Below are 114,173 nucleotides of genomic sequence, written 5' to 3'. Positions count from 1 at the left end.
GACGAACACCGAGTCCGGGCAGTCGTCGGCCGGATCCACCTCGATCGTCTCCCAGCCGTGTGCGCGCAGGGCCTCGGCGTACGCCTCCCACTGCTCGACCGCGAGGTCGACGTCGACCTTCTCGCGCTCGATGTGCGTCACCAGGCCTTCGGCGAGGCGCGGGCTGGGGCGGCGGATGAGGGCCTTCTTGCTGGGCACGAGGAACTCCGTAACGGCGGCAGGTGGCGGCGCCCCGAAAAAAGCGGCGCCGGTCCGCCATCATGCAGGGCGGGCCCGCGAACCCAAAACCCCCGTTGCCAGGCTGTGGCCCTCCTGAGATACGCGGCAGTAACCGCGGCGCCGGCGACCTCCACCTCCGTGGGGCCGCCGGCGCCGTCTCGCCTAGGCGGGCTCCGTGACGGCCTCCGCCGTGGTCTCCCGGAGTTCGCCGTCGAGCATCAGCCACCGGGTGATGCCGATCGACTCCAGGAACGGCAGGTCGTGACTGGCCACGATCAGCGCTCCCTCGTACGACTCCAGCGCGGACGTCAGCTGCCGCACGCTCGCCATGTCGAGGTTGTTCGTCGGCTCGTCCAGCATCAGCAGCTGCGGGGCCGGCTCGGCCAGCATCAGCGCCGCCAGCGCCGCCCGGAAGCGCTCGCCGCCGGACAGGGTCGCCGCCTGCTGGTCGGCGCGGGGGCCCCGGAACAGGAAGCGGGCCAGCCGTGCCCGGACCCGGTTGTTGGTGGCGGCCGGCGCGAACCGGGCCACGTTCTCGGCGACCGACAGCTCGTCGTCGAGGACGTCGAGCCGCTGGGGCAGGAACCGCAGCGGCACATGCGCGTGCGCCTCGCCCGACACCGGCGCCAGCTCTCCGGCGATCGTCCGCAGCAGCGTCGTCTTGCCCGCGCCGTTGCGGCCGACCAACGCCACCCGCTCGGGACCGCGCAGGTCGAAACCGCCCTTCACGCGCGCGCCGTAGGCCAGTTCCAGATCCATGAGGGTCAGCACGTCACGGCCCGGCGGCACGGCCGTGTACGGCAGGTCGACACGGATCACGTCGTCGTCCCGTACGGCCTCCACCGCCTCGTCGAGCCGCTCCTTGGCCTCGGCGAGCTTCCCCTCGTGCATGATGCGGTGCTTGCCCGCGGAGACCTGCGCCGAGCGCTTCCTCAGCTTCATCACCGCCCTGGGCTCGCGCTTGTTCTCGTACATCTTGTTGGCGTACCGCGTGCGCTGCGCCAACTTGGTGTGGGCCTCGACGAGTTCACGCTTCTGCCGTTTCAGATCGGCCTCCGCGACCCGCACCATCCGCTCCGCCGCCTCCTGTTCGGTGGCGAGGGACTCCTCGTAGGCGGAGAAGTTGCCGCCGTACCAGGTGACCTCGCCGGCGCGCAGATCGGCGATCTGGTCGACGAGCTCGAGCAGTTCACGGTCGTGGCTGACGATGACCATGACCCCGGACCAGGACGCGACGGCCGCGTACAGGCGCCTGCGGGCGTACAGGTCGAGGTTGTTGGTCGGTTCGTCCAGGAGCAGCACCTCGGGGCGGCGCAGCAGCAGTGCGGCCAGCCGCAGCAGCACCGACTCGCCGCCGGACACCTCGCCGACCGTGCGGTCCAAGCCGATGTGGCCGAGGCCGAGTTCGCCGAGGGTGGCCAGGGCGCGCTCCTCCGCGTCCCAGTCGTCGCCGACGGTCTCGAAGTGCTCCTCGGACACGTCGCCCGCCTCGATGGCGTGCAGCGCGGCCCGCCGGTCGGCGATGCCGAGCACCTCGTCGACCCGCAGGGCGGTGTCGAGGGTGACGTTCTGCGGCAGATGGCCGACCTCGCCGGCGACCCGCACGGTGCCGTCGACCGGGGTGAGTTCACCGGCGATCAGTTTCAACAGGGTGGATTTGCCGGACCCGTTGACACCGACGAGGCCGGTGCGGCCGGGGCCGAAGGCGATGTCGAGGTCCTCGAAGACGGGGGTGCCGTCGGGCCAGGAGAAGGCAAGGGAGGTACAGGTGAGGGATGCGGACATACAGGCCTCGCGGTTGCTCGGTGCGGTCGGGGGCAAACGCGTATCGAGAACACCTGCGACCACAGGGAGGCTCCGCGGGCAGAAGAGGGGCGTGAGAAAAGCCCTGCACCGGAGGACGGCTCGAACGCCGAGGTCGCACGCGGCGCACACACCTCAGGTGTGTGACGCGGTGTCTCATGACCTCAGAGGAGCAACGTCCTTCTCCGATCGACGGCAGCAGAAGCGTTGTCCACGGTAGGCAGAGGCGTCGAGACCGTCAATCGAATTAATGTGAAGCCCGATCTGGAGGAGGCCCCGTGCCCGACGGCTCGCTGTCCCTGCCCGCCCGGCTCTACCTGCTGGCCTGGGACACCACGCGCAACCAACTCACCGACACCGTCCACGTCGATCACCTGGTGCGGGCCGGCGCCCTCACCGAACTGGCCCGGCGCGGGCTCCTCCTCGACGACGACGGCATCGCCACCCCGGCCGACCTGGACTCCGACACCGGGGACGCCGTCCTCGACGGGCTCCTGGAACTCGTACGGGAGTCCCGGCCGCACCACTGGCACAGCTGGGTGCCGTTGCACGCGCGCGTGACGCTCGACGCGGTACGGGAGCAGCTGGCCGCCGAGGGCTTCCTCCGCGCGGAGAAGCGGCGGGCCCTCGGGGTGTTCCCGACCGTCGAGTACGTTCTGGAGCGCGTCGCCGTCGTGGACGCGCTGCGCGCGGAGGCCCGGCGCATCCTCGAAGGGCCGGTGCCGACCGCGGAGGTCTCCGACCGGGACGCGGCCGTCGTCACCCTGGCGGCCGCGGCCGAACTGCGCACCCTGGTGAGCCGGGACGAGCACGGTCGGTACAAGGAGCGGCTGGCGGAGCTGGCCGAAAAAAGCGGGCCGGGGACGCGGAAGGTGGAGGAGGAGCTGAGGGCGGCGCTGACGAGCGCGGCGGCGCCGGCGGGAGCCTGAGGGCAAGAAGGCCGTTCCCGTCACGTTCACCGCCCGTGCGGCCGCGCCCGCGGGAGCCTGAGAGGTGAGGCCGGCACCCGTCACGTTGATGTCGATTTCCTGCCAGCCCCCGCCCGCCCGCGCTGCTTGAGTGAACGCATGACGAAGCAGACCTCCCTCCGCGACCGCGCCCTCGCCTTCCACGCCCTGCACGTCCCCGGCCGCCCGCTGGTCCTGCCGAACGCCTGGGACACCGCGAGCGCCCGGATCGTCGCGCATGCCGGTGCCGCGGCCGTCGCGACCACGAGCGCCGGGCTCGCCTGGGGCCTCGGCGCGGCGGACGGCGACCAAGTGGACCGGGACCGGGCCCTGGGGGTCGTCACGGACATCGCCGCCGCCGTGGACGTCCCCGTCAGCGCGGACGTCGAGAGCGGCTACGCCGAGGACCCGGAAGGAGTCGCCGACACGATCCGCGCGGTCCTCGCGGCGGGGGCGGTCGGCGTGAACATCGAGGACGCGTTGTACGGGGAGGGCGCGGGACCGCTGCGGGACATCGCCGAGCAGGCCGAGCGGATCGCCGCCGCCCGCGCCGCTGCCGACGCGGCGGACGTGCCGCTGTTCGTCAACGCCCGGATCGACACGTTCCTGCGCGACGCCGGGGGAGTAGACCTCACCCTGGAGCGGGCCGCCGCCTTCCGGGCAGCGGGCGCCGACGGGATCTTCGTCCCCGGGGCCGTCGAACCGGGGATCGTGAAGGAGCTCGTCGACGGCGTCGACGGCCCCGTGAACATCATGGTCGGCCCCGGCGCCCCACCGGTCGCGGACCTGGCGGCGCTCGGCGTCGCGCGCGTGAGCGCGGGCGCGGGCATCCCCATGGCCGTGCACGCCCTGGTGCACCGCGCCGCGCGGGAGCTGCTGGACGCGGGCACGTACGACGAGCTGGCCGGCGGATTCGACTACGGCGAGCTCAACTCGCTGCTGGGCGGGGGCCGTCAGCGGTAGGTCAGCAGGCGTCCCGCATCAGCTCGGCCAGCTGCTGGTCCAGGTCGAGCTGGAGATGCTCCAGACCGACGGGCACCAGCTCGGCCGTCGCCTCCAGGAAACGTCGCAGCTCGCCCGAGCGGACATGCACGACGGCGGTGCCCTCGGGGGCGTGGAACTCCAGCACGGTGCGGTCGTACCCGTACGGCCGCACGCGTACGTCGCCATGGCCCTCGGGGGCCGTCATGCCCGCGGCGAGGAGTTCGCGGGAGAACGTCCAGCAGACGTCCACGCCCTCCAGGGTGGCCGGGGCCGGGAAGGTCATCCGGACGGCGAACGGATCGCGCCGGTCGTAGTGGAGTGTGGCGGGAATGCTCGGCATCCGCGGCGCGGCGGCGACGAGGCGGGCCTCTACGGGCTGCTCGATGACGGTGGACAACGCCTTGCTCCCTTGTGACGACTGAACGGACGGCTGGACGGACGGCTGGACGGACGGCTCCGACGGCTGGACCGACCTCCGGGCGGATGGGACCGGACACTGGAAGAGACGTCGGAACGGGCCCATCCGTGCACACCGGAATCGAGTGACCTCGGTCACCGCCTTTCATGCACGGGAGTGACGCAGCCGACTTGCCGTGCCGCGAAGGGCACTTGTGACGCCCAGGACCCCATCTGGACGCCCACGCGCCCGTGGGCTAGCTTCGCCCGCCATGAGGCGCTTGGGGAACATGCGAGGAACGCGACGGACGAGACCTACGACACGCACGATGCGAGCCGGCACCCGGGTGGCCGCGGGGGTGGCGTGCGCGGCGGCGCTGGCCGCGCTGACGGCCGTACCCGCGCAGGCGCACGGACCGGAGCAGCGGGCGCCGCACTGGGAGCTCAAGGACAGCGGCACCCCCGACGTACGGTTCCGGGGCCTGTCCGCCGTCAGCCGGACGACCGCGTGGGTGTCCGGCACCCAGGGGACCGTCCTGCGCACCACGGACGGCGGCGCCAGCTGGCGAAACGTCTCCCCGCCGGGCGCGTCCGACCTCCAGTTCCGGGACATCGAGGCGTTCGACGCGCGGCGGGCCGTCGTCCTGGCGATCGGTGAGGGCGAGGCGTCCCGGGTGTACCGCACCGAGGACGGCGGGGCCACCTGGACCGAGTCCTTCCGCAACACCGACGCCCGCGCCTTCTACGACTGCCTCACCTTCCTCGACCGCAGGCACGGCCTGGCGATGAGCGACCCGGTGGACGGGAAGTTCCGCATCCTGTCGACGAACGACGGCGGCCGCTCCTGGAAGGTCCTCCCGAACGACGGGATGCCGGCCGCGCTGGAGGGCGAGGCCGGGTTCGCCGCGAGCGGCCAGTGCCTGGTCTCCTCCGGCCCGAAGGACGTCTGGCTGGCCACCGGCGGCGCCGCCCATGCGCGCGTGCTCCACTCCTCCGATCGCGGCCTGACGTGGACGGCCACGGACACCCCGATCCCCGCGGGCGACCCCGCCAAGGGCGTCTTCGCCCTCGCCTTCCGCGACCGCACGCACGGTCTCGCGGTCGGCGGCGACTACCGCGCGGACCAGGCCTCCCCGCAGGCGGGCGCGGTGACAGGCGACGGCGGCCGCAGCTGGCAGCCCGCCGCCACACCGCCGCCCGCCTACCGCTCCGGCGTCGCCTGGCTCCCGCACAGCCGCACCGCGGCCCTCGCCGTCGGCCCCACCGGCACCGACCTCACGACCGACGGCGGCCGCACCTGGCGCACGGTCGACACGGGCTCGTACGACACCGTGGACTGCACCCCCGACCTGGGCTGCTGGGCGGCCGGCGAGAAGGGACGGGTGGCCCGGCTGGAGAGCTGAGCGCGGATGGGGGTACCCGGTCGCCGAGTGCGAAAGGAGTTGAGCCCCCATGCCAAGCGGTTCGAGCCCGAAGAGGGAACGCCAGTACGAGCACATCAAGAAGAGCGCTCAGGACCGGGGCGAGAGCACCGGGCGGGCGAAGGAGATCGCCGCGCGCACCGTCAACAAGGAACGCGCCCGCTCCGGCGAGTCCAAGTCCGCGAGCCGCACCTCCACGCAGGACATGTCGTCCGGCAAGCGGGGCGGCCAGCGGTCCGGCAAGGGCTCCCAGGGCCCGACCTACGACCAGCTCTACGAGGAGGCCAAGCGGCGCAACATCAGCGGCCGTTCGGACATGAACAAGAGCCAGCTGAAGCAGGCGCTCGGCGGAAAGGGCTGACCGGACCCCGTACGGGAGTGCGTACGCTCGTCGGCATCATGACGACCGTACGCATTCCCGCGGGCTGGCCCGCGACCGAGGACGAAGCCCGCGCCGTGCAGGACGAGTTGCGGACGAAGGTGGTGCTCGACGAACCGGGCCCACCGCCCGGAACCGGCCGGGTGACCGGCGTAGACGTGGCCTACGACGACGAGCGGGACGTCGTCGCGGCCGCGGCGGTCGTCCTGGACGCGGCGACCCTGGAGGTCGTCGCGGAGGCCACGGCGGTCGGCCGCGTCTCCTTCCCTTACGTCCCGGGCCTGCTCGCCTTCCGTGAGATCCCCACGGTCCTGGCCGCCCTGTCGTCGCTGCCCTGCCCGCCCGGCCTGATCGTCTGCGACGGCTACGGCCTCGCGCACCCCCGCCGCTTCGGCCTCGCCAGCCACCTGGGCGTCCTCACGGACCTCCCCACGATCGGCGTCGCGAAGAACCCCTTCACCTTCACGTACGACGACCCGGCCACCCCGCGCGGCAGCACCAGCCCGCTCCTCGCGCACACCGAGGAGGTCGGCCGAGCCGTCCGCACCCGCGCCTCCGTCAAGCCGGTCTTCGTCTCCGTAGGCCACCGCGTCACCCTCCCCAACGCCTGCGCCCACACCCTGGCCCTGACCCCCGACTACCGCCTCCCGGAGACCACCCGCCGCGCGGACGCCCTGTGCCGGAGGGCGCTGAAGGAGGCGACGCGGGTCGCGAACCCGCAGGCCGAACGGGCGGCAGCCGACCCCGAGAGGAGTTGGGGCCGCACCGTGTACGAGCGCCAGGCCGACCCGGTGACCTGGGCGGGTCGCGTGCTGGAAGCGGTGGCACCAGGACCGGCCCGGACGCCCGAGATCCAGGCGGCCCTGACGCTGGCGGCCGACCGCGAGCAATGGCACCGAGGCCGAGAGGTGTTCGAGCTGATCCGGTCCGGCACTCCGCTCGACGGGCTCACGACAGAGCGGGCGTCGCTGTTCCGCCTCGCCGAACTCGTCGCCAAGGTCGCCCACAACGCGGCCGGTCCGCCGCCGTACTTCGACCATCACGCGGGATGGGGGATCGCTCCCCTCGCCCGGCAGCTCGCCGTCGGCGATCCCGAGACGCACGCGCGCGTGGAGGCCGTACTCGGTTCCTGAGTACGTGAACTGAGTATCTGTACGGATGTGGCGCGGCGTCATGATCGACAGGCTGGGCCGCATGACGACGCACCGTATGCCCCGTACGCGCTCCCCGAAGCCCCTCGCCGACCCCAACCGGCCCGTCGAGCGGGCGGTGATGGCCGCGCTCATCCTGGCCGTGCTCGCGGGGCTCGCCTGGATCTGCGGGATGATCTACACCGTTGCCACCTGGCCGCTGTAGGGCGCGCCCGGCAATTCGGTTGTGGGGCGCTTCGGCGGCGCACTAGCTTGCCGAGGGTGGATCTCTTCTCGCAGACGTGGGCGGCGTTGCGCAAGGCCGTCGCGGAACTGCCGGACAAGGACTTCGAGAAGCCGTCCGGCTGTGCCGGGTGGCTGGTGCGGGACCTGGTGTGCCATCTGGTCATCGACGCCCAGGACGTCCTGATCACCCTCGTCACCCCGGCCGACACCGAGCCCACCGCCGACGCCGTCACCTACTGGCACGTCGCCGACGAGGCGCCCACCGGGGACGACCCGCTCGACGCGCTGATCGTCCGGCTCGCCGCCGCCTACGAGGAGCCGCACCTGCTCAGGTTCCACCTGGACGACGTCGGTTCCGCCGCCGGGCGTGCCGCCGAACTCGCCGACCCCGCCGCCCGGGTGAGCACCCAGGACATGGTCCTGACCGTCGGCGACTACCTCGGCGCCTACGTCCTGGAATGGACGCTGCACCACCTCGACCTGATCGCCCACCTCCCGGACGCGCCGGCACCGCCGAGCGCCGGGCCGGCACGATCCCGCGCGCTGCTGGAGCAGATCGCCGGTGCCGCGTTCCCCGCCTCGTTCACCGACACCGACGCCCTGCTCGTCGGCACCGGGCGCCGCCCACCGACGGACGCGGAGCGGGCCGAGCTGGGCGAGCTGGACAAGAAGCTGCCGCTGATTCTCGGCTGAGCCGCCGCTACCGGCTCTGCGCCACCCGGAACACGATCCCCGCCGCCCGCAGCCGCTCGATCAGCGCGTCACCCATCGCGACGGCCGTCGTGACCTGCCCGGACGTCGCCGGCAGCTCGTCGAGGGCGAGGCAGAGCGCCGCCTCGGCGAACATCTTCGCCGTCTCGTCGTACCCCGGGTCGCCGCCGGAGACCTCCGTGAACACCTGACGGCCGCCGCCCTCGCCCACGAAACGCACCGAGAACCAGCTCTTCGCCCGCTTCTCCGCGCTCGGCCCCTCCCCGGGCCTGACCCGGCCCGACAACCAGCGCCGCGCGGGCGGCAGTTGAGCCGCCGCGAACAGCGCCCCGACCGCGGCGACCCCGCCCACCGCGATCGGCAGCCGCCGTACGGCCGCGTAGTGGCGGTAACGGAAGTCGGGACCGTAACGCTCCAGCGCCCTCGCCGACCGGCCCACGATCTGCGCGTCGATCGTCGGCAACGGCAGCGCCCAGGCGCCGACCTCCCCGGCGAACCGCGGCGCGCCGCTCGGCGTCGTGGCCCGGCGCCCCACCAGGCGCGGCTCGTGGCGTCCCCGGTCCCGCGCGGCGGCCAGCATCTGCCGACCGCGCGCGAACTGGTTCAGCGCCGAGGCGAACGTGCCGCCCGAGAACATCGCGTCGGCCCGCACGAACCCGTCCACCCGCAGCGGCACCCCCTCCGGCAGCTGCCGCACCGTGAAGTACGCGCCGAGGTCGTGCGGTACCGAGTCGAAACCGCACGCGTGCACCAGCCGCGCCCCGGTCTCCCGCGCGCGTGCGTCATGGCGGACGTACATCAGGTCCACGAACTCCGGCTCACCGGTGAGGTCGAGATAGTCCGCCCCCGTCTCCGCGCAGGCGGCGACCAGTTCCTCGCCGTACGTCACATAGGGGCCCACCGTCGTGGCCACCACGCGCGCGTGCTCGGCGAGCGCCCGCAGCGAGGCCGGATCGGCCACGTCCGCCCGCAGCACCCCGATCTCCTCACCGCCCGGCAGCCGCTCCCGCAGCGCCCGGAGCTTCTCCTCGCTGCGGCCGGCGATCGCCCAGCGCAGCCCCTCCGGCGCGTGTGCGGCGAGGTACTCCGCGGTGAGCGTCCCCACGAAACCGGTCGCTCCGAAGAGCACGATGTCGTACGGACGGTCCGTCCTGTTCAGCCTGCTCATGACACCTCTCGTCCGCCGGCACGCCGTTGTCGGTGGCCGAGGCTAGCGTGACAGCAGAAGAGCACGGACGGTGACCCATCGGTAAATTGGCTAAGCGCTTGCTCGTTCGGGTCTTGTGTCCTGCGGAGCGGCTTCTTAGCATCACTGGTGTTACATCAGTTGTGTCACGCCCAGGAGGGCTGGACGGCATGGGGGCTGGATGACCACGGCAACGACGCCAGGGCAGGGCCCGCTGACCGGCGTGCGCGTACTCGAGCTCGCCGGCATCGGTCCGGGCCCGTTCGCCGCCATGCTCCTCGCCGACCTGGGCGCCGACGTGGTGCGCGTCGACCGGCCCGGCGGACCCGGCCTCGCGATCAACCCGGCGTACGACGTCACCAACCGCAACAAGCGCTCGGTGATCATCAACCTCAAGGCCCCGGACGGCGCCGCCCGCGTCCTCGACCTCGCGGCGCACGCCGACATCCTCGTCGAGGGCTACCGCCCCGGCGTCGCCGAGCGACTCGGCGTCGGCCCGGAGGCCTGCCACGCCCGCAACCCCAAGCTCGTCTACGGCCGCATGACCGGCTGGGGCCAGGACGGCCCCCTCGCCGAGCGCGCCGGGCACGACATCGCGTACATCGCCCTCACCGGCACCCTCGGCATGATCGGCACCCCCGGCGAACCCCCGGCCGTCCCCGCCAACCTCCTCGGCGACTACGCGGGCGGCTCCCTCTACCTCGTCGTCGGCGTCCTCGCCGCGCTCCATCACGCGCGCGTGACCGGCGTCGGCCAGGTCGTGGACGCCGCCATCGTGGACGGCACCTCCCACCTCGCCGCGATGATCCACGGCATGGTCGCCGCCGGCGGCTGGCAGGACCGGCGCGGCGCCAACCTCCTCGACGGCGGCTGCCCGTACTACGGCACCTACGAGACCGCCGACGGCCGGTACATGGCCGTCGGCGCCCTGGAACCGCAGTTCTACGACGAGTTCGTCCGCGTCCTCGGCATCCCCGAGCACGCCGACGCACGCAAGGACTGGACCCGCTGGGGCGAGCTCCGCGAGGCCGTCGCCGCCCGCTTCAAGTCCCGCACCCGGGACGAGTGGACGGCCGCCTTCGACGGCACCGACGCCTGTGTGGCGCCCGTCCTGACGCTGACCGAGGCCCCCCACCACCCGCACCTCGCCGCCCGCGGCACCTTCACCGACCACGGCGGCATCACCCAGCCTGCCCCCGCACCCCGCTTCTCCGCGACCCCGACAGCCGTCCGTACCGGCCCGGCCCAGCCCGGCGCCGACACCGAGGACGTGGCCCGCGACTGGGACGTGCCGGAACTTTCGAAAGACGTGAACCGATGACGGGCCGGCATCCGATGAAGGGGCAGAAGCCCACGAACCGTAAGAAACCCACGAACCGTAAGAAAGTCACGAACGGCCGGAAATCCACGAAAGGCCTCGACACAGCATGAAGCGGCAGATCTTCGCCCCCGAGCACGACGCGTTCCGCGACACCGTGCGCGCCTTCCTCGACCGCGAGGTGCTGCCGCACTACGCGCAGTGGGAGAAGGACGGCATCGTCTCCCGCGAGGCCTGGCGCGCGGCCGGCAAGCAGGGCCTGCTCGGACTGGCCGTGCCCGAGGAGTACGGCGGTGGCGGCACGCCCGACTTCCGCTACGCCGCCGTGCTCGCCGAGGAGTTCACGCGCGCGGGCGCCCCCGGACTCGCCCTGGGCCTGCACAACGACATCATCGGCCCGTACCTGACCGGCCTGGCCACCTCCGAACAGCGCCGCCGCTGGCTGCCCGGCTTCTGCGACGGCTCGCTGATCACCGCCATCGCCATGACCGAACCCGGCGCGGGCTCCGACCTCCAGGGCATCCGCACACACGCGGAGGACCGCGGCGACCACTGGGTGCTCAACGGCTCCAAGACCTTCATCTCCAACGGCATCCTCGCCGACCTGGTGATCGTCGTCGCGAGGACCACCCCGGAGGGCGGCGCCCACGGTCTGTCGCTGCTGGTCGTCGAGCGCGGCACGGACGGCTTCGAGCGCGGCCGCAACCTCGACAAGATCGGCCAGAAGGCGCAGGACACGGCCGAGTTGTTCTTCCACGACGTGCGCGTGCCCAAGGAGAACCTCCTCGGCGAGCTCAACGGCGCGTTCCTCCACCTGATGACCAACCTCGCCCAGGAGCGCCTGAGCATCGCCGTCTCCGCGATCGCCGCCGCCGAACACCTCCTGGAGATCACCACGGAGTACGTCAAGGAACGCGAGGCCTTCGGCCGGCCGCTCGCCACCAAGCAGCACATCCGGTTCGAGATAGCCGAGATGGCCACTGAGTGCGCCGTCACCCGCACGTTCCTCGACCGCTGCATCGAGGATCACTCGAACGGGGAGCTCGACGCGGTCCACGCCTCCATGGCCAAGTGGTGGGCGACCGAACTGCAGAAGCGGGTCGCCGACCGCTGTCTGCAACTGCACGGCGGCTACGGCTACATGAGCGAATATCCGGTCGCCCGGGCCTTCACCGACGGCCGCATCCAGACCATCTACGGCGGCACGACCGAGATCATGAAGGAGATCATCGGACGTTCCCTGCTGGGCTGACCCTCACCCTCGACCCACCCTCGAAAGGCCTCCCTGTGAGCACCGAAGCGTACGTGTACGACGCGATCCGCACCCCGCGCGGACGCGGCAAGGCGAACGGCGCCCTGCACGGCACCAAGCCCATCGACCTGGTCGTCGGACTCATCCACGAGATCCGCGCCCGCTTCCCCGGCCTCGACCCGGCCGCGATCGACGACATCGTCCTCGGCGTGGTCGGCCCGGTCGGCGACCAGGGCTCCGACATCGCCCGCATCGCCGCCATCGCGGCTGGACTGCCGGACACGGTCGCGGGCGTACAGGAGAACCGCTTCTGTGCCTCGGGCCTGGAGGCCGTCAACCTGGCGGCGATGAAGGTGCGTTCCGGCTGGGAGGACCTCGTCCTCGCGGGCGGCGTCGAGTCGATGTCCCGGGTGCCGATGGCCTCCGACGGCGGCGCCTGGTTCAACGACCCGATGACCAACCTCGCCGTGAACTTCGTGCCGCAGGGCATCGGCGCCGACCTCATCGCCACCATCGAGGGCTTCTCGCGCCGGGACGTCGACGAGTACGCGGCGCTGTCGCAGGAGCGTGCGGCCACGGCCTGGAAAGAGGGCCGCTTCGAGCGGTCCGTCGTCCCGGTCAAGGACCGCGCAGGGCTGACCGTCCTCGACCACGACGAGCACATGCGGCCCGGCACCACCGCCGACTCCCTCGCCAAGCTCAAGCCGTCCTTCGCGGACATCGGTGAGCTGGGCGGCTTCGACGCGGTGGCCCTGCAGAAGTACCACTGGGTCGAGAAGATCGACCACGTCCACCACGCGGGCAACTCCTCCGGCATCGTCGACGGCGCCTCCCTGGTCGCCATCGGCTCCAAGGAGGTCGGCGAGCGTCACGGCCTCACCCCGCGCGCGCGGATCGTGGCCGCGGCGGTCTCCGGCTCCGAGCCGACCATCATGCTCACCGGCCCCGCCCCGGCGACCCGCAAGGCCCTCGCCAAGGCCGGACTGACCATCGACGACATCGACCTCGTCGAGATCAACGAGGCCTTCGCGGCCGTCGTCCTGCGCTTCGTGAAGGACATGGGCCTGTCCCTGGACAAGGTCAACGTCAACGGCGGTGCCATCGCACTCGGCCACCCCCTCGGCGCGACCGGCGCCATGATCCTCGGCTCGCTCATCGACGAACTGGAGCGCCAGGACAAGCGGTACGGCCTCGCCACCCTGTGCGTGGGCGGCGGCATGGGCATCGCCACCATCGTCGAGCGCATCTGACCCCCCTCCCGACGGACACGACGGATCACACGGAGCACCTCCACATGAGCACTCAGTCCACGACCATCCGCTGGGAGCAGGACCGCGACGGCGTCGTCACGCTCGTCCTCGACGACCCCGACCAGTCCGCGAACACCATGAACCAGGCGTTCCGCGACTCCCTCGCGCACGTCACCGAACGCCTGGAGGCCGAGAAGGACTCCATCCGCGGCATCATCTTCACCTCCGCCAAGAAGACCTTCTTCGCGGGCGGCGACCTGCGCGACCTCATCCGGGTCACCCCGGAGACCGCGCAGGAGCTCTTCGACGGCGGCCTCGCCATCAAGCGCAACCTGCGCCGCATCGAGACCCTCGGCAAGCCGGTCGTCGCGGCGATGAACGGCGCGGCTCTCGGCGGCGGTTTCGAGATCGCCCTCGCCTGCCACCACCGCGTCGCCCTCGACGCACCAGGCTCCAAGATCGGCTGCCCCGAGGTCACCCTGGGCCTCCTCCCGGGCGGCGGCGGTGTGGCCCGCACGGTCCGCCTCCTGGGCATCACCGACGCCCTGCTGAAGGTGCTGCTCCAGGGCACCCAGTACAGCCCGCAGCGCGCCCTGCAGAACGGCCTGGTCCACGAAGTGGCCGCCACCCAGGAGGAGATGCTCGCCAAGGCGCGCGCCTTCATCGAGGCCAACCCCGAGTCGCAGCAGCCCTGGGACAAGCCGGGCTACCGCATCCCCGGCGGCACCCCCGCCAACCCCAAGTTCGCGGCCAACCTGCCCGCCTTCCCGGCCAACCTGCGCAAGCAGACAGGCGGCGCGCCCTATCCGGCGCCGCGCAACATCCTCGCCGCGGCGGTGGAGGGTGCCCAGGTCGACTTCGAGACCGCGCAGGTCATCGAGGCCCGCTACTTCGTCGAACTGGCCGCCGGGCAGACCTCGAAGAACATGATCCAGGCGTTCTTCTTCGACCTCCAGGCCGTCAACTCCGGCGCCAACCGCCCCAAGGGCATCGAGCCGCGCCAGGTCCGCAAGGTCGCCGTTCTCGGCGCCGGGATGATGGGCGCGGGCATCGCGTACTCGTGCGCCCGCGCGGGCATCGACGTCGTCCTGAAGGACGTGTCGGCGGAGGCGGCCGCCAAGGGCAAGGCCTACTCCGAGAAGCTGTGCGCGAAGGCGGTGAGCAGGGGCCGTACGACCCAGGAGAAGGCCGACGCGCTGCTGGCCCGCATCACGCCCACGGCCGACCCGCAGGACGTCGCCGGCTGCGACGCGGTCATCGAGGCAGTCTTCGAGAACCCCGAGCTCAAGCACAAGGTCTTCCAGGAGATCCAGGGGATCGTCGAGCCGGACGCCCTGCTGTGCTCCAACACCTCCACCCTCCCGATCACGGCCCTGGCCGAGGGCGTCGAGCGCCAGGCCGACTTCATCGGGCTGCACTTCTTCTCGCCCGTCGACAAGATGCCGCTCGTCGAGATCATCAAGGGCGAGCGGACGGGGGAGGAGGCGCTGGCCCGCGCCTTCGACCTGGTCCGGCAGATCAAGAAGACGCCGATCGTCGTCAACGACTCGCGCGGCTTCTTCACCTCGCGCGTGATCGGCCACTTCATCAACGAAGGCGTCGCGATGGTCGGCGAGGGCATCGAACCCGCGTCGGTCGAACAGGCCGCGGCACAGGCGGGCTACCCCGCCAAGGTGCTCTCCCTGATGGACGAGCTGACGCTCACACTCCCGCGCAAGATCCGCAACGAGTCCAAGCGGGCCGTCGAGGAAGCGGGCGGCACCTGGCCGACGCACCCCGCGGAGGCCGTCATCGACCGCATGGTCGACGAGTTCGGCCGCCCGGGACGCAGCGGCGGCGCGGGCTTCTACGACTACGACGACAGCGGCAAGCGCGCCGGACTGTGGCCGGGCCTGCGCGAGCACTTCACCCGCGAGGGCGCCGAGATCCCCTTCCGGGACATGCAGGAGCGCATGCTCTTCTCGGAGGCCCTCGACACCGTGAAGCTCCTGGAGGAGGGCGTCCTGACGTCGGTCGCCGACGCCAACATCGGCTCGATCTTCGGCATCGGCTTCCCGGGCTGGACCGGCGGTGTCCTCCAGTACATCAACGGCTACGACGGCGGCGCCGGGGCAGGTGTCGGCCTCCCCGGCTTCGTGGCCCGCGCGCGCGAGCTGGCCGAGCGGTACGGCGAGCGGTTCACGCCGCCGGCGCTGCTGGTGGAGAAGGCGGAGAAGGGGGAGACGTTCACCGACGCCCGGTGACGTACCGCTGAGCGACACGACCCTCTTGCCCCTCGGGGGACGGTGCCCGACGCTGACCTGCGACCCGGTCCCCGTCCCCACCGAGGAGCCCCCATGGCAGCCCGCCCCGCCCTCGCCTTCCTGGACATCCTCCGTGGCGAGGGCGTGGACCGGGTCTTCGGCAACCCCGGCACCACCGAACTCCCTTTCCTGGCCGCCCTGTCGGAGGCCGAGGACGCCCCCGAGTACGTCCTCGGGGTGCACGAGGGCGCCGTCGTCGCCATGGCCGACGGATACGCCCGCGCCACCGGCAGGCCCGCCTTCGTCAGCCTGCACGTCGCCGCGGGCCTCGCCAACGGCCTCATCGGCCTGCTCAACGCCCGCCGCTCCCGCACCCCGCTCGTCGTCATCGCGGGCCAGCAGGACCGCCGCCACCTCCAGCAGGACCCGATGCTCTCCGGCGACCTCGTCGCCCTCGCGGCCCCGGCGGTGAAGGCGGCCCACGACGTCCAGCACGCCCACGACCTCCCGCTGGCGCTCCGCCGCGCCTTCGCCCTCTCCGTACGCCCGCCCGCGGGGCCGGTGTTCCTGTCCGTCCCCATGGACGTGTTCGCGGAGGACACGGAGGTCGAGGTCCCCGCCCGCACCCCGACCCCGCCGCTCGGCCCGGCCCCCGGCATCGAACGCGCCGCCGTGCTGCTCGGCGGCGGTGCCCGCCCCGCGATCGTCGCCGGGGACGGCGTCGGCCGGGAGGACGCCGTCGGGGCGCTGGTCCGGGCGGCGGAGGCGTGCGGGGCGACCGTGCACCACCAGCCCATGGCCGACGCCCTGAACTTCCCGACCACGCACCCCTTGTACGCGGGGATGCTGCCACCGCGCCACGACGCCATCCGCGCCGCGCTCGCACCGTACGACGTGGTGCTGATCGCCGGGGCCCACGCCTTCACCCCCCACCACTACACCCCCGGCCCCGCGCTGCCGTCCGGCCTCACCGTCGTCCAACTCGACTCCGACCCGGACGAGATAGGCCGCAACTTCGCCGCCGACGCCGGACTTGTCGGCTCCCTCGGCCCGTCCCTGCACCGCCTCGCCGACCTGCTGCGCGAACGCGTCCCGGACCAGACCGCCAAGGCCCGTGTCCTGCGCGCCGGCGAGCAGCACGCCGCCGACCGCGACCGTGCCGACTCCGCGGCCCGCGCCGCCTACTCACCGGCCCCCCTCGCCCCTTGGGCCGCCGCGCACGCCGTCGCCCGCGGTCTGCCGCCCGGCACCGCGGTCGTCGAAGAGGCCATCACCGTAGGGCTGTTGTTACGGCGTCTCGTACGACTCGACCGCCCCGGCAGTTACACCCACACCGTCGGCGGCGGGCTCGGCTGGGGCATCGGCGCCGCTGTCGGCCGCGCGCTGGCCGAGCCCGGGCGGCCGGTGGTGGCCGTACTCGGCGACGGCAGCACCCTGTTCGGGCTCCAGGGACTGTGGAGCGCCGCGCGTCAGCAGGTCCCCGTCCTGTTCGTGGTGATGAGCAACGGCGTCTACCGCACCCTCCAGGACACCTACGAGGCGATGGGCGGCAAGGGCGTCTGCCCCGGGACGGAGTTGGGCCCCCTCGACTTCACCCGGGCGGCGGCCTTCTTCGGGGTGGACGCGGTCCGCGCCGAGAGCGCCGAGCACCTGCGGGAACTGGTCGCGGGGGCGGGGAGGTTGAGCGGCCCGCTCCTGGTCGACGTGCCCCTGCGTGACCGACCCGGGCGCGCCTGACCGGACGAACCACGTACCCCTGCGCGAACGATCCGCCACTCACCGCCACCCACACCTTGTCACCCGCCCACGCCGGGCACCACCATCGGTCCATGACGGACGGCCCACTGCCCAAGTCGGTGCTCGCGCGGGGCGTGCTGCTGCTGCGTGCCTGCGGAGACTCCGGGACCGCGCTCACCCTCGCCGAACTGGCCCTGCGCACCGGGCTGCCCAAACCGACCGCCCACCGGCTGATCGGCGAACTCGTGCGGCTGGGCCTGGTGGAACGCACCCTCGACGGCAGCTACCGCATCGACCTCGGGCTCTTCGTGCTCGGCCAATCAGCCCCGTCCGTACGCGAGTTGCGCGACGCCGCCCTGCCCTACCTCGGTGACCTCCACGAGGCGACCCACGAGAACGTGCACCTCGCCGTCCCCGATGGCACCGACACCCTCTTCCTGGAGAAGGTCACCGGCCGCCGCGCCACCCCGATCGTCTCCCGCACCGGCGGCCGGCTGCCCGCCCACTGCACCGCCACCGGCAAGGTGTTCCTCGCCCAGGACCCCCGCCCACCGCACCGCACCCTGCTCCGCCTGACGCCCCGCACCCTGGTCCTGCCCGGACAGCTCGCCCGCGACCTCGCCCTGACCCGGGCCCGCGGCTTCGGCGTCAACCTGGAGGAGGCCGAGATAGGCGTCTCGGCGGTCGCCGCCCCGATCTACGCCCAGGGCCGGGGATCGCGTCCGATCGCCGCGATCTCGGTGACCGGCTGGACGAGACGGCTGGACGTGGACCGGGTGGGGGCGAGAGTCTGCGCGGCGGCAAGTGCCCTGACGCGCACACTCTCGGCCTGACGGCCGACACCTCACCCCGCCGCCGAAGCCCCCTGCTGCATGGCCACCGCCAACGCATGCTCCGTCAACCGCGCCCCGTGCACCTCCTCGGTGATCCGCCCCCGCACGAACACCAGCACCCGGTCGCACACCTCCGTCAGCTCCGCCAGGTCCGTCGACGCGATCAGCACCGCCGCACCCCCAGCCGCCAACTCGCCCACGATCCGGTGCATTTCGGCCCGTACGCCGACGTCGACACCCCGCGTCGGATCGTCGAGCACCACGATCTTCGGCTCGGTGGCCAGCCACTTGGCGAAGACGACCTTCTGCTGGTTGCCGCCGGACAGCCGCGCCACCACGTCGTGCGGCCCGCCGCGCAGCCGCAGCCGCTCCGTCAACTCGGCCGTCCGCCGCACGAGTTCGGTCCGTGAGGGCGCGATGCCACCCCGGTCGAGCCCCAGCCAGCTCACCGACGTCGTGTTCTCCCACACCTCCCGGTCCACCATCAGCCCGTACCGCTTCCGGTCGCTCGGCACGAACGCCACGCCCGCCCGCACCGCGTCCCGCAGCGAGTGCGGCAGACCGCGCCCGCCGATGTCACCCCGCCCCGACGACACCGCCGTACGCCCGCACACCACCTCCAACGCCGTGAGATGCCCGGCCCCTTGAAGTCCCGCGACCCCGACCACCTCACCCGCCCGCACGGTGAACGTCACGTCCGCCAGGCGCCCCGGCACGCTCACCCCGGACAGCACCACGGGCGGCGGCAGGTCGACCACGGTCCGCGCCCGGCGTACCGGCTGCTCGGGCCGGCCGCCCAGCATCGCCGAGACCAGCTCCGGCACGTCGACGTCCTCGCGGTGCGCCCCGGCCAGCGCGACCCGCCCGTCCCGCAGGACCGTCACGCGCTGCGCCAGACGCATGACCTCCTCCAGGAAGTGGGTGACGTACAGGACGGCGATGCCCCGCCCGGTCAGCGTGCACAGCACCCCTTCGAGCCGGTCGACGGCGGCCGCGGGCAGCGCCGAGGTCGGCTCGTCGAGGATCAGCAACCGGGGGTGGCGCAGCAGGGCCCGGGCGATCTCCGTCAACTGCTGGTCGGCCAGCGGAAGTTCGCCGACCTCCGTGCCGAGGTCGACATCCAGGCCGAGTTCGGCGAGGACCGGCCGGGCCGCGCGGTCCATGGCGCCCCGGTCCAGCAGGCCGAAGCGGCGCGGCGGGCGGTAGGGGAAGAGGTTCTCGCGGACGGTGAGGTCGGGGAAGAGGCTCAACTCCTGGGAGACGGTGGCGATCCGGGTGTCCTTCGCCAGCCGGGCCGCCCCTTCGTCCGCGGCGAGCGTGCCCGAAAGGATGCGCACCAGCGTGGACTTGCCCGCACCGTTCTCCCCGACCAGCGCGTGCACCTCGCCGCCCCGGAGACGCATGCCCACCCCGTCCAGGGCGCGGACCCCGCCGTAGGACTTGAACAGGCCCTGGGCCACGAGGATGTCGCCGTACGACGTCATCTCAGCGCGCGTCTTTCAGGGGATGCATCTGGGCGTCCTGGTCGCCGAGCAGCTTGTCGATCGTCGGCTTGTACCAGTCGTACGCCGCCTCCGGGGACTTCTGCCGGGCGATGATCTCGTCGATGTCGGCGGAGTCGACGACGCCGCCGGGGGAGAGGAACCAACCGTCGGGCAGCTTCCCGTCGTTGTCGCGCACCGACCGGATCAGGATCGCGGTGGAGAGGTAGCCCTTGAGGAAGTGCTGCGGGTCGATGGCGACGAAGTTCGAACCGTCCTTGACCGCCTCCAGGGTCTTGGGGTCGACGTCGAATCCGGCCGTCAGCCACTTGCCGTTCTTCTGCTTCTTGATCTTGGCGAGGTTGTAGCTGTCGGCGTCGCCGACCCCGAGGAACGCCAGCGCGTTCGGGTGGGCGTTGACCTGCGCGGACCAGGAGCTGTAGTTCTGCCCCGGATCGCTGTACGTCTGGAAGGGGCCGACGATCCTGACGTTCGGCGCCTCCTTGTTGAACGTGTCCTTGATGCCCTTGGCTCGGCTGTCCAGCACCGGCGTCCCCGGATTGGGCACGCCGATCGCGACCTCGCCCTTCGGGTCGTCACCGAGCCGCTTCAGCGCCTCCTTCGCCATCAACTCGCCCAGCGCGTAATTGTCGTTGCCGACGTAGAACCCCACCTTGCTGCCGTCGGTGGGGGAGGTGTCCAGGGCGACGATCGGGATGCCCTTGTCGACGGCCTGCGCGGCGGGGCGGGTGAAGATCGGCGGGTCGAGGTTCTCCAGGACGATGCCGTCCTTGGCGGTGGCGGTCAGGTTCTGGAAGAGCTGCACCTCGGCGGGCCCGTCGGTGTTGGGCGGGCCGACCGCCTTGAAGTCGACGTCCTTCGCGTGGTCGGCGGCGCTCTCCGCGCCCAGCACCATCTCGTGGGCGAAATTGAGCGAGATGTTGGCCACCGCGATGCCCATGTCCAGCTTGCCGCCGCTGCCAGTGTCACCGTCGCCGCACCCGGCGGAGGCGCCGAGCAGGATGAGGGCACCGAACGCGGCGGCTACCGTGCGGAATTGACGTTGCATCAGACCCTCCCAGGCCACACGGCTCGTCCAAGGCGATACGGCTCGTCGGCCGCGACACCGCTCATCGGCGGCGGCGCCCGGTCCGGCGCAGCGCGCTGTCCGCCGCGACCGCGACGAGGATCACCCCGCCGGTCGCGAACGACGTCCAGTTGATCGGTACTTCGAAGAACACGAGCCCCGCGGCGACGACGGAGAGGATCATCGCGCCCGCCACCGCGCCGATCACCGAGCCGCGCCCGCCGGCCAGCGGGGTGCCGCCGATGATGCACGCGGCGATGGCCTGCAACTCGTAGCCCTGGCCGAGCGTCGGGTCCCCGGCCCCGTAGAAGGCGAGGGCGAGCGCGGCGGCGCACGCCGTGGTGAGCCCGGACAGGGCCAGCGCCTGGACGCGGGTACGGACGACCGGGATGCCGCTGAACGCGGCGGCGTCGGGGTTGGACCCGATCGCCCGCACCCGCGCCCCGAAACGGGTACGGGCGAGCACCACGGCCAGCACGACGACCACCGCGAGCAGCACCCACAGCGCGAACGGCACCCCGCCCGGATCACCGCCCGCGAAGGTGAAGTACGAGTCGTTCAGGGGCAGATCGGTGATCTGCTTGCCGTCGGCCAGCGCGAGTCCGACCCCGCGGAACAGCATCAGCGTGCCCAGCGTCACGATGAACGAGGGCAGCGCCAGCAGCGTCGTCACCGCCGCATTGAACACCCCGCACGCGACGCCGGTGAGCAGCATGACCGGCACCGCCGACCAGGGCGCCCACCCGTCCCGCACGAGCAGCGCACCGACGACCAGGACCATCGCGTACGTGCCGCCCACCGACAGGTCCACCTCGCGCATGGCGAGCGCGAACACCATCCCGCACGCCATCAGCGAGATGTAGACGGAGTTGTGCGCGGTGGACAGCAGGTTGTCGGTGTCGAGGAAGTCCGGGTAGGGGATGCCGATCCCGGCCACCAGCAGCCCCAGCACGATCAGCACACCCAGCTCGTCCCGCACCAGCCGGCGGGGCAGGGACGTCAACGGCCGCGGCAGACGCGGCTGTCGAGGATCGCGGGCGCGCTCGGCGTCGTCCACGGCACGCTCGGTCTCGGTCATCGGGCACCGCTCCCGGTCCTTCCGGCGCTGGGGTCGCCCGCAGCGTCGACCCAACCGGCACGAGCGGCAACGCGGGCGTTCCAGCGAGTGGAATGCGCCCTTGCCCATGGCCTGAGGGGTCCCCACACTCGCCCCATGGAGACGCGTACCGCCCTTGTGACCGGCGCGGCACAGGGCCTCGGGCAGGAGTTCGCGATGGCGCTCGCCGGGCGCGGCTACCGGGTCGCCGGACTCGATCTCGTGCCGCAGCCGCAGACCGCGGGCAAGGTCCTCGACTACCTGGAACTGGTCGGCGACGTCACCGACGAGGAGGTGGTCGAGGACCGACTGGAGCGCGTCGTCGAGCAGTTCGGCACCCTGCACGTCGTCGTCAACAACGCGGGGGTGTATCCGTCCAAGCCCTTCGAGGAGACGACCCCTGACGACTGGCGCCGGGTCATGCGCGTCAACCTGGAGGCCCCGTATCTCGTGACCCGCGCGGCACTGCCGTACCTGAAGGCGGCCGGCTGGGGCCGCGTCGTCAACATCGCCTCCGCGGCGGTCTTCACGGCACCGCCCACGATGGTCCCGTACGTCGCCTCGAAGATGGGCCTGATCGGCTTCACCCGCGCCCTCGCCGCCGCGCTCGCCCCGTACGAGATCACCGTCAACGCCATCGCGCCCACCATGGTCCGCACCGCCACCGCGGAGCGGACCGTCGGCGCGGACGGCGGCTTCGAGGCCGTCCGCGGCGGGCAGGCCGTCCACCGCACCCAGGAGCCGTCCGACCTGGTGTCGACGCTGCTGTACGTCGTCGACGAGGGCAGCGCCTTCCTGACCGGGCAGACCCTCAACGTGTCAGGAGGGTCCGCCTACCTGTGACGTGGTGCCCCACCCGCTCAGCTCCTCCTTGAGGGACCGCTGGAACGTCGTCAGCAGCGCCTGCACCACGATCGGGTGCATATGGGCCGACAGCGACCGCACGTCCTCCGTGCCCCGCTCCGACACCTCGCCGCGGAACAGCTCCGCCAGTTCGTGCGCCGCCACGCGCGCGTGCTCCACGAGCACGTTCCGCGCGGCGAGGATCGACTCCTGGGACAGCGGTACGTCGAGCAGCCGCACACCGAGCCGCAGCAGCCCCGCGTCGAAGCGGTAGCCGTCACCGTCGGGGTCTACGACACCCATCGCCGCGAGCCGCTCGATGTCCTCCTCCGTCAGCCGCCGGCCCGACCGCTCCTCCAGCTCCCGCCGGTCGGCCGTCTCCACGGTGTCCGGCGCCCAGGAGGCGACGACCGCGCGGTGCATCGCGAGGTCGTGCGGGCTCAGGTCGGGCGGCAGCTGCCGCAGATACCGCTCGATCGCGGCCAGCGTCATCCCCTGGTGCTGGAGCTCCTCGATGAGCTCCAGCCGGGCCAGGTGCTCCCTGCCGTAGTGCCCCACACGGCGCGGGCCGATCACCGGCGGCGGCAGCAGCCCCCTGGTGCTGTAGAAGCGCACGGTGCGGACCGTGACGCCCGCACGCGCCGCCAGCTCATCGACGGTGAGGGTCGGCTTCCCGGTGTCGGTCGTCATGTGCAGCAGTATCGCTGTCTCACCAGTGCTGTGAAACCTCCCGAGCACCCTCCCCGATCATGTGACATGTCCCGCTGTGTGAGGTCCGCCACCGCGTGACCTGCGTGGTTCGGGGGAAGGTGGCCCCTTGGTCCGTGCCTCCACCCGAGCGCACGGGCCATACGTACGTCAGGACACCCGAGCGCGACCCGCTCGGGCGCCCCCGCACCAGAGAGTGGTACCACCTGTGAGCAAGGACGCTGTGGACACGGCAACAGCCACCGAGGTGGCCCGGACGCCCGCGGACGCGGGTGACGCCGGCTACAGCAAGGACCTCAAGGCGCGCCACGTCAACATGATCGCCATCGGCGGCGCGATCGGCACCGGCCTCTTCCTCGGCGCCGGAGGACGTCTCCACAACGCCGGCCCGGCGCTCGCGATCGCCTACCTGGTCTGCGGGATCTTCGCCTTCTTCGTGGTCCGCGCCCTCGGCGAACTCGTCCTCTACCGCCCCTCCTCCGGCTCCTTCGTGTCGTACGCGCGCGAGTTCCTCGGTGAGAAGGGCGCGTACGTCGCCGGCTGGATGTACTTCCTGAACTGGTCGACGACCGGCATCGCCGACATCACCGCGATCGCGCTCTACACGCACTACTGGAGCCTGTTCACCGACATCCCGCAGTGGACGCTGGCCCTGATCGCCCTCGCGGTCGTCCTCGCCGTGAACCTGATCTCGGTGAAGATCTTCGGCGAGATGGAGTTCTGGTTCGCGATCATCAAGGTCGCCACCCTGGTCGGCTTCATGCTCGTCGGCATCTTCCTGCTGGCCACGCAGCACCAGGTGGGCGGTACGACCCCCGGCGTGAGCGTGATCACCGACAACGGCGGCGTCTTCCCGCACGGCCTGATGCCGGTCGTCCTCGTCATGCAGGGCGTGATCTTCGCGTACGCCGCCCTGGAGCTGGTCGGCGTCGCCGCGGGCGAGACCGCCGAGCCGGAGAAGGTCGTCCCGCGCGCGGTGAACTCGATCATGTGGCGCGTGGGCCTGTTCTACGTCGGCTCGGTCGTCCTCCTCGCCCTCCTGCTCCCCGGCTCGGTCTACTCGGCCGACGAGAGCCCCTTCGTCACGGTCCTGTCGAAGATCGGCGTCGAGGGCGCGGGCGACGTGATGAACCTGGTCGTCCTGACCGCGGCGATGTCGTCCCTCAACTCCGGCCTCTACTCCACGGGCCGCATCCTGCGCTCCATGGCGATGGCGGGCTCGGCCCCGAAGTTCACCGCCCGCATGAACCGCAGCCAGGTCCCCTACGGCGGCATCCTGCTCACCTGCGCGGTCTGCGTGCTCGGCGTCGGCCTCAACTACCTCATGCCGAGCCAGGCCTTCGAGATCGTGCTGAACGTCGCCTCCCTCGGCATCATCAGCACCTGGGTGATCATCATGGTCTGCCATCTGGTCTTCGTCCGCCGCGCGCGGGCCGGCCTGGTCACCCGCCCCTCCTTCCGGCTGCCGTTCAGCCCGGTCACGGAGATCGCCACGATCGCCTTCCTGCTGGCCTGCCTCGGCATGATGGCGAACGACCCCGAGGTCGGCCGCAAGACCCTGCTGCTGATCCCGGTGATCGCGGCGATGCTCGTCGCCGGCTGGTACGCGGTCCGGCGCCGGGTGGAGCGGACGACGGACCGGGAGCTGACCGAGCTCACGAAGTAATCCAGGGGCCGTTGTCAGTGGCGGCCTCTACGGTGGCGTCATGTCGGAGATCACTTACGTCCGGGGTGACGCCACCGTTCCGTCGGTGAAGGGCGTCAAGGTGATCGCCCATGTCTGCAACGACATCGGGGGATGGGGAAAAGGCTTCGTGCTCGCGCTGTCGCGCCGCTGGCCCGAGCCGGAGGCGGCGTACCGCGCCTGGCACCGCGGCCGGTCCGCCAACGACTTCGGGCTGGGCGCGGCCCAGTTCATCCAGGTCGAGCCCTACGTCTGGGTGGCCAACCTGGTCGGGCAGCGCGGCATCCGTACGGGCAGCAAGGGCGTCCCCGTCCGGTACGAGGCGATCGACGCGGCGCTGGAGAGGCTGGCCGACAAGGCCGTGGAGCTCGGGGCCTCGGTCCACATGCCCCGGATAGGGTGCGGGTTGGCCGGGGGCAAGTGGTCCCGCGTCGAACCGCTGATCGCCGAGCGGCTCGTACGACGGGGGATCGCCGTCACGGTCTACGACCACGGCGACTGACGGCACGGCAGGAGGCGGTATGGACCTCATTCCGGTGGAGATCGGCCCGCTGAACCCCCAGGTCCAGGATCTGGCGGTCGGGGTGGTGCTGTTCGGCGTCTGCTTCCTCTGTCTGGTCCCGTTGCTGCGCCGGATGAACCGGGTCCTGGAGGCGCGCGAGCAGGCCACGGACGGGGTCACCGCGCAGGCCGAGCAGCTCCGCGCGCTGGCCGAGGAGAAGCGCGCCGAGGCCGAGGCCGAACTCGCCGACGCCCGCCATGACGCGGCCCGCACCCGTCAGCGGGCCGAGGCGGAGGGCGCCGCGCTCATCGCCGAGGCCCGCGCGGAGGGCATACGCGAACGCGACGAACTCCTCGCCCGGGCCGCCACCCGCATCGACGCCGACCTGACGGCCGCCCGAGCCGAACTCCAGGACTACCTCCCCGAGTTGGCGGCGGAGTTGGCGAGCCGGGTGCTGGGGGAGCCGGTGGGCCCGGAGGCCCCGACGCGCGCGGCGGACGCCGTGTGACCGGGTCAGCCCTGGGCGGCGAAGCCGCGTAGCAGGCACTCGGTCAGCCGTGCCGTGATGCTGCCGTCCGGATCGAGGCGTGGGTTGAAGATCGTGACGTCGAGGCCGACCGCGCCGGTGCCGGACAGGGCCGTACGCAGGACGGTCTCCAGCTCGTCCCAGCTCAGCCCGCCGTCCAGCCGATAGTCCACGGCGGGCATGACCGCGTCGTCCAGCACATCGACGTCGAGATGCACCCAGTACCCGGCGTCGCCGCGCTCACCGGTCAACACCTCCACCGCGTGCCGCGCCGCCTCACCCGCCCCCAGCTCCCGCACCCGGTCGAGATCCAGCGCGTGCAGTTCCTCCGGCAGCGGCTGCACCCCGAACACCGCCACCTCCGCCTGGTCCCGGAAGCCCAGCGCGACGACGTCCCCGTCCCGCACCAGCGGCCCCAGCCCCTCCAGATCGGCGAGGACCGCGGGCCCGCGCCCGGTGGCCAGGGCCAGCTCCATCGAGGCGACCTCGCCGACCGGCTCCGCCTCCGGCTGGTAGAAGTCGGTGTGGCCGTCGAGGAACAGCAGGCCGTGCCGCCCCCGGCGACGCAGGGCGAGCAGATTGCCGAGGAGGATGCTGCAGTCGCCGCCCAGCACCACCGGGAACCGCCCGTCGTCCAGCACCCCGCCCACCGCGTCCGCCAGCCGTACGGCGTGCTCGGCGATCCCGGCCGGATTGAGCACCCCGCTCTCCGGGTCCCGCTCCGGGTCGTACGGGCCGGGGTCCACCCTGCCCGCCGACGCCGTGCCGAGGCCGTCGGCGAGACCCGCGTCGAGCAGTGCCCGGGGCAGCTCCTCGACGCCGGTCGGCCGCAGCCCCAGCACGGACGGTGCCTCGATGATCGCGACGTCCCGCACTCCGACTCCCTCGTCAGGCGGCGCCGGTCGGCCCACGCGTCCGGCGACGTGGGCCCACCGTAGACCGCGGGAGGGCGCGGAGCGCGGCAGCGCCAACGCCCGGCGAGGCGCCCCACACCACCTGCCGAGTACCCCTTCTCAACGGGCCGCAGCGCCCTGAAGGGGCGCGGGGCGTGCCGATCTGCGGCTCCGCCGCGTGGGCGCGACCGGCCACAACGGCGCCGCAGACGCTCGACGACCCATCACCGCACAGCCCGCGGAGCGCTCAGTGCGCGTGTACGTCGTTCGTCGCCGCGATCTTCTTCCACGACTTCGGCTGCTCCGGAGCGGCCGACGCCCCCGCGATCGACGCGGCCCGCGCCGCCGGTGCGGCCGGCTTCGTCGGCTGGAACAGCCAGGTGTCGAACAGCGCCGACAGCGACTGCCCGGACACCTCCTCCGCGTACGTCCGGAAGTCGGCGACGGACGCGTTGCCGTACGCGTACTTCTGTGGCCAGCCCTTCAGGACCGTGAAGAACGCGTCGTCGCCGATCTCGTTCCGCAGTGCCTGGAGCGCCAGCGCGCCCCGGTCGTAGACCGCGATGTCGAACTGGTTCTCCGGCCCCGGGTCACCGGGCTTCACCGTCCAGAACGGGTCGTCGGCAGGGTGCGAGTCGTACACGTAGTCCGCGAGCTCCTGCGCGGTGCCCTCGTCCTCGTGCTCGGACCACAGCCACTGCGCGTACCGCGCGAAGCCCTCGTTGATCCAGATGTCCTTCCAGCCGGACACGGACACCAGGTCGCCGTACCACTGGTGGGCCAGCTCGTGCACGACCACCGACACGTTGGACCCGTTCGCGAACTGCCGCGGGCTGTAGAACGGCCGGGTCTGCGTCTCCAACGCGTACCCGGTGGTGGTGTTCGGCACGTACCCGCCGAGCGCGTTGTAGGGGTACGGCCCGAAGTACTCGCTCAGCCAGTCGGCGACCTCCCCGGTCCGCTCGATGCTGGCCCGGGCGGCACCGTCGTTGGCGCCGAGATCCTTGCTGTACGCGTTGATGACCGGAATACCGCTCTCGGTCTTCCCGGTCGTGATGTCGAACCTGCCGACGGCCAGCGTCGCGAGATAGGTGGCCTGCGGCTTGTCGGAGCGCCAGTTCCAGCGGGTCCAGCCGAGGCGTGAACTCGTCGACTGGAGCGTGCCGTTGGAGATAGCCTGGCTGCCGTCCGGCACCAGGACCGAGACGTCGTAGGTGGCCTTGTCGAGCGGGTGGTCGTTGCTCGGGAACCACCACCAGGCCGACTCGGGCTCATTGGCGCCGACGCCACCGTCCGGAGTGCGGTGCCAGCTGGTGAAGCCGTACGCCTGCTTCGACGACGGCACCCCGCTGTACCGCACCACGACCGTCACCGAAGTCCCCTTCGGCAACGGCGACTTCGGCGTGATCTCCAGCTCGTGCTCGCCGGACGCGGCGAACGACGCCTTCGCGCCGTTGACCCGCACCTCGGAGACATTCAGCAGGAAGTCCAGGTTGAAGCGGGACAAGTCCTGCGTGGTGCGGGCGAGAAGGGTCGCCGTGCCCTCCAACTCGTCCGTCGCGGGCTGGTACTTCAGCCGCAGGTCGTAGTGGGAGACGTCGTATCCGCCGTTGCCGTAGGTCGGGTAGTAGGGGTCGCCGATGCCCGGGGCGCCAGGGGAGTAGCTCGCGGCCGATGCCGGGATCGCCAGCAGGACGGACGCGGCAGCGAGTGCGCCCGGCGCGATGATTCTGCGGTGCACGAAAGCTCCAAGTCGTAGGGGCACGAAGTCTGTTCGAAGCCTATTCATCACCTGTGGGCCCAACCGTGTCCACGCCCACCCCTGTCACACGATCGCCATTCGGCCGTCATGAGCGGACCCACGCCACTCCACGCGTCGAACGGCCCTCTTTTGCGCAGGAGTTGACCGATGTACCGTCCGCGCCATGCCGATACGCACGCGCTTCACGATCTGGAGACCGCTCGCGACCGCGGCCACCGCCGCCCTGCTGGCCACGTTCCTCACCCCCGCCGCCGCACAGGCAGCGCCCCGGGAGAGCCGACCCGTCTACTCCTACGAGAACGCCGTACGCGAGGCGGTCTGGGTGGACACCGGCCTCGACGGGGACGGCGACGGCAAGAAGGACCGCGTGGCCGTCGACATCGTCCGCCCCCGCGAACCCGCCCAACAGGGCCGCAAGGTTCCGGTCATCATGGACGCCAGCCCGTACTACTCCTGCTGCGGGCGCGGCAACGAGAGCCAGAAGAAGACGTACGACGCCAATGGCAACGTCGTCCAGATGCCGCTCTTCTACGACAACTACTTCGTGCCGCGCGGCTACGCCTTCGTCGGCGTCGACCTCGCCGGCACCAACCGCTCCGACGGCTGCGTGGACGTCGGCGGCCGCTCGGACATCTGGTCGGCGAAAGCAGTGGTCGACTGGCTGAATGGCCGAGCCACCGCCTACACGACCCGGACCGGCACCGCCCGCGCGGCCAAGCCCTCCTGGACCAACGGCAGAACCGGCATGATCGGCAAGAGCTGGGACGGCACCATAGCCAACGGCGTCGCCGCGACCGGCGTCAAGGGCCTGAAGACCATCGTCCCGATCAGCGCCATCTCCTCCTGGTACGACTACTACTTCCAGCAGGGCGCCCCGCTCTACGACTCCGGCCCCGACTGGCTCTCCGACTACGTCGACAGCCCCGACGCCCGCGCCAAGTGCGCCGCCGTCCAGCAGAAGATCGTCGACGGCGCCCCGCGCACCGGCGACTGGACGGGCTTCTGGACCGAGCGCGACTACGTCAAGGACGCCGCCAAGGTGAAGGCCAGCGTCTTCGCCATCCACGGCCAGCAGGACCTCAACGTCCGCATGAAGCACCTCGGCCAGTGGTGGGACGCCCTCGCGAAGAACGGCGTCGAGCGCAAGATCTGGCTCTCCCAGACCGGCCACGTCGACCCCTTCGACTTCCGCCGCGCGGAATGGGTCGACACCCTGCACCGCTGGTTCGACCACGAACTCCTCGGCTACGACAACGGCATCGACCGCGAGCCGATGGCCGACATCGAACGCCATCCCGACCAGTGGGTGACGTCGAAGCTCTGGCCTCCGCGCGGCACCAGCACCGCCACCCTGCGCCCCGACCGGGGCACCCAGCCCGGCGTCGGCACCCTCGGCCTTACCAAGGGCACCGGCACCGAGACCTTCACCGACAACCCGGCGCTGAGCGAGACGGACTGGGCCGCCCGGATCGACAGCTCCACCCCCGACAAGGCGGGCTTCACCACCGGCGCGCTCACCAAGGACGTCCGCATCTCCGGCTCCTCCAAGGTCACCGTCACCGCCACGCCCACCACCTCGACGGCCCACCTCTCCGCCGTCCTCGTGGACCTCGGCCCGAACACCATCCGGGACTACGCGGCGAGCGGCGAGGGCATCACCACGCTCACCGACCGCACCTGCTGGGGCGTCAGCACCGCCGGTGACAGCGCCTGCTTCAAGGTCACCCAGGCCAAGACCGCCGACGTCGACTACGAGGTCGTCAGCCGCGGCTGGGCCGACCTCGGCACGTACGCGAACCCCGGCAAGGGCGTCCCGCTCACGCCGGGCAAGGCGTACACGATCACCCTCGACCTGGCGGCCACCGACCATGTCGTCCCGGCCGGCCACCGGCTCGCCCTGATCGTCGCGGGCACGGACAAGGACCTGATCGACCCGCCGTCCACCACGCCCACCCTCACGCTGGACCTGTCCCGCACGAAGGCGAGCGTCCCGCTGGTCGGCGGCGCCCCGGCCTTCGCCCACGCCACCGACGGCGCCGCCACCGTCGTACCGGAGTCCACGCGGCTCGACGGCGTCCAGGCGCCGCGATCCGTCCAGCGCGTCCCGTAGAAATCCAGGAATTCGACATCGACTGTTGAAAACCGAGTCATGTGCGGTACCTGTGGTAGGCCGTATCCATGGGTTTCGGGAGAAGGTGCCGCAAATGACGGAAGACATGAAGAAAAGGGGTGGCGGGGAAGGTGCGGCGGACCTTCCCCGCGACCACACCACCGACCGCGTGGTGTTCGGGGTCACCGCCGTCATCACCGTGGCGTTCGTGATCTGGGGCTCCACGGCGACGGACTCGCTGGAGAGCGCCTCCACGAAGATGCTCAACGGCCTGATCAAGAACGGCGGTTGGGCCTTCATGCTGGCCGCCTCCTGCTTCGTGGTCTTCGCGCTGTGGCTCGCGGTCAGCCGCTACGGCCGCATCCACCTCGGCGCCGAGGGCGAGGAGCCCGAGTTCCGGACCGTGTCGTGGGTCGCGATGATGTTCAGCGCCGGCATGGGCATCGGTCTGATGTTCTACGGCGTGAGCGAACCCCTCGCTCACTACACGACCCCGCCGCCGGGCACGAACCCCGCCGACTCCGGTGACCGCATGGAGACGGCGATGGCGACCACCCTGTTCCACTGGACGCTGCACCCCTGGGCGATCTACGCGGTGGTCGGCCTCGGCATCGCCTACAGCACCTTCCGCAAGCGCCGGCGCCAGACCATCAGCGCCGTGTTCACCCCGCTCATCGGGGAGCGGCACGCCGAGGGCGGCGTCGGCCGGGTCATCGACATCCTCGCGATCATCGCCACCATCTTCGGCTCCGCGGCCTCCCTCGGCCTCGGCGCTCTCCAGATCGGCTCCGGGTTCCAGGAGTTGGACTGGATGGACGACGTCAGCACCGGACTGCTCGTCGCGATCATCGCCGTCCTCACGCTGGCGTTCGTCGCCTCGGCGGTCTCGGGCGTCGAGCGGGGCATCCAGTGGCTGTCCAACACCAACATGGTGCTCGCCCTGATCCTCGCCGTGTTCGTGTTCATCGCCGGGCCCACGATCATCGTCCTCGACCTGCTGCCCACCTCGATCTTCTCGTACCTGGGCGACCTTCCCCAGCTCGCCGGCCGCACCGAGGCGAGCGGCGGCAAGGGCGTCGCCGACTGGCTCGGCAGCTGGACCGTCTTCTACTGGGCCTGGTGGATCTCCTGGACGCCGTTCGTCGGCATGTTCATCGCCCGCATCAGCCGCGGCCGCACCATCCGCCAGTTCGTCGGCGGCGTCATCCTCGTCCCCAGCACGGTCAGCCTGATCTGGTTCGCCGTCTTCGGCGGCACGGCGATGAAGCTGAAGGAGGGCGGCGCGCTCGCCGGCGAGGACACCCCCGAGGGCCAACTCTTCGGCGTGCTCCAGGAGTTCCCCATCGCCACCGCCACCAGCCTGCTCGTCATGATCCTGGTCGGCATCTTCTTCGTCTCGGGAGCCGACGCCGCCTCCATCGTGATGGGCACGCTCTCCCAGAAGGGCGCGCTCGAACCCGGCCGGTTCGTCGTGGTGTTCTGGGGCATCGTCACCGGCGCCGTCGCCGCCATCATGCTCCTTGTCGGCAGCGGCCAGGGCGACGCCCTCACCGGCCTGCAGAACCTCACGATCCTGGCCGCCGCGCCCTTCGTCCTCGTGATGATCGGCATGTGCGTCGCCCTCATGCGCGACCTGCGCCGCGACCCGGTCATCGTGCGCGGCGAGATGGGCTCCGAGGCCGTCGAACTCGCCGTGATCGAGGGCCACAAGAGGTACGACGGCGACTTCGAGATCCGGGTCGGCCCGGGGCCCGGCACGGAGACGGAGGGCGACCCGCTGGGCCACGACCACGGTTAGGCTCCGCCGCGAGAGCGGTGACGAATCCGCGGGCCGGCGGGGGCTGGTCGCGCCAGGACCGATTCAGGTCGTGGCCAGCCCCGCGGCCTCCTCCGCACACCCCCACGCCACCGTCACACCCGCCCCGCCGTGCCCGTAGTTGTGCACCAACACCCGCCCGCCGGGCAGGAGTTCACGCTCCAGCCGGACCGCGTCCCGGGCCGGCCGCAGCCCCACCCGGTGCCCCAGCACCCGCGCCCCCGCGATCTCCGGCCGCAGCGCCGCACACCGCCGTACGATCGCCTCGGCCACGGCCGGATCGGGCTCCGTGGACCACTCACCCTCGACCGCCGTACCGCCCAGCAGCAGCCGCCCCGGCTGCGGGAAGAAGTACGCCATCTGCCCGTCGGCACCCGTCGACACCACCCACGTCCGGATGCCCGGGTTCTCCACCACGACCAACTGCCCCCGCACCGGCACCATCGACGGGTCCGGCACCAGCTCAGCCGCACCCAGCCCCGTGCAGTTGACCACCACGGCCGCATCGACGTCGGCCAGATCGGACACCGTACGCGTCTCGACCACCCCGCCCGCCTCGACGAACCGCCGCCGCAGCCACGGCAGATGGGCCGCCATGTCGACCAGCGGCAGCCGCGCCCACAGCCCGGTCCCGGCGTACTCCTCGGCGGTGACCGGCCGCAGCCCCGGCAGCCGGGCGGTCAGCCAGCCGAACCCGTCGTCCAGCTCCTCCTCACCCAGTACCCCTTCGACCATGCGTACGCCGGTACGGTCCGGGTCCGCCGCCAGCTCCTCGTACACGTCCAGCGAGCGCAGCGCCCACGCCCGCGCCGCCGCGACCGGCCTGATCCGGTACGGCCACCACAGCGCCCCGGCAACCGCCGAGGTGGTCCGCTCGACGGGGTCCCGCGTCCACACCCGCACCCGGCGCCCGCGCTCGGCCAGCACCACGGCCGTCGTCAGCCCGATCACGCCCCCGCCGACCACCACGACTTCGCTGCTCAGCTCACCGTCCACGACCGAAACGTAGCGGAATGTGTCATGCCGTGCTCAGAGGGCGCTTGCTGCGGGAATACTCGCAGCATGTCTGCCGAGTACGCGACCTTCGGCCTGGCACCGGCGATGCGTGCCGGTGGAGTCCTCGTCAACGGTGACTACCAAGTCCACCGCGACTTCGTGGACTTCATCGTCGACGGACGACCGTTGCTCTTCCAGCTCTCCGACCTCGACGCCGTCTCCCCACTCGCCTCGGACGTCCCACCCTCGATCTTCACCGCCCAGGTCCGCAGCCTCCTGCTGGAGACGGACGCCCCGCTTCCGGGCGGGCGCTACGTCATCTACGGCTGCCCCGAGTGCGAGGACCTCGCCTGCGGTGCCGTCACCGCCGTCATCGAGAAGGAGGGCGCCGACTACATCTGGCGGGACTTCGCCTGGCAGACCGACGAACGGGCCGACCTGGAGCTCAACGGCTACCACGGCATCGGCCCCTTCCGGTTCCACGGCGCCGACTACCGCGCGGCCCTCGACTCCCTGCTCACCTCCGGCACCGCGAGCCCGCGCCGCCGCGTCCTGCTGATCGGCGCCCGCGTCGCCCTCCTCGCCAAGCTCGCCGCCGCCCTGCGCACCATCGGCATCGGCGCCGACATCGCCCACGACGCCGACGGCGTCCCCGCCGACGAACTCCGCGGCTACGGAGCCGTCGCCTTCGGCCGGGCGATCGGCGAGGAGGAACGTGCCTCCGTGCGCCGCGCCTTCGACCGCGCGGGCGTGGACGTGACGTACGTGAACGGACTCGCCCCGATCGTCCCCCTCCTCGTCGCCCAGATCGAACACGCCCTCGACCGCAGCCCCGAGGAACAGCGCCGCCTGACCCGCCTGGTCGCCGCCGACGGCGAGGCGGGCGTCGAGGTCACCTCGCCCTGCCGGGTACGGCTCACCGCGTACCGCCTCGACCGGCTCTTCCGCACCCACGCCCAGGAGGTCTTCGACGGCGTCCTGGAGGCGGGCCGGCATCGGATCGCCCTGGACGCCAGGGCGGTGAAGGGGGAGGCCTTCGTGGTGGCGCGGACGTCGGGGAGCGTGCTGGTGGAAGCGATGGCCCATTGACAGGGGAGTGCTGAAGTGCCGGGGCGGATCGACGGACCGCCCTCGCTAAAATCGGTCCCCTGATGACTGCCACCCTCGTCGCCAAGAACCTCGCCGCCGGCCACGGCGACCGCTCCCTGTTCACCGGGCTCGACCTCGTCGTCGCGCCCGGTGACGTCATCGGGCTGGTCGGCGCCAACGGCGCGGGCAAGTCCACGCTGCTCAGGCTGCTCGCCGGGCTGACCGCACCGGAGGAGGGCGAGCTCAGGCTCTCCCCGCCGACCGCGACCGTCGGCCACCTCCCGCAGGAGCCGGAGCGCCGCCCCGGCGAGACGATCCGTGCCTTCCTGGCCCGCCGCACCGGCGTCGCCGAGGCCCAGCGGCTCATGGACGAGGCGACCCAGGCGCTCGTCGAGGGCGCCCCCGGCGCGGACGACGCCTATGCCACCAGCCTGGAGCGCTGGCTCGACCTCGGCGGCGCCGACCTCGACGAACGCGCCGAGGAGATCGCCGACTCCCTCGGCCTGGCCGTGGACCTCGACCAGCCGATGACCTCCCTGTCCGGCGGCCAGGCGGCCCGCGCCGGCCTCGCCTCCCTCCTCCTGTCCCGCTACGACGTCTTCCTCCTCGACGAGCCCACCAACGACCTCGATCTCGACGGCCTGGAGCGGCTGGAACGCTTCGTGAGCGGTCTGCGCGCCGGCACCGTCGTCGTCAGCCACGACCGCGAGTTCCTCACCCGCACGGTCACCAAGGTCCTCGAACTCGACCTCGCCCAGGGACAGATCAACCTCTACGGCGGTGGCTACGAGGCCTACCTGGAGGAGCGCGAGGTGGCCCGCCGGCACGCCCGCGACGACTACGAGGAGTACGCCGACAAGAAGGCGGCCCTCCAGGACCGCGCCCAGATGCAGCGCTCCTGGATGGACAAGGGCGTCAAGAACGCCCGCCGCAAGGCGAGCAACGACAACGACAAGATCGGCCGCAAGTTCCGCAGCGAGGCCAGCGAGAAGCAGGCCGCGAAGGCCCGCCAGACCCAGCGCATGATCGAACGCCTCGACGTGGTCGAGGAGCCCCGCAAGGAGTGGGAACTGCGCATGGAGATCGCCTCGGCCCCCCGCTCGGGGTCGGTCGTGGCGACCCTGCGCGACGCGGAGGTACGGCGCGGCGACTTCACCCTGGGTCCGGTCTCCCTCCAGATCGACTGGGCGGACCGGGTCGCGGTGACGGGCGCGAACGGCGCCGGCAAGTCGACGCTGCTGGCCGCGCTGCTGGGCCGGGTGCCGCTGACCTCCGGCCAGGCCTCGCTCGGCTCCGGCGTCCTGATCGGCGAGGTCGACCAGGCCCGCAAGCTGTTCCACGGCGAGGAGTCGCTGCTGGACGCCTTCGGGTCGGCCGTCCCGGACACGGAACCGGCGGAAGTCCGCACCCTGCTGGCCAAGTTCGGCCTCAAGGCGGACCACGTACTGCGCTCGGCGGCGACCCTGTCTCCGGGCGAGCGCACGAGGGCGGCACTGGCACTGCTCCAGGGGAGGGGCGTCAACCTGTTGGTCCTGGACGAGCCCACGAACCACCTGGACCTACCGGCGATCGAACAGTTGGAACAGGCCCTGGACGCCTACGAGGGCACGCTGCTCCTGGTCACGCACGACCGCAGAATGCTGGACGCGGTGAGGGTGACACGCCGCTTGGAGGTCTCAGCGGGCAAGGTGACCGAAACGCCGTAAGGGGCGCGGGGAACTGCGCGCCCAGCCACAACCGGCCCGCAGTTCCCCACAACCGTTACCGCCCCTTGTTCTTCGGGTCCAACAACCCCGCACGCCTGAGGGCGTCAGCCATAGCCCCGTTGGCCGGCGGAGCCTGCCGCTGGCGCTGCTGAGGCGGACGCCCCCCACGCTGCCGACGCTCACCCCCGCCCCCCTGCGCACCCTGCGGAGCCTTCTCGTCATCGAGCCGCAGCGTCAACGAGATCCGCTTCCGCGGAATGTCGACGTCCAGCACCTTCACCTTGACGATGTCACCGGGCTTGACCACATCGCGAGGGTCCTTCACGAACGTCTTGGACAGCGCGGACACATGCGCAAGACCGTCCTGGTGGACACCGACGTCGATGAACGCCCCGAACGCCGCCACGTTCGTCACGACGCCCTCCAGAATCATCCCGGGAGCGAGGTCGGAGATCTTCTCGACGCCCTCCTTGAAGGTGGCCGTCTTGAACGCGGGCCGAGGGTCACGCCCCGGCTTCTCCAGCTCCTTGAGGATGTCCGTCACGGTCGGCAGACCGAACGTCTCGTCCACGAACTCCTGCGGCCGCAGCGAGCGCAGCACCCCGGTGTTGCCGATGAGCGACGCGACCTCCTGGCCGGCCGTCTTCACCATGCGCCGCACGACCGGGTACGCCTCCGGGTGCACGCTGGACGCGTCGAGCGGGTCGACACCGTCGCGGATGCGGAGGAAGCCCGCGCACTGCTCGTAGGCCTTGGGGCCGAGCCGGGCCACCTTCTTCAGCTCCGTACGGGACGTGAACGGCCCGTTGGCGTCGCGGTGGGACACGATGTTCTCGGCGAGCCCGGAGGTGATGCCGGAGACGCGGGCGAGCAGCGGGGCGGACGCGGTGTTCACGTCCACGCCGACGCCGTTCACACAGTCCTCGACCACCGCGTCCAGCGAGCGCGACAGCTTCACCTCGGACAGGTCGTGCTGGTACTGGCCGACGCCGATCGACTTCGGGTCGATCTTCACCAGCTCGGCGAGCGGGTCCTGGAGGCGGCGCGCGATGGAGACCGCGCCGCGCAGCGACACGTCCATGTCGGGCAGCTCCTGCGAGGCGAACGCGGAGGCCGAGTACACGGACGCGCCCGCCTCGGACACCATCACCTTGGTGAGCTTCAACTCCGGGTGCTTGGTGATGAGTTCACCGGCGAGCTTGTCGGTCTCGCGGGACGCGGTGCCGTTGCCGATGGCGATCAGCTCGACCGAGTGCCGGGCGGCGAGCACGGCCAGCTTGGCGAGCGCCTCGTCCCACTTGTTGGCCGGGACGTGCGGGTAGATGACGTCCGTGGCGACGACCTTGCCGGTGGCGTCGACGACGGCGACCTTCACACCCGTACGGAAGCCCGGGTCGAGGCCCAGCGTCGCGCGCGTGCCCGCGGGGGCGGCGAGCAGCAGGTCGCGGAGGTTCTTCGCGAACACGTCGACCGCCTCGTCCTCGGCGGCCGTCCGCAGCCGCAGTCGCAGGTCGATGCCGAGGTGCACGAGGATGCGGGTGCGCCAGGCCCAACGGACGGTGTCCTTCAGCCACTTGTCGGCGGGACGCCCACGGTCGGTGATGCCGAACTTGTGGGCGACGATCCCCTCGTACGACGAAGGCCCGTCCGTGGGCTCCTCGGGCTCCAGGACGAGGTCGAGGACGTCCTCCTTCTCGCCGCGCAGCATCGCCAGGACACGGTGCGAGGGGAGCTCCTTGAACGGCTCGGCGAAGTCGAAGTAGTCGGCGAACTTGGCGCCCGCCTCCTCCTTGCCGTCCTTCACCTTCGCGGCCAGGCGCCCGCGCACCCACATGCGCTCGCGCAGCTCGCCGATCAGGTCGGCGTCCTCGGAGAAGCGCTCGGTGAGGATGGCTCGGGCGCCGTCCAGCGCGGCCTGCGGGTCGGCGACGCCCTTGTCGGCGTCGACGAACGCGGCGGCAGCGGCGAGCGGGTCGACCGTCGGGTCGCCGAGCAGCCCCTCCGCGAGGGGCTCGAGCCCGGCCTCGCGCGCGATCTGCGCCTTGGTGCGCCGCTTGGGCTTGTAGGGCAGGTAGATGTCCTCAAGGCGCGCCTTGGTCTCGGCGCCGCGGATCTGTGCCTTCAGCTCCTCGGTGAGCTTGCCCTGCTCACGCACCGACTCGAGGATCGCCGTCCGCCGCTCCTCCAGCTCCCGCAGATAGCGCAGCCGCTCCTCGATCGTGCGCAGCTGTGCGTCGTCGAGCATCTCGGTCGCTTCCTTGCGGTAGCGGGCGATGAAGGGCACCGTCGAACCGCCGTCGAGCAGCTCGACGGCGGCCTTGACCTGCCGCTCCCGTACGCCGAGCTCCTCGGCGATCCTTCCTTCGATGGACCCAACGTCGATGGGGGTGCGTGTCGTCACGATCCCGTACCGCCTTCTCACTGAGGTTGCGCGGCAATTGTGGCAGGTGGCACGGACAGTCGGGGATCAGGGCGCGGCCATCAGGCCCGGCGACTCCGGGTGGAACCCGAGGCTCCGCCGAAGAGCCGGGCCAGGGCGCGGAAGGGCAGCGTCACGACGGTGGCGATGGCGCCGCCGATCTGTCGCAGTACATCAGCGATGGCACGGAACACGGGGGTCTCCTTTCCCGTCCGGCCACGGTGACCGGACAGCCCCCGGGTACCTCGCCCGTGTCACGCCATGCGCGCGGCCGCCCGCGTCCGGCGTCAGCTCTTCCCGATCAGATCCGCCGGATACGCCCCCGCCGCCATGGCCGCCCGCGCGAAACCGGTTCCGAGTTCCGTCAGCCGTGCCACGCCGTCCGCGCCCAGGTGTTCGTACGGTGCCCGGTCCAGCCGGTCCGTCATGTCCTCGATCTCCTCACGGAGCGCCACGCCCCGCTCGGTCAGCTCGCCCGCCTCGTCCAGCAGCTCTCGGTCCCGGAGGCGGCCCCTCGCCGCGTCCCACTCCTCCTGGGTCCAGCCGCGGGTGCTGAAGATCCACTTCGGGGTCATGCCCCGTCCGGTCGCGGTGTGCGTCACCAGGGCCTCCAGGCCGTCCAGCCCCGCCGCCAGTAGCGCGGCGAGATGGCCGTCGCCCCGGTGCTCGCGCAGCAGGGTCGTGGCGTGGAAGTACGCCAGGTGCGGCTCCTCGGGCACCGGCAGGTCCGCGTACGCCGCGTACAGCGGGCGGGCGCTGCGGGAACAGGCCTCGGCGGCCCGCAGGGCCAGCTTCGCGGCTTCCGCGATCTCCGGTGACGTGACCGCGTCCTCGCCCAGCAGCCGCCTCAGGGACGCGTCCACGGCACGCGTGCGTGCCGCGAGCACGGCCTCGGGCGAGGCGATCGACCACACCGCGGGGACATGCCGGGCGACCAGCTCGTGCTTGTAGTTGTAGAAAGCCGCTGTCACCACCCCTGCCGCCACCGGGCCCATCGCGGCGGCCCGCACCGCGAAGTTGACGGCGCGGGGGTGCGTGATCCCGATGCCCGCCAGTTCGGTGCCCGTCTCGGGCGCGAAGTAGGAGGTGGCGTGCAGGGAGTTGAGCACGTTGTGACAGCGGCGGCCGGAGCGCGGCGCAAGGACGGCAGAAGTCATGCCCGGCAGGTTACCAACCGCTTGGTACGTCGCCCATGGCCTGGCGGACCATGGCAGGAAAGGTGGGGTACTCGTCATTGCGGCCATCGCGGGCCCCGCCAAGAATCGACGGCATGACGCAGCGAACCGTCCTCGTCGTCCTCTTCGACGACGTGCAGAGCCTCGACGTCACCGGCCCCCTGGAGGTGTTCGCCGGGGCCGAGCACCACACGCCGGGCACCTACCGCATCCGGACCGCCTCCCTGGACGGCGCCCCCGTGCGCACCTCCAGCGGCCTGACCGTCGTACCGGATCTCGCCCTTGCCGACACCCCCGCCCCGCACACCCTCCTCGTCCCCGGCGGACAGGGGACCCGGCGGCCCGACCCGCGCCTGACCGACTGGCTGCGCGAGAACGGGCCGCGCGCCGAGCGCCTCGTCTCGGTGTGCACCGGCGCGATCCTGCTCGCCGCCGCGGGTCTCCTGGACGGTCACCGCGTCACGACCCACTGGGCGTACAGCGACACCCTGGCCCACAACCACCCGGCCGTCGCCGTCGAACCCGACCCGATCTACATCCGGGACGGCAAGGTCGCCACCTCCGCCGGGGTCACCGCCGGCATCGACCTGGCCCTCGCCCTCGTCGAGGAGGACCTGGACCGGGACGTCGCCCTGACGATCGCCCGCCATCTCGTCGTCTTTCTCCGCCGTCCCGGCAACCAGGCTCAGTTCAGCGCCCAGTTGGCCACTCAGACCGCGCGGCGTGAGCCGCTGCGCGAGGTTCAGCAGTGGATCACCGAGCATCCGGACGGCGACCTCAGCGTCGAGTCCCTCGCCGCCCGCGCCCGGCTCTCCCCGCGCCACTTCGCCCGCGCCTTCCAGGCCGAGACCGGCACGACCCCCGGCCGCTACGTCGACCGGGTCCGCCTCGAACACGCCCGGCGCCTGCTGGAGGACACCACCGACGGCGTCGAGGAGATCTCCCGCGCCAGCGGCTACGGCACCCCCGAGGCCATGCGCCGCGCCTTCATCAGAACCCTCGGCGCCGCACCGGCGGAGTACCGCCGCCGATTCCGTCCCGCACCCGCCCACTGAAGGCGGCCCGGAGACACGCCGCCGGTTCACCCCGCACCCGCCGATTGAAGGCGGCCTGGCGACCCGCCGCCGGTTCACCCCGCACCCGCCGATTGAAGGCGGCCCGGAGACCCGCCGCCGGCTGACCCCACATCCGCCCACTGAAGGCGGCCCGGAGACCCGCCGCCGGCTCACCCCGCACCCGCCCACCGAAAGGACCGCAGAGACCGTGCAGATCGCCATCGTCCTCTTCGACCGCTTCACCGCCCTCGACGCCGTCGGCCCCTACGAGACCCTCGGCCGGCTCCCCGACGCGGAGACCGTCTTCGTCGCCGAGCGCACCGGCCCGGTCCGGACCGACACCGGGAACCTGGCCATCACCGCCGACAAGTCCCTCGCCGAGGTGCCGAACCCCGACATCGTCGTCGTCCCCGGCGGGCCGGGGCAGACCCCGCAGATGGAGAACCCGGTGCTGCTCGACTGGCTGCGCGCCGCCGACGCAGGCAGCACCTGGACGACGTCGGTGTGCACCGGCTCCCTGCTGCTGGCCGCCGCCGGACTGCTGGAGGGCCGCCGCGCGACCTCCCACTGGCTGGCCCTGGACTTCCTGAAGCAGTTCGGCGCCGAGCCCACCGGGGAGCGGGTCGTCCTCGACGGCAAGTACGTCACCGCGGCCGGCGTCTCCTCCGGCATCGACATGGGCCTCACCCTGCTCGGCAGGATCGCCGGCGACGAACACGCCCAGGCCGTCCAGCTGTTGACCGAGTACGACCCGCAGCCGCCCTACGACGCCGGTTCGCCGGAGAAGGCCCCGGCCCATCTCGTCGAGGAGTTCCGCTCGAAGAGCCGGTTCATCCTGACGTAGTCCAGGTGAAGCGCGGCTGCCTGCGCTCCAGGAACGCGGCGACGCCCTCCGCGGTGTCGCCGCTGCCGCGCGCCTGCTCGACCCAGTAACCGTCCCGGTCCGTCAGCCCGCCCGCGAATTCCTTCGCCGCCGCCTGCGTCAACTGCGAGCGGGACACCAGGATGCGGGTGAACTCGCCCACCCGCTTGTGCAGTTCACCCTCCGGCAGCACCTCGTCGACGAGGCCGGTGCGCAGCGCCCGCTCCGCGTCGATCAACTCGCCCGAGAACAGCAGGTACTTGGCGGCGGACGGCCCGACCAGCGCCACCAACCGCCGCGTGGAAGAAGCCGGATACACGATCCCCAGCTTCGCCGGCGTCACCCCGAACAGCGCGCCCTCCTCCGCGAACCGCAGATCACAGGCCGCCGCGAGCTGCGCACCGCCGCCCACACAGTGCCCCCGGATCGCCGCCAACGTCGGCTTCGGGAACGCCGCGAGCGCCTCCTCGGCCGCGACCGCCAGCCCCTGCGCCTCCTCCGGCGACCCCCGCAGCGTGGAGATGTCGGCCCCCGCGCAGAACGTCCCGCCCTCACCGGTCAGCACCAGCGCCCGTACGTCCGGATCGGCGGCCAGCGTGTCGAGCAGCGGCGGCAACGACCGCCACATCGCGGCCGTCATGGCGTTGCGCTTGGCCGGGTGACGGATGACGACGGTGGCGACCGACTCGGCCACGCGGTGCTGCAACTGGGGCTCCATGGCCGGATGCTAACCGCACCCCCCGACCGTACGATCGGGGAGGGGCCCCGTGCGAGGAGGCGCCGATGGCGAGCGACGGCAAGGGCAAGAGCGAGACCGCGAAACTACGCCGGGGCTTCGGCTGGATCGCCGCACTCGGGGTGATCCTGGTCCTCGCCGGACTCGTCGGCCTCATCTACACCGGCGTGGCCACCCTCACCTCGATGCTCCTGTTCGGCTGGCTGCTGCTCATCGGCGGCGCCGTGGGGCTGCTGCACGCGATCCAGGCCCGCGGCACCAACTTCTTCTGGCTCGGTGTGGTCGTCGCCGCCCTGAACATCGCGGCCGGTGTGGTCGTCATCCGCAGGCCCGAGGCGGCGGCCGAGGCGCTGACCATGTTCGCCGCGCTGCTCTTCCTGACCGGCGGGGTGTTCCGGCTGGTCGGCAGCCTGGTGGTCAGGGGACCGCAGTTCGGCTGGACGCTGGTGCAGGGCGCCTTCGGTCTGCTGCTCGGCATCCTCGTGCTGGCCTCCTGGCCGAGCAGCAGCAAGTACGTCATCGGCTGCTTCTTCTCCCTCGCGCTCCTCTTCGACGGCCTCGGCCTGATCGCCACCGGCTACGGCGGCCGGCGCATCGTCGGCATGGTCTCGGACCGGCTCGCCGCCGAGGACGGCACACGGAGCGAAACGGACGAGCCGCACGCCAAACCCGTACAACCCGAATAGTTCGCGAACGCGGCACAACCGGGACAGGAGTGATCCCGTACGAGCCTGGATCTTGCGTTGGCGATCACAAACGCTCGATATCTGCTGACTTCTGTTCAGTCATCCGGAGCGGAGCGGTGCGTTACCAACACTCGACGTGTGGTGACAATCGAGCGCGAGGGTGGCGACCGGACGATGGAGAACCACGGGCGCGGGTCAGGCCCGCGCCCACCAGGCGGCGCGGACCCGGACCCGCTGCCTTACGAGGGCGTCTGGCGGTTCACCGCCCCCGCCGTGGACGCCTCGGTCCCGCAGGCACGGCACGCGGTACGGGATCTGCTGCTGCGGCAGGGGGTGCCGGTCTCGGACGAGCTCGTGCAGGGGCTCCTGCTGATCGTCTCCGAGCTGGTCACCAACGCGGTGCGGCACGCGGCCCTGCTGTCGCCGATGCTCGCCGTGGAGGTGGCCGTCGGCGCCGAGTGGGTGCGGGTGTCCGTCGAGGACAACCACCCCTACCGCCCGACCGCCCTGGAGACCGACCACAGCGGTGAGGGCGGGCGGGGGCTGCTGCTGGTGCGCGAGGTCACGCGCGAGGCGGGCGGCGTGTGCGACGTGGAGCACACGGCGAACGGCGGCAAGGTGATCTGGGCCGCCCTGCCGCTCGTGTCCGTGCGGGTGCCGTAGGAGCCGCTACCAGCCGACGTTCGGGCCCGTCAGCTCCCGCACCGCGGGCCGGGCCGCGTCCAGCACCGTCATGAACCAGGCCGAGAAGGTGTCCTTGGCGTGCCGCTCGGCCAGCTCGGCCGGGGTGACGAAGGCCGTCGCGCCGATCTCCTCCGGGTCCGGGCGCAGCGGTGCCTGCACCATGCCGACGAAGAGGTGGTTGTACTCCTGCTCCACCAGGCCCGATTCCGGGTCCGGGTGGTTGTAGCGCACCGTGCCCGCCTCCGCGAGCAGCGACGGGGAGGCGCCCAGCTCCTCGTACGTCCGCCGGGCCGCCGCCGCGAACGGGGCCTCGCCCGGGTAGGGGTGGCCGCAGCAGGTGTTGGACCACACGCCGGGGGAGTGGTACTTGCCCAGCGCGCGCTGCTGGAGCAGCAGCCGGCCCTGCTCGTCGAAGAGGAACACGGAGAAGGCGCGGTGCAGCTGCCCGGGTGGCTGATGGGCGGCGAGCTTCTCCGCGGTGCCGATCGTGACGCCGTCCTCGTCGACCAGTTCCAGCAGAATCGGGTCAGCGGTGCCGTTCGACGAGCTGTGCGTCGCGGTGGCAGGTGTGATCGGCATACCCATCCTTCGCATCGGTCTTACGCGCCCCAAGTGTGCCGTACGGATACGACACTCCCGGCCGTTGATCGTGCCCGGCGCGGCGGACGGGGAACCGTCCGGGGCGGCGCTGTGAGGTCAAGGACGCAACCGTGCACCGGATCGCTGCATTCCGTCCACCATGGGATGTAGGCGGACGTACCGGACGCTCAGTGGCAGAGCCGCGCCTCGTGCTCCGCGTGCCCGCCGGGCTCCAGCTGGAAGGTGCAGTGCTCCACGTCGAAGTGGTCGCCGAGGCAGCCCTGGAGCTCGTGCAGCATCTTCTCGTGCCCGATCGCGTTCAGGACGTCCGAGCGCACCACCACGTGCGCGGACAGCACCGGCATCCCGGAGGTGATGGTCCAGGCGTGCAGGTCGTGGACGTCCTCGACACCGTCCAGGGCCAGGACGTGCGCCCGCACCTCGTCCATGTCGACGTTCTTCGGGGCCGCCTCCAGGAGCACGTCGAGCGTCTCCCGCAGCAGCTTCCAGGTGCGGGGCACGATCATCAGGCCGATGACGAGGGAGGCGATCGGGTCGGCGGCCTGCCAGCCCGTGGTCAGGATCACCACCGCGGAGAGGATCACCGCGAGCGAGCCCAGCGCGTCCGCCGCGACCTCCAGGAACGCGCCCCGGACGTTCAGGCTGTCCTTCTGGCCGCGCATCAGCAGGGACAGCGAGATCATGTTCGCGACCAGACCGATCGCGCCGAACACGATGGTCAGCCCGCCCTCGGTGCCGGCGGGCGTGATGAACCGCTGGATCGCCTCGTACAGGACGTACCCGCCGACGCAGAGCAGCAGCAGACAGTTGGCGAGCGCCGCGAGGATCTCGGCGCGGGCGTACCCGAAGGTGCGCTTCCCGCTCGGCGGGAGGCTCGCGAAGTGGATCGCCATCAGCGCCATGCCGAGGCCCAGCGCGTCCGTCGCCATGTGCGCCGCGTCCGCGACCAGCGCGAGGGAGTCCGCCAGGATGCCGCCGACGATCTCGACCACCATGACGGCGAGCGTGATCGACAGGGCCACCCGCAGCCTGCCGCGGTACGCCGCGGTCGCCGTACCGCCGGCCGGCGCATGCGAGTGCGCGTGCCCGTGATCGTGCCCTGCCCCCATGGAAGCCGCCTCCTGTGATCTCTGCCCGGCTTCACAGTGAACTACGGGTGGGGGGTATCGGGCAACGCGGCACTGAACACCGTTGTCATGTGCCCTGACCTGCGCAAACGAATCGCAGGTCAGGGCACCCTCAGTCACTTGCCGTGATGCAGTTGCCAGCCGGCCCACGCCGACTCGATCATGTCGCGCACCCCGCGCCGGGCGGTCCAGCCGAGCTCCCGGGCGGCCAGCTCGGCCGAGGCGACCGAGACCGGTGCGTCACCGGGGCGCCGGGGCTCGACGACGGCTTCCCGCCGGTTGCCGGTGACCTCGCCGATGACCGTGACCATCTCCCGAACGGAGACACCCTCGCCGCGTCCGATGTTGACGGTCAGGTCGCCGGTGCGGTCACCGACCCGTCGTGCGGCCGCGAGATGCGCCTCGGCCAGGTCGGCGACATGGATGTAGTCGCGGATACAGGTGCCGTCCGGCGTCGGGTAGTCGTCGCCGAAGATCCGCGGGGCGTCGTCGCGGGTGAGCCGGTCGAAGACCATCGGCACGATGTTGAAGACGCCCGTGTCGGCCAGCTCGGGCGCCGCGGCCCCCGCCACGTTGAAATAGCGCAGACATACGGTGGAGATCCCGTGCGCCTGCCCGGTGGCCCGCACCAGCCACTCGCCGGTGAGCTTCGTCTCGCCGTACGGGTTCACAGGGGCGCACGGAGTGTCCTCCGTGATGAGCCCCACGTCCGGATTGCCGTACACGGCCGCCGACGAGGAGAACACGAACCGCTCGATCCCGGCCTCGGCGACCGCCTCAAGGAGCGTCGCCAGGCCACCCACGTTCTCCTGGTAGTAGCGCGTCGGCTGCGCCACCGACTCGGCGACCTGCTTGCGCGCCGCCAGGTGCACCACGCCGGTCACCTCGTGCTCGGCGAGGACCCGCTTCAGCAGCCCGGCGTCGAGCGACGAACCCCGCACCAGCGGTACGTCCGCCGGAAGCCGCGCGGGAACCCCGGCCGAGAGGTCGTCCAGCGCGAGCACACGCTCGCCGGCCTCCGTCATGGCCCGCGCCACATGGGCCCCTATGTATCCCGCTCCGCCTGTGATCAGCCATGTCATGGTCGCTCACCCTATGTCGAGGCGAGGGTGGCCGACGCTATGTCCCGGATGCCCGATCCTGCGGGACGCGGTTTGTGGGCGGGGCCCGTGATCACTCATGATGATCGCGGCAAAGGCCGGGGGAGTCGCCGTCGATCGGCCCGTGAACGGGCGGTGAACGCGGGCTTCCCGGCATCCGATAGCCTCTGCCGACATGCCGCCCGGCCGTCACCGGCAAGGGGCGCCCCCACCGTGTACTCGCCGGCGTGCAGACGTCGGCACCCAGGGAGTGAGTTCGGTTGTCGACCGCCATCCTCACCGGTCAGCCGGTCCCCGGATCGTCGATCGAAGGCGATCTGCGGTCCCTCGGCTTCGACGTCCGGACCGCCGCCGACGCCGCCGAGACCGAGACGCTCCTCGCCCAGGTGCCCGGTGACCAACGCGTCGCCGTCGTCGACGCCGGCTTCGTCGGCCATCTGCACGCCCTGCGCCTCGGCCTGACCGACCCGCGCTTCCCGCTCGCCGCGATCCCCGGCGCCGTCACGGCCCAGCCGGCCGGCCGCCAGGCCCTGACCCGCGCGATGGCCCGGGAGAACAGCGCGGGCGGCGGTACGGCGGTCGCCGTCGACCACCTCGCCGACCGCGTCGTCGCCGCGCTGGACGCGGACGACGCCGGCGTCCACCACCCCGAGCTCGGCAGCCTGGTCGCCGTCGTCCCGGCCGACCCGCAGGCCCGCAACGAGGCACGGCAGGCCGTCGCCGCCGTCGACGACGAAGCCGTACGCCTGAAATCGGCCGTGAAGTCCCGCGACGGCTTCTTCACCACGTACTGCATCAGCCCGTACTCCCGCTACATCGCCCGCTGGTGCGCCCGCCGGGGCCTGACCCCGAACCAGGTCACCACCGCCTCGCTCCTCACCGCGCTGATCGCCGCGGGTTGCGCCGCGACGGGCACGCGGGCCGGGTTCGTCGCGGCCGGTCTGCTGCTGATCTTCTCCTTCGTCCTGGACTGCACCGACGGCCAGCTCGCCCGCTACTCCCTCCAGTACTCCACGCTGGGCGCCTGGCTGGACGCCACCTTCGACCGGGCCAAGGAGTACGCCTACTACGCCGGCCTCGCCCTCGGAGCCGCCCGTGGCGGCGACGACGTCTGGGCACTGGCGCTGGGCGCGATGGTCCTGCAGACCTGCCGCCATGTCGTCGACTTCTCCTTCAACGAGGCCAACCACGACGCCACCGCCAACACCAGCCCCACCGCCGCCCTCTCCGACAAGCTCGACAGCGTCGGCTGGACGGTGTGGGTGCGGCGCATGATCGTGCTGCCGATCGGTGAGCGCTGGGCGATGATCGCGGTCCTCACGGCGCTGACCACCCCGCGCATCACCTTCTACGCGCTGCTCATCGGCTGCGCCTTCGCCGCGACGTACACCACGGCGGGCCGCGTGCTGCGGTCGCTGACCCGCAAGGCGCGGCGCACGGACCGGGCGGCCCAGGCGCTGGCCGACCTCACGGACTCGGGCCCCCTCGCCCAGGGCCTCGCCGGTGTCCTCAAGAACCCCGCCCGCAAGCTGCCCGGCTTCACGGCTCCCGCCGTGGCCCTCCTCGGCGGCCTCCTGCTCGTCGCCTCCGCCGCGTTCACCGACTTCGGCGGACCGCTGCCGATCATCGGCGCCGTCGTCTACGCCCTCACCTCGGCGCTCGCCGTCGCCCGCCCCCTCAAGGGCGCCCTCGACTGGCTCGTCCCGCCCTTCTTCCGCGCCGCCGAATACGGCACCGTCCTGGTCCTCGCGGCCGAAGCGGACGTGAACGGAGCCCTTCCTGCGGCTTTCGGGCTGGTGGCGGCGGTCGCCTACCATCACTACGACACGGTGTACCGCATCCGCGGCAACGCCGGCGCGTCCCCGGCCTGGCTGGTGCGCGCCATCGGGGGGCACGAAGGACGGACGCTGCTCGTCACCGTCCTCGCCGCGCTGCTCACCGCCTCGCAGTTCAAGGTCGCGCTCACGGCTCTGGCCGTGGCCGTCGCCCTGGTGGTGCTCGTCGAGAGCATCCGCTTCTGGGTGTCCTCCGGGGCGCCCGCCGTACACGATGAAGGAGAACCCGCATGATCGGCCTCGTGCTGGCGGCCGGCGCCGGACGGCGTCTGCGCCCCTACACCGACAGCCTTCCCAAGGCTCTGGTGCCGGTGGGCCCCGCGGGCATAGAGGGCGAACCCACGGTTCTCGACCTCACTCTCGGCAACTTCGCGGAGATCGGGCTGACCGAGGTCGCGATCATCGTCGGCTACCGCAAGGAAGCCGTGTACGCGCGCAAGGAGGCGCTGGAGGCCAAGTACGGCCTCAAGCTCACCCTCATCGACAACGACAAGGCCGAGGAGTGGAACAACGCCTACTCCCTGTGGTGCGGGCGTGACGCCCTCAAGGACGGCGTGATCCTCGCCAACGGCGACACCGTGCACCCGGTCTCCGTCGAGAAGACGCTGCTCGCCGCCCGCGGTGAGGGCAAGCGGATCATCCTCGCCCTCGACGCCGTGAAGTCCCTCGCGGACGAGGAGATGAAGGTCGTCGTCGACCCCGCCAAGGGCGTCACGAAGATCACCAAGCTGATGGACCCCGCCGAGGCCACCGGCGAGTACATCGGCGTCACGCTCATCGAGGGCGACGCCGCCCCCGAACTGGCCGACGCGCTGAAGACGGTCTGGGAGACCGACCCGCAGCAGTTCTACGAGCACGGGTACCAGGAACTGGTGAACCGGGGCTTCAAGATCGACGTCGCGCCGATCGGTGACGTTCAGTGGGTGGAGATCGACAACCACGACGATCTCGCCCGCGGACGGGAGATCGCGTGCCTCTACTGACCCGGCTCATCCCCGCGCCGGTCGTCGTCGACATCCGCCCGGGTGCCCTCGACGACCTGGTCGGTGTCCTCGCCGACGAGCGCATCTCGCACTCGGGCAGGCTCGCCGTCGCCGTCAGCGGCGGTTCCGGCGCCAAGCTGCGCAAGCGGCTCGAGCCCTCGTTGCCCGGCGCCACCTGGTACGAGGTCGGCGGCGGCACCCTCGACGACGCCGTCCGGCTGGCCAGTGACATAAAGGCCGGCCACTACGACGCGGTCGTGGGCCTCGGCGGCGGCAAGATCATCGACTGCGCCAAGTTCGCCGCGGCGCGGGTCGGCCTGCCGCTGGTCGCCGTGCCGACGAACCTGGCGCACGACGGCCTCTGCTCACCGGTCGCGACCCTCGACAACGACGCGGGCCGCGGCTCCTACGGCGTGCCGAACCCGATCGCGGTCGTCATCGACCTCGACGTCATCCATGAGGCCCCGGCCCGCTTCGTGCGCGCCGGGATCGGTGACGCCGTCTCCAACATCTCCGCGATCGCGGACTGGGAGCTGGCCAACCGCGTCAAGGGCGAGAAGATCGACGGCCTCGCCGCCTCGATCGCCCGCCAGGCCGGCGAGGCCGTGCTCAGGCACCCCGGCGGCATAGGGGACACCGACTTCCTCCAGGTGCTCGCCGAGGCGCTCGTGCTCAGCGGCATCGCGATGTCGGTCTCGGGCGACTCCCGCCCGTCCTCCGGCGCCTGCCACGAGATCAACCACGCCTTCGACCTGCTCTTCCCCAAGCGCGCCGCCGCCCACGGGGAGCAGTGCGGCCTGGGCGCCACCTTCGCGATGTTCCTGCGAGGCGCGCACGAGGAGTCGGCGTACATGGCCTCGGTACTGCGCCGGCACGGCCTGCCGGTACTGCCGGAGGAGATCGGCTTCAGCGTGGACGAGTTCGTCCGCGCCGTGGAGTTCGCCCCGGAGACCCGGCCCGGCCGGTACACGATCCTCGAACACCTCGACCTCAAGACCGACCAGATCAAGGATCTCTACGTCGACTATGTCAAGACCATCGGTAGCTGAACTCCGTCCGGTCGTGCACCCCGCAGGGGTGAAGGATCGGCGCAGCGGTGAGCACTGGATGGGGCGCCTCTACATGCGCGAGGTGTCCCTGCGGGTGGACCGCTACCTGGTGAACACCAGGGTCACGCCCAACCAGCTCACGTACCTGATGACCGTCTTCGGCGTCCTCGCGGCCCCGGCACTGATCGTGCCGGGGATCCCGGGGGCCGTCCTCGGTGTGGTCTGCGTGCAGATGTATCTGCTGCTGGACTGCGTCGACGGCGAGATCGCCCGCTGGAAGAAGCAGTACTCGCTCAACGGCGTCTACCTCGACCGGGTCGGCGCCTATCTGACCGACGCCGCCGTCCTCGTCGGCTTCGGGCTGCGCTCGGCCGACCTGTTCGGCAGCGGCCGTATCGACTGGCTGTGGGCGTTCCTCGGTACGCTCGCCGCGCTCGGCGCCATCCTGATCAAGGCGGAGACCGACCTCGTCGGCGTCGCCCGTCACCAGGCCGGCAAGCCGCCGGTGCAGGAGTCGGCGGCCGAGATGCGCTCCTCCGGCATGGCGCTGGCCCGCAAGGCCGCGTCGCTGCTGAAGTTCCACCGCCTCATCCTCGGCATCGAGGCGTCGCTGCTGATCCTGGTCCTCGCGGTCGCCGATGAGATGCGCGGCGACCTGTTCTGGTCCCGTCTCGGGGTCGCGGTCCTGGCCGGTATCGCCCTGCTGCAGACGCTGCTGCACCTGGTGTCGATCCTCGCGTCGAGCAGGCTGAAGTGAGCGCCCCCGCCAGCGCGCCTTTGAAGGTCGGCGCCGTCATCATCACGATGGGCAACCGGCCCGAGGAACTCCGCGCCCTGCTCGACTCGGTCGCCAAGCAGGACGGCGACCGCGTCGAGGTGGTCGTCGTCGGCAACGGCTCACCCGTGTCGGACGTCCCCGCGGGCGTCCGCACGATCGAGCTGCCCGAGAACCTCGGCATCCCCGGCGGCCGCAACGTCGGCATCGAGGCCTTCGGCCCCAGCGGTCGCGATGTCGACATATTGCTCTTCCTCGACGACGACGGGCTCCTCGCGAACCACGACACCGCCGAGCTGTGCCGCACGGCGTTCGCCGAGGACCCCAAGCTCGGCATCATCAGCTTCCGTATCGCCGACCCGGACACCGGCGTCACGCAGCGCCGCCACGTCCCGCGGCTGCGTGCCGCGGACCCGATGCGCTCCTCGCGCGTGACCACCTTCCTCGGCGGCGCCAACGCCGTCCGCACCCAGGTCTTCGCCGAAGTCGGCGGCCTCCCGGACGAGTTCTTCTACGCGCACGAGGAAACCGACCTGGCATGGCGGGCCCTCGACGCGGGCTGGATGATCGACTACCGGTCCGACATGGTGCTGTACCACCCGACGACCGCGCCCTCGCGGCACGCGGTCTACCACCGCATGGTCGCCCGCAACCGCGTCTGGCTCGCCCGCCGCAACCTCCCCGCCCTCCTGGTCCCGGTCTACCTCGGGGTCTGGATGCTGCTCACCCTGCTGCGCCGCCCCTCGCGGCCCGCGCTCAAGGCATGGTTCGGTGGATTCCGGGAAGGCTGGACCACCGCGTGCGGCCCACGCAAGCCCATGAAGTGGCGTACCGTGTGGCGGCTGACCCGACTGGGCCGGCCCCCGGTCATCTGACAAGCTCGAACCAGAGAGCGGCCGGGCCCGACCCCCGGCCCCGGCTCATGCCCAGACCCGCACAGGCTGCGCATCTCGAAGACGAAAGTTTCCACCAGTGAGTGAGACAACGCATGACGGCGGAGTCGCGGTGACCGCGCCTCCGTCGCCCGACGACGGCCTCACGGCGGCAGAGCTCGCCGCCAAGTACGGGCTGGCCGTGAGCGGCGCCCGCCCCTCGCTCGTCGAGTACGTCCGCCAGCTCTGGGACCGGCGTCACTTCATCCTCGCGTTCTCGCGGGCGAAGCTGACCGCCCAGTACAGCCAGGCCAAGCTCGGCCAGCTGTGGCAGGTGGCCACCCCGCTGCTCAACGCGCTGGTCTACTTCTTCATCTTCGGTCTGCTGCTGGGCGCCCGTAAGGGCATCCCGCACGACATCTACGTGCCGTTCCTGGTGACCGGCGTGTTCGTCTTCACCTTCACCCAGAGCTCGGTCCTCGCGGGCGTGCGCGCGATCTCCGGCAACCTGGGCCTGGTGCGGGCCCTGCACTTCCCGCGGGCGTCCCTGCCGATCTCGTTCGCGCTCCAGCAGCTCCAGCAGCTGCTGTACTCGATGATTGTGCTGGTCGTGATCATGGTGGCGTTCGGCAGCTACCCGGGCCTGTCCTGGCTGCTGGTGCTGCCCGCGCTGACCCTGCACTTCGTGTTCAACACCGGCCTCGCGCTGATCTTCGCCCGCATGGGCAGCAAGACCCCCGACCTCGCCCAGCTGATGCCGTTCGTGCTGCGCACGTGGATGTACGCGTCGGGCGTCATGTTCAGCATCCCCGCGATGCTCGCCGGCAAGGACCTGCCGGGCTGGGTCACCGAGGTCCTGCAGTGGAACCCCGCCGCGATCTACATGGACCTGATCCGCTTCGCCCTGATCGACGGCTACGGCTCCGAGTACCTGCCCCCGCACGTGTGGCTCTTCGCCCTCGGCTGGGCGGTGCTCGCCGGCGCCTTCGGGTTCGTCTACTTCTGGAAGGCGGAAGAGAGGTACGGCCGTGGCTGAGACCGAGCAGAAGACGGTCCCTCAGGACCCTCGCCCCACCGTCATCGCGGACGAACTGCACATCGTCTACCGCGTCAACGGCGCCAAGTCCGGCAAGGGCAGCGCCACCGCCGCCCTCAGCCGCATCGTCAAGCGCGGCGAGGAGCGCGGGGTGCGCAAGGTGCACGCCGTGCGGGGTGTCTCCTTCGTCGCCTACCGAGGCGAGGCCATCGGCCTCATCGGCTCCAACGGCTCCGGCAAGTCGACGCTGCTGCGCGCCATCGCCGGTCTGCTGCCCGCCGAGAGCGGCAAGGTCTACACCGACGGCCAGCCCTCGCTGCTCGGCGTCAACGCGGCCCTGATGAACGACCTCACCGGCGAGCGGAACGTCATATTGGGCGGGCTCGCCATGGGCATGTCCCGGGAGCAGATCAAGGAGCGCTACCAGGAGATCGTCGACTTCTCGGGCATCAACGAGAAGGGCGACTTCATCACCCTGCCGATGCGCACCTACTCCTCCGGCATGGCGGCCCGCCTGCGCTTCTCCATCGCCGCCGCCAAGGACCACGACGTCCTGATGATCGACGAGGCCCTGGCCACCGGCGACCGCAAGTTCCAGAAGCGCTCCGAGGCACGCATCCGGGAACTGCGCAAGGAGGCCGGCACGGTGTTTCTCGTCAGTCACAACAACAAGTCGATCCGTGACACCTGCAACCGGGTCCTGTGGCTGGAGCGCGGCGAGCTGCGCATGGACGGCCCGACCGACGAGGTCCTCAAGGAGTACGAGAAGTTCACGGGCAAGTAGTCCACGCGGGCCTGGACGAACCGGGTCATGACGCTTCGCGGGGCCCCGCCGGAACTGCTCCGGCGGGGCCCCGCGTCTGCAAAGGAAACGTCAACTTCGGTACCCCGCAGGAATCTTGAAGTCAATCGGTGTGTTGTTGTGATGTGCAGGACACCCCGGCGATCCGAACCGCGCTGTACAACGTAAGCTGTACCGGTCCCGAATCGCGGCAAGTGGGGCGATAATGCCCGACACCCTCAGTCAGGGCCGCCGCGCGGAAGGCCGGGCGGCGTGTCCGAAATAGTGTGTATTGGGTCGGCGGTGTAGAACGGGAGATGTGACGGCTATGGCTACGGAGACTCCCCAGCTCAACGCATGTGCCGTCCGCGCCACGGGCAGTCGGCGGTGACGGGAACCGACAGGGCCCGCGCCTCGGATCCGGAGCGCGGCACACTGGACAAGGCCGCGGGTGAGAACTTCCCCGTGGCCCCCTTCTTCCTGCCCCGGGCCTGGCGCGCCGACCTCATGGCCGTCTACGGCTTCGCCCGCCTCGTCGACGACATCGGCGACGGCGACCTCGCCCCCGGCGGCGCCGACGCCCGGCTCCTCGGCGTCTCCCCCGAGGAGGCCGACGACCGCCTGGTGATGCTGGACGCCTTCGAGGCCGACCTGGGCCGGGTCTTCACCGGAGAGCCCCGTCACCCCCTGCTGCGCCGCCTCCAGCCCACGGTCCGCCGCCGCGCGCTCACCCCCGAACCCTTCCTGGGCCTGATCGCCGCGAACCGCCAGGACCAGCTGGTCACGCGGTACGAGACCTACGACGACCTGCTCGCGTACTGCGAACTGTCGGCCAACCCCGTCGGCCGCCTGGTCCTCGCCGTCACCGGCACCTCGACCCCGGAGCGGGTCCGCCTCTCCGATGCGATCTGCACGGCGCTGCAGATCGTCGAACACCTCCAGGACGTGACCGAGGACCTCGGCCGCGACCGCATCTATCTGCCCGCCGCGGACATGAAGCGATTCCATGTCCAGGAGGCGGATCTCGCCACGAGGACCGCAGGCGCATCGGTGCGCGCACTGGTTGCGTACGAAGCAGAACACGCCCGCTGTCTCCTGAATGAAGGCGCCCCTCTGGTGGGTAGCGTCCACGGCAGGTTGAAGCTGCTGCTCGCGGGGTTCGTGGCGGGGGGAAGGGCGGCGATCCGAGCGATCGCCGCCGCCGAATACGACGTACTTCCCGGCCCGCCCAAGCCCGGCAAGCTCCAGCTGCTGCGCGAGGTGGGCGTGACTCTGCGAGGAGAGGGGTGATCCGGACCGTGGAGGCCGAACCACACGTGTCCGCACCGGTACTCGCCGCCTACAGCTACTGCGAGGCCGTCACCGGACAGCAGGCACGGAACTTCGCGTACGGCATCAGGCTGTTGCCGATGTCCAAGCGCCGCGCGATGTCGGCGTTGTACGCCTTCTCGCGCCGCGTCGACGACATCGGCGACGGCTCGCTGGCGCCCGACGTCAAGGCCGCGAGACTCGAGGACACCCGGGCGATGCTGGCCCGGGTGCGCGAGGGCGTGGTCGCCGAGGACGACACCGACCCGGTCGCGGTCGCCCTCACGCATGCCGCGACGGCGTTCCCGATCCCGCTCGGCGGCCTGGACGAGCTGATCGACGGCGTCCTGATGGACGTCCGCGGCGAGACCTATGAGACCTGGGACGATCTGAAGGTCTACTGCCGCTGTGTCGCGGGCGCCATCGGGCGGCTCTCGCTCGGCGTGTTCGGCACGGAACCGGGGGCGCGCGGCGTCGAGCGCGCGCCCGAGTATGCCGACACGCTCGGGCTCGCGCTCCAGCTCACCAACATCCTCAGGGACGTCCGCGAGGACGCCGGGGACGGGCGCACCTATCTCCCGGCCGATGACCTCGCCAAGTTCGGCTGCTCGGCCGGGTTCAGCGGGCCGACCCCACCGCAGGGCTCCGACTTCGCGGGCCTTGTCCACTTCGAAGTGCGACGGGCCCGCGCCCTTTTCGCCGAGGGCTACCGGCTGCTCCCCATGCTCGACCGGCGCAGCGGCGCCTGTGTCGCCGCCATGGCCGGCATCTACCGCCGCCTCCTGGACCGCATCGAGCGCGACCCCGAGGCCGTGCTGCGCGGCCGGGTCTCGCTGCCCGGCCGGGAGAAGGCGTACGTCGCCGTACGCGGGCTGTCCGGACTGGACGCCCGGCATGTGACCCGCAGGGCCGTCAGGAGGCGCGCCTGATGGACAAAACGGTCCAAGGTGATGCCACCGGAGAAAAGTGGCAGGCAACCCTCCGGCAGGGCATGGCGTCCCTGACTGCAACGGCCTGCCGTGCACCGTTCAAGCACCGCGGCGGCCGCGCAGGGGAGGGTGCACGATGACCGACGGCCATCAGTCCGGGCGGGACGCCGTCGTGATCGGCGGCGGGCTCGCCGGCATCACCGCCGCGCTCGCCCTCGCCGACGCGGGTGTCCGCGTCACCCTGCTCGAAGGCCGACCCCGGCTGGGCGGCCTCGCCTTCTCCTTCCAGCGCGGCGAACTGACCGTCGACAACGGACAGCACGTCTACCTGCGCTGCTGCACCGCCTACCGGTGGTTCCTCGACCGCATCGAGGGAACCGCCCTGGCACCCCTGCAGGATCGTCTCGACGTGCCCGTAGTCGACGTCGACAAGCCCGAGGGACGGCGGCTGGGCAGGCTGCGGCGGGACGCGCTGCCGGTGCCCCTGCATCTGGGGCGCAGCCTCGCCACGTACCCGCATCTCTCGCTCGCCGACCGCGCCAAGGTGGGCCGGGCCGCGCTCGCGCTCAAGGGGCTCGACCTCGCCGATCCGGACCTGGACACCCAGGACTTCGGCAGCTGGCTGACCGCGCACGGTCAGTCGGCGCGCGCCGTCGAGGCCCTGTGGGACCTGGTCGGGGTCGCCACCCTCAACGCGGTCGCGGGCGACGCCTCGCTGGGGCTCGCCGCGATGGTGTTCAAGACCGGTCTGCTGTCCGACCCGGGCGCGGCCGACATCGGATGGGCGCACGTCCCGCTGGGCGAACTGCATGACCGGCTCGCCCGCAAGGCGCTCGACTCAGCGGGCGTGCGTACCGAGGTCCGTACACGCGTCACCTCCATCTCCACTGACGAGAACGGGACGTGGACCGTCCAGGTTCCCGGCGAGACGCTGCGGGCGGACGCCGTCGTCCTCGCCGTACCCCAGCGCGAGGCCCATGACCTGCTGCCGGAGGGTGCGCTGGACGCTCCGGAAAATCTTCTGCGGATCGGGACCGCGCCGATCCTCAACGTGCATGTCGTCTACGACCGCAAGGTGCTGGAAAAGCCTTTCTTCGCGGCCCTGGGCACCCCGGTGCAGTGGGTCTTCGACCGCACCGACGCCTCCGGGCTGCGGGAGGGCCAGTACCTCGCGCTGTCGCAGTCGGCGGCGCAGGACGAGATCGACGAGCCCGTCGCCGTACTGCGGGAGCGCTACCTCCCGGAGCTGGAGCGACTGCTGCCCGGCACCCGGGGTGCCGAGGTGAAGGACTTCTTCGTGACCAGGGAGCGGACGGCGACGTTCGATCCCGCCCCCGGCGTCGGGCGGCTGCGGCCCGGCGCCCGTACCAGAGCCCCCGGCCTCTACCTGGCCGGAGCGTGGACCGCCACTGGGTGGCCCGCGACCATGGAGAGTGCGGTCCGCAGTGGCGTGAGTGCGGCGGACGCCGCGCTGAGCGCCCTGGGCCGGCCCCGCCCGAGTCACCTCTTCGACGTTGAGGAGGCGGCGTGATGCTCGATCAGCACGCGGCAGGCCCCCGCACCCCCGGTACCGCAACAAGAGGAGAGACTGTGCCCACTGTGCCCCCGGCCTCGAAGGCTGCCGACGCGGTGGACGTGACCGCGCTCCTGGAGCGCGGCCGGACCCTGGCCACACCGGTACTGCGGGCGGCGATCGACCGCCTGGCCGCTCCCATGGACACCGTTTCCGCCTACCACTTCGGCTGGATCGACGCCGAGGGCAACCCCACGGCCGGCGACGGCGGCAAGGCCGTACGTCCCGCCCTCGCCGTGCTCTCCGCCGAGGTCACCGGCGCCGCGCCCGAGGCCGGCATCCCCGGCGCCGTCGCCGTGGAGCTGGTCCACAACTTCTCGCTGCTGCACGACGACCTGATGGACGGCGACGAACAGCGCCGCCACCGCGACACCGTGTGGAAGGTGCACGGCCCCGCCCAGGCGATCCTCGTCGGCGACGCCCTCTTCGCGCTCGCCAACGAGGTGCTCCTCGAACTCGGCACCGTCGAGGCCGGCCGCGCCACCCGCCGGCTGACCGCCGCCACCCGCGCCCTCATCGACGGCCAGGCCCAGGACATCTCCTACGAGCACCGCGACCGCGTCAGCGTCGAGGAGTGCCTGGAGATGGAGGGCAACAAGACCGGCGCCCTGCTGGCCTGCGCCAGCTCCATCGGCGCCGTGCTCGGCGGCGCGGACGACCGCACCGCCGACACCCTGGAGAAGTACGGCTACCACCTGGGCCTCGCCTTCCAGGCCGTGGACGACCTCCTCGGCATCTGGGGCGACCCGGTCTCCACCGGCAAGCAGACCTGGAGCGACCTGCGCCAGCGCAAGAAGTCCCTGCCGGTCGTGGCCGCGCTCGCGGCGGACGGTCCGGCCGCCGAGCGGCTCGGCGAGATCCTCGCCGCCGACGCCAAGAGCAGCGACTTCGAGAACTTCTCCGAGGAGGAGTTCGCGGCCCGCGCCGCCCTCATCGAGGAGGCGGGCGGCCGGGACTGGACGGCCCAGGAAGCACGCCGTCAGCACACCATCGCCGTCGAGGCCCTGGACGCCATCGACATGCCCGACCGGGTACGGGCGCAGTTCACGGCCCTCGCCGACTTCGTCGTCGTTCGAAAGAGATGATCACTATCGGTCGAATAGCCCTCGCGTAGTCGCCGGCCGGTGCCAAAGGCACCAAGGGGCACCGGCCGACGGCGGACCCACAGCAGAGCACCACTTGCACACTGCACGAAGGGGAAGCCATGACAGCGACGACCGACGGAAGCACCGGGGCTCTCCCGCCCCGCGCTGCCGCGGCCAGCGAAACCGACATCAACACCCCCGTGGCGGCCGGGGTACAAGAAGCCGCTGCGTACGCGGTGCGGCGCGCCACCGACTTCCTGCTGGCGCGGCAGGACGCCCAGGGCTGGTGGAAGGGCGACCTCGAGACCAACGTCACGATGGACGCCGAGGACCTGCTGCTCCGTCAGTTCCTGGGCATCCGCGACGAGCCGACCACCCGCGCCGCCGGACTCTTCATCCGCGGCGAGCAGCGCGAGGACGGCACCTGGGCCTCCTTCTACGGCGGGCCCGGCGAACTCTCCACCACCATCGAGGCGTACGTCGCCCTGCGGCTGGCCGGCGACGAGCCGGACGCACCGCACATGGCGAAGGCGTCGGCGTGGATCCGCGCGCAGGGCGGCATCGCCTCGGCCCGGGTCTTCACCCGGATCTGGCTGGCCCTGTTCGGCTGGTGGAAGTGGGAGGATCTGCCCGAACTCCCGCCCGAGCTCATCTACTTCCCGAAGTGGGTGCCGCTCAACATCTACGACTTCGGCTGCTGGGCCCGGCAGACCATCGTCCCGCTGACGATCGTCTCCGCCAAGAGGCCGGTGCGGCCCGCGCCCTTCCCGCTGGACGAGCTGCACACCGACCCGGCCAATCCGAACCCGCCCAAGCCCCTCGCCCCGGTGGCGAGTTGGGACGGCGCCTTCCAGCGGCTCGACAAGGCGCTGCACCAGCTGCGCAAGGTCGCCCCGCGCAGACTGCGGAAGGCGGCCATGAACACCGCCGCCCGCTGGATCATCGAGCGGCAGGAGAACGACGGCTGCTGGGGCGGCATCCAGCCGCCGGCCGTGTACTCGGTCATCGCCCTGCACCTGCTCGGCTACGACCTCGAACACCCCGTGATGCGCGAGGGGTTGGCGTCCCTGGACCGCTTCGCCGTCTGGCGCGAGGACGGGGCCCGCATGATCGAGGCCTGTCAGTCGCCGGTGTGGGACACCTGCCTCGCGACCATCGCCCTCGTCGACGCCGGGGTGGCCCCCGACCATCCGCAGCTCGTCAAGGCGGCGGACTGGATGCTGGGCGAGGAGATCGTCCGGCCGGGCGACTGGGCCGTGAAGCGTCCCCAACTGCCGCCGGGCGGCTGGGCGTTCGAGTTCCACAACGACAACTACCCCGACATCGACGACACCGCCGAGGTCGTCCTCGCACTGCGCCGGGTCCGGCACCACGACCCGGAGCGGGTGGAGAAGGCCATCGGGCGCGGGGTGCGCTGGAACCTCGGCATGCAGTCCAAGAACGGGGCCTGGGGCGCCTTCGACGTCGACAACACCAGCCCCTTCCCCAACCGGCTGCCGTTCTGCGACTTCGGCGAGGTCATCGACCCGCCGTCCGCCGACGTCACCGCCCACGTGGTGGAGATGCTCGCCGTCGAGGGCCTCGCCCACGACCCGCGCACTCGGCGCGGCATCGAGTGGCTGCTCGCCGAACAGGAGCCGGACGGCTCGTGGTTCGGACGCTGGGGCGTCAACTACATCTACGGCACCGGGTCCGTCGTCCCCGCCCTGGTCGCCGCGGGCATCCCCGCCGCGCACCCGGCGATCCGCCGGGCCGTGACCTGGCTGGAGTCCGTCCAGAACGACGACGGCGGCTGGGGCGAGGACCTGCGCTCTTACAAGCACGCCAAGGAGTGGAGCGGCCGAGGCGCCTCCACCGCCTCGCAGACGGCCTGGGCCCTGATGGCCCTGCTGGCCGCCGGCGAGAAGGACTCCAAGGCCGTCGAGCGGGGCGTCGAGTGGCTCGCCGCCACCCAGCGCGAGGACGGCTCCTGGGACGAGCCCTACTTCACCGGCACCGGCTTCCCGTGGGACTTCTCCATCAACTACCACCTCTACCGGCAGGTCTTCCCGCTCACGGCACTCGGCCGGTACGTCCACGGAGAGCCGTTCTCGCAGGCGGGGGAGGGATGAGATGAGCACCCCGCCCGCCCCGGCCCCGCTGCTGATCGCCTGCGCGCTCGGCATCGAGCACCTGGCCCTGCGCAGCGGCGACCGGGGCGGCGCCGACGGGCCGGTCACCGTGCTCCGCACGGGCATGGGCCCCAAGGCGGCCCAGCGGGCCGTCACCCGGGCCCTCGCGGAGCCGGCGCTCGCCGACGCCGCCGTGCTCGCCACCGGCTTCTGCGCCGGGCTCGCGCCCGGCATGCACCCGGGCGACCTCGTCGTCGCCGAGGAGACCCGGGATGCGGCGGGAACCGTTCCGTGCGTCGGGACCGACCTACTCGTCAAGGAGCTGGTGCGGGCCGTACCCGGACGCACCGTCCACACCGGACCGCTCACCGGCTCCGATCACGTCGTACGCGGCCATGAACGCTCCGACCTGCTCGCGACCGGCGCGATCGCCGTCGACATGGAGTCCGCGGCCACGCTCCACAGCGCCGTACGCACGGGCCCACGCCCCGTTGCGGCCGTCCGGGTGGTCGTGGACGCTCCAGAACATGAACTCGTCCGGATCGGCACGGTGCGCGGTGGAATATCGGCTTTCCGCGTCCTTCGTTCCGTCCTTCCCGCTTTCTACGAATGGCACCGTTCCTTGCTGCTCCCCAGGAGGTGAGCCAGATGGCCATGCCGCTGCGTCAGTCCATCAAGGTCGCTACATACTTGGCCGAACAGAAGCTCCGCAAGCGGGACAAGTTCCCGCTGATCGTGGAGCTGGAACCCCTCTTCGCGTGCAACCTGAAGTGCGAGGGCTGCGGCAAGATCCAGCATCCGGCGGGCGTGCTCAAGCAGCGCATGCCGGTGGCGCAGGCCGTCGGGGCGGTCCTGGAGTCCGGTGCGCCGATGGTGTCCATCGCCGGCGGTGAGCCGCTGATGCACCCTCAGATCGACGAGATCGTGCGGCAGTTGGTGGCGAAGAAGAAGTACGTCTTCCTCTGCACCAACGCCATGCTGCTGCGCAAGAAGATGGACAAGTTCAAGCCCTCGCCCTACTTCGCCTTCGCCGTGCACATCGACGGGCTGCGCGAGCGGCACGACGAGTCGGTGGCCAAGGAAGGCGTGTTCGACGAGGCGGTGGAGGCGATCAAGGAGGCCAAGCGGCGCGGCTTCCGGGTCACCACCAACTCGACCTTCTTCAACACCGACACCCCGCAGACCATCATCGAGGTGCTCAACTTCCTCAACGACGACCTCAAGGTCGACGAGATGATGATCTCGCCCGCCTACGCCTACGAGAAGGCCCCCGACCAGGAGCACTTCCTGGGCGTGGAGCAGACCCGCGAGCTGTTCAAGAAGGCCTTCGCGGGCGGCAACCGGCGCAAGTGGCGGCTCAACCACTCCCCGCTCTTCCTGGACTTCCTGGAGGGCAAGGTCGACTTCCCGTGCACCGCCTGGGCCATCCCGAACTACTCCCTGTTCGGCTGGCAGCGCCCCTGCTACCTGATGAGCGACGGCTACGTCCCGACGTACCGCGAACTCATCGAGGAGACCGACTGGGACAAGTACGGCCGCGGCAAGGACCCGCGCTGCGCCAACTGCATGGCCCACTGCGGCTACGAGCCCACCGCCGTCCTCGCCACCATGGGCTCGCTCAAGGAGTCGCTGCGCGCGATGCGCGAGACGGTCTCCGGAAACCGGGAGTGAGGTCATGACCGCCGTCTCCCTCGGCGTCCCCGAGATGCCGGTCCGGCCGATCGCCGAGCGGCGCGTGTCGCGGCAGATCCAGGTCGGGCCGGTGGCGGTCGGGGGCGGGGCCCCGGTGTCGGTGCAGTCGATGACGACGACCCGCACCTCCGACATCGGCGCCACGCTCCAGCAGATCGCCGAACTCACCGCGTCCGGCTGCCAGATCGTCCGCGTCGCCTGCCCCACGCAGGACGACGCGGACGCACTGGCCACCATCGCCCGCAAGTCCCAGATCCCGGTGATCGCGGACATCCACTTCCAGCCCAAGTACGTGTTCGCGGCGATCGAGGCCGGCTGCGCGGCCGTACGCGTCAACCCCGGGAACATCAAGCAGTTCGACGACAAGGTCAAGGAGATCGCGCGGGCCGCGAAGGATCACGGCACGCCGATCCGGATCGGGGTCAACGCCGGTTCGCTGGACCGGCGGTTGCTCCAGAAGTACGGCAAGGCGACGCCCGAGGCGCTGGTCGAATCGGCGCTGTGGGAGGCGTCGTTGTTCGAGGAGCACGGGTTCCGGGACATCAAGATCTCCGTGAAGCACAACGACCCCGTGGTGATGGTGGGGGCGTACCAACTGCTCGCCGAGCAGTGCGACTACCCGCTGCACCTGGGCGTCACCGAGGCCGGTCCCGCCTTCCAGGGGACGATCAAGTCCGCGGTCGCCTTCGGGGCGCTCCTCAGCAGGGGGATCGGCGACACCATCCGGGTGTCGCTGTCCGCGCCGCCCGCCGAGGAGGTCAAGGTCGGCATCCAGATCCTGGAGTCCCTGGGCCTCAGGCAACGCCGGCTGGAGATCGTGTCGTGTCCGTCCTGCGGGCGCGCCCAGGTCGACGTCTACAAGCTGGCCGACGAGGTCACGGCGGGCCTGGAGGGCATGGAAGTGCCCCTGCGGGTAGCCGTGATGGGTTGTGTGGTCAACGGCCCCGGTGAGGCGCGGGAGGCCGACCTCGGGGTCGCCTCCGGCAACGGCAAGGGGCAGATCTTCGTGAAGGGCGAGGTCGTCAAGACCGTCCCCGAGTCGAAGATCGTGGAGACCCTCATCGAGGAAGCGATGAAGATCGCCGAACAGATGGAGCAGGACGGCGTCGCGTCGGGGGAGCCGGCCGTCACCGTGAGTTGAACAGCACGGACCGAAGGGGGCCCGAGCGTGACGATTCTGGAGAACATCCGGGGACCACGCGACCTGAAGGCGCTGTCCGAGGCGGAACTCGGTGAACTGTCCGAAGAGATCAGAGAGTTCCTGGTGCACTCGGTCGCCAGGACCGGCGGCCACCTCGGGCCCAACCTGGGGGTGGTGGAACTCTCCATCGCCCTCCACCGGGTCTTCGAGTCGCCCGTCGACCGCATCGTGTGGGACACCGGCCATCAGAGCTACGTCCACAAGATCCTGACGGGGCGTCAGGACTTCTCCAAGCTGCGTGGCAAGGGCGGCCTGTCCGGCTACCCCTCGCGCGAGGAGTCCGAGCACGACATCGTCGAGAACAGCCACGCCTCCACCGCGCTCGGCTGGGCCGACGGACTCGCCAAGGCCCGCCAGGTGCAGGGAGAGAAGGGGCACGTGGTCGCGGTCATCGGCGACGGCGCGCTCACCGGCGGCATGGCCTGGGAGGCGCTGAACAACATCGCGGCCGCCAAGGACCGGCCGCTGATCATCGTCGTCAACGACAACGAGCGGTCCTACGCGCCCACCATCGGCGGCCTCGCCAACCACCTGGCCACCCTGCGCACGACCGACAGCTACGAGAAGGTGCTGGCCTGGGGCAAGGACGTGCTTCAGCGCACCCCGGTCGTCGGCATGACGGTGTACGAGGCGCTGCACGGGGCGAAGAAGGGCTTCAAGGACGCCTTCGCGCCGCAGGGGCTCTTCGAGGACCTGGGGCTGAAGTACGTCGGCCCGATCGACGGGCACGACATCGGGGCCGTCGAGTCGGCGCTGCGGCGCGCGAAACGCTTCCACGGGCCCGTCCTCATCCACTGCCTCACCGAGAAGGGGCGCGGCTACGAACCCGCCCTGGCGCACGAGGAGGACCACTTCCACACCGTCGGCGTGATGGACCCGCTCACCTGCGAGCCCCTCTCACCGTCCAACGGACCTTCCTGGACCTCGGTGTTCGGCGACGAGATCGTCAGGATCGGGGAGGAGCGCGAGGACGTCGTGGCGATCACGGCGGCCATGCTGCACCCGGTGGGGCTCGGCAAGTTCGCCGCACGCTTCCCGGACCGGGTGTGGGACGTCGGCATCGCCGAGCAGCACGCGGCCGTCTCGGCAGCTGGGCTCGCGACCGGCGGGCTGCATCCCGTCGTCGCCGTGTACGCCACCTTCCTGAACCGCGCTTTCGACCAGTTGCTGATGGATGTCGCCCTGCACCGCTGCGGAGTCACCTTCGTCCTGGACCGGGCCGGGGTCACGGGCGTCGACGGCGCCTCTCACAACGGCATGTGGGACATGTCGATCCTCCAGGTCGTCCCCGGCCTGCGGATCGCCGCGCCGCGCGACGCCGAGCAGTTGCGGGCGCAGCTCCGGGAGGCCGTCGCGGTGGACGACGCGCCGACGCTGGTGCGGTTCCCGAAGGAGTCGGTCGGCCCCGAGGTCCCCGCGGTGGACCGTGTGGGCGGCATGGACGTGCTGCGCCGCGGGGAACGGCCCGAGGTGCTCATGGTGGCCGTCGGTGTCATGGCACCCGTCTGCCTCCAGGCCGCCGAGCTGTTGGAGGCGCGGGGCATCAACTGCACGGTCGTGGACCCCCGTTGGGTCAAGCCCGTCGATCCCGCGCTACCGGGTCTCGCCGCCGAGCACCGTCTGGTGGCGGTCGTCGAGGACAACAGCCGTGCGGCCGGTGTCGGCGCGGCGGTCGCGCTGGCCCTGGGGGACGCCGAAGTCGACGTACCGGTACGGCGGTTCGGCATCCCGGAGCAGTTCCTCGCGCACGCCAAGCGCGGTGAGGTGCTCGCCGACATCGGGCTCACGCCGGTCGAGGTCGCCGGACGGATCAGCGCGAGCCTGACCGTCAAGGAGGCCGAAGGCGCTTTGGCCGACATGGAGCAGCCCGACGGCCCACTCAAGGAGAAACCCGAATGACCACCGAGTTCGACCTCGGCAGACTCCTCGCCGAGCGCGGAGCCGAGCGCTACGAGCTGCACACCAAGTACCTCAACCACCAGCTCCCGCGCATGCTGCACACCATCGGCTTCGACAAGGTCTACGAGCGGGCCGAGGGCGCCTACTTCTGGGACGCGGACGGCAACGACTACCTGGACATGCTCGCCGGGTTCGGGGTGATGGGCCTGGGCCGCCATCACCCCGTCGTCCGCAAGGCGCTGCACGACGTCCTCGACGCCGGCCTCGCCGACCTCACCCGCTTCGACTGCCAGCCGCTGCCCGGGCTGCTGGCGGAGAAGCTGCTCGCGTACAGCCCGCATCTGGACCGGGTGTTCTTCGGCAACAGCGGCACCGAGGCGGTCGAGACCGCGCTGAAGTTCGCCCGCCGCGCCACCGGCAGGCCCCGCGTCCTGTACTGCGAGCACGCCTTCCACGGGCTCACCACGGGCTCGCTGTCGGTCAACGGCGAGGACGGCTTCCGGGACGGCTTCGCCCCGCTGCTGCCCGACACCGCCGTACCCCTCGGTGATCTCGACGCCCTGGCAAGGGAGTTGAAGAAGGGCGACGTCGCCGCCCTGATCGTCGAGCCGATCCAGGGCAAGGGCGTCCACGAGGCCCCGCCCGGCTATCTGCGGGCCGCCCAGGAACTGCTGCACAAGCACAAGGCGTTGCTCATCGCGGACGAGGTGCAGACCGGCCTCGGGCGCACCGGTGACTTCTACGCCTACCAGCACGAGGACGGCGTCGAGCCCGACCTGGTGTGCGTGGCGAAGGCGCTGTCCGGCGGCTATGTGCCCGTGGGCGCCACGCTCGGCAAGGACTGGATCTTCAAGAAGGTCTACTCATCGATCGACCGCGTCCTGGTCCACTCGGCGAGCTTCGGGTCCAACGCGCAGGCCATGGCGGCGGGCCTGGCGGTGCTGTCCGTCATGGAGAACGAGCAGATCGTCGCCAACGCCCGGGCGACGGGCGAGCTGCTGAAGTCCCGGCTCGCCGCGCTCGTCGACAAGTACGAGCTGCTCGCCGACGTGCGCGGCCGGGGCCTGATGGTCGGCATCGAGTTCGGGCGGCCCAAGTCGCTGGGGCTGCGCAGCCGTTGGACCATGCTCCAGGCCGCGCGCAAGGGGCTGTTCGCCCAGATGGTCGTCGTACCGCTGCTCCAGCGGCACCGGATTCTGACGCAGGTGTCCGGCGATCACCTGGAGGTGATCAAGCTGATTCCGCCGCTGACCGTGGGGGAGCGGGAGGTGGACCGGTTCGTCGACGCCTTCACGGAGATCATGGATGACGCCCATGGCGGGGGCGGGCTGATGTGGGACTTCGGCAAGACGCTGGTGAAGCAGGCAGTGGCCAACCGGTAGCCGCCCCTCGGGGATTTTGCCTCTGAGGCAAGAAATTTGCCGCAGAGGCAAGCCTCCGGCTGAATGGAGAGCATGAGCTCTCCGGAATCCGAGCCGGGCCCGGCCGACTCCCTGGCTGCCGACTCCCTGGCTGCCGACGCCCTGCCCGCCGTCGCACCGCAGCTTCGCGCCCTGCGCCGCCGCGCCTCCCTGACGCTGGAGGCCGCCGCCCGCAGCGCCGGGCTCTCGCCCGCGCACCTCTCCCGGCTGGAGACCGGGCAGCGCCAGCCCTCGCTGCCGATGCTGCTCGCGCTCGCCCGCATCTACGGTACGACCGTCTCCGAACTGCTCGGCGAGACGGTCACCGAACGGGACGCCGTGGTGCGCGCCGCCGACATGGAACCGACCGCCGCCGGCGGCTGGACCTACTGGCAGGCCGGTGCCGCCGGGCGCGGCATGCAGGCGCTGCGGGTGCAGGTGCCGTACGGCTCACAGGGCGACATCGTGCGCGTCCATCCCGGCGAGGAGTGGCTGTACGTGCTGCGCGGCCGCCTCCGGCTGCGGCTCGGGGACACCACGCACCGGCTCGGACCCGGCGACAGCGCGCACTTCGACTCGCTCACCCCGCACCGCATCGCGGCCCAGGACCCCGACGGGACCGAGCTGCTCTTCGTCCACACCCTGTTGCAGAGCCCCACGGCCACCCTGTGCCTGGGCCCGACCCCTGGAGAGACGCCATGACCGACATGGAGGAGAAGTTCCCGCGCGCCCTGTGGGTACGGCTGATCATCTACATCGCCGTCGGGCACGTCTTCGCGGCCTTCATCTACCTGCTGTTCGAGGTGGGCGCCGGGCAGTGAACCGTCAGTCGAGCAGGCGCTCGCGCAGCCGCTCCCGGATCTCCGGCGTGATGCCGAGCCCCTGCTCCAGATAGGCCTCGACGCCGCCCCAGGTCTCCTCGATGGTCTCGAAGGCGGCCTCCAGATACTCCGCGCGGGCGTCGAAGAGCGGCGCGAGCAGCTCCATGACCTCGGGGGAGTAGGCGGCGACCGAGCTGCTGCTGCGGTGCACCTTGTAGCGGCGGTGCTTGGCGTTGGACTCCAGGTAGTCGGCGACGATCGCCTCCCGCTCCACGCCGAGCGCGAGCAGCGTCACCGCTATCGACAGACCCGCGCGGTCCTTGCCCGCCGCGCAGTGCATCAGCGCCGGGACGCTGTCCTCGGCGAGGGAGTGCAGCACGCGCGCGTGCTCCGCGGTGCGCTCCTTCACGATCTTCCGGTACGAGGCGATCATCCGGTTCGCCGCCTTGTTGTCGCCGAGGATCTCGCGCAGCTGCTCGATCTCGCCGTCCCGGACCATCTTCCAGAACTCCGCGCCGTCCGCCGGGTCGCTCAGCGGCAGGTTCACATTGCGCACACCCGCCAGCTCGACGTCCGGACCCTCCAGCTTCTGGTCCGAGGCGTTGCGGAAGTCGAAGATCGTGTGCAGCCCGAGGGAGTCCAGGAACGCGGCGTCCTCGTCGGTCGCGTGCGCGAGATGGCCGCTGCGGAACAGCACCCCGTACCGCACCCGCCGGCCGTCCTCGGTCGGCAGGCCGCCCACGTCACGGAAGTTGCGGACTCCGGCCAGCTCGGGCTCGGTCGACGGGATCTGCTGCGTCACGGGGGCTCCTCCCAGCCGGCCCCGTCGCCGCGGCTCGCCGACGGGCACGCTTCCGACGATACGACATGGGTTCCTGGGGCAATGAGTTGTCCACAGGCGTTGCATCCGGGCCCCTCGGCCCTTGATGATGTTGGTACTTGAGTACCACTGTTCGACCCTGTTCGCATCTGTGAGGTTCCATGCTGGAGATCGCCCCCAACGGCCGCACCTGGCTCCTGACCGGGCCCGCCAGCAGCTACGCCGTCCACCTCACCGAGGGCGACGAGCTGCTGCATCTGCACTGGGGCCCGACCATCGCGCTGGCCGACGCCGAGGCGCTCGCGGTCCGTCCACTGCCCGACTACTGGCCCTTCGAGTCCCCGCTCGACGGACGCGAGGAGTACCCGGTCGAGGGCGGCCCCCGCTTCGTCCGCCCCGCCCTTTCGGTCCGCACCGACGAGCGCCGCGGCACCGAGTGGAGCTTCGAGGCGTACGAGACCGACGCCGACGCCGATGAGCTTCGGCTCCGCTTCCGGGACGGCGGGCTCGTCGTCACGCTGCACTACCGCATGCGCGGCGACGTGGTGGAGCGCTGGACGACCCTGGAGAACCAGGGGCCGGACACCCTGGAGCTGCTTCGCGCCGACTCCGCCACCTGGACCCTGCCCGACCGCGAGGACTGGCGGCTCTCCCAGCTGCACGGCCGCTGGGCCGCCGAGTCCCGGCTCGTGCGCTCCCCCCTCACCTACGGTGAGAAGGTCATCGGCAGCCGCCGCGGCCACACCAGCCACCAGCACCTGCCCTGGGTCGCCCTCGACACCGACGCCACGGAGGAGCGCGGCGAGGTCTACGCCTGCGCCCTCGGCTGGTCGGGCTCCTGGCGGATCGCGGTGGCCCAACTCCCCGACACGCGCGTGCAGATCACCGGCGGCGCCGGATACGACGAGTCGGGGCTGCTGAGCCTGGCGGCGGGCGAGCCGTTCACCACGCCCGTCTTCGCCGGACTGTGGAGCGACGGCGGTTTCGGCGGCGCCAGCCGGGCCTGGCACGCCTACCAGCGGACGTACGTCGTCCCGGAGGCCGACCAGGACCGGCCGGTGCTGTTCAACTCCTGGGAGGCCACCGAGTTCGACATCTCCGAGGAGCAGCAGGGGAACCTCGCGCGGCGGGCCGCGGCCATCGGCGTCGAGCTGTTCGTCGTCGACGACGGCTGGTTCGGCGCCCGCACCAGCGACCGCGCCGGGCTCGGCGACTGGACGGTCAACCGAGACCGCTTCCCGGGCGGCCTGAAGCCCCTCGCCGACTATGTGCACGCGCTCGGGATGCAGTTCGGCATCTGGGTCGAGCCCGAGATGGTCAACCCGGACAGCGACCTGTACCGGGCACACCCCGACTGGGTGCAGTTCCAGCCGGGACGAAAGCGGACGGAACTGCGCAATCAGCTCGTCCTCAACCTCGCGCGTGAGGACGTCCAGGAGTACCTGTGGGGGCAGCTCGACGCGCTGCTGTCCAGCGCCCCGATCGACTACGTGAAGTGGGACTTCAACCGCTGCTTCACCGACGCGGGCTGGCCCGGCGAGGCCTATCCGCAGCGGCTCTGGGTCGACCATGTGCACGCCTTCTACGCCCTGTTGGACCGGCTGCGGGCCGCCCACCCCGGCGTCGCCTTCGAGTCCTGCTCGGGCGGCGGCGGCCGCATCGACCTCGGTGTCCTCGGCCGTACGGACCAGGTGTGGACCTCCGACAACACCGACCCGCTCGACCGGCTCGCCATCCAGCACGGCTTCAGCCAGATCCACCCCGCGCGCGTGATGGCGGCCTGGGTCACCGACAGTCCGAACGCCATGCTCAACGGCCGTGTCAGCTCCTTGCGCTTCCGCTTCGTCAGCGCCATGGCGGGCGTGCTCGGCGTCGGCGGCGACCTCACCCAGTGGACCGAGGAGGAGCTCGCCGAGGCCCGCGAGTGGGTGGAGCTCTACAAGGACATCCGGCCGCTCGTGCAGCGCGGCGACCAGTACCGGCTGCGGGCGCCGCAGGGCGACGGCCTGAGCGCCGTGCAGTACGTCCTCGGGGACGAGGCCGTCGTCCTCGCCTGGCTCCAGTCGCAGCGGTACGGCGAACCCGTTCCGGCGCTGCGGCTGCGCGGACTCGACCCGACAGCGTCGTATGAATGCCGTGAAACGGGCGAAATTCACAGAGGTGCCGTATTGCTGCATCACGGGCTGCGGGTGGGATTGCGGGGCGATCTGGATGCGGCAGTTCTACGGCTGCGTCGCATCTGAGCTTTCTGTCCGAATTGGCGGCTTCCGTAGGCTTCATTCCAACTCGCTCTGGAATAAGGGAAGCTGTGGAAACGGCACGTGAGCAGCGTCATATCGGTGACCCTGAGTCGCCCGTCATGTTCACGTAATTCGCCTTCAAAAGCTGGGTGTTTGCGTTCCGGGAAGGCCCGCCGAAACACGGAGGGTGACCGTGAATTTCACAGCGGATCAAGAGGAACGCAATCACCCTGGAACCTCTTACTTGTCCCTTTGCGTCTTCCTCGCTTACGTTCGCCACCAATCCGGACGGACGCCCAATCCTGCCGCCGCCCGGAATCCGCACAACTCACCCGTGAACGGCAGGAGCGGGGGACCCACAGGTACAACCGCCTGGACCGGTCTTCCGGAACAGGCTTGGGGTTAAGTCGCACCTCGGTGCGTCCGGACATCTCCAGTCCGCACCCGACAGCTCACCTCGCAGGCGCCGGAGAGGAATTCGCCATGCCCGCGAAGGGTAAGCACCGCCGTCCGAAGTCCCAGCGCCTCACCCGCTCGATCGCCGTCGCCGGAACCGGTGGCGCCGCACTCGCCCTGCCTCTGATGGGTGCCACCGGCGCCCACGCGGCCACCGGCCAGTCCGTTTCGGAAAAGGCCGTCCAGTCCGTTCCGGTCGCCGCGAAGACGGTCACCGAGAAGGCCACACAGAAGAAGGACGCGGCGAACACCGCGACAGTGCGCACCTATTCGGTGAAGGCCGGCGACTACCTCTCGAAGATCGCCGACGAGCAGAACGTCACCGGCGGCTGGAAGAAGCTGTACTCGGACAACCGCGAGGCCGTCGGGTCCGACCCGTCGCTCATCCACCCCGGCCTGAAGCTCACGCTGGGCAAGAAGGCGGCGGCGAGCACGGAGAAGTCCGCCGACACGTCGGGCAGCACGCAGAAGTCCTCTTCCTCTTCCTCGTCGTCTTCGGACAAGACGACCGCCACCCAGAGCAGCGAGACGACCAGCACCGCCAGTTCCAGCGGCTTCACGCTTCCCGTCTCCGGCGCCACCGTCGGCACGGCGTACCACACGGCCGGCAGCATGTGGTCCAGCGGTTACCACACGGGTGTCGACTTCGTCGTCCCGACCGGCACCTCGCTGAAGGCCGTGGGCGCGGGCACCGTCGTCTCCGCCGGCTGGGGCGGCGCGTACGGCAACCAGGTCGTCATCAAGCTCGCCGACGGCTACTACGCGCAGTACGCCCACCTGTCCTCGCTCTCGGTCTCGTCCGGCCAGACCGTCACCGAGGGCCAGCAGGTCGGCCTCTCCGGCGCCACCGGCAACGTGACCGGTCCGCACCTCCACTTCGAGATCCGGACGACGCCGGACTACGGCTCGGACGTGGACCCGGTGGCGTACCTCCGCTCGAAGGGCGTCGCCGTCGGCTGACGCTCCTTTCTGAGGGTGCCGCGTCGGCTGACGCTCCCTCCCCCGATGCCATCGAAGGCCGGATCCCGATCCCCGGGTCCGGTCTTCGGTGTTTGGTCCTGCCGTTTCATGATCGCTTCATTGCGGTCTTGTGGCGCGGCCGTCCAAACCGTCGACAGGGAGGGGAGGGTGGGACCACAGTGATCTCCGAAGCGATGCAAGCGCTTTCTGTTCGCCATCGCATCCGCACTCGCACCCGGAGGTCCCCGTGCCCGGCGTCGACCGACGCACCGTCATCAAGGGCGCCGCAGCCGCGGCCGCCGCGGCCCAGTTCTCCTGGGCCCTGTCCCGCACCGCCGCCGCGGCGGACGCCGACGACACCGAACTGCACTGGCTGGAGGGCGTGGCGCCCGACGTCCACGCCGGAGCCACCTGGGGCGTGCCGTGGGCGCGCGGGGCGTACCGGCCGGAGCAGACCTTCCGGCTGACGACCGCCGCGGGCGACGAGGTGCCCGTCCAGAGCTGGGTCACCGGCTACTGGCCCGACGGCTCGGTGAAGTGGACGGCCCACGCCCTCGCGCCGGGCGCCCCGAAGGCCTCCGCCTACAAGCTGGCGGCGGGCACCCCGGCCGTGCCGGAGCAGCGGGTCACGGTCACCCGGTCCGCGGGCCGCGTCGAGGTGTCGACCGGCGTCATCACAGCCGTGTTCGGCGCCAAGGGCTCCGACACCGTCGTACGGAGTGTGCGGCGTGGGTCGGCCGAGATCGCCCGGGACGGCAAGCTGGTCGCCCTGCGCCAGGAGTCGGTGCGGGAGGGCGCGGACGTCTCGCACTTCCTCGGCCGGGTCGAGAAGGTCGAGGTGGAGCAGGACGGTCCGGTCCGGGCCGTCGTCCGCGTCGAGGGCCGGCACCGCAGCGGCGGGCGGGACTGGCTGCCGTACACCCTGCGCTTCTCCTTCTTCGCCGGTGCCGACTCCTTCCGGCTGGTGCACACCTTCGTCTGGGACGGCGAGCAGACGCCGGGCTCGGACCAGGGGGACTTCCTGCGCGGTCTGGGCGTCCGCTTCACCGTGCCGCTGAGCGACCGGCCCTATGACCGCCATGTGCGGTTCGCCGACTCGGGCGGCGGTCTGTTCAGCGAGGCCGTCCAGGGCATCACCGGGCTGCGCCGCGACCCCGGGGCGGCGGTGCGCGCGGCCCAGATCGCCGGTGAGCGGCTGCCTGACACCTCGACCTGGGACACCCGGGTCTCCGGTCGCCTCGCCTACATCCCGACCTGGGGCGACTACACCCTGACCCAGCCCAACGCCGACGGCTACACCGTCCGCAAGCGCACCAAGGCGGGCTACGGCTGGATCCACGCCGCGGCCGGCCGCCGCGCCGGAGGCTTCGGCTACGTCGGCGGCGCGAGCGGCGGACTCTCCTTCGGGCTGCGGGACTTCTGGCAGCGCCACCCGGCCCAGCTGGACGTACGCGGGGCCGCGGGAGACGCCGCCGAGGCCACCGTATGGCTCTACTCGCCGGAGGCCCAGCCGCTCGACCTGCGCTTCTACCACGACGGCCTGGGCCAGGACACGTACGAGGAGCAGTCCGACGGCGGTCTGGAGATCACGTACGAGGACTACGAGCCCGGCTTCGGCACCCCGTACGGCATCGCCCGCACCAGTGAACTGACCTTCTGGGCCCTGGAGAAGACGCCGACGGCGACCGTGCTCGCCGCGCAGGCCGCAGCCGTCGCGACCCCGCCGCTCCTCACCGCCACGCCCCAACGGCTGCATGCTGCCGGGGTGTTCGGCGACTGGGCGCCCGTCGACCGTGCCGACAAGGCGCGTTCGGCGATCGAGGACCGTCTCGACGGCCTGTTCGCCTACTACCGCGACCAGCGTGAACAGCACCGCTGGTACGGCTTCCTCGACTACGGCGACGTCCAGCACACCTACGACAACGACCGGCACGTCTGGCGCTACGACGTCGGCGGATACGCCTGGGACAACTCGGAGTTGGGGACCGACCTCTGGCTCTGGTACCACTTCCTGCGCACGGGTTCCGCCGAGGTGTTCCGGTTCGCGGAGGCGATGACCCGGCACACCGGCGAGGTCGACGTCTACCACCTCGGCAAGTGGGCGGGCCTCGGCACCCGGCACGGCGTGCAGCACTGGGCGGACAGCGCCAAGCAGGTCCGCATCTCCACGGCCGCCAACCGCCGCTTCTACTACTTCCTCACCGGCGACGAACGCACCGGCGACCTGCTGTCCGAACTCGTCGACGTGGAGCGGACGTTCCTGGAGGTCGACCCGCAGCGCAAGGTCCGCACGGACGGCTACACCCCCGGCGACCGGCACGCGCTGTCGGTCGGCTTCGGCACCGACTGGGGCGGCATCTCGGCGGCCTGGCTCACCGAGTGGGAGCGGCGCGGCCCGCACGCCGAGAAGGCGAAGGCCAAGCTGGTCAACTCGCTGCGGACGATCGCCGCGCAGCCCAACGGCTTCTTCACCGGCACGGGGCTGCTGGACGCGGACACCGGCAAGTTCGCGGTCACGACGAGCACGGCGGTGAGCGTGTCGCACCTCAGTGCCGTCTTCGGCCTCGTCGAGACCAACAGCGAACTCGTGTCCCTGTTCGGCGACGAGGAGCCCGAGTTCCGCACCGCCTGGCTGAACTACGCGCAGTACTACAACGCCACCGACGCCCAGAAGAGGCAACTCACCGGCTCCACCTGGAAGTCGGCGCTGCCCGCCGCGCACTCCCGGATCACTGCCTACGCGGCCCAGCGCAAGAACGACCCCACGCTCGCCACACGCGCGTGGAACGAGTTCTTCACCGGCAGCGACACCTACTTCCCGTCCAACGACTGGAACCCGGTGACGATCAAGACGCCGGCCGTGCTGCGGACGACCGAGGAGATCCCCTGGGTCTCCACCAACTCCTCGGCCCAGTGGGCGCTCGCGGCGATCCAGAACCTCGCCCTGATCGGCGATCGGATCCCGTCATGAGACGCGCCGGACTGATCGCGGCGGTGACCGCGGGCCTGGTCATGGGAGCGGTACAACCCGTGGCGGCCGCCGAGGACTTCGTACGGCCGAACGACCGGCGCCTCGGCTACGAGGGCCACTGGGGCCGCACCGCGGAAGCGGCGGTCACCGTCAACTCCGGTGCCCGGCTGGGCTTCCGCTTCGCCGGGCACAGCGTCCACGCCCTGTTCGACGTCTCGTCGATCACCGTGCCCGCACAGATCTACGTGTCGGTCGACGGCGGCCCCAAACAGCTGTACGCGGTCGACCGCGAGGACATCGAGATCACCGCGGCCGGGCGCGGCCCGCACCGGGTCGAGCTGTCGGTGAAGGACGTGTTCTCCCGTGCGAACCGGTGGACCCCGCCCCTGGAGACCGGCGTCGTGCTGACCGGTGTGCGCGGGCGGCTGTTGCCGCAACACCCTGTGCACAGTCCGCGGTTCGTCTTCTACGGCGACTCCATCACCCAGGGCGTCATGGCCCTGTGCGAGGTGAACACCTCCGACTGCGCCGACGGCACCGCCGCGTATCCGACGCTGGTCGCCGACGCGCTGCACGCCTCCCTGACCCAGGTCGGCTTCGGGCGGCAGGGCGTGATCCAGACGGGCAACGGGGGAGTGCCGGCGGCGTCCGACGCGTACGGCTGGAACTACGCGGGCTCCAAGGCGGATTCGGACCGTCACGCCGATGTGATCGTGGTGAACCAGGGCACCAACGACACCGCGTGGGGCTCGACGGAGTTCCGTGCTGCCTACCGCACCTACCTCGACCAGCTGCGGACCGCGGCACCGCACGCGCGCATCCTCGCGCTGCGGCCGTTCAACGGCTCGCACGCCGAGGACATCGCGGCCGTAGTGGCTCAACTGGCCGACAGGCGCATCGAGTTCGTCGACACGACCGACTGGCTCTCCCTGACGGACGGGGACTTCAACGGGACCGTCCATCCCAGCGCCCAGGGCCACCGCAAGGTGGCCGACCGACTGATCACCCTTCTGGAAGGAGCCGTTTCCCATGACCACCACGCGTAGAGCCTTCGGAGCCCTCGCCGCAGGTGCCGCACTCGCGGCCCTCGCGCCCGCCACCAGCGCGAGTGCGATCCCGCGCCACCGCCGCCTCCTCGCCCACGACGACTTCCGGCACGGCCTCGGCCAGTGGGCCGTGGAACTGGAGAAGGGCGGTACCGTCACCGCTTCCCGAGGCGTCCTGGAGTCCGACGTCCCGGCCGGCGCGACGATCTGGTTCCGCAAGCGCCTCGAAGGCCCCTACGTCATCGAGTACACGGCGACCCCCGTGTCCGAGGGCGGCGTCAACGACCGGGTCTCCGACCTCAACAACTTCTGGAACGCCACCGACGTCCGGTCCCCCGACGACCTCTTCGCCACGCAGCGCGGCGGCGCCCTGGCCGAGTACGACTACCTCACGACGTACTACTCCGGCTACGGCGCCAACTACAACACCACCACCCGCCTGCGCCGGTACGTCGGCGAGGCCGGGGTGCGGCCGCTGGTCTACGACTACACACAGCCGCTGCTCACGGCCAACGCCCCGCACCGGGTCCGGATCGTCTCCGACGGCTCCACCCAGCGGTGGTGGGTCAACGGGCAGCTGGTCTTCGACTACAGCGACCCGGAGCCGTACACGAGCGGCCACTTCGCCTTCCGCACCACCTGGAGCCACTTCCGCTTCGGTGACTTCCGGGTGTGGCGGTTGAGCCCACAACATCCCTGATCGGAGAGGTATTCCGGGCTTGGCCAACACTTTAGGAGTGGCTTATCTCACCGCACGTCAACCCTTCCTTACGGTCGCGTAGGTCACATTCGAAGGGGAATCATGGGCCGATGTGGCAGACGATTCGAAGAGTGACAGCAGAGCAGTGATCGGGTCGTACGTTGCGGTGGGGGACAGCTTCACCGAGGGCGTGGGCGATCCCGGCCCCGACGGGGCCTTCGTCGGCTGGGCCGACCGGTTCGCGGTGCTTCTCGCGGACCGGCGGCCCGAGGGCGACTTCCGGTACACCAACCTCGCCGTGCGCGGGAAGCTCCTCGACCAGATCGTCGAGGACCAGCTCCCGAAGGCCCTGGAACTCGCCCCCGACCTGGTCTCCTTCTGCGCGGGCGGCAACGACATCATCCGACCCGGCACCGACCCCGACGAGGTCGCCGAGCGCTTCGAGCGGGCGATCGAACGGCTCACCTCCGTCGCCGGCACCGTCATGGTGACGACCGGCTTCGACACCCGCGGCGTGCCGGTGCTCAAGCATCTGCGCGGCAAGATCGCGACGTACAACGGGCATGTGCGAGCCATCGCCGACCGGTACGGCTGTCCCGTGCTCGACCTGTGGTCGCTGAAGACCGTGCAGGACCGCCGGGCCTGGGACGGCGACCGGCTCCACCTCTCTCCCGAGGGGCACACGCGCGTGGCGCTCCGCGCGGGCCAGGTGCTCGGTCTGGAGGTCCCCGCGGACCCCGACCAGCCGTGGCCCCCGCTGCCGCCCCGCGGCACGCTCGACGTGCGGCGCGACGACGTCCATTGGGCGCGGGAGTACCTGGTGCCGTGGATCGGGCGGCGGCTGCGGGGCGAGTCCTCGGGCGACCATGTGACGGCCAAGGGTGCGCTGTCGCCGGACGACATCAAGATGCGGATCGGCAAGGTGGCCTGAGCGGGCGCGTGATCCACCAGTGAGGTGACCGCGCGGGAGTGGTGTGCGGTCCGGTTCGTGACGCGGTGTTGGGATGACCGCACTGTCATCCCCACCTCGGAAGGACCGGACGCGCATGCCCGTTCCCCGTACGCCGGTCGCGGCGTTCGCCGTGACCCTCCTCGCCCTGGGCCTGCCCACCGTCGTGGCCCCGGCGGCCCTCGCGGCCGGCACCGGCGGCCACGCTCCCGCGATCGCCGTCGCCGCGGCACCCGCCACCGTCACCGTGACCGGCGAGGGCAGTGCGGTCGGCGAGCCCGACATCGCACTGGTCGGCGCCGGGGTCGAGGCCGTCGCCAAGACGACGCAGGCCGCTCTGAAGGCGCAGAACACGGCGTCCGCCGCGCTGTTGAAGGCGGTACGCGCCCAAGGCGTCGCCGACCGGGACATCCGTACCGAGAACGTCTCCCTCAGCCCCGTCTACGACTACACGGACGGCGAGTCCACGCTGAAGGGCTACCAGGCCGCCCAGTCCTTCTCGATCAAGGTCCGCGAGCCGGCCGCCACCGGCGCGCTCCTCCAGGCCATCACCGACGCCACCGGCGACGCGGGCCGCATCAACTCCGTCGTCTTCGACCTCGAGGACCGCCGCCCGCTCCAGGCCCGCGCCCGCAAGGCCGCGCACGACGACGCCCGCGGCAAAGCCGCCCAGTACGCCCGCCTCAGCGGCCTCCACCTAGGCCGCCTCGTCTCCCTGAACGAGGGCGGCACCGGCTACTTCGCCCCGTCCCCGCCGGTCTCCGCGGACGCGTCGGCCGGGTTCAGCGGAGTACCGCTGGCGCCCGGGGAGATCAAGTCGACGGCGACGGTCACGGCGGTGTACGAACTGACCTGAGCCATGTGCTCTGGGGTGGGCCGCCGCCTTCAGCGCTCCTGGGCGCTCAACGTGTCGGCCCCCAGCCCCAGTTCCCGGGCCAGTGCCTCGTCCGCCCACTCCTGGGCCCGCGCCCGGGACACGGCACCCGGGTACGACGTCAGCTGGACGGCGAGTCCGTCGAGCAGGGCGGTCAGCCGCAGGGCCGACGCGGCCGGGTCCGGGCACCGGAACTCGCCCGCGGCCACGCCCTCCGCGATGACCTCGGCGATCGCCGCCTTCCACTGCTTGTCGAGCTCGCGGGTGACCTCCTGGAGGGCGGGCTCGCGCAAGGCGGCCGCCCAGCCCTCGATCCACAGCCGCCAGCCCTTGGCCTGCCCCGTGGGCGCGTACCAGCGCACGGCCGACCGCAGCCGTCGTAGCGCCGTCGTGCGGCGGCCGAGCAGCTTGCGCAGCTGGACGAGGTCGTCCTCGGCGGCGTAGGCGAACGCGGCGGCGACCAGCTTCTCCTTGGTCGAGAAGTGGTACAGCACCAGCGCGTTGCTCACCCCGAGCGACGAGGCCACGTCGGCGATCCTGACCGCCGCCACGCCCCGCTCCTCGATCTGCCCGATGGCGGCCCGCAGCAACTCCTCGCGCCGCTCGGCCACACTCAACCGCACTCTCGCCACGCGCTCACCCTATTCCGTGCCGGTGGGCCGGGAGACGCGACCTCCGGCGCTACCGGTACCACCCGAACCGCTCGGCGATCACCGGAAGCCGGTCCGCGGCGATCGCGTGTGCGGCGGCCCGCGGGGACGTCCCGTCGGTTTCCGCGCGGGCCAGCATCTGGTCGACCAGGGCGCGCATGGAACGGCGGGTGTGGGTGAACGCCTCGTCCGCGTCGGCGCCGATGTCGCCGAACAGGGTCCACCACCACCAGGCGTTCGTACCGGAGTTCACGACCACGTCCGGCAGTACCGTGACGGCCCGCGCGGCCAGCAGCGCCTCCGCCGCGGGCAGGACGGGCATGTTGGCCGCCTCGACGATCCAACGGGCGGTGATCCGCTCCTGGTTGGCGGCGTCGATCGCGTACGACACGGCGGCCGGCACCAGCACCTCCGCATCGGCGGACAGCCAGGCATCGCCCGGCAGTTCGCGGTCGCCGGGCCGGAGCACGGCACGGTCGACGGTGCCGAAGGCGTCCCGCGCGGCGAGCAGCGCCTCGACGTCCAGCCCCTCGGGGTTGGCGATCGTGCCCTTGACGTCCGCGACGGCGACGATCGTCAGGCCCGCGCGCGCGAGGAACCTCGCCGTGGCCCCGCCCATCGTGCCGAGCCCCTGCACGGCGACCCGCGTCCCGGCGTACGGCACCCCGGCCCGGTCCAGGGCCGTGAGCACCGACTCGGCGACCCCGCAGCCGCCGACCAGCTCGTCGAGCCCGATGCCGTCCACCTCGACCGCGAACGCGTCCGCGAGCCGCTTCCGGGCCGCCTTCTCGTCGTCCAGCAGCGGATAGACGGCCTGGATCGACGAGACGAGCCCCGCCTCGGCCGCCGCCCGGTCCACCATGTCCTGAGTCAGGCCGAGGTCCTCACCCGTGGTCCAGAAGCTCTCGACGTACGGTCGCATCGCGCGCAGGAAGCGCACGAGCAGGGCGTACGCCGCCGGGTCCCGGGGATCGCAGTCGATGCCGCCCTTGGCGCCGCCCAACGGGACGTAACGGCCCTGGGGGTTGTAGTGCAGCGCCTCCTTCATGGTCATGCCGCGGGCGAGTCCGGTGACCTCCTCCAGGGTGCAGCCCTCGCGCATCCGCAGCCCACCGCTGGAGACACCGCGCACCAGCCGGTCGACGACCAGGAAGCCCTGGCGGCCGGTGACGTGGTCGGTCCAGGTGAGCGACAGCAGGGGGGTGGTCATGGGGGCTCCTGGGACTATTACTGAATAGCGAGTCAGTATCTTCTTGACATGCCCCGTGCGCTGTCAATCCGGGGGAAACGCGATTGACAGCGCACCGGGCGCCGTCGATAGGTTCCTCTTCGGGTTCCTTTTGGGAACGTACTGATCGCCGGAGGGGGCGGGCATGGCCACGGTCGTCGAGTTGACGTACTACCCGGTGAAGGGATGCGCCGGGATCTCGGCGAGCGAGGCGGTGGTGACGCCGGCCGGGCTCGCCCACGACCGCTCCTTCATGGTCGTCAGCGAGGAGGGGGTGTTCCGGACGCAGCGGCGTGACCCCACGCTCGCGCTGATCCAGCCCGGCGTCGACAGCGCCGGCGAGCGGCTCACGCTCCGGGCGCCGGACCACGGGGAGGTGGCCGTCGACGTCGACATCACCGGCGTACGGCGACCGGTCGAGCTGTTCGGGAAGCCGTACCGGGGCATCGACCAGGGCGACACCGTCGCGCGGTGGCTCACCGAGGTGCTCGGCGTCCCGAGCAGGCTCGTGCGGGTGCCGCCGGAGCACGACCGGGTGACCGACGGCAGGACACCGGGAACCGCCGGCTGGGCGGACAGCGGCGCCCTGCACGTCCTGTCCCGGTCCAGCCTCGACCTGCTCAACGGGAAGCTCGCCGAACGCGGCGCGGAACCCCTGGCCATGAACCGCTTCCGCCCCAACATCGTGATCGGCGGCTGGGACGTACCCCACACCGAGGACCGCGCCCACCGCATGCGGATCGGCGACACCGAACTGGCCTACGCGAAGCTCGCCATCCGCTGTGCCGTCACCCTGGTGGACCAGGAACGCGGCGCCAAGGCCGGCCCCGAACCCATCCGCACCCTGGCCGCCTACCGGCGCGGAGCCGTCGGCACGGTGTTCGGCGCGAAGTTCTCCGTGCTGCGGCAGGGGAAGGTGGCGGTCGGCGACGAGGTGGACGTCACGGCGTGGGGCGAGGCCGAGACCCCGTTCACGCAGCCGTGACCAGGGTGATCCTGGTTTGTCGGAGAGGCCGACCATAATGGAAGACCTCACCGACTCCACCTGGAGGTACCGTGTCCGTTTTCGGTTCCCTGAGCTCCGGGCTCCACAGCCTGCAGCCCGATGCCTTCGGTGTGGACCCGAGCGGTGAGCGCCTCGCCCGCATCCGCAGATCGCCCCACTTCAAGGACGGGGTCTTCCAGAACCCCGGCGGCGAGGCCCGCATCCGGCCCTCCGGATCGACCCTGGAGTTCGCGAAGGTCTTCTTCGACAAGGACGAGCGCCCGCGCCGCTCTCCCAAGGGCACGATTCCGGTGCATCCCACCACCCTCGCCGACATCGCCAAGCCGCCCGTCACCGGGCTGCGGCTGACCTGGATGGGCCACTCCAGCGTGCTCGCCGAGATCGACGGGCACCGGGTGCTCTTCGACCCGGTCTGGGGCGAGCGCTGCTCCCCGTTCCCGTTCGCAGGCCCCAAGCGGCTCCACCCGGTGCCGCTGCCGCTGGCCGCGCTCGGACCGGTCGACGTGGTCGTCATCTCCCACGACCACTACGACCACCTGGACATGCCCACCATCAAGGCGCTGGCCGACACGGACACCCTGTTCGCCGTGCCGCTCGGCGTGGGCGCCCACCTCGAACACTGGGGCGTCTCCGCCGACCGGCTGCGCGAGCTGGACTGGCACGAGGCGACCAAGGTCGGCGGCCTCACCCTCACCGCCACTCCGGCCCGCCACTTCTGCGGCCGCGGCCTGCGCAACACCCAGCACACGCTCTGGGCGTCCTGGGTCGTCGAGGGGGAGGCCCACCGGGTCTACCACAGCGGCGACACCGGCTACTTCGACGGCTTCAAGGAGATCGGCGCCGAGCACGGCCCGTTCGACGCGACGATGATCCAGATCGGCGCGTACAGCGACTTCTGGCCGGACATCCACATGACGCCGGAGGAGGGCATGCGCGCCCACCTCGACCTCCAGGGCGGCCCGTCGGCCGGCCTCATGCTGCCGATCCACTGGGCCACCTTCAATCTGGCCACGCACGCGTGGGCGGAGCCGGGGGAGGGCACGATCGCGGCGGCCCGCGCGCAGGGCACGCGCATCGCCCTGCCGCGTCCGGGTGAGCCGTTCGAGCCGACGGGCGAGGGTGTGCCGGTGGAGCCGTGGTGGCGTACGGCCGCGGCGGCGCCCTCCGGTGGATGGCCTGCGGCTGAGCTGGTCACGGAGGTCGCGATCAAGACGACGTCCGAGGGGGCGGCGCGGGCCCAGGAGGACGCGGCGGGCTCGGAGGGTGAGGGGAGCGGGGAGCCGGAGACGGTGCCGGCGGGCTGACGAGGCGCGCTCTCCGATGCGGGGCTGGGGAGGCACGCTCTCCGCTGCCGGGCCAGGTTGGCGAGGCGCGCTCGCCGCTGTCGCGCCGGGCTGACGAGGCGCGCTCCGCTGCTCGATCGGGCTGATGGGACGTGCCCCGGCGTGCGTCGCCGTTCGGTGGGTCATGGGGTGCCTGTTCTACCTGTCCATCGGGCCGGCGAGGCGTCCCGCCCGGCCGGCCGGCTGACGGGAGAGGCCTCGCTGTCCGTACGAAGGGGGAGGTCGCGTGGGGCGAGGGGAGGCCCAGGCAGTCGGCCGGGATCAGGCGGCGGCACCGGAGTCCTTGTGGCGCAACAGGGACTTCCTGCTGCTGTGGACCGGCCAGGTGCTCTCGACGCTGGGCACCCGGATGTCCTCGGTCGCCGTGCCGCTCCTCGTCCTGTCGATGACCGGATCGGCGAGCAAGGCGGGTGTCGCGGGCTTCGTCTCGACCCTTCCGTATCTGCTGTTCTATCTGCCCGCCGGGGCGCTGCTGGACCGTCTGGACCGCAGACGGGTCATGTGGTGGTGCGAGGCCGTCCGTGTCGTGGCGTTGGGCAGCATCCCCGTCGCGCTCTACCTGGACCGGCTGACCTTCGGCCTCTTGCTGGTCGCCGGGTTCGTGGGCGGTACGTGTTTCGTCTTCTTCAGCGTGGCCGAGAAGTCGGTGCTGCCCTCACTCGTCACCTCGGAACAACTCACGCCGGCGCTGGCCCAGCAGGAGGCGAAGTCCCGGGCCGCGGGACTGGCGGGCCCACCCCTGGGCGGCTTCCTCTACGGCGTCTCGCACGCCCTCCCTTTCCTGGCGGACGCCGTGTCCTACGTCATCTCTCTGGTCACGCTGTCCTTCATTCGGGCCGACCTGCGGGTCGAGCGGAAGGAACCGGCCAGACCTCTGTGGCGGGAGGTGGGCGCCGGCGTGCGATGGCTGCTGCGCGAACCCTTCATCCGTGTCACGGTCGTCTGCGTGGCCCTGACCAACGTCATGTTCCAGGCGCTCACACTGATCCTCATCGTGCTGGCTCGTGATCTGGGCGCGTCCTCCGGCATCACGGGCGCCGTGCTCGGCTTCTTCGGCTGCGGAGGTCTGGCGGGGGCCTTCGCCGCACCCTGGATCCAGCGTCGGCTGTCGCCCCGGACGGTGGCGATCGGGGCGACATGGCTGTGGGTGGCCCTGCTGATCCCGATCGCCGCGATGCCGACGCCGCTGACACTGGGGCCGTTGGTGGCTGCGATGGCGTTCGTGGGTCCGGTGTGGAACGTGGTGGTCGTCGGCTACCAGTACAAAGTCATCCCCGACGACATGCTTGCCCGCGTCAAGAGCATTGTCCTCCTGGTGAGTTGGGGCGCGATCCCCTTCGGCTCCCTCCTCGCCGGTGCGCTGCTGGACGCCACCAGCCCTCGCGGCTCAGTCCTCGCTCTGTCCGGGCCCACCCTCCTGGTCGCGGTGATCGCCACGGCGAGCCCGGGAATCCGCAAAGCGGCAGTGCTGACCGGACGTTGAACCGAGGCCCGGGGCTGAGGCACCCTCAGGTCGCTACGGAGAGTGAAGCGCATGGGGGTGCTCGTCCGTGCCTGGAGGTGTTGCCGAGCGGCATTTCCGTGGCCGGAGGTCGCCGCCGGGCGTTGTGAGCCGCCGATCCGGGCGCTCCGTTTCTGACCGCCTCTGACCAGCGTTGATCGATCCCTGAAGTGAACTGCACGGCCCGTCAGCGGGCTTATCGGGCTGTCGTACGAAGCCTCATACCAGAGCGGGACGCTCTCCGTACGAGTTTGTCAACTGCCCACCGCACATGATGCGTTGCCGACTACTGTGAGTGGCCGTCGGGCGACGCAGGGCCGAAATCCCGGCGCTCTCGACCGACACCGTGTCGTGAGGACCAGACCGGAGGAGGGAGTCGACGCGATGGGGATCCCCCCAGCTCGACCGCGACCGGGAGCCGGGGGAAGCCGGTGACCGACGACCGCGTCGGAGTGCGTGCCACTCGTGGCGAGCGCACCCGGGAACCGGCGGGAACACGCACCGGGCCCCGGGAGCCCGGCCGTGGGCCCGCGAACCAGCCCGGCCGCGGGGCCGCGAATCCGCCCGGCCGCGGGGCCCCGACCCCGCCCGGCCGCGGGGCCGCGAATCCGCCCGGCCGCGGGGCCCCGACCCCGCCCGGCCGCGGGGCCGCGAGCCAGCCCGGCCGTGGACAGGCGAGCCCGTCCGGCGAGCAGGCCCGACGGGCCAGTACCCGGACCAGTACGAGGACACCGATGTCTCAGCTCCGCGCACCGGCGGCACGCCCAGACCGCCGTGAAGGCGGTCGGCACGGCAGGCCGGCCGCCCGGCCCGCGACCACGCTGCCCGAGACCCACATACGGCCCCAGCTGCTGCGGCTCGCCGTGCTGCCGCCCATCGCGGTCGCCCTCGCCGCCTCCGCGGCCGTCCTCTTCACCGTCCGCTCCACCGGCGCCCGGCCCGGACTCACCTTCTGGGGCGTCCTCGCCGGCGCGGTCTCCGTGGCACTCGCCGGCATCCTCATCGCCGCCGTCGCCGCCGACCGCGCCGCCAAGTCGGTCAACGACCGCATCGGCGCCCTGCGCCGCAGCACCGCACGCGGCGAGGCCGATCTGCGGGCCCTCGTCGAGGCGTTGCGGCGCGGCGACGGGCCGCCCCAGCGCACACCGCGCGGCGGCCCGCCGGACGGCGCCGACGACTTCGACCTGCTCGCCGCCGACCTGGCCCGCGCCCACGACGGCGCCGTCACCGCCGTCGTCCAGGCCGCCCAACTGTCCAGCCAGGCGGGCAGCGAGCAGAAGCTGGAGGTCTTCCTCAACCTCGCCCGGCGCCTGCAGTCGCTGGTGCACCGGGAGATCTCGATCCTCGACGAGCTGGAGAACGAGATCGAGGACCCCGACCTCCTCAAGGGCCTCTTCCACGTCGACCACCTCGCCACCCGCATCCGCCGCCACGCCGAGAACCTCGCCGTGCTCGGCGGCGCCGTCTCGCGCCGGCAGTGGAGCCACCCCGTCTCCATGACCGAGGTGCTGCGCTCGGCCATCGCCGAGGTCGAGCAGTACTCCCGCGTCAAACTCGTGCCGCCCATCGACGGCACCCTGCGCGGGCACGCCGTCGCCGACGTCATCCACCTGCTCGCCGAACTCGTCGAGAACGCCACGGTGTTCTCCGCCCCGCACACCCAAGTGCTGCTGCGCGCCAACCTCGTCACCTCCGGGCTCGCCGTCGAGGTCGAGGACCGCGGCCTCGGCATGCCCGTCGCCGAGCAGAACAAGATGAACGCCCTGCTCACCGACCCCGACCAGGTCAACGTGGGGAGCCTGCTGGCGGACGGCCGCATCGGACTGTTCGTGGTCTCGCAGCTCGCCCGGCGGCACGGCATCAACGTCCGGCTCCAGACCAACATCTACGGCGGCGTCCAGGCCGTACTCGTCGTACCGCAGGGGCTGTTGGGCGCGGAGCCGGGTGCGCCCGGGGTCGTACCCGGGGCCTCGGACGGAACGGGAGTCGCCGGGCCCGGTGGCGGGGGAGCGGGCGTGGGTCCGGCGCAGGGCGGGGCGCCGCGATCGGCTCGCGGTACGGCGGGAGACGTACGGCCGACCATTCCGGTACCGGGCGCGCCGGGCAGCTCAGTGCCGCCGCCGCAGTATCCGCCGGAGGGGGCCGGGCCGGGGGCTCTCGGAGACACCGAGCCGCAGCGGGTCGTTCCCGGCGCCGGTCCCGTCGTACGGTCCGCTCGGCAGCCGGAGGCTCCGCGCAGCTCGGGAGCGGCGGCGAACGGGGGTGAGCCCGCCGTACCGCTGCCCGTGCGCGGCAGTCAGCAGGAGCGGCCCAACCCGGCGGAGGCCGTACCGGGCATCCGGCCCGACGACCGGCGGATCGTCGAGCAGAGCGCCGCCATGCCGCCCACCCCGCGCACCGGCACCGTCCGCGGCACCATGGGCAAGCCCCAACTGCCCCGGCGCCGCGCCCAGGAGCACATCGCGCCCCAGCTCCGCGACGGCCCGGCGGCGCCCCGGCCGGACGCCGAGTACCTCGCCGGGCACGACCCGGGGCTCATGGCGGCCTTCCAACGCGGCATCGGTCTCGCCGAGGCACAGCAGCACATGGAGGCGGAGACCACCGGGGTCACGGACCTCAGCGCGTATGCGATGGGGGCAACACACATGGGCACGGCCCACATGGAGCCTTCCCACATGGAGCCGTCCCACATGGACGCGCCGCACACGGACGCATCACACACAGACACGCCGCACCGCACGGGCGCCCTGCACATGAACACGGACTCGATCACCGCCGCCGATCGAAGCCGTACGGGCCTGACGGACATGGGTCTGACGGACATGGGTCTGACGGACATGGGTCTGACGGACATGGGCCTGACGGACATGGGCCTGACGGACATGGGCCTGACGGACACGGGTCCCTCCTCCACGGGCCCGAGTCACCTGGCCCCCGGTCACACCAGCCCCGACCACACCAGCCCGGCCCACGCCCGCCCCGACCACACCCCCACCCGGCACGACGGGAGCGCATCAGCCGGATGACCACCCCTGCCACCGCCCACGCCCGCACCTCCACCCCCACGCCCACCCCCAGCGCTCCCGCAGACCTTCGTACCTCAAGGAGTCGATCCACCATGGCGAGCGAAGCGCCGACCGGCCATGTATCCGATCTCGACTGGCTGATGAGCGGCCTCGTGCAGCGCGTACCGCACACCACCAGCGCGGTCCTGCTGTCCTGCGACGGGCTCGTGAAGTCGGTCCACGGGCTCGACACCGACAGCGCCGACCACATGGCCGCCCTGGCCTCCGGCCTGTACTCGCTCGGCCGCAGTGCCGGCGTCCGCTTCGGGGACGGCGGAGACGTCCGTCAGGTGGTCGTGGAGCTCGACTCCACCCTGCTGTTCGTGACCACCGCGGGCTCCGGTACCTGTCTCGCCGTGCTCGCCGGGCGTGAGGCCGACGCGGCCGTCCTCGGCTACGAGATGGCCATGCTGGTCAAGAGTGTCCGCCCCTACCTGGTGACCGCGCCCCGGCAGCACGCCGTCGAGTCCCCGGCGTCCCCGGTGATGAGGCCTTGAGCGTGGCGGCGGCCGGCGACGGGCCCTGGCTCGACGACGCGGCCGGACGCCTGGTGCGCCCTTTCACGGTCAGCAACGGCCGTACCAGGCCGACCGTCGCGCTCGACCTCCTGTCGCAGGTGATGGCCACCGGCGCCACCCCTCTCGGCTACCTCGGCCCCGAGCACACGCAGGCGCTCGACCTGTGCCGCGCGCCGGTCTCGGTCGCCGAGGTCGCCGCACATCTGAAGCTGCCGGCCGCGGTCACCAAGGTGCTGCTGTCGGACCTCGTCGACTGCGGGGCGCTCACCACCAAACCCCCGGAGTTCCACCACAACCCCACTGACCGGGCCCTTCTGGAGGCAGTGCTCGATGGACTACGACGACAGCTCTGATCCCTTCCCCACCGCACTCAAGATCCTGGTGGCCGGAGGCTTCGGAGTAGGCAAGACGACCTTCGTGGGCGCGGTCAGTGAGATCGCCCCGCTCAGCACGGAGGAACTGCTCACCACGGTCAGCGCCGCGACCGACAACCTCGACGGCATCGAGAACAAGGTCGAGACGACCGTCGCCATGGACTTCGGCCGGATCACCCTCGACCCGGAACATGTGCTGTACCTGTTCGGCACGCCCGGGCAGGAGCGGTTCTGGTTCATGTGGGACGAGCTCTCGGAGGGCGCGCTCGGCGCGGTCATCCTCGCCGACACCCGGCGCCTGGAGGACTGCTTCGCGGCCGTCGACTTCTTCGAACAGCGCGGCCTCGGATTCATCGTCGCGATCAACGAGTTCGACGGCTCGTACCGCTACGACCCCGAGGAGGTCCGCGCCGCCATCGACCTCGCCCCGGAGATCCCCGTCGTCCGCTGCGACGCCCGGATCTCCAGCTCAGGAGTCCAGACCCTGCTCACCCTCGTACGCCACCTCATCGCCCACGCCCCGGCGCCCGCGCCGAGCCACGGCGCCCACATGTGATCGCCCCACACCCCTTGTCGCCCACAACTCCACGGAGCCGCATATGACCTTCGCCCACCGCGACGGAACCCGCCGATGAGCTACGACCCGGTGCGTCCCGCCGGTCGTCTGCTGCTCACCCCCGAGGACAAGGAGGCCCCCGCCCGGGCCCGCCGACTGCACGGGCTGGGCCTGGGGGAGCGCCCGGAGCCCGCGCTCGACGCGTTCGCCGACCGGCTCGCCGAGGTGACCGGGGCGCCGTACGCCATGGTCAACTTCATCGGCGAGTACGGGCAGTTCTTCGCCGGGCTGCACGTCCCCGCCGTCCGGCCGGTCCTCGTCGACGCGGACGAGACCAAGCCGGAGCTCGGCCGCCGGCTGGCGCGCGACCACGGCTTCTGCCCGCATGTGGTGGTGCGGCGCAAGGCGTTGGTCCTGGAGGACGTCAGCGACTATCCGCGGTTCGCCGGCAATCCCGTCGTCGACGAGTTCGGCATCCGCTCCTATCTGGGCGCACCCCTCATCGACCGGGGCGGCATGGTCCTCGGCACGGTGTGCGTCGCCGATGTGGAGCCCCGGCCCTGGGGGAAGGGCGGTCTGGAGACCATCAAGTCGGCGGCGGCGGAACTCGTCGCGCGCGTGGAACAGATGGAGGCGGACGGTCTGCCCCTGTGAACTTGTGCTGACTTCGTACGCCCTGACGCCCCGTCGCCCCTCACACCCCGCCCCGCCAGATGTTGTCGAACGCGGCGTTCTCGATCGCCCGCCGCTGCCGCACCGCCTCCAGCTCCATCACCGCGTCCCCGACGGCCGCCAGCACGGTCGTGACGGTGTCGTCGGCGAGGTCCGCCGGGTCACCGGCCGGTTCGTCCTGGACGCCGGCGGCGGCGACCAGGGCGGCGAACACCGGCTCGCCCGAGGCGCGGCGTTCCTCGGCGCGCCGCCGCTCCGGCGACTCCACCAGCTCGGCGTGTCCGGCCCGCCGCGCGATCCGCAGCCCCCGCGGGCGGGCCGTCAGCCCCTCCTTCTCCAGAACGGAGTCGTACGCCGAGGACAGCCCGCGGCCCCGGCGCCACAACCAGTCCTCCACCGACTCGTACGGCTCCTGTCGTACGGCGGTGGCGGCGGCCTCCGTCAGCAGGGGGTCGACCGGCGCCGACTGCGCGCCGGGCACGACACGGTCGCCGTCGAGCCCGAGCGCGCCCGCCTCGACGAGGTCGAGCAGCTCGGACGCCGCGAGCGCCAGGGACAGGTCGCCCTGTTCCACGGATCTGCCGGGGCTCGCCTCCAGGGCGACGATCGCGAGGTCACGGGCGGTGTTCATCGGCGGCTCCAGATCGTTCGCAGGCGTCCTCGCCCCTCCCAACGGGCAGGTGGGCGGCGGTGTTCCCCACCCAGGAGTGGCGTGAAGAAGATCTGCGGCGGCGCTTAAGAAAACCTCGATGGACCTGAGGGGGCGTCGTACGGCAGATTGCTACGCGATTCCACCCCTCTTCCCGGCTGCGGGCCTCTTCGGCGTGCTCGCGTACGGGAACGCACCCTCAGGAGCCGTAGCGGTGAAGGCGCTGGTCAAGGAGAAGGCGGAGCCCGGGCTGTGGCTCGCGGACGTGCCCGAGCCCGCCGTGGGACCCGGCGACGTACTGATCAAGGTGCTGCGCACCGGCATCTGCGGCACCGATCTGCACATCCGGTCCTGGGACGGCTGGGCGCAGCAGACGATCCGTACGCCGCTGGTGCTCGGGCACGAGTTCGTCGGCGAGGTCGTCGAGACCGGCCGTGACGTCGTCGACATCGCCGTGGGCGACCGGGTCAGCGGTGAGGGGCACCTCGTCTGCGGCAAGTGCCGCAACTGCCTCGCCGGCCGCCGCCACCTGTGCCGGGCCACGGTCGGGCTCGGTGTCGGACGGGACGGGGCCTTCGCGGAGTACGTCGCACTTCCCGCCTCGAACGTGTGGGTGCACCGCGTCCCCGTGGACCTCGACGTGGCCGCGATCTTCGACCCGTTCGGCAACGCCGTGCACACCGCGCTGTCGTTCCCGCTGGTCGGCGAGGACGTGCTGATCACCGGTGCCGGGCCGATCGGACTGATGGCGGCGGCCGTCGCCAAGCACGCGGGCGCGCGCAACGTCGTCATCACCGACGTCAGCGAGGAGCGCCTCGACCTCGCCCGCAAGATCGGCGTCAGCCTCGCCCTGAACGTCGCCGAGTCCTCCATCGCCGACGGCCAGCGCTCCCTCGGACTGCGCGAGGGCTTCGACATCGGCCTGGAGATGTCCGGCAACCCGACCGCGATGCGCGACATGATCGCCAACATGACCCACGGCGGCCGCATCGCCATGCTTGGCCTGCCCGCGCAGGAGTTCCCGGTCGACTGGGCCCGGATCGTCACCTCGATGATCACCATCAAGGGCATCTACGGCCGTGAGATGTTCGAGACCTGGTACGCGATGTCGGTCCTCCTGGAGGGCGGCCTCGACCTCGCCCCCGTGATCACCGGCCGCTACGGCTACCGCGACTACGAGGCGGCGTTCGCGGACGCCGCGAGCGGCCGCGGTGGCAAGGTCATCCTCGACTGGAACGCGTAACCCTTTAGGAGCCTCTCGCATGTTCGACTCTGTCCGTGACGACCTGCGCGCCACCCTCGACGAGATCCGCGCCGCCGGTCTGCACAAGCCCGAGCGCGTCATCGGCACCCCGCAGTCCGCGACCGTCGCCGTCACCGCGGGCGGCCGTCCCGGTGAGGTCCTCAACTTCTGCGCCAACAACTACCTCGGTCTCGCCGACCACCCCGAGGTCGTCGCCGCCGCCCACGAGGCGCTCGACCGCTGGGGCTACGGCATGGCGTCCGTGCGCTTCATCTGCGGTACCCAGGAGGTGCACAAGGAGCTGGAGGCCCGCCTCTCGGGCTTCCTCGGCCAGGAGGACACGATCCTCTACTCCTCCTGCTTCGACGCCAACGGCGGTGTCTTCGAGACCCTCCTCGGCCCCGAGGACGCGGTCATCTCCGACGCCCTCAACCACGCGTCGATCATCGACGGCATCCGCCTGTCCAAGGCCCTCCGCTTCCGCTACGCCAACCGCGACATGGCCGACCTGGAACGGCAGTTGAAGGACGCCTCCGACGCGCGCCGCCGCCTGATCGTCACCGACGGCGTGTTCTCCATGGACGGCTATGTGGCCCCGCTGCGCGAGATCTGCGACCTCGCCGAGCGCTACGACGCCATGGTGATGGTCGACGACTCCCATGCGGTCGGCTTCGTCGGCCCCGGCGGCCGCGGCACCCCCGAGCTGCACGGCGTCATGGACCGCGTCGACATCATCACCGGCACCCTCGGCAAGGCGCTCGGCGGCGCGTCCGGCGGCTATGTCGCCGCCCGCGCGGAGATCGTCGCCGTGCTGCGCCAGCGTTCGCGCCCGTACCTGTTCTCCAACACCCTCGCCCCGGTGATCGCCGCCGCCTCCCTGAAGGTCCTCGACCTGCTGGAGTCGGCGGACGACCTGAGGGTCCGGCTGAACGAGAACACGGCCCTGTTCCGGCGCCGTATGACGGACGAAGGCTTCGAGATCCTCCCCGGCGACCACGCCATCGCCCCCGTGATGATCGGTGACGCGGCCAAGGCGGGCCGCCTCGCGGAGCTGCTCCTGGAGCGCGGCGTGTACGTGATCGGTTTCTCCTACCCGGTGGTGCCGCAGGGCCAGGCCCGTATCCGCGTCCAGCTGTCCGCCGCGCACTCCACCGAGGACGTGAACCGCGCGGTGGACGCCTTCGTCGCGGCGCGGGCCGAGCTGGAAGCGGCGGCCTCCGCGGAGTCGGCGGGCTGAGCCGGAGCACACGGGGGCATTTGAGACAATCGATCCCATGATCGAAGCGCGGCGGCTGCACATCCTCCGGGCGGTGGCCGACCACCGTACGGTGACGGCGGCTGCCGCCGCGCTGTATCTCACGCCCTCGGCGGTGTCCCAGCAGCTCACGGCCCTGGAGCAGGAGACCGGGCACCGCCTGGTCGAGCGCGGCGCGAAGGGCGTACGGCTCACCGCGGCCGGCGAGATCCTGCTGAACCACACCAACGCCGTCCTCGCCCAGCTGGAGCGCGCGGAGGCCGAACTGGCCGCGTACGGCTCGGGCGAGGCCGGCACGGTCACCGTCGCCTCCTTCGCGACCGGCATCGCCCTGGTCGTCGCGCCCGCGGTGGCGAGGCTCGCCGTGACCTCCCCGGGCATCCGCATCCGCGTCCAGGACGCCGAGGGCGACGCCAGTCTGCCGATGGTCCTGGACCGGCAGGTCGACGTCGCGGTCGCCGTCGAGTACCGCGGGGCGCCCCCGGCCGACGACCCCCGGCTGACCCACGTCTCCCTGTACGCCGAGCCCTTCGACGCGGTCGTCCCGGTGAGCCACCGGCTGGCCGAGGCCGGCGAGGTGCCGCTGGCGGAGCTGGCCAAGGACCCCTGGATCGGCCCCTACCCGGGCAACCCCTGCCATGAGGTCGTCGTCCTGGCCTGCGAGAACGCGGGCTTCCAGCCCAGCCTCGAACACTCCTCGGACGACTTCCGCGCGGTCGTCGCCCTCGCCTCGGCCGGCGCGGGCGTGGCGCTCGTACCGCGCTCGGCACTGATCGGAATGGACCTCACGGGTGTCGTCGTACGACCGGTCGACGGCGTCGCACCCACCCGGCGGGTGTTCGCGGCGGTACGGCGGGGCGCGGAGGGGCATCCGCTGATCCGGCCGGTGATCGAGGCGCTGGCGGGGGCGGCTGAGAGCGGGACGTAACCTCACTGTTTCATATCTGGGATAGCGTCCCAGATATGAAACAAGTGGAAGTCGAGACCGCCCCGGACCCCGTCGACGCCCGACTGGGTGCTCGCCTGGCCGAACTGCGGGCCGAACGCGGCTGGTCCCTCGGGGAGTTGGCCGAGCGCACCGGCGTGAGCAAGTCGACCCTGTCCCGCGCCGAGCGCGCCGAGATCAGCCCCACCGCCTCCCTGTTGAACCGCCTGTGCGCGGTTCACGGACGGACCATGTCCCAGCTGCTCAGCGAGGTCGAGACCGAACCCCCGCTCCTCGTCCGGGCCGCCGAGCAACCCGTGTGGGAGGACCGGACCTCCGGTTTCGTACGGCGTTCCGTGTCACCGCCCCACACCGGGCTGCGCGGCGAACTCGTCGAGGGACGGCTCGCCCCGGGCGCCGACATCGCGTACGACAGGCCGCCCGTGCCCGGACTCGAACAGCACATCTGGGTGCTGGAAGGCGCGCTGGCCATGACCGCGCAGGACGTCGAGCACCACCTCGACTCGGGGGACTGTCTGCGGCTGCGGGTGTGGGGGCCGACGCGGTTCCGGTGCGCAGGGCCGGAGCCGGTGCGGTATGCGCTGGCGGTGGTGCTGCCGTGATCGTCACCCGACTCGACGCTGACCAAGTGCACTTGTACGTGGAGGAGTTGGCCGATCTGATGGCCGACACCGTCGACGGCGGCGCCTCCATCGGCTTCCTCGCGCCCCTTGACCGCGCGGCGGCTGTCGCCTGGTGGAAGGAGCGGGCGGCCGGAGTGGCGGCCGGGCAGCTCGCCGTCTGGATCGCCCGCGCCGACGACCGGACACTCGGCACCGTCAGCCTCGCCTTCCCCGACAAGCCCAACAGCCGCCACCGCGCCGAACTGGTCAAGCTGATGGTCCACCGGGACGCGCGAGGACGAGGGCTCGGGCGCAGGCTCCTGACGACCGCCGAACAGGCCGCCGCCGACGCCGGCATCACCCTGCTCCACCTCGACACCGAGACCGACAGCCCGGCGGAGCGCCTCTACACCTCGGCGGGATGGACCAGGGTCGGCGTGATCCCCGACTACGCGGCCGACCCCGGCGGGGTCCTCCGGGGCACCACCCTCTACTACAAGAACCTCGGGACAACCGCTCCCACCAGGTGATTGTCAGTGGCAGCCGCTACGGTGCGTGTCATGCCGGATGCCGAAGACGTACGCCGTATCGCCCTGTCCCTGCCGGACACCACGGAGAAGATCGCCTGGAGCATGCCCACGTTCCGGGTCGCGGGGAAGATGTTCGCCACGCTGCCCGAGGAGGAGACCTCCATCGCGGTCCGCTGCCCCAAGGAGGAGCGGGACGAACTGGTGCTCGCGGAGCCGGAGAAGTTCTGGATCGCCGACCACGAGGCGCAGTTCGCCTGGGTGCGGGCCCGCCTCGCCGCCCTGGAGGACGAGGACGAACTGCGGGACATCCTGGCCGACTCCTGGCGCCAGGCCGCCCCGCCCCGACTCCTCGACAGCTATCCGGAGTTGGGGCGTCCGGTCGGCGAGTGAAATTCCCCGGGGGCTGTCAGTGCCCCGTGGCATGATCCGAAGGCGTGGCGGGTGGGGCGCCTGCGGTGCGGGTGATGCCGGGAGGGGTGTGCGGATGACCGGGGTGTCGTCGAAGGGGGAGGCGTACGGCGCGAGCGCCGAGGACATCAGCCCTGCTCCGGCGCGCGAGGTGGCGGTGTCCGCCGATGACGTCGCCGCCGGCCGGACGAGCGAGACGGTTGTGCCCGCCGAGGACGTCACCCCTCGCCGGACGAGCGAGGCGGCCGTCTCCGCCGTCTGGTCCCGGGACTTCGCCCTGTTCTTCGTCGCCCGGGCCGTCGCCGCCCTCGGGCACACCGTCCTTCCCGTCGCCCTCGCCGCCGGCCTGCTCCAGCACGGCTACGGGGCGGGCGCGGTGGGCCTCGCGATGGCCTCCTCGGCCGCGTCCTTCGCCGGGCTCGTGGTCTTCGGCGGAGTCATCGCCGACCGCTTCGACACCCGCAAGGTGATGATCGGCGCCGACCTGGTGCGCCTTGCCACCCAGACCCTCGCCGCCGCGCTCTTCTTCTCCGGGCATGTGGTGCTGTGGCAGATCTGCGCCCTCGGCTTCGTCAACGGCGTGGCGGGCGCCCTGTTCCAGCCCGGCGTCGCCAGCACGGTTCCGCGGCTGGCCCGCGATGTGCAGGGCGCGAACGGCGCGATACGCATCGCGGAGGCCGGCGCCCAGCTCGCCGGCCCCGCCCTCGCCGGACTGCTCGTCGGCTTCGCCTCGGCCGGCGGCGTCTTCGCCGTGGACGCCGCCATGTACGCGGTCAGCGCCCTGTGCCTGCTGGCCCTCCGGCTGCCGCCGCGCGCCCCGGACGACGGACCGGTGCCGCGGGCGGCCAGCACCTTCCGGGCCGATCTGGTCACCGGCTGGCGGGAGTTCAGGGCCCGTACGTGGCTGTGGGGAGTGATAGCCATCTGGGGTCTGTACATGATCTCCGTGTCCGGCCCGACCGTCCCGCTGGTCGCCACCGAGGTCGTCCAGGACCACGGCCCGCGCGCCTATGGCCTGGTGAACTCCGCACTCGGCGCCGGCACCGTCGTCGGCGGACTCCTCGCCCTGCGGCTGCGCCCGCACCGGATGCTGCGCGCCGGATCGATCGCCCTGGTCGGCTTCGGAGCCTTCCCGGCCGCCGTCGGCGCGGGCCTCGGCGTGCCCGCCATGATGGCCGGAGCCGCCGTCGCGGGCACGGGCATGGCGTTCTGGAGCGTGATGTGGTCGACCAGCATCCAGACCCAGGTCCCGCCCGACGCCCTCAACCGCATCCACGCCTACGACGTCGCGGGCTCCCTGGCCCTGATGCCGGTCGGCCAGGCACTCGCGGGCCCGTCCGCCGCAGCCCTCGGTGCCGACCACGTCCTGCTCGTCGCCGGGGCGATGAGCCTGGTCGTCTGTGCTGCCCTGCTCTCGGTACCGGCGATACGGAACCTGGTGCGCGCCGATGCCGCACCCGCGGCTCCCCGATAAACGGGTGCGCGACCACCGACCCGAGTGCGGTATTGTTTCACTGCACGTTCGGCCGGGGGAAACCCCAGGTCAGACGGACACCGGGACGTGGCGCAGCTTGGTAGCGCACTTGACTGGGGGTCAAGGGGTCGCAGGTTCAAATCCTGTCGTCCCGACGGTGTGAGAGGGCCTTCACAGGCGACAGTCTGTGAAGGCCCTTCTCCGTACCGTCAGTTCGCCCCGAGCACGGACCCCAGCGCATCGTCGATCGTCGGATGGGCGAAGTCGAAGCCGGTCTTGAGCAGGGCCGACGGAACGGCGCGGCAACTGCACGTGATGCCCGTCGCGAACTCGCCGAGCACCGCACGGAGCGCGAACGCGGGCACGGCCGCGAGCGTCGGTCGGTGCAGCGCCCGGCCCAGCGCCTCGGTGACGGCACGGTTGGTCACCGGCTCGGGGGCCGCGAAGTTGACCGGCCCAGAGAGTTCCTCGGCGGTGATCGCGAAACGCAGTGCTGCGATGTGATCGGTGAGCGAGATGAACGGCCAGTACTGCTCGCCCGAGCCCAGCCGGCCCCCCAGGCCGAAGCGGAACAGCGGCAGCAGCCTGCCGAAGGCGCCGCCCTGCGCCGAGACCACGAGGCCGGTGCGCGGATGCACGACCCGGACACCGGCCTCCCGGGCCGGATCGGCGGCGGCCTCCCAGGCGGCGCAGACATCCGCCAGGAAGTCGTCCCCTGCGGGCGCGCTCTCCTCGATGACCAGGTCACCGGTGTCGCCGTAGTACCCGGTCGCGGACGCCGAGACGAGCACGCGCGGCGGTGCGGCCGCCTCGGCGCAGGCCCGCGCGATCGTCTCCGTCCCGGCGGTCCGGCTCCGGCGGATCTCCGTCTTGTACGCGGCGTTCCAACGCCGGTCCCCGATCCCGGCGCCCGCCAGGTGCACGACCGCGTCGACCCCGTCCAGTGCACCGGGCTGAACCTCGCCGCCGACCGGGTCCCACCATGCCGACTCGCGGCCGTCCCCACGAGGCGCCGCCGACCGGTCGCGGACGAGCCGGACGACGTCGTGCCCGTCGGCGAGGAGCGAGTGGGTGAGGGCGGAACCGATGAGTCCGGTGGATCCGGTGATCGCGACGCGCACGGCGTCCTCCCAGGCTGGGGTCGTTCTCCTGCGACGTTCAAATTTGAACCCAACCTACTCCGCGGCCGCTCCCGCAAGCCAACGGGCGGCCTGTGACTTGCCTCATTCCAGGACGGCCTGACCAGGACCGAAGTGGATACCGGCCACGCGGCGGATCTCGTCCATCGCCCGGAGCGTGGTCAGTGAGTCGGCCAACGGACGCAGCGGGGTTTCGAGTTGCCCGGCCGCGACACAGCGGGCGACTTCGGCGGCCTCGTGGTGCAGGGCTTCGTGGGCGGTACGCGGTTCGGTGTACGTGAGTGTCGTACCGCCGCCGGACGGGGTCAGCGTCAGATCGCCGGGCTGGTAGAACGGGCCCGGCAGAGTCAGGGTCGCCCGGGTGCCCGCGAGGGTGGCGGACGTGGGGGTGTCGCTGAACAGCGTGGTGTGGACGACGGCCTGGTTGCCGTCCGCGTCGCGCAGGACGGCGGCGGTCTGGCCGTTCACCCCGGCCGGGTGAGGCTGGCCGAGGGCCAGGATCTCGGCCGGCGCACCCAGGACCCAGGTCGCCAGGGAGAGCGGGTACGTGCCGAGGTCGAGCAGCGGGCCGCCGGCCGAATCGGGGCGCAGGATGCGGTGTTCGGCGGTGAAGTGCTCGCCGTACTCGGCCAGGACCGTGTGGATGTCGCCGAGGACGCCGGACTCCAGGATCTGCCGGACGACGTCGAATTTCGGCAGGAAGAACGTCCAGAGGGCCTCCGCGCAGAACAGGCCGCGAGCGGAGGCCAGTTCGACGATCTGCGCCGCCTCGGAGGCGTCGAGCGCGAGCGGCTTCTCCACCAGGGTGTGCTTGCCCGCTTCCAGGGCGAGGCGGGCGCAGGCGAGGTGGGCGGTGTGCTCCGTGGCGACGTACACGACGTCGACGTCCGAGGCCGCGACGAGGTCCTCGTACGACCCGTACGCCGCCGGGATGCCGTGCCGTTCGGCGAAGCCCTTGGCACGGCCGGTGGCACGGGAGGCGACGGCCGTGAAGCGCTGCCGGGTGTGCCGTTGGACCGAGGCGACGAACCGCTCGGCGATCCAGCCGGTGCCCAGGACGCCCCAGCGCAGGGGTGGGGCGTCCATCGAGGGTGGGGTGCGGGGTGTCGGGAGGGGCGAGGGGAAGGCGGGCATGCGAGGTCACCTCCGAGGGCGCGGCGGCAGGGAGCGGTACAACGGCTGACCCGGGCGCGCGAGGACGGCACAGGGCAGGGCGGCGAGCCCTTCAGAACACCTCCGGCACCTCGACGCCGACCACCCGCCCTCCGTCCTTCATGGACGCGATCACCGCCTCCGCGACCGCCGCCGCCACAAGACCGTCGTGTGCCGAGGCCAGCGGCGACGGGCGGCCGGTCCGCACCGCGTCGGTCCACGCCTGGAGTTCGAGGCGGTAGGCGTCGGCGAAGCGCGGGCGCCAGTCGGCGGGGTAGGCGGTGGAGCGGGTCCGGGACGCGTCGGTGACGAGGTGGGCGGGGTCGGTCAGGGCGAGGGTGCCGTGTTCGGTGACCACCTCGCAGCGGACGTCGTAGCCGTAACCGGCGTTGAGGAAGGTCTCGACGGTCGTGAGGGCGCCGTCCGCCGTGCGGAGCAGCATGAGCTGCGGGTCCCGCAGGCCGGTCACCGTGGAGGTGCTGCGACCCGCGTGCCAACTCACCTCCACCACAGGAGAGTTCAGTAGCCACGGAACGGTGTCGAACTCGTGGATCGCCGACCCGGTGACACTGAACTCGTCGGTGCAGCCGGGGGCGGAGGTGACACCCCGGCTGACACAGTGCAGCAGCAAGGGCGCTCCGTGGGCCCCCGTCGCGAGCGCCGCCTTCAGCTCGACGTACGCCGGGTCGAAGCGCCGCATGAAGCCCAGCGAGATCAGCCCACCACCGTCCTGCCCCGCCTCGCGGACGACGCGGATGACGCGGACGCACTCCGCCACTGTCGGTGCGAGCGGCTTCTCGCACAGCACCGGCTTTCCGGCGCGCACCGCGGCGATCGCCAGGTCGGCGTGCGTGGAGTCGTGGGAGGCGATGACGACGGCGTCCACGTCCGGGTCGGCGATGAGCGCGTGGGCGTCGGTGGTGCCGCGGGCGCCCGTCTCGGCGGCTACCGCGGCGGCTCGCGCCGCGTCCACGTCGGCTATCAGGGCCACCTCGGCGCCGGACACCCAGCGGTGCAGCGTACGGGCGTGATCCGCGCCCATGTTGCCCGCGCCGACCACCCCGACGCGCAGCGCGTTCGCGCTCACGTGAGGTCCACCCAGGTCCGCCGCTCCGCGGACCGCGTCATCGCGTCCAGCGCCGCCGCGCTCGCCACGGCGTCCTCGAGCGTCGCGCCGTACGGGGTCCCCTCGGCGATCGACCGGAGGAACCCGTACGCCTCGATCACCTTCAGGTCGTCGTAGCCCATGGTGTTGGCCGAGCCCGGCTGGAAGGCGCCGAACTCGCCCGCGCCCGGGCCGACGTACACCGTGCTGACCGGCTGGTCCTGGTAGGCCGTGCCGCGGCTGACGCCCAGTTCGCCCATGCGCCGGTAGTCCCAGAAGACCGCGCCGGTGGTGCCGTGGATCTCGAAGCCGTAGTTGTTCTGTTCGCCGACCGAGACCCGGCAGGCCTCCAGGACGCCCCGGGCGCCGGAGGAGAAGCGGAGGAGGCAGTTGACGTAGTCGTCGTTCTCGACCGGGCCCAGCTCGCCGCCCGTCGCACGGGTGTGGCCCGCAGTGGCGCCGGTGGGGCGGGCCCGCTCGGGGACGAAGATCGCGGTGTCGGCGGTCAGCGACTCGATGTCGCCGAGGAGGTGACGGGCCAGGTCCACGCCGTGCGAGGCGAGGTCGCCCAGCACTCCGCTGCCGCCGCGCTCCAGCTCGTACCGCCAGGTCAGGGCGCCCTCGGGGTGGGCGGCGTAGTCGCTGAAGAGGCGGATGCGGACGTGGGTGACGGTGCCGATCTCGCCGGCGGCGATCAGTTCACGGGCGGCCTGGACGGCGGGTGCGTTGCGGTAGTTGAAGCCGACCGTGCCCTGGACGCCGGCCTTGGCGACCGCGTCCGCCACCGCGCCGGCGTCCTGGGCGGTCAGGCCGACCGGCTTCTCGATCCAGATGTGCTTGCCCGCCTCGGCCATCGCGACGCCGATCTCGCGGTGCAGGAAGTTCGGGGCGGTGATGCTCACCGCCCGCACCCGTGGGTCGGCGGCCACTTCGCGCCAGTCGCGGGTCGCGGACGCGAACCCGTACTGCTCCGCGGCCTGCTCGGCGCGGCCGGGCACCTCGTCGGCGACCGTCACGAGCTCCGGCCGCAGCGGCAGCTGCGGGAAGTGGTGCGGCAGCCGGGCGTAGGCCTGGGTGTGCACCCGCCCCATCCAGCCGAAACCCACCACGGCGATGCCGAGCCTGTCCACGATGACCGCCCTTCGTCGTACCTGCCACAGAGTTTTTGGACCGTTCCAAAGCCCTGGACGCCCACGATGGGGCGGCTCACCTCGACTGTCAAGGTCTTGCGAGGGGGCGAGAAGGTATGGAACGGTCCATGCATGAGGACCCCGACCATCCGTGACGTCGCCGAGCGCGCCGGCGTGTCCAAGTCGCTGGTCTCGCTGGTGCTGCGCGGCTCCGAGGGCGTACGTCCGGAGAAGCGCGCGGCCGTCCTCGCCGCCGTCGAGGAACTCGGCTACCGGCCCAACGCCGCCGCCCGCAGCCTCAGCGAGCGCCGCACCCGCACGGTCGGCGTGCTCCTGAACGACCTGCGCAACCCCTGGTTCGTGGAACTCCTCGACGGGCTCAACTCCCGCCTCTACGACAGCGGACTGCACACGCTGCTCGCCGACGGGCACCTCAACCGCCGGCTCGGCGAGGACCTCACCCGCACCTTCACCGAGCTGCGCGTCGACGGCCTGATCGCGGTCGGCACGCTCCAGGACCCCGAGGCGCTGCGCACCGCCGCCGGGCAGGTCCCGACCGTCGTCGCGGGCGCCCGTGAACCGGAGCTGCCCGGCGTGGACGTCGTCGCCAACGACGACGAACAGGGCGCCCGCCTGGCCACCGAGCACCTCATCGCGCTCGGCCACCGGCACATCGCGCACATCGCCGCCCAGGGTGCGGTGGGCGAGCTGCGGCGGCGCAGCTTCGAGGCGGTGATGCGGGAGCACGGACTGGCCGGCACGGCGGTCACGGAACAGGGGGATCTGACCGAGGAGGGCGGCTACCGGGCCACCGTACGCCTGCTCAATCGCCCGCGGCGGCCCACCGCGATCTTCGCCGCCAACGACATGACCTGCGTCGGCGCGCTGTCCGCCGCCGAGGAGAGCGGCCTGCGGGTGCCGAGGGACCTGTCCCTCGTCGGCTACGACAACACGTACCTGTCCCGGCTGCGCCATCTCTGGCTGACCACCGTGGACAACGCCAGTCACGACGTGGGCCGGCGCGCGGCCCAGCGGCTGCTGGACAGGATCGAGGACCCGGACCGGCCGCGCGAGGTCGAACTCGCCACGCCCGTCCTGGAGGTGCGCGGCAGTACGGCACCGCCTCGCTAGCCCGCCTGCATACGGCGGTTGACCTCGCCCAGTCCGTCGGCGAGGGACGTGAGCTGCTCCGGGGTCAGTACGTCGATGAGCAGCTCGCGGACGAGCGCCACATGGCCCGGTGCCGCCCGCTCCAGCATGCGGCGGCCGGCGGCGGTGAGCACGGCGTACACCGCGCGGGTGTCGCTCGGGCAGGAGCGGCGGTTCACCAGGCCCGCCTTCTCCAACTGGCCGATCTGGTACGTCAGTCCGCTCTTGGTGTGGAACAGCGCGTCGGCGAGCGCGCTCATACGCATCTCGCGGTCCGGCGCGGCCTCCAGTCGGACGAGGATCTCGTACTGGAGGTGCGTGATCCCGACGTCGTCCTTGAGCTGCTGGTCGAGCCGCCGGTCGATGAGCGCCCCGGCGGCCACGAAGGCGTACCAGGCGCGGCGCTCCTCCTCGTCCAGCCAGCGTGGTGCGGTCATGCCCTCACCGTAGACGGTCAGCCGCCGCCGTCGAGGTCGGTGCACTGGCGGAGCACTCGCAGCTCATGGCCGTCGAGCTCCATCTCGTACAGCTTCCCCCGGGCGTTCTCGAACGGCCGGTGCAGGATCATCATCAGCCGCCCCTCGAAGGTGTGGAACAGCATGCCGTGGCCGCTGTCGTCGCGGACCAGCGGTCGCCGCTGACGCCACGTGCCCCGGAGGTCACCGGACTCGGAGACGGCGTACGTCTGGACGTAGCCGCCGCTGACGTTGCCGTCCGGGCCCACGGCGTTCTTCTCGTACGTCGACCACAGCATGAGCAGCTTGCCGTCAGGTGTCGGGTACAGCTGGGGGCCGTCGGTGATGTACGGCGGGAGCTGGGCCGGGACGCCGGCGGGGATCTGCTCGCCGAGCCAGGGCGCGTCGGAGGCTTTGAAGAGGAACACCGGGTCGCCGACGGTCTCCGTGAGGTCCGGGGCCAGCCGGATCGCCTCCATGGTGCCGTCGATCGTCTGCAGCCATTCGTGCGCGTAGACCATCCAGGGCTGCCCGTCCCGGTCGACGTGGAGGGTGCCGTCGAGGGTCATCAAGTGCGGGGGAGGGGTGGGGTGTTGGGGGTCGACGACGGTGAACGGGCCGAGCAGGGAGTCGGACACGGCCGTGACGGTGCCGCGCAGGTGGTTCTTCAGCTGGAACGGGGTGCCCCACCGGTTGGGCGGAGGCACCGGCAGAGGCTGCTCCTCGTCGTGGAGGGTGGTGAACAGGTAGTGCCTGCCAGCCCACTTGTGCACCTCCGGCGCCCAACCGCCGTCCGTCGCCCAGAGGTTCTTCTGGTCGGCGGTCAGGAAGACCGGCACGGGAGGCGTCCAGTCCCGCAGGTCGCGGCTGCGGTAGACCATCGTGCCGGTGCCCTCGACGCCGGACACGGAGGGGTCGTTGGAGGTGTAGAGGTAGTAGGTGCGGGTCTCTTCGTCGGCGACGACGAACGGATCGTGCAGCGGCATGTCGGGCAGTCGCATCAGTGCGTTCTCAACCACGTGCCGAACAATACGGCGGTGTGCTGCGACGGCCGCGATCAGGGCCTCGGGCCGGCCAGGACCTCGTGGGCGAGGGTGACCAGGTCGGGCAGGGCCGGATGTCCCGCGCCCTCCCGCCAGGCGAGGACGACGGGGACGGGCGGGGCGTCCGTGAGCGGGCGGTAGACCAGGGACGGGTGGGCGTGGTTGCTGGGGGTGGCCGTCGTGGAGATGCCGACGGCCCGGCCCGCCGCGATGGCCATGAGCCACTCGTCGGTGTTGGTCACCTCGATGGTCGCGGACGGGCGGGCCGTCGGCGGCCACAGGTCCATCGTCGTCGTCCCGGCCACGACGTTGACGGCGATCGGACTGTCCACGAGATCGGCCAGGGTGACCCGGGGGAGGTCCGTCAGCGGACTGTCCGACGGGAGGACGACCACCCGCTCCTCCCAGGCCAGCAGCTCGGTGCGGAGCCCGGGCGCGGTCACGGCCCCGCGCAGCAGGGCCGCGTCGACATTGCCCCGGGTGAGGCCAGCCGTGCGGTCGTCGATGCGGAGCAGCTCGAGACGGGTGCCGGGGTGGGTCTCGTCCCAGCGGCGCAGCAGCGCGACGGTGTGGTCGCCGAGCGCCGCCCAGGGATGACCGAGGCGCAGCGGCCAGCTCCGCAGCCCGCCCGGGTCCAGGGCGGTGTCGACGGCGGACAGCGCGGCGGCGGCCTTGTCCCGGAAGACGCGGCCCTCCGTGGTCAGCTCCAGGTGATGGGTCGAGCGGTCGACGAGACGGGCGCCCAGATGGTCCTCCAGCCGGCGCAGCGTGCGCGACAGCGCGGGCTGGCTCACATGGAGGCGGGCGGCGGCACGGGTGATGTTGCCCTCCTCGGCGATGACGAGGAAGGCCCGCAGGTGCCGCAGTTCCACGGTCATGCTTCCAGAGCATAACCGCAGGGAAATCGGCATTTCACGCGGAGCGGTCGGCTGCCTAGCGTGAACGCCATGACCACTACGGTGACCAGTTCGCCCACTCTTGTACGGCACCCCGCGGGGCGCGGCAGCCTCGCCGGCGTCGGCCTCGTGCTGGCCGGGACGGTGTCGGTGCAGTTCGGATCGGCCTGCGCCGCGCTCCTGTTCCCGCGCGCCGGGGCGCTCGGCACGGTAGGTCTGCGGATCGCCTTCGCGGCGGTGCTGCTCCTGACCGTGACCCGGCCCCGGTTGCGCGGCCACTCGCGCACCGACTGGGCGGTGGTCACCGGCTTCGGTCTGGCCCTCGGCGGCATGAACCTCCTCTTCTACCAGTCCATCGCCCGCATCCCGCTGGGCGCGGCCGTCACCCTGGAGGTCCTCGGCCCGCTCGTGCTGTCGGTGCTGGTCTCGCGACGCGCGGCGAGTTTCCTCTGGGCCGGGCTCGCCCTCGCCGGGGTCTGCCTGCTGAGCGGCGGCGACTTCGGCAGCCTCGACGTGACCGGAGTGGCATTCGCGCTGGGCGCCGGGGCGATGTGGGCGGCGTACATCCTGCTCAACGCCCGTGCGGGCGCCCGCTTCCCGCGCCTGGACGGGCTCGCGATCGCGATGGGCGTCGCCGCGCTGGTCAGCCTGCCGCTGGGCATCGGGGAGTCGGGGGCGGCACTGCTGGAGCCGGGCGTGCTGGGGCTGGGCCTCGCCATCGCGGTGCTGAGCTCCGGAGTGCCGTACACCCTCGAACTGCTCGCCCTGCGGCGGCTGTCGGCGGCGACGTTCGCGGTCCTGATGAGCCTGGCGCCGGCGCTCGCGGCGACGGCGGGGTGGTTGGTGCTGGGGCAGGGGTTGTCGCCGGTGCAGTGCGGGGCGATCGGGATGGTGGTGGTGGCGAGTGTGGGGGCGGTGAGAGGGAGCCGGTGAGAGGGAGCCTGTGAGAGGGGGCCCTGTGAGAGGGGGCCCTGTGAGAGGGGGCCCTGTGGGAGGGGCCCTGTGGGAGGGCCCCTCTCTTTTTTGAGGCAGGCGGAGTTACTGCTGGGCCGACCTGCGTCGCCGTACGACCAGGACCGCGCCCGCGCCCACGGCGACTGCCGCGGCGGCCGCGCCCGCGAGGGGCAGGGCCGCGCCGGAACCGGTGCTGGCCAGGTCGCCGTTCGCGGTCGTGGAGGACCCGGAGGTGCCGGTGGCCGAGGAGCCGCCGGACGTGGTCGAGCCGCCGTCGGAGCCGGAGCCGCCGGAGGTGGACGTCCCGGAGTCACCGCCCGTGGACGACGACGAGCCACCATCGGTGCCGGCCGACCCGCCGCCGTTGCCGGACGAGCCGCCCGTGACGTCGAGCGGGATCTCGAGGCTGTCGTTCTCCGGGTTCTTGTCGTACGGCCGGGCCTGCCCCGTGAGCTTCGCCGAGGCCTTGGCACCGGTGACGGCCTTGTCGATGCGCAGCTTGAAGGTGCGCCTCTCGACGGCGTTCTCCTTGAGCCAGCGCTGGGCGGTGCCGCACTCGTAGACGCCGGCGCCGACCTTGGTGCAGGGCGCGGCCTTGGTGACGGTGGTGCCCGCCGGGATGGTGACGCGGACCTTCGTCACGGAGTTGTCCAGCTCACCGAGGACCCAGCCGGGCCCGGCGTTGGTGAGCTTCACCTCCAGCGACACCGTGTCGCCGACCTTGCCGCTCAGCTTGCCGGCGGACAGCTGGAGGTCGGCGGTGTTCTCCGCGTTCACCGAGACGTTGGCGTCGTCCCAGCCCTCGTGCTCGCCGCTGCCGGGCTCGGCCGGGGTCGCGTCGGGCTTCTCGACGAGCTTCACGGCGGGACCGGTGCCGGGTACCGGCACGCCGTTCTCGTCGCCGGGCAGCGAGCCGTCGGCGTCCACCACCACGCGGAGCTCGTCGTGCAGCGCGTAGTCGAGGACGTTGAGCGTCAGCGCCTTCTCGGGGGCGTAGACGACGCCCGGCTCCACCGGCTGGTCGAACTCGCAGATGGCGTAGGACTTCTCCGGGAGCTCGTCGTAGGAACCGACGTCGTAGCGGATGCAGTTGGAGGGCAGTTCCGTGTGGCTCAGCCCGCGCGTGACCGAGTACTGGAGGTAGACCTTGTCGAGCGCCGCGGTGCCGGTGTTGGTGAAGCTGACGGGGACGTCGTAGGTGCCGCCCGGCTTCAGTCCGTCGACCCTCGGCGCCATCTCGCCCAGGACCAGGTGGGGCGTGGGGGCGGGGTCGGCGGCGACGGCGGGCGCGGCGCCCAATGCCATCAGAGCGACGGCGCCGAGTGCGCCGGTGGCCTGTCGGAGCGTACGGGTGCCGGGTGCGGCGTGGCGCATGAAAGGGTCCTTCGCGGCGGTGGGGGGACAGTGACGGGCGGATGAACCTCGGGGAACGCGTTCCCGAAGATCAGACGTCCGTGGGCGCCGAACGGTTGTACGGCGCGGTTGCCCCGCCTTTCACACCGGTTGACTCAACCGGCCCGGGGATGAGCCCGTTGGGCCGATCGGCACACCGATGGAGTGAGCCCGTTGGGTCGACCGGCACATCGCTCGGATGAGCCCGTTGAGCCGGCCGGCGCATCCCTGGAGTGAGCCCGTTGAGTCGACCGGCGCATCCCTGGCACGAACCGCGTCTCACGCCTCCCCGGTGAAACGGTCGAGCAGCGCGTCCAGCCCCGCCACCAGCCCCTCCGGCCCGCCCTGTTCGGCGAGGGCGGGCGCGGCCGCACGCAGCCGGGGCAGCTCCTGGGGCGGCATGTGGTGCAGGCCGAGGCGGAAGGCGGGGTCGGGCTCCTCGGGGTTGTCGACCATGGCCTGGAGTTCGACGGAGACGTAGCCCAGGACCCAGGCGGTGAAGGCACGGAACACGGCGGCGGACCGGACCGAGTCGAATCCGGCCGCCTCGAGCAGGGCGATGACGCGCTCGTGATGCCGGAGGGTCGCGAGGGGCCGCCGGGCCAGCGGGACGGCGAGCATACGGGTGGAGAGCAGCGGCACGACCTGGGGGTGGGCCAGGCAGACGTCGTAGGTCGCACGGGCGATGCGCCCCAGCTCGGCCCGCCAGTCGGAGGCGGTGACCGTCTCCGAGCCCAGCCGCTCCTCCAGCTCCAGGTGAAGGGCCTCGACCAGGCCGTCCAGAAGGGCGTCCTTGCTGGCCGCGTACCGGTAGAGGGCCATCGCCTCCACGCCGAGCTCGGCGCCCAGGCGGCGCATGCTGAGCGCGGAGAGTCCGTCACGGTCGACGAGGTCGAGGGCGCTGGCGAGGACGCGTTCACGGCTGAGACGGCCGTAGCGGCCGCGGTCGCTGGCGCGGCGCGCCGGGGCGGCGGCCTCGTCGTCCTTCTTGCGTCCCCGTGCCTGGTCGTTGGCCATGCCTTGCCTCCGAAGGGTCGATCGGTGTCGTACGGCCGCTCGTGTTGACTCTATGCACCCCGGGGCGCAAAGTGTACGTATACGGCGTAAATATACGCTATTCGGAGCAAGCGATGACAGTGCATCGGATGCGGGCTCGACGTGATGCGGGCCCGACGGAGTGGGACATCCCGTTCGCCGCGACCTGGATCAGCCCCGAGGGCCGCCGGGCGGCACGCCGTGTCCTCGCCTCCGGCTGGGTGACCACAGGCCCCGAGACCGAACGCTTCGAGGCCGAGTTCGCCGCCCACGTCGGCGCCCGGCATGCGGTGGCGGTGAGTTCCTGCACGGCCGGGCTCGAACTCTCTTTGCGGGCCCTGCGCCTGCCGCCCGGCGGCGCGGTCCTGGTCCCGGACATCACGTTCTGCGGGGCCGCCCAGGCGATCGTCCACGCGGGCCTGCGCCCCGTCCTGGTCGACGTCGACCCGCGCACGGCGATGCCGACACCGGAGACGGTGGCTCGCGCGGCCCGGGCCTGCGGCTGCCCGCACGCTCTGATGGTCCTGCACTACGCCGGCGCCCCGGCCCCCGTCGCCGACCTCGCGGAGGCGGCGCGGCTGCCCCTGGACCGCGTCGTCGAGGACGCCGCGCACGCCCTGGGCACGACGGTGGGCGACCGGCCCGTCGGCAGTCTGTCGCGGGCGACCTGCTTCAGCTTCTACGCCACCAAGAACCTGCCCATCGGTGAGGGCGGCATGGTGACCACGAACGACCCCGCCCTCGCCGACCTGCTCCGCCGCACCCGCCTGCACGGCATGTCCACGGATGCCTGGCACCGCAACCTGCCCGGCGGCGCCTGGCAGTACACCGTCGAAGAACCCGGCCTCAAGGCCAACATGACCGACGTCCAGGCGGCGGTCGGGCGGGCGCAGCTGCGGTACGTCGAGGCGTGGCAGCGCCGGCGGGAGGAGGTGGCGGCGCGGTACGACGAGGCGTTGAAGGGCGTGCCGGGGCTGGTGCCGCTGGAGGTCACGACGGCGGGGCGGCATGCGCGGCATCTGCATGTGGTGCGGGTGGGGGAGGGGTACGGGGCCGGGCGGGACGAGGTGATCGAGCGGTTGGCGGAGCGGGGTATCGGCACCTCGGTCCACTTCCCGCCGGTGCACCGCACGTCATGCCTGCGCGAACGCGCGCTCGTCCCGCCAGGCGGGCTGTCCGGCGCGGACGCCCTCTTCCCCGAGCTGCTGTCCCTGCCGCTGTATCCGGGACTCACGGACGACGCGGTCGACCGGGTCTGCGCGGAACTGGCCCGCCCCAGGGCGGCACACCGCCGACCAAGTGGCAGCCTGCGTACCCTGGTCGTCGGGGCGGGCGAGGCCGGGCAGGCCCTCGCCCGGGACCTGGCGCACACGCCCCAGTTCGGGCTCGCGCCCGTCGGATTCGTGGACGACGATCCGGCCAAGGGCCGCACCGGCACGATCGGCGGCCTGCCGGTGCTCGGCAGGCTGGACGACACCCGGGAGATCGCGCTCGCCCAGCGGATCGAGGTCGTGGTGGTCGCCATCCCGGGGCTGCGCCCCGACGGGTTCCGCCGGGTGGCCCGGGCCGCCGAGGCGACCGGAGCGAGCGTGCGCTACCTGCCGTCGTTCATCGCCGCGCTCCGCCGGGACGTCGTGGGCAGCGACATGCGTGCCCTCGACGTACACGAACTGATCGGCCGGGTCGAGATGCACGTGGTCGGCCCCGAGACCCGCTCGACCGTCGCGGGCCGCCGGGTCCTGGTGACCGGTGCCGGCGGCTCGATCGGCAGCGAACTCTGCCACCAGATACGGGCTTTCGGCCCCAGCCGGCTCTTCCTCCTCGACCACGACGAGTCGAACCTGCACCGCTTGCAGCTGGAGCTGTACGGCGACGCCCTCCGCAGCGACGACATCGTGATCTCGGACATCCGGGACCGCCCCCGGGTCGACCAGGTCTTCCGCGAACTGCGCCCCGAGATCGTCGTCCACGCGGCGGCGCACAAACACCTCCCGCTTCTCGAACAGCACCCCTGTGAGGGGGTGAAGTCCAACGTCCGGGGCACCGAGAACCTGGTCCGCGCCGCCGCCGCGACCGGAACCGAACGCTTCGTGCTGATCTCCACGGACAAGGCGGCCGACCCGGTCTCCGTGCTCGGCGCCACGAAGCGACTGGCCGAACTCGTCGTCCGGCACGCCCAGGACGAGGCCCCGCCCGGTACCGTCTTCGCGGCCGTCCGCTTCGGCAACGTGCTCGGCAGTCGCGGCTCGCTGCTGTCGGTCGTGGCCGAACAACTGGGCACCGGCTCCCCGGTGACCGTCACGCACCCCGACGTCACCCGGTTCTTCATGACCGTGGAGGAGGCGGTGGGCCTGGTCCTGGAGGCCATGCGGCTCGCCCGCGGCGGCGAGGTGTTCGTCCTCGACATGAGCGACCCCGTAAGGATCGTCGACCTCGTCCGCAAGTTCGCCCGCTCGGTGAACGTGCCGGACGTGGACATCCGCTTCACCGGTCTGCGGCCCGGCGAAAAGCTCAACGAGACGCTGTTCTCCGCGCACGAACGGCACACCGGCACCGCCCACCCGAGGATCTTCGCGGCGACGTCCACGGCCCGCCATGACCACCCGGACACCCTGACCGAGGACCTGCCCGAGCTGTATGCCGCGGCCGAACGCAACGACGCCGACGAGGTGCGCCGCGTCCTCGCCACGCTCCTCCCCTGCTTCCCCACGACGCAGCCGCGGCGCCCCGCGCACTCCGTCCTGGCCGATCCGTACCCGGACGACTTCTGATGTCCCCGCGCCACCCCTGGCCGACCTGGGCACCGCGCCTCCACGCGCGGTCCCGGCGCCGCCTCCTGCGCACCACCCTGATCTGCGTCCTCGGCGCCATCCTCGCCCTGGCGGGAGTCGCCGTCGGCGGCGTCTGGTGGACCACCGACCACTACGGCGACCAGGTCACCCGCATCCCCGACGCGTTCCCCACCGGCCCGCGCCCGTCCAAGCCCAAGGCCCACGACGGCGGCACGACCTTCCTGCTCGCGGGAGTCGACAGCCGTTCCAAGCGTCCCACCACCGGCAATGACGCCACGGCCGAGCTGTGGCGTTACGGAGCCCAGCGCAGCGACACCCTCATGCTCGTCCACCTCAGCGGCGACGAACACTCCGCGTACACCATGTCCATCCCCCGGGACAGCTGGGTCCCCATCCCGGGCCACGGCTCCGCGAAGGTCAACGCCGCGTTCTCCTGGGGCGGCCCGCCCCTCCTCATCCGCACCGTCGAGCAGCTCACCGGGACCCGCATCGACCACTTCGGCGTTGTCGACTGGCACGGCTTCAAGGCGCTGACCAACGCGGTAAGCGGGGTGCGGATCACCGTCCCCACGGCCGCCTACGACCCCGAGCAGCACCGGCACTTCGCCGCCGGCACCTCCACCATGAACGGCGACGAGGCCCTGGCCTACGTCCGCCAGCGGCACGGACTGCCCGGCGGCGAACTGGACCGGATCAAACGGCAGCAGCAGTTCCTCCGCAGCATGGTCGGCGCGATCCGCTCCGAGGTCAGCATCACCGACCCCCTGGGCACCGCCCGCATGATCGACGCGATCACCCGGACGGTGAGCGTGGACGACCGGATGTCCAACAGCGACCTGCGCGACCTCGTCCTCGGCCTGCGTCATCTGACCGCTTCGGACGCGACCTTCAGGACCGCGCCGATTGTCCGCTCGCAGATGATCGACGGGCAGTACACACTCATCCTGGACCGGGCCGCGTTGCGGGCGAATTGGCGTGCCGTCGAGACACGCGGGAGCTGAGGCACGTCATGCGGGCCCCGAGCGGACTGGTCCCGTCCGTGGGATTCAGCGCGCTGGCCCAGGCGGCGCCGCTGCTCACCAACCTGCTGCTCACCCCGTACCTCATCGCCCGTCTGGGCCTGGACCGGTTCGGCGTGTGGTCGCTGATCTTGATCTTCCTTGCCACACTGACTGTGCTGGACGGCGGCGTCGGTGCGTCGCTGGCCCGCTTCCACGCCTACCATGGCGCCCGTGGGGAGCGGGACGGTACGGGACGGCTCGTAATCGGCTCACTTACCCTCTTCTTGTGCTTCGGGGCCCTGGTCACCGTCCTGTGCCTGCTGCTCGCTCCCACGATCACCTCGGCCCTCGACGTACCGGCGCGGCTGCACGACGAGGAGCATCGGCTGCTCACGGTCCTCGGCCCTCTCCTGACGCTGGCCCTGGCTTCCAACTCCGCCGTCGCCCTGCTCCAGGCCAACGGCCGCTTCCGTGCCCTCGCAGGCGTGAGCGGCGGATCATGCCTCGTGTACGCCCTCGCCGTCATTGCTCTGATCGACCAGAGCGCCGGCCTGCCGCTGCTGGCTGCGCTGACCGCCGGCCGGTATCTGCTCGCGACCGTTGGCGGGTTGTGCGCAGGCGCACGGCATGTCAAGCTCACGCGCCCCTTGCTGCCCACGCCGCCCGAACGCCGCGAGTTCGGCCGCTACGCCCTGCGCATGCAGCTGTCCGGATTCACCATGTTCCTCAACGGCGAGATCGACGCACTGGTGATTGCGGCCCTGCTCCCGGTTCGCTACATAGGCATCTTCGCCGTGGGGTATCAGGCGGCAATGGGTCTGCGCAGCCTGCCGCTGTATGCAATCCCGCCGGTGCTGACCCGAATGACCCACGTCTATGCCGGGGACGGACTGCCAGGCGCGGTCCACGAGTTCCACGTGCTCCAGGCCCGCTGGCTGCCCACGGCGCTCACCTACGGGGTCGTGACGACCGCTGTGGTCGCGGTCGCGGTCCAGGTATGGGTCGGCCCCGAACTCGCGCTCAGCGGAGCCATCGCCGCCGTTCTGCTGGCGGGGTACTCGGTGCAGGTGGCCCTTACCGGGGTACGGACCTGCTTTGTCCGGGCGATCGGCAAGCCGGGCTACGAGACGCGCTATTCGTGGGCCGCAACAGTGGTGAACATCGCCTTGACTGTGCCGCTCACGCTGCTGTGGGGCGTTGTCGGCGTGGTTCTAGCCACTGCTGTAGGTCTCACTGCTGGCTCGCTCTACTTCGTCGTCGTGTGCCGAAGAGCCGGCCTGCACCGCATGCAGGGGCGGCTGCCGAGGCGCTGGCTGCCCGCGACCGCGCTCGCCGCCACCCTGGCGGTCCTCGGTGACCTGTTGATCCTCGGGCTCGGTTGGCACGGGGCGGTGCCCCTGCTGCTGGCGGGCCTGCCCGTGCTCGTCGGCCTCGCAGCGGCCTCTGTTCTGCTCGTTCCCGAACTCACCGACCGCCCCGTGCCTGTGAAACATGGAGGCTCTCCATGAATTCCGCGCTGCTCCCGGCCAGGTTCGAAGGTTGCGAAATCCCTCTCAAGGAGACGTCACGGCCCCTGAAGCGGCTGCTCAGCGGGCGTTCTGCGACGCGGAAGGACACGACATGGATGTGAGAGCCTACCTTCGACTGCTTCGTTTCCACTGGGTGGCCATCGTGTTGCTCACCGTCCTCGGAGCGGTTTCGGGTGCCTTGGTGGCTGAGTTGCAGCGACCCGTCTACGCGGCCAGA

General features: G+C 71.5%; 103 protein-coding genes, 1 tRNA gene, 1 pseudogene and 1 riboswitch (2 of these 106 only partly in view). Of the genes and pseudogenes, 74 read left to right on the top strand and 31 right to left on the bottom strand.

The features are described from left to right. Nucleotides 1–198 carry the beginning of a dimethylargininase gene (gene ddaH / locus IQ210_RS27045; RefSeq protein ID WP_194081735.1) on the bottom strand. Its footprint begins 579 nt before the window's first position, so the window shows 198 of its 777 coding nt (coding positions 1–198); its start codon is at nt 196–198; the stop codon falls past the left edge of the window. A 183-nt stretch (nt 199–381) separates the two neighbouring features. Continuing rightward, complete coding sequence (locus IQ210_RS27040) at nt 382–2,004, bottom strand: ABC-F family ATP-binding cassette domain-containing protein (RefSeq protein ID WP_194081734.1); 1,623 nt, start codon at nt 2,002–2,004, stop codon at nt 382–384. 296 nt (nt 2,005–2,300) lie between these two features. Between IQ210_RS27040 and IQ210_RS27035 the strand changes: the two genes are divergently transcribed. Both IQ210_RS27035 and IQ210_RS27030 read left to right on the top strand, forming a co-directional pair. Continuing rightward, complete coding sequence (locus tag IQ210_RS27035; RefSeq protein ID WP_194081733.1) at nt 2,301–2,951, top strand: GOLPH3/VPS74 family protein; 651 nt, start codon at nt 2,301–2,303, stop codon at nt 2,949–2,951. Nucleotides 2,952–3,089: 138 nt separating this feature from the next. Beyond that, a complete protein-coding gene (locus tag IQ210_RS27030) occupies nt 3,090–3,932 on the top strand; it encodes an isocitrate lyase/PEP mutase family protein (protein WP_194081732.1) in 843 nt (280 codons plus the stop codon). A gap of 1 nt (nt 3,933) precedes the next feature. Here IQ210_RS27030 and ssgD read toward each other — a convergent pair whose 3' ends face one another. Continuing rightward, on the bottom strand, nt 3,934–4,350 hold the full coding sequence (gene ssgD / locus IQ210_RS27025) for a spore wall synthesis regulator SsgD (RefSeq protein WP_194081731.1): 417 nt from the start codon (nt 4,348–4,350) through the stop codon (nt 3,934–3,936). A gap of 328 nt (nt 4,351–4,678) precedes the next feature. Between ssgD and IQ210_RS27020 the strand changes: the two genes are divergently transcribed. From IQ210_RS27020 to IQ210_RS27000, 5 genes and pseudogenes are all read left to right on the top strand, one after another. Continuing rightward, on the top strand, nt 4,679–5,752 hold the full coding sequence (locus tag IQ210_RS27020) for a WD40/YVTN/BNR-like repeat-containing protein (protein WP_194081730.1): 1,074 nt from the start codon (nt 4,679–4,681) through the stop codon (nt 5,750–5,752). Nucleotides 5,753–5,801: 49 nt separating this feature from the next. Beyond that, nucleotides 5,802–6,131, top strand: coding sequence for a plasmid stabilization protein (locus tag IQ210_RS27015; protein ID WP_109494667.1), 330 nt, complete (start codon nt 5,802–5,804; stop codon nt 6,129–6,131). Between the two features lie 38 nt (nt 6,132–6,169). Then, a pseudogene (locus IQ210_RS27010) lies at nt 6,170–6,853 on the top strand (endonuclease V); the annotation flags it as partial. A gap of 490 nt (nt 6,854–7,343) precedes the next feature. Continuing rightward, a complete protein-coding gene (mmpA, locus tag IQ210_RS27005; protein WP_228048406.1) occupies nt 7,344–7,505 on the top strand; it encodes a morphogenic membrane protein MmpA in 162 nt (53 codons plus the stop codon). A 56-nt stretch (nt 7,506–7,561) separates the two neighbouring features. After that, nucleotides 7,562–8,218 (top strand): maleylpyruvate isomerase N-terminal domain-containing protein, encoded by a 657-nt coding sequence (locus IQ210_RS27000; protein ID WP_194081728.1) that lies wholly within the window; start codon nt 7,562–7,564, stop codon nt 8,216–8,218. Between the two features lie 7 nt (nt 8,219–8,225). Here the strand turns inward: IQ210_RS27000 and IQ210_RS26995 are convergent, their stop codons facing one another. Next, nucleotides 8,226–9,404, bottom strand: coding sequence for a saccharopine dehydrogenase family protein (locus IQ210_RS26995; RefSeq protein ID WP_194081727.1), 1,179 nt, complete (start codon nt 9,402–9,404; stop codon nt 8,226–8,228). A gap of 199 nt (nt 9,405–9,603) precedes the next feature. On the opposite strand from IQ210_RS26995, the gene IQ210_RS26990 reads away from it, so the two are divergent. The 6 genes from IQ210_RS26990 to IQ210_RS26965 all read left to right on the top strand — a co-directional run bounded on the left by IQ210_RS26990 (nt 9,604) and on the right by IQ210_RS26965 (nt 18,055). After that, nucleotides 9,604–10,743 (top strand): CaiB/BaiF CoA transferase family protein, encoded by a 1,140-nt coding sequence (locus IQ210_RS26990; protein ID WP_194081726.1) that lies wholly within the window; start codon nt 9,604–9,606, stop codon nt 10,741–10,743. A gap of 106 nt (nt 10,744–10,849) precedes the next feature. Continuing rightward, a complete protein-coding gene (locus tag IQ210_RS26985) occupies nt 10,850–11,992 on the top strand; it encodes an acyl-CoA dehydrogenase family protein (protein ID WP_194081725.1) in 1,143 nt (380 codons plus the stop codon). 35 nt (nt 11,993–12,027) lie between these two features. After that, the gene (locus IQ210_RS26980; RefSeq protein WP_194081724.1) at nt 12,028–13,242 is read left to right on the top strand and encodes an acetyl-CoA C-acetyltransferase; all 1,215 of its coding nucleotides are present in this window, start codon (nt 12,028–12,030) and stop codon (nt 13,240–13,242) included. 44 nt (nt 13,243–13,286) lie between these two features. Next, on the top strand, nt 13,287–15,485 hold the full coding sequence (locus IQ210_RS26975) for a 3-hydroxyacyl-CoA dehydrogenase NAD-binding domain-containing protein (RefSeq protein ID WP_194081723.1): 2,199 nt from the start codon (nt 13,287–13,289) through the stop codon (nt 15,483–15,485). A 93-nt stretch (nt 15,486–15,578) separates the two neighbouring features. Further along, nucleotides 15,579–17,222 (top strand): thiamine pyrophosphate-binding protein, encoded by a 1,644-nt coding sequence (locus IQ210_RS26970; protein ID WP_194081722.1) that lies wholly within the window; start codon nt 15,579–15,581, stop codon nt 17,220–17,222. 92 nt (nt 17,223–17,314) lie between these two features. Then, nucleotides 17,315–18,055: an IclR family transcriptional regulator gene (locus IQ210_RS26965; RefSeq protein ID WP_194081721.1), complete on the top strand. Its 741-nt coding sequence runs from the start codon at nt 17,315–17,317 to the stop codon at nt 18,053–18,055. An 11-nt stretch (nt 18,056–18,066) separates the two neighbouring features. Here IQ210_RS26965 and IQ210_RS26960 read toward each other — a convergent pair whose 3' ends face one another. The 3 genes from IQ210_RS26960 to IQ210_RS26950 form a co-directional block, all read right to left on the bottom strand. Beyond that, nucleotides 18,067–19,539 (bottom strand): sugar ABC transporter ATP-binding protein, encoded by a 1,473-nt coding sequence (locus IQ210_RS26960; protein ID WP_194081720.1) that lies wholly within the window; start codon nt 19,537–19,539, stop codon nt 18,067–18,069. A 1-nt stretch (nt 19,540) separates the two neighbouring features. Next, nucleotides 19,541–20,605, bottom strand: coding sequence for a sugar ABC transporter substrate-binding protein (locus IQ210_RS26955; protein WP_194081719.1), 1,065 nt, complete (start codon nt 20,603–20,605; stop codon nt 19,541–19,543). Between the two features lie 61 nt (nt 20,606–20,666). After that, entirely contained in the window at nt 20,667–21,701 is a 1,035-nt protein-coding gene (locus tag IQ210_RS26950; protein WP_194081718.1) for an ABC transporter permease, read from the bottom strand. Between the two features lie 135 nt (nt 21,702–21,836). Here IQ210_RS26950 and IQ210_RS26945 point away from each other — a divergent pair, with 135 nt between their 5' ends. Then, a complete protein-coding gene (locus IQ210_RS26945; RefSeq protein ID WP_194081717.1) occupies nt 21,837–22,562 on the top strand; it encodes an SDR family NAD(P)-dependent oxidoreductase in 726 nt (241 codons plus the stop codon). Here IQ210_RS26945 and IQ210_RS26940 read toward each other — a convergent pair. After that, on the bottom strand, nt 22,539–23,252 hold the full coding sequence (locus IQ210_RS26940; protein WP_194081716.1) for a MerR family transcriptional regulator: 714 nt from the start codon (nt 23,250–23,252) through the stop codon (nt 22,539–22,541). The two genes, IQ210_RS26945 and IQ210_RS26940, sit on opposite strands and share 24 nt — an antisense overlap. Nucleotides 23,253–23,478: 226 nt before the next feature. Between IQ210_RS26940 and IQ210_RS26935 the strand changes: the two genes are divergently transcribed. From IQ210_RS26935 to IQ210_RS26925, 3 genes are read left to right on the top strand one after another with little or no spacing between them, the layout of a single operon-like run. Beyond that, nucleotides 23,479–24,936: an amino acid permease gene (locus tag IQ210_RS26935; protein WP_194081715.1), complete on the top strand. Its 1,458-nt coding sequence runs from the start codon at nt 23,479–23,481 to the stop codon at nt 24,934–24,936. A gap of 40 nt (nt 24,937–24,976) precedes the next feature. Then, nucleotides 24,977–25,456, top strand: a complete 480-nt coding sequence (locus IQ210_RS26930) for a macro domain-containing protein (protein WP_194081714.1) — start codon at nt 24,977–24,979, stop codon at nt 25,454–25,456. A 19-nt stretch (nt 25,457–25,475) separates the two neighbouring features. After that, the gene (locus IQ210_RS26925) at nt 25,476–25,964 is read left to right on the top strand and encodes a F0F1 ATP synthase subunit B family protein (protein WP_194081713.1); all 489 of its coding nucleotides are present in this window, start codon (nt 25,476–25,478) and stop codon (nt 25,962–25,964) included. 5 nt (nt 25,965–25,969) lie between these two features. Here the strand turns inward: IQ210_RS26925 and IQ210_RS26920 are convergent, their stop codons facing one another. Both IQ210_RS26920 and IQ210_RS26915 read right to left on the bottom strand, forming a co-directional pair. Next, nucleotides 25,970–26,857, bottom strand: coding sequence for an arginase family protein (locus IQ210_RS26920; RefSeq protein WP_194081712.1), 888 nt, complete (start codon nt 26,855–26,857; stop codon nt 25,970–25,972). A 265-nt stretch (nt 26,858–27,122) separates the two neighbouring features. Continuing rightward, nucleotides 27,123–28,616, bottom strand: coding sequence for a M1 family metallopeptidase (locus tag IQ210_RS26915; protein ID WP_194081711.1), 1,494 nt, complete (start codon nt 28,614–28,616; stop codon nt 27,123–27,125). 184 nt (nt 28,617–28,800) lie between these two features. Between IQ210_RS26915 and IQ210_RS26910 the strand changes: the two genes are divergently transcribed. Both IQ210_RS26910 and IQ210_RS26905 read left to right on the top strand, forming a co-directional pair. Further along, on the top strand, nt 28,801–30,747 hold the full coding sequence (locus IQ210_RS26910) for a Xaa-Pro dipeptidyl-peptidase (protein ID WP_194081710.1): 1,947 nt from the start codon (nt 28,801–28,803) through the stop codon (nt 30,745–30,747). A 94-nt stretch (nt 30,748–30,841) separates the two neighbouring features. Next, nucleotides 30,842–32,545, top strand: a complete 1,704-nt coding sequence (locus IQ210_RS26905; RefSeq protein ID WP_194081709.1) for a BCCT family transporter — start codon at nt 30,842–30,844, stop codon at nt 32,543–32,545. Nucleotides 32,546–32,608: 63 nt separating this feature from the next. Here IQ210_RS26905 and IQ210_RS26900 read toward each other — a convergent pair whose 3' ends face one another. Continuing rightward, nucleotides 32,609–33,559 (bottom strand): FAD-dependent oxidoreductase, encoded by a 951-nt coding sequence (locus IQ210_RS26900; RefSeq protein WP_194081708.1) that lies wholly within the window; start codon nt 33,557–33,559, stop codon nt 32,609–32,611. A gap of 66 nt (nt 33,560–33,625) precedes the next feature. Between IQ210_RS26900 and IQ210_RS26895 the strand changes: the two genes are divergently transcribed. Then, nucleotides 33,626–34,648, top strand: coding sequence for an oxidoreductase (locus IQ210_RS26895; protein ID WP_194081707.1), 1,023 nt, complete (start codon nt 33,626–33,628; stop codon nt 34,646–34,648). Between the two features lie 62 nt (nt 34,649–34,710). After that, nucleotides 34,711–36,354 (top strand): ribosomal protection-like ABC-F family protein, encoded by a 1,644-nt coding sequence (gene abc-f, locus IQ210_RS26890; RefSeq protein WP_194081706.1) that lies wholly within the window; start codon nt 34,711–34,713, stop codon nt 36,352–36,354. Nucleotides 36,355–36,409: 55 nt separating this feature from the next. Here abc-f and IQ210_RS26885 read toward each other — a convergent pair whose 3' ends face one another. The 3 genes from IQ210_RS26885 to IQ210_RS26880 all read right to left on the bottom strand — a co-directional run bounded on the left by IQ210_RS26885 (nt 36,410) and on the right by IQ210_RS26880 (nt 39,930). After that, nucleotides 36,410–38,755 carry a Tex family protein gene (locus IQ210_RS26885; RefSeq protein ID WP_194081705.1) on the bottom strand — a complete coding sequence of 782 codons (2,346 nt, stop codon included), beginning with the start codon at nt 38,753–38,755 and terminating at the stop codon, nt 36,410–36,412. A gap of 80 nt (nt 38,756–38,835) precedes the next feature. Then, nucleotides 38,836–38,967 (bottom strand): LPFR motif small protein, encoded by a 132-nt coding sequence (locus IQ210_RS47950; RefSeq protein WP_252100555.1) that lies wholly within the window; start codon nt 38,965–38,967, stop codon nt 38,836–38,838. Between the two features lie 93 nt (nt 38,968–39,060). Next, the gene (locus IQ210_RS26880) at nt 39,061–39,930 is read right to left on the bottom strand and encodes an SCO6745 family protein (protein ID WP_194081704.1); all 870 of its coding nucleotides are present in this window, start codon (nt 39,928–39,930) and stop codon (nt 39,061–39,063) included. A gap of 113 nt (nt 39,931–40,043) precedes the next feature. Between IQ210_RS26880 and IQ210_RS26875 the strand changes: the two genes are divergently transcribed. Both IQ210_RS26875 and IQ210_RS26870 read left to right on the top strand, forming a co-directional pair. Continuing rightward, nucleotides 40,044–41,003: a GlxA family transcriptional regulator gene (locus tag IQ210_RS26875; RefSeq protein ID WP_194081703.1), complete on the top strand. Its 960-nt coding sequence runs from the start codon at nt 40,044–40,046 to the stop codon at nt 41,001–41,003. 208 nt (nt 41,004–41,211) lie between these two features. Then, nucleotides 41,212–41,847 (top strand): DJ-1/PfpI family protein, encoded by a 636-nt coding sequence (locus IQ210_RS26870; RefSeq protein WP_194081702.1) that lies wholly within the window; start codon nt 41,212–41,214, stop codon nt 41,845–41,847. Here IQ210_RS26870 and IQ210_RS26865 read toward each other — a convergent pair. Beyond that, nucleotides 41,834–42,583, bottom strand: a complete 750-nt coding sequence (locus IQ210_RS26865) for an enoyl-CoA hydratase/isomerase family protein (RefSeq protein ID WP_194081701.1) — start codon at nt 42,581–42,583, stop codon at nt 41,834–41,836. The two genes, IQ210_RS26870 and IQ210_RS26865, sit on opposite strands and share 14 nt — an antisense overlap. A 65-nt stretch (nt 42,584–42,648) precedes the next feature. Between IQ210_RS26865 and IQ210_RS26860 the strand changes: the two genes are divergently transcribed. Both IQ210_RS26860 and IQ210_RS26855 read left to right on the top strand, forming a co-directional pair. Further along, complete coding sequence (locus IQ210_RS26860) at nt 42,649–43,287, top strand: HdeD family acid-resistance protein (protein ID WP_194081700.1); 639 nt, start codon at nt 42,649–42,651, stop codon at nt 43,285–43,287. Nucleotides 43,288–43,461: 174 nt separating this feature from the next. Further along, nucleotides 43,462–43,950, top strand: coding sequence for an ATP-binding protein (locus IQ210_RS26855; RefSeq protein WP_194081889.1), 489 nt, complete (start codon nt 43,462–43,464; stop codon nt 43,948–43,950). A gap of 6 nt (nt 43,951–43,956) precedes the next feature. Here the strand turns inward: IQ210_RS26855 and idi are convergent, their stop codons facing one another. The 3 genes from idi to galE form a co-directional block, all read right to left on the bottom strand. Next, nucleotides 43,957–44,550 carry an isopentenyl-diphosphate Delta-isomerase gene (gene idi, locus IQ210_RS26850; RefSeq protein ID WP_097271083.1) on the bottom strand — a complete coding sequence of 198 codons (594 nt, stop codon included), beginning with the start codon at nt 44,548–44,550 and terminating at the stop codon, nt 43,957–43,959. Between the two features lie 188 nt (nt 44,551–44,738). After that, complete coding sequence (locus tag IQ210_RS26845; RefSeq protein ID WP_194081699.1) at nt 44,739–45,680, bottom strand: cation diffusion facilitator family transporter; 942 nt, start codon at nt 45,678–45,680, stop codon at nt 44,739–44,741. 134 nt (nt 45,681–45,814) lie between these two features. After that, on the bottom strand, nt 45,815–46,780 hold the full coding sequence (galE, locus tag IQ210_RS26840) for a UDP-glucose 4-epimerase GalE (protein WP_194081698.1): 966 nt from the start codon (nt 46,778–46,780) through the stop codon (nt 45,815–45,817). Nucleotides 46,781–47,058: 278 nt separating this feature from the next. Between galE and IQ210_RS26835 the strand changes: the two genes are divergently transcribed. From IQ210_RS26835 to IQ210_RS26745, 20 genes are all read left to right on the top strand, one after another. Then, nucleotides 47,059–48,867 (top strand): DUF5941 domain-containing protein, encoded by a 1,809-nt coding sequence (locus IQ210_RS26835; RefSeq protein ID WP_194081697.1) that lies wholly within the window; start codon nt 47,059–47,061, stop codon nt 48,865–48,867. Next, the gene (locus tag IQ210_RS26830; RefSeq protein WP_194081696.1) at nt 48,864–49,616 is read left to right on the top strand and encodes a phosphocholine cytidylyltransferase family protein; all 753 of its coding nucleotides are present in this window, start codon (nt 48,864–48,866) and stop codon (nt 49,614–49,616) included. Before IQ210_RS26835 ends, IQ210_RS26830 begins: the two co-directional genes overlap by 4 nt. Further along, a complete protein-coding gene (locus tag IQ210_RS26825; RefSeq protein ID WP_194081695.1) occupies nt 49,604–50,665 on the top strand; it encodes an iron-containing alcohol dehydrogenase family protein in 1,062 nt (353 codons plus the stop codon). Before IQ210_RS26830 ends, IQ210_RS26825 begins: the two co-directional genes overlap by 13 nt. Beyond that, nucleotides 50,643–51,422, top strand: a complete 780-nt coding sequence (locus IQ210_RS26820) for a CDP-alcohol phosphatidyltransferase family protein (protein ID WP_194081694.1) — start codon at nt 50,643–50,645, stop codon at nt 51,420–51,422. The genes IQ210_RS26825 and IQ210_RS26820 overlap by 23 nt, the downstream gene beginning before the upstream one ends. 47 nt (nt 51,423–51,469) lie before the next feature. After that, entirely contained in the window at nt 51,470–52,315 is an 846-nt protein-coding gene (locus IQ210_RS26815; RefSeq protein WP_194081888.1) for a glycosyltransferase family 2 protein, read from the top strand. Between the two features lie 97 nt (nt 52,316–52,412). After that, nucleotides 52,413–53,348, top strand: coding sequence for an ABC transporter permease (locus IQ210_RS26810; protein ID WP_194081693.1), 936 nt, complete (start codon nt 52,413–52,415; stop codon nt 53,346–53,348). Further along, nucleotides 53,341–54,132 (top strand): ABC transporter ATP-binding protein, encoded by a 792-nt coding sequence (locus IQ210_RS26805; RefSeq protein ID WP_194081692.1) that lies wholly within the window; start codon nt 53,341–53,343, stop codon nt 54,130–54,132. The genes IQ210_RS26810 and IQ210_RS26805 overlap by 8 nt, the downstream gene beginning before the upstream one ends. Nucleotides 54,133–54,486: 354 nt before the next feature. Continuing rightward, entirely contained in the window at nt 54,487–55,419 is a 933-nt protein-coding gene (gene hpnC, locus IQ210_RS26800; protein WP_228048404.1) for a squalene synthase HpnC, read from the top strand. Next, a complete protein-coding gene (hpnD, locus tag IQ210_RS26795) occupies nt 55,416–56,366 on the top strand; it encodes a presqualene diphosphate synthase HpnD (RefSeq protein ID WP_194081690.1) in 951 nt (316 codons plus the stop codon). Before hpnC ends, hpnD begins: the two co-directional genes overlap by 4 nt. After that, nucleotides 56,366–56,506 (top strand): DUF6380 family protein, encoded by a 141-nt coding sequence (locus IQ210_RS47325; RefSeq protein ID WP_228048403.1) that lies wholly within the window; start codon nt 56,366–56,368, stop codon nt 56,504–56,506. The genes hpnD and IQ210_RS47325 overlap by 1 nt, the downstream gene beginning before the upstream one ends. Continuing rightward, nucleotides 56,503–57,897: a hydroxysqualene dehydroxylase HpnE gene (gene hpnE / locus IQ210_RS26790; RefSeq protein WP_194081689.1), complete on the top strand. Its 1,395-nt coding sequence runs from the start codon at nt 56,503–56,505 to the stop codon at nt 57,895–57,897. Before IQ210_RS47325 ends, hpnE begins: the two co-directional genes overlap by 4 nt. Next, complete coding sequence (locus IQ210_RS26785; RefSeq protein WP_194081688.1) at nt 57,897–59,024, top strand: polyprenyl synthetase family protein; 1,128 nt, start codon at nt 57,897–57,899, stop codon at nt 59,022–59,024. Before hpnE ends, IQ210_RS26785 begins: the two co-directional genes overlap by 1 nt. Before the next feature lie 119 nt (nt 59,025–59,143). Beyond that, the gene (gene shc, locus IQ210_RS26780) at nt 59,144–61,135 is read left to right on the top strand and encodes a squalene--hopene cyclase (RefSeq protein WP_194081687.1); all 1,992 of its coding nucleotides are present in this window, start codon (nt 59,144–59,146) and stop codon (nt 61,133–61,135) included. Between the two features lies 1 nt (nt 61,136). Continuing rightward, nucleotides 61,137–61,778 (top strand): phosphorylase family protein, encoded by a 642-nt coding sequence (locus tag IQ210_RS26775; protein ID WP_194081686.1) that lies wholly within the window; start codon nt 61,137–61,139, stop codon nt 61,776–61,778. Between the two features lie 5 nt (nt 61,779–61,783). Beyond that, the gene (hpnH, locus tag IQ210_RS26770; RefSeq protein WP_194081685.1) at nt 61,784–62,806 is read left to right on the top strand and encodes an adenosyl-hopene transferase HpnH; all 1,023 of its coding nucleotides are present in this window, start codon (nt 61,784–61,786) and stop codon (nt 62,804–62,806) included. A 4-nt stretch (nt 62,807–62,810) separates the two neighbouring features. After that, a complete protein-coding gene (gene ispG / locus IQ210_RS26765; RefSeq protein ID WP_194081684.1) occupies nt 62,811–63,968 on the top strand; it encodes a flavodoxin-dependent (E)-4-hydroxy-3-methylbut-2-enyl-diphosphate synthase in 1,158 nt (385 codons plus the stop codon). Between the two features lie 27 nt (nt 63,969–63,995). Further along, nucleotides 63,996–65,927, top strand: a complete 1,932-nt coding sequence (gene dxs / locus IQ210_RS26760; RefSeq protein WP_194081683.1) for a 1-deoxy-D-xylulose-5-phosphate synthase — start codon at nt 63,996–63,998, stop codon at nt 65,925–65,927. Next, nucleotides 65,924–67,309 (top strand): aspartate aminotransferase family protein, encoded by a 1,386-nt coding sequence (locus IQ210_RS26755; protein ID WP_194081682.1) that lies wholly within the window; start codon nt 65,924–65,926, stop codon nt 67,307–67,309. Before dxs ends, IQ210_RS26755 begins: the two co-directional genes overlap by 4 nt. 72 nt (nt 67,310–67,381) lie before the next feature. Beyond that, the gene (locus IQ210_RS26750; RefSeq protein ID WP_228048402.1) at nt 67,382–68,029 is read left to right on the top strand and encodes a helix-turn-helix domain-containing protein; all 648 of its coding nucleotides are present in this window, start codon (nt 67,382–67,384) and stop codon (nt 68,027–68,029) included. Continuing rightward, a complete protein-coding gene (locus IQ210_RS26745) occupies nt 68,026–68,148 on the top strand; it encodes a DUF6126 family protein (RefSeq protein ID WP_079308396.1) in 123 nt (40 codons plus the stop codon). The genes IQ210_RS26750 and IQ210_RS26745 overlap by 4 nt, the downstream gene beginning before the upstream one ends. A 4-nt stretch (nt 68,149–68,152) precedes the next feature. Here IQ210_RS26745 and IQ210_RS26740 read toward each other — a convergent pair whose 3' ends face one another. Then, entirely contained in the window at nt 68,153–68,950 is a 798-nt protein-coding gene (locus IQ210_RS26740; protein WP_194081681.1) for a tyrosine-protein phosphatase, read from the bottom strand. 179 nt (nt 68,951–69,129) lie between these two features. Here IQ210_RS26740 and IQ210_RS26735 point away from each other — a divergent pair, with 179 nt between their 5' ends. The 7 genes from IQ210_RS26735 (at nt 69,130) to IQ210_RS26705 (ending at nt 79,146) form a co-directional block, all read left to right on the top strand. Further along, nucleotides 69,130–71,211, top strand: coding sequence for an alpha-galactosidase (locus tag IQ210_RS26735; protein ID WP_194081680.1), 2,082 nt, complete (start codon nt 69,130–69,132; stop codon nt 71,209–71,211). A 307-nt stretch (nt 71,212–71,518) separates the two neighbouring features. Next, nucleotides 71,519–71,689, top strand: a riboswitch (cyclic di-AMP (ydaO/yuaA leader). 2 nt (nt 71,690–71,691) lie between these two features. Beyond that, nucleotides 71,692–72,624 carry a M23 family metallopeptidase gene (locus IQ210_RS26730; RefSeq protein ID WP_194081679.1) on the top strand — a complete coding sequence of 311 codons (933 nt, stop codon included), beginning with the start codon at nt 71,692–71,694 and terminating at the stop codon, nt 72,622–72,624. A 247-nt stretch (nt 72,625–72,871) separates the two neighbouring features. Further along, complete coding sequence (locus tag IQ210_RS26725) at nt 72,872–75,595, top strand: exo-rhamnogalacturonan lyase family protein (RefSeq protein WP_194081677.1); 2,724 nt, start codon at nt 72,872–72,874, stop codon at nt 75,593–75,595. After that, complete coding sequence (locus tag IQ210_RS26720; protein WP_194081676.1) at nt 75,592–76,641, top strand: GDSL-type esterase/lipase family protein; 1,050 nt, start codon at nt 75,592–75,594, stop codon at nt 76,639–76,641. The genes IQ210_RS26725 and IQ210_RS26720 overlap by 4 nt, the downstream gene beginning before the upstream one ends. Continuing rightward, the gene (locus IQ210_RS26715; RefSeq protein WP_194081675.1) at nt 76,625–77,341 is read left to right on the top strand and encodes a DUF6250 domain-containing protein; all 717 of its coding nucleotides are present in this window, start codon (nt 76,625–76,627) and stop codon (nt 77,339–77,341) included. Before IQ210_RS26720 ends, IQ210_RS26715 begins: the two co-directional genes overlap by 17 nt. A gap of 145 nt (nt 77,342–77,486) precedes the next feature. Continuing rightward, nucleotides 77,487–78,272, top strand: coding sequence for an SGNH/GDSL hydrolase family protein (locus tag IQ210_RS26710; RefSeq protein ID WP_194081886.1), 786 nt, complete (start codon nt 77,487–77,489; stop codon nt 78,270–78,272). Between the two features lie 115 nt (nt 78,273–78,387). Next, nucleotides 78,388–79,146, top strand: coding sequence for an SIMPL domain-containing protein (locus IQ210_RS26705; RefSeq protein ID WP_194081674.1), 759 nt, complete (start codon nt 78,388–78,390; stop codon nt 79,144–79,146). A 29-nt stretch (nt 79,147–79,175) separates the two neighbouring features. Here IQ210_RS26705 and IQ210_RS26700 read toward each other — a convergent pair whose 3' ends face one another. Together IQ210_RS26700 and IQ210_RS26695 are read right to left on the bottom strand one after the other, a co-directional pair. Further along, nucleotides 79,176–79,796, bottom strand: a complete 621-nt coding sequence (locus tag IQ210_RS26700; protein ID WP_194081670.1) for a TetR family transcriptional regulator C-terminal domain-containing protein — start codon at nt 79,794–79,796, stop codon at nt 79,176–79,178. Between the two features lie 49 nt (nt 79,797–79,845). Then, entirely contained in the window at nt 79,846–81,024 is a 1,179-nt protein-coding gene (locus IQ210_RS26695; RefSeq protein WP_194081669.1) for a Glu/Leu/Phe/Val dehydrogenase dimerization domain-containing protein, read from the bottom strand. A 163-nt stretch (nt 81,025–81,187) separates the two neighbouring features. Between IQ210_RS26695 and IQ210_RS26690 the strand changes: the two genes are divergently transcribed. From IQ210_RS26690 to IQ210_RS26655, 8 genes are all read left to right on the top strand, one after another. Beyond that, on the top strand, nt 81,188–82,027 hold the full coding sequence (locus IQ210_RS26690; RefSeq protein WP_194081668.1) for an MOSC domain-containing protein: 840 nt from the start codon (nt 81,188–81,190) through the stop codon (nt 82,025–82,027). Nucleotides 82,028–82,098: 71 nt separating this feature from the next. Beyond that, nucleotides 82,099–83,352 carry an MBL fold metallo-hydrolase gene (locus IQ210_RS26685; protein WP_194081667.1) on the top strand — a complete coding sequence of 418 codons (1,254 nt, stop codon included), beginning with the start codon at nt 82,099–82,101 and terminating at the stop codon, nt 83,350–83,352. A gap of 265 nt (nt 83,353–83,617) precedes the next feature. Beyond that, the gene (locus tag IQ210_RS26680) at nt 83,618–84,874 is read left to right on the top strand and encodes an MFS transporter (protein ID WP_194081666.1); all 1,257 of its coding nucleotides are present in this window, start codon (nt 83,618–83,620) and stop codon (nt 84,872–84,874) included. A gap of 752 nt (nt 84,875–85,626) precedes the next feature. Next, on the top strand, nt 85,627–87,918 hold the full coding sequence (locus tag IQ210_RS26675; RefSeq protein WP_194081665.1) for a sensor histidine kinase: 2,292 nt from the start codon (nt 85,627–85,629) through the stop codon (nt 87,916–87,918). 92 nt (nt 87,919–88,010) lie between these two features. Then, nucleotides 88,011–88,454 (top strand): roadblock/LC7 domain-containing protein, encoded by a 444-nt coding sequence (locus IQ210_RS26670; protein WP_059194969.1) that lies wholly within the window; start codon nt 88,011–88,013, stop codon nt 88,452–88,454. Between the two features lie 2 nt (nt 88,455–88,456). Beyond that, the gene (locus IQ210_RS26665) at nt 88,457–88,828 is read left to right on the top strand and encodes a DUF742 domain-containing protein (protein ID WP_059194968.1); all 372 of its coding nucleotides are present in this window, start codon (nt 88,457–88,459) and stop codon (nt 88,826–88,828) included. Beyond that, nucleotides 88,806–89,405, top strand: a complete 600-nt coding sequence (locus tag IQ210_RS26660; protein ID WP_194081664.1) for a GTP-binding protein — start codon at nt 88,806–88,808, stop codon at nt 89,403–89,405. The genes IQ210_RS26665 and IQ210_RS26660 overlap by 23 nt, the downstream gene beginning before the upstream one ends. A 75-nt stretch (nt 89,406–89,480) precedes the next feature. Beyond that, the gene (locus IQ210_RS26655) at nt 89,481–90,059 is read left to right on the top strand and encodes a GAF domain-containing protein (protein WP_194081663.1); all 579 of its coding nucleotides are present in this window, start codon (nt 89,481–89,483) and stop codon (nt 90,057–90,059) included. Nucleotides 90,060–90,099: 40 nt separating this feature from the next. On the opposite strand, the gene IQ210_RS26650 is transcribed toward IQ210_RS26655, so the two are convergent. Beyond that, nucleotides 90,100–90,708, bottom strand: coding sequence for a GPP34 family phosphoprotein (locus IQ210_RS26650; RefSeq protein ID WP_194081662.1), 609 nt, complete (start codon nt 90,706–90,708; stop codon nt 90,100–90,102). Between the two features lie 232 nt (nt 90,709–90,940). On the opposite strand from IQ210_RS26650, the gene tdh reads away from it, so the two are divergent. The 8 genes from tdh to IQ210_RS26610 all read left to right on the top strand — a co-directional run bounded on the left by tdh (nt 90,941) and on the right by IQ210_RS26610 (nt 97,339). Then, entirely contained in the window at nt 90,941–91,969 is a 1,029-nt protein-coding gene (gene tdh / locus IQ210_RS26645) for an L-threonine 3-dehydrogenase (RefSeq protein ID WP_194081885.1), read from the top strand. 19 nt (nt 91,970–91,988) lie between these two features. Next, nucleotides 91,989–93,206: a glycine C-acetyltransferase gene (locus IQ210_RS26640; RefSeq protein ID WP_194081661.1), complete on the top strand. Its 1,218-nt coding sequence runs from the start codon at nt 91,989–91,991 to the stop codon at nt 93,204–93,206. Nucleotides 93,207–93,243: 37 nt separating this feature from the next. Then, nucleotides 93,244–94,152, top strand: a complete 909-nt coding sequence (locus IQ210_RS26635) for a LysR family transcriptional regulator (protein ID WP_097271168.1) — start codon at nt 93,244–93,246, stop codon at nt 94,150–94,152. 35 nt (nt 94,153–94,187) lie between these two features. Further along, nucleotides 94,188–94,772, top strand: coding sequence for a helix-turn-helix domain-containing protein (locus IQ210_RS26630; RefSeq protein WP_194081660.1), 585 nt, complete (start codon nt 94,188–94,190; stop codon nt 94,770–94,772). Continuing rightward, nucleotides 94,769–95,302 carry a GNAT family N-acetyltransferase gene (locus IQ210_RS26625; RefSeq protein ID WP_194081659.1) on the top strand — a complete coding sequence of 178 codons (534 nt, stop codon included), beginning with the start codon at nt 94,769–94,771 and terminating at the stop codon, nt 95,300–95,302. The genes IQ210_RS26630 and IQ210_RS26625 overlap by 4 nt, the downstream gene beginning before the upstream one ends. 30 nt (nt 95,303–95,332) lie before the next feature. Then, nucleotides 95,333–95,692: an MmcQ/YjbR family DNA-binding protein gene (locus tag IQ210_RS26620; RefSeq protein WP_194081658.1), complete on the top strand. Its 360-nt coding sequence runs from the start codon at nt 95,333–95,335 to the stop codon at nt 95,690–95,692. Nucleotides 95,693–95,786: 94 nt separating this feature from the next. Further along, nucleotides 95,787–97,184, top strand: a complete 1,398-nt coding sequence (locus IQ210_RS26615) for an MFS transporter (RefSeq protein WP_194081657.1) — start codon at nt 95,787–95,789, stop codon at nt 97,182–97,184. An 81-nt stretch (nt 97,185–97,265) separates the two neighbouring features. Then, nucleotides 97,266–97,339, top strand: a tRNA-Pro gene (locus tag IQ210_RS26610). Nucleotides 97,340–97,393: 54 nt separating this feature from the next. On the opposite strand, the gene IQ210_RS26605 is transcribed toward IQ210_RS26610, so the two are convergent. The 4 genes from IQ210_RS26605 to IQ210_RS26590 form a co-directional block, all read right to left on the bottom strand. Further along, nucleotides 97,394–98,305, bottom strand: a complete 912-nt coding sequence (locus IQ210_RS26605) for a TIGR01777 family oxidoreductase (protein ID WP_194081656.1) — start codon at nt 98,303–98,305, stop codon at nt 97,394–97,396. A gap of 102 nt (nt 98,306–98,407) precedes the next feature. Then, nucleotides 98,408–99,457: a Gfo/Idh/MocA family protein gene (locus tag IQ210_RS26600; protein WP_194081655.1), complete on the bottom strand. Its 1,050-nt coding sequence runs from the start codon at nt 99,455–99,457 to the stop codon at nt 98,408–98,410. 91 nt (nt 99,458–99,548) lie between these two features. Beyond that, the gene (locus IQ210_RS26595; protein WP_322656788.1) at nt 99,549–100,562 is read right to left on the bottom strand and encodes a Gfo/Idh/MocA family oxidoreductase; all 1,014 of its coding nucleotides are present in this window, start codon (nt 100,560–100,562) and stop codon (nt 99,549–99,551) included. Further along, complete coding sequence (locus IQ210_RS26590; protein WP_194081883.1) at nt 100,559–101,713, bottom strand: Gfo/Idh/MocA family protein; 1,155 nt, start codon at nt 101,711–101,713, stop codon at nt 100,559–100,561. Before IQ210_RS26590 ends, IQ210_RS26595 begins: the two co-directional genes overlap by 4 nt. A 129-nt stretch (nt 101,714–101,842) precedes the next feature. Here IQ210_RS26590 and IQ210_RS26585 point away from each other — a divergent pair, with 129 nt between their 5' ends. Then, nucleotides 101,843–102,841, top strand: coding sequence for a LacI family DNA-binding transcriptional regulator (locus tag IQ210_RS26585; protein WP_194081654.1), 999 nt, complete (start codon nt 101,843–101,845; stop codon nt 102,839–102,841). On the opposite strand, the gene IQ210_RS26580 is transcribed toward IQ210_RS26585, so the two are convergent. Genes IQ210_RS26580 through IQ210_RS26570 form a run of 3 tightly spaced genes read right to left on the bottom strand, consistent with a single transcriptional unit; the run spans nt 102,838 to nt 105,235 of the window. Next, the gene (locus IQ210_RS26580) at nt 102,838–103,296 is read right to left on the bottom strand and encodes a MarR family winged helix-turn-helix transcriptional regulator (RefSeq protein ID WP_194081653.1); all 459 of its coding nucleotides are present in this window, start codon (nt 103,294–103,296) and stop codon (nt 102,838–102,840) included. The genes IQ210_RS26585 and IQ210_RS26580 overlap by 4 nt on opposite strands. A gap of 17 nt (nt 103,297–103,313) precedes the next feature. Next, nucleotides 103,314–104,315 (bottom strand): glycoside hydrolase family 43 protein, encoded by a 1,002-nt coding sequence (locus IQ210_RS26575; protein ID WP_194081882.1) that lies wholly within the window; start codon nt 104,313–104,315, stop codon nt 103,314–103,316. 56 nt (nt 104,316–104,371) lie between these two features. Continuing rightward, the gene (locus tag IQ210_RS26570; protein ID WP_194081652.1) at nt 104,372–105,235 is read right to left on the bottom strand and encodes a LysR family transcriptional regulator; all 864 of its coding nucleotides are present in this window, start codon (nt 105,233–105,235) and stop codon (nt 104,372–104,374) included. A 69-nt stretch (nt 105,236–105,304) separates the two neighbouring features. Here IQ210_RS26570 and IQ210_RS26565 point away from each other — a divergent pair, with 69 nt between their 5' ends. Next, complete coding sequence (locus IQ210_RS26565) at nt 105,305–106,186, top strand: EamA family transporter (RefSeq protein WP_194081651.1); 882 nt, start codon at nt 105,305–105,307, stop codon at nt 106,184–106,186. A gap of 105 nt (nt 106,187–106,291) precedes the next feature. Here the strand turns inward: IQ210_RS26565 and IQ210_RS26560 are convergent, their stop codons facing one another. Together IQ210_RS26560 and IQ210_RS26555 are read right to left on the bottom strand one after the other, a co-directional pair. After that, entirely contained in the window at nt 106,292–107,581 is a 1,290-nt protein-coding gene (locus IQ210_RS26560; protein WP_194081650.1) for a hypothetical protein, read from the bottom strand. 297 nt (nt 107,582–107,878) lie between these two features. Further along, nucleotides 107,879–108,616 carry a TetR/AcrR family transcriptional regulator gene (locus tag IQ210_RS26555; protein WP_194081649.1) on the bottom strand — a complete coding sequence of 246 codons (738 nt, stop codon included), beginning with the start codon at nt 108,614–108,616 and terminating at the stop codon, nt 107,879–107,881. 128 nt (nt 108,617–108,744) lie between these two features. Between IQ210_RS26555 and IQ210_RS26550 the strand changes: the two genes are divergently transcribed. From IQ210_RS26550 to IQ210_RS26535, 4 genes are all read left to right on the top strand, one after another. Further along, nucleotides 108,745–111,405 (top strand): DegT/DnrJ/EryC1/StrS family aminotransferase, encoded by a 2,661-nt coding sequence (locus tag IQ210_RS26550; RefSeq protein WP_228048399.1) that lies wholly within the window; start codon nt 108,745–108,747, stop codon nt 111,403–111,405. Then, entirely contained in the window at nt 111,405–112,427 is a 1,023-nt protein-coding gene (locus IQ210_RS26545) for an LCP family protein (protein ID WP_194081647.1), read from the top strand. Before IQ210_RS26550 ends, IQ210_RS26545 begins: the two co-directional genes overlap by 1 nt. A gap of 38 nt (nt 112,428–112,465) precedes the next feature. Next, complete coding sequence (locus IQ210_RS26540; protein ID WP_194081646.1) at nt 112,466–113,935, top strand: lipopolysaccharide biosynthesis protein; 1,470 nt, start codon at nt 112,466–112,468, stop codon at nt 113,933–113,935. Between the two features lie 112 nt (nt 113,936–114,047). Beyond that, on the top strand, nt 114,048–114,173 hold the 5' portion of the coding sequence (locus IQ210_RS26535) for a Wzz/FepE/Etk N-terminal domain-containing protein (RefSeq protein WP_194081645.1). The gene runs 1,350 nt beyond the window's last position; the window shows 126 of its 1,476 coding nt (coding positions 1–126); the start codon lies at nt 114,048–114,050; its stop codon lies off the right edge, out of view.

This window comes from Streptomyces justiciae, from assembly GCF_015163075.1.
Lineage (GTDB): Bacteria > Actinomycetota > Actinomycetes > Streptomycetales > Streptomycetaceae > Streptomyces > Streptomyces justiciae.
This window is presented reverse-complemented; position numbering and strand designations above follow the sequence as displayed.

Excerpts from the sequence above, each read along its gene's own strand:
- IQ210_RS26705 (WP_194081674.1), top strand. The coding sequence starts at position 78,388 with ATGCCCGTTCCCCGTACGCCGGTCGCGGCGTTCGCCGTGACCCTCCTC.
- IQ210_RS26660 (WP_194081664.1), top strand. The coding sequence starts at position 88,806 with ATGGACTACGACGACAGCTCTGATCCCTTCCCCACCGCACTCAAGATC.
- IQ210_RS26880 (WP_194081704.1), bottom strand. The coding sequence starts at position 39,930 with ATGACTTCTGCCGTCCTTGCGCCGCGCTCCGGCCGCCGCTGTCACAAC.
- IQ210_RS26550 (WP_228048399.1), top strand. The coding sequence starts at position 108,745 with ATGCGGGCTCGACGTGATGCGGGCCCGACGGAGTGGGACATCCCGTTC.
- idi (WP_097271083.1), bottom strand. The coding sequence starts at position 44,550 with ATGCCGATCACACCTGCCACCGCGACGCACAGCTCGTCGAACGGCACC.
- IQ210_RS26565 (WP_194081651.1), top strand. The coding sequence starts at position 105,305 with ATGACCACTACGGTGACCAGTTCGCCCACTCTTGTACGGCACCCCGCG.
- IQ210_RS26955 (WP_194081719.1), bottom strand. The coding sequence starts at position 20,605 with ATGCAACGTCAATTCCGCACGGTAGCCGCCGCGTTCGGTGCCCTCATC.
- IQ210_RS26785 (WP_194081688.1), top strand. The coding sequence starts at position 57,897 with ATGCTCGATCAGCACGCGGCAGGCCCCCGCACCCCCGGTACCGCAACA.
- IQ210_RS26655 (WP_194081663.1), top strand. The coding sequence starts at position 89,481 with ATGAGCTACGACCCGGTGCGTCCCGCCGGTCGTCTGCTGCTCACCCCC.
- IQ210_RS26775 (WP_194081686.1), top strand. The coding sequence starts at position 61,137 with ATGAGCACCCCGCCCGCCCCGGCCCCGCTGCTGATCGCCTGCGCGCTC.
- IQ210_RS26735 (WP_194081680.1), top strand. The coding sequence starts at position 69,130 with ATGCTGGAGATCGCCCCCAACGGCCGCACCTGGCTCCTGACCGGGCCC.
- abc-f (WP_194081706.1), top strand. The coding sequence starts at position 34,711 with ATGACTGCCACCCTCGTCGCCAAGAACCTCGCCGCCGGCCACGGCGAC.
- IQ210_RS26865 (WP_194081701.1), bottom strand. The coding sequence starts at position 42,583 with ATGGAGCCCCAGTTGCAGCACCGCGTGGCCGAGTCGGTCGCCACCGTC.
- IQ210_RS26910 (WP_194081710.1), top strand. The coding sequence starts at position 28,801 with ATGCCGATACGCACGCGCTTCACGATCTGGAGACCGCTCGCGACCGCG.
- IQ210_RS26875 (WP_194081703.1), top strand. The coding sequence starts at position 40,044 with ATGACGCAGCGAACCGTCCTCGTCGTCCTCTTCGACGACGTGCAGAGC.
- IQ210_RS27030 (WP_194081732.1), top strand. The coding sequence starts at position 3,090 with ATGACGAAGCAGACCTCCCTCCGCGACCGCGCCCTCGCCTTCCACGCC.
- IQ210_RS26640 (WP_194081661.1), top strand. The coding sequence starts at position 91,989 with ATGTTCGACTCTGTCCGTGACGACCTGCGCGCCACCCTCGACGAGATC.
- IQ210_RS26560 (WP_194081650.1), bottom strand. The coding sequence starts at position 107,581 with ATGCGCCACGCCGCACCCGGCACCCGTACGCTCCGACAGGCCACCGGC.
- IQ210_RS26950 (WP_194081718.1), bottom strand. The coding sequence starts at position 21,701 with ATGACCGAGACCGAGCGTGCCGTGGACGACGCCGAGCGCGCCCGCGAT.
- IQ210_RS26990 (WP_194081726.1), top strand. The coding sequence starts at position 9,604 with ATGACCACGGCAACGACGCCAGGGCAGGGCCCGCTGACCGGCGTGCGC.
- hpnC (WP_228048404.1), top strand. The coding sequence starts at position 54,487 with ATGTGCCGTCCGCGCCACGGGCAGTCGGCGGTGACGGGAACCGACAGG.
- galE (WP_194081698.1), bottom strand. The coding sequence starts at position 46,780 with ATGACATGGCTGATCACAGGCGGAGCGGGATACATAGGGGCCCATGTG.
- IQ210_RS27015 (WP_109494667.1), top strand. The coding sequence starts at position 5,802 with ATGCCAAGCGGTTCGAGCCCGAAGAGGGAACGCCAGTACGAGCACATC.
- IQ210_RS26695 (WP_194081669.1), bottom strand. The coding sequence starts at position 81,024 with ATGACCACCCCCCTGCTGTCGCTCACCTGGACCGACCACGTCACCGGC.
- IQ210_RS26855 (WP_194081889.1), top strand. The coding sequence starts at position 43,462 with ATGGAGAACCACGGGCGCGGGTCAGGCCCGCGCCCACCAGGCGGCGCG.
- IQ210_RS26830 (WP_194081696.1), top strand. The coding sequence starts at position 48,864 with ATGATCGGCCTCGTGCTGGCGGCCGGCGCCGGACGGCGTCTGCGCCCC.
- IQ210_RS26580 (WP_194081653.1), bottom strand. The coding sequence starts at position 103,296 with ATGACCGCACCACGCTGGCTGGACGAGGAGGAGCGCCGCGCCTGGTAC.
- IQ210_RS26690 (WP_194081668.1), top strand. The coding sequence starts at position 81,188 with ATGGCCACGGTCGTCGAGTTGACGTACTACCCGGTGAAGGGATGCGCC.
- ispG (WP_194081684.1), top strand. The coding sequence starts at position 62,811 with ATGACCGCCGTCTCCCTCGGCGTCCCCGAGATGCCGGTCCGGCCGATC.
- IQ210_RS27040 (WP_194081734.1), bottom strand. The coding sequence starts at position 2,004 with ATGTCCGCATCCCTCACCTGTACCTCCCTTGCCTTCTCCTGGCCCGAC.
- IQ210_RS26975 (WP_194081723.1), top strand. The coding sequence starts at position 13,287 with ATGAGCACTCAGTCCACGACCATCCGCTGGGAGCAGGACCGCGACGGC.
- IQ210_RS26845 (WP_194081699.1), bottom strand. The coding sequence starts at position 45,680 with ATGGGGGCAGGGCACGATCACGGGCACGCGCACTCGCATGCGCCGGCC.
- IQ210_RS26615 (WP_194081657.1), top strand. The coding sequence starts at position 95,787 with ATGACCGGGGTGTCGTCGAAGGGGGAGGCGTACGGCGCGAGCGCCGAG.
- IQ210_RS26925 (WP_194081713.1), top strand. The coding sequence starts at position 25,476 with ATGGACCTCATTCCGGTGGAGATCGGCCCGCTGAACCCCCAGGTCCAG.
- IQ210_RS26755 (WP_194081682.1), top strand. The coding sequence starts at position 65,924 with ATGACCACCGAGTTCGACCTCGGCAGACTCCTCGCCGAGCGCGGAGCC.
- IQ210_RS26985 (WP_194081725.1), top strand. The coding sequence starts at position 10,850 with ATGAAGCGGCAGATCTTCGCCCCCGAGCACGACGCGTTCCGCGACACC.
- hpnH (WP_194081685.1), top strand. The coding sequence starts at position 61,784 with ATGGCCATGCCGCTGCGTCAGTCCATCAAGGTCGCTACATACTTGGCC.
- mmpA (WP_228048406.1), top strand. The coding sequence starts at position 7,344 with ATGACGACGCACCGTATGCCCCGTACGCGCTCCCCGAAGCCCCTCGCC.
- IQ210_RS26995 (WP_194081727.1), bottom strand. The coding sequence starts at position 9,404 with ATGAGCAGGCTGAACAGGACGGACCGTCCGTACGACATCGTGCTCTTC.
- IQ210_RS26965 (WP_194081721.1), top strand. The coding sequence starts at position 17,315 with ATGACGGACGGCCCACTGCCCAAGTCGGTGCTCGCGCGGGGCGTGCTG.
- IQ210_RS26720 (WP_194081676.1), top strand. The coding sequence starts at position 75,592 with ATGAGACGCGCCGGACTGATCGCGGCGGTGACCGCGGGCCTGGTCATG.
- IQ210_RS26815 (WP_194081888.1), top strand. The coding sequence starts at position 51,470 with ATGGGCAACCGGCCCGAGGAACTCCGCGCCCTGCTCGACTCGGTCGCC.
- IQ210_RS26545 (WP_194081647.1), top strand. The coding sequence starts at position 111,405 with ATGTCCCCGCGCCACCCCTGGCCGACCTGGGCACCGCGCCTCCACGCG.
- hpnE (WP_194081689.1), top strand. The coding sequence starts at position 56,503 with ATGACCGACGGCCATCAGTCCGGGCGGGACGCCGTCGTGATCGGCGGC.
- IQ210_RS26555 (WP_194081649.1), bottom strand. The coding sequence starts at position 108,616 with ATGGCCAACGACCAGGCACGGGGACGCAAGAAGGACGACGAGGCCGCC.
- IQ210_RS26750 (WP_228048402.1), top strand. The coding sequence starts at position 67,382 with ATGAGCTCTCCGGAATCCGAGCCGGGCCCGGCCGACTCCCTGGCTGCC.
- IQ210_RS27020 (WP_194081730.1), top strand. The coding sequence starts at position 4,679 with ATGCGAGCCGGCACCCGGGTGGCCGCGGGGGTGGCGTGCGCGGCGGCG.
- IQ210_RS26745 (WP_079308396.1), top strand. The coding sequence starts at position 68,026 with ATGACCGACATGGAGGAGAAGTTCCCGCGCGCCCTGTGGGTACGGCTG.
- IQ210_RS26675 (WP_194081665.1), top strand. The coding sequence starts at position 85,627 with ATGTCTCAGCTCCGCGCACCGGCGGCACGCCCAGACCGCCGTGAAGGC.
- IQ210_RS26715 (WP_194081675.1), top strand. The coding sequence starts at position 76,625 with ATGACCACCACGCGTAGAGCCTTCGGAGCCCTCGCCGCAGGTGCCGCA.
- IQ210_RS26620 (WP_194081658.1), top strand. The coding sequence starts at position 95,333 with ATGCCGGATGCCGAAGACGTACGCCGTATCGCCCTGTCCCTGCCGGAC.
- IQ210_RS26585 (WP_194081654.1), top strand. The coding sequence starts at position 101,843 with ATGAGGACCCCGACCATCCGTGACGTCGCCGAGCGCGCCGGCGTGTCC.
- IQ210_RS26635 (WP_097271168.1), top strand. The coding sequence starts at position 93,244 with ATGATCGAAGCGCGGCGGCTGCACATCCTCCGGGCGGTGGCCGACCAC.
- IQ210_RS26940 (WP_194081716.1), bottom strand. The coding sequence starts at position 23,252 with ATGACGACCGACACCGGGAAGCCGACCCTCACCGTCGATGAGCTGGCG.
- IQ210_RS26895 (WP_194081707.1), top strand. The coding sequence starts at position 33,626 with ATGTCTGCCGAGTACGCGACCTTCGGCCTGGCACCGGCGATGCGTGCC.
- IQ210_RS26600 (WP_194081655.1), bottom strand. The coding sequence starts at position 99,457 with ATGCCCGCCTTCCCCTCGCCCCTCCCGACACCCCGCACCCCACCCTCG.
- IQ210_RS26905 (WP_194081709.1), top strand. The coding sequence starts at position 30,842 with ATGACGGAAGACATGAAGAAAAGGGGTGGCGGGGAAGGTGCGGCGGAC.
- IQ210_RS26730 (WP_194081679.1), top strand. The coding sequence starts at position 71,692 with ATGCCCGCGAAGGGTAAGCACCGCCGTCCGAAGTCCCAGCGCCTCACC.
- IQ210_RS26630 (WP_194081660.1), top strand. The coding sequence starts at position 94,188 with ATGAAACAAGTGGAAGTCGAGACCGCCCCGGACCCCGTCGACGCCCGA.
- IQ210_RS26820 (WP_194081694.1), top strand. The coding sequence starts at position 50,643 with ATGTCAAGACCATCGGTAGCTGAACTCCGTCCGGTCGTGCACCCCGCA.
- IQ210_RS26970 (WP_194081722.1), top strand. The coding sequence starts at position 15,579 with ATGGCAGCCCGCCCCGCCCTCGCCTTCCTGGACATCCTCCGTGGCGAG.
- IQ210_RS26860 (WP_194081700.1), top strand. The coding sequence starts at position 42,649 with ATGGCGAGCGACGGCAAGGGCAAGAGCGAGACCGCGAAACTACGCCGG.
- IQ210_RS26575 (WP_194081882.1), bottom strand. The coding sequence starts at position 104,315 with ATGCGACTGCCCGACATGCCGCTGCACGATCCGTTCGTCGTCGCCGAC.
- IQ210_RS26570 (WP_194081652.1), bottom strand. The coding sequence starts at position 105,235 with ATGACCGTGGAACTGCGGCACCTGCGGGCCTTCCTCGTCATCGCCGAG.
- IQ210_RS26650 (WP_194081662.1), bottom strand. The coding sequence starts at position 90,708 with ATGAACACCGCCCGTGACCTCGCGATCGTCGCCCTGGAGGCGAGCCCC.
- IQ210_RS26960 (WP_194081720.1), bottom strand. The coding sequence starts at position 19,539 with ATGACGTCGTACGGCGACATCCTCGTGGCCCAGGGCCTGTTCAAGTCC.
- shc (WP_194081687.1), top strand. The coding sequence starts at position 59,144 with ATGACAGCGACGACCGACGGAAGCACCGGGGCTCTCCCGCCCCGCGCT.
- IQ210_RS26945 (WP_194081717.1), top strand. The coding sequence starts at position 21,837 with ATGGAGACGCGTACCGCCCTTGTGACCGGCGCGGCACAGGGCCTCGGG.
- IQ210_RS26670 (WP_059194969.1), top strand. The coding sequence starts at position 88,011 with ATGGCGAGCGAAGCGCCGACCGGCCATGTATCCGATCTCGACTGGCTG.
- IQ210_RS26930 (WP_194081714.1), top strand. The coding sequence starts at position 24,977 with ATGTCGGAGATCACTTACGTCCGGGGTGACGCCACCGTTCCGTCGGTG.
- IQ210_RS47325 (WP_228048403.1), top strand. The coding sequence starts at position 56,366 with ATGGACAAAACGGTCCAAGGTGATGCCACCGGAGAAAAGTGGCAGGCA.